81 protein-coding genes (1 of these 81 only partly in view) are annotated in these 115343 nt (G+C 70.3%); 59 read left to right on the forward strand and 22 right to left on the reverse strand.

Translation table 11 applies throughout. The features are described 5' to 3' along the window. Positions 1–433, reverse strand: the 5' portion of a protein-coding gene (locus ACWEFB_RS21445; protein ID WP_452287850.1) for a cation diffusion facilitator family transporter. Its footprint begins 257 nt before the window's first position; the window shows 433 of its 690 coding nt (coding positions 1–433); its start codon is at positions 431–433; its stop codon lies beyond the left edge, outside the window. Between the two features lie 218 nt (positions 434–651). On the opposite strand from ACWEFB_RS21445, the gene ACWEFB_RS21450 reads away from it, so the two are divergent. After that, positions 652–2850, forward strand: coding sequence for an amylo-alpha-1,6-glucosidase (locus tag ACWEFB_RS21450; protein ID WP_452287852.1), 2199 nt, complete (start codon positions 652–654; stop codon positions 2848–2850). A 314-nt stretch (positions 2851–3164) separates the two neighbouring features. Here ACWEFB_RS21450 and ACWEFB_RS21455 read toward each other — a convergent pair whose 3' ends face one another. Then, positions 3165–3383 carry a hypothetical protein gene (locus ACWEFB_RS21455; RefSeq protein WP_452287854.1) on the reverse strand — a complete coding sequence of 73 codons (219 nt, stop codon included), beginning with the start codon at positions 3381–3383 and terminating at the stop codon, positions 3165–3167. Positions 3384–3407: 24 nt separating this feature from the next. Beyond that, positions 3408–4190 carry an IclR family transcriptional regulator gene (locus ACWEFB_RS21460; RefSeq protein ID WP_452287856.1) on the reverse strand — a complete coding sequence of 261 codons (783 nt, stop codon included), beginning with the start codon at positions 4188–4190 and terminating at the stop codon, positions 3408–3410. A gap of 154 nt (positions 4191–4344) precedes the next feature. Between ACWEFB_RS21460 and ACWEFB_RS21465 the strand changes: the two genes are divergently transcribed. The 18 genes from ACWEFB_RS21465 (at position 4345) to ACWEFB_RS21550 (ending at position 23690) form a co-directional block, all read left to right on the forward strand. After that, positions 4345–5445: a cupin domain-containing protein gene (locus tag ACWEFB_RS21465; RefSeq protein WP_452287858.1), complete on the forward strand. Its 1101-nt coding sequence runs from the start codon at positions 4345–4347 to the stop codon at positions 5443–5445. Between the two features lie 26 nt (positions 5446–5471). After that, positions 5472–6344, forward strand: coding sequence for a fumarylacetoacetate hydrolase family protein (locus tag ACWEFB_RS21470; protein ID WP_452287860.1), 873 nt, complete (start codon positions 5472–5474; stop codon positions 6342–6344). 199 nt (positions 6345–6543) lie between these two features. Further along, complete coding sequence (locus ACWEFB_RS21475; RefSeq protein ID WP_452287862.1) at positions 6544–7326, forward strand: IclR family transcriptional regulator; 783 nt, start codon at positions 6544–6546, stop codon at positions 7324–7326. 284 nt (positions 7327–7610) lie between these two features. Beyond that, the gene (locus ACWEFB_RS21480) at positions 7611–8900 is read left to right on the forward strand and encodes an FAD-dependent oxidoreductase (RefSeq protein ID WP_452287864.1); all 1290 of its coding nucleotides are present in this window, start codon (positions 7611–7613) and stop codon (positions 8898–8900) included. 183 nt (positions 8901–9083) lie between these two features. Further along, positions 9084–10274 carry an ABC transporter ATP-binding protein gene (locus tag ACWEFB_RS21485; protein ID WP_452287866.1) on the forward strand — a complete coding sequence of 397 codons (1191 nt, stop codon included), beginning with the start codon at positions 9084–9086 and terminating at the stop codon, positions 10272–10274. A 59-nt stretch (positions 10275–10333) separates the two neighbouring features. After that, on the forward strand, positions 10334–12115 hold the full coding sequence (locus tag ACWEFB_RS21490; RefSeq protein ID WP_452287868.1) for an ABC transporter permease: 1782 nt from the start codon (positions 10334–10336) through the stop codon (positions 12113–12115). A 77-nt stretch (positions 12116–12192) separates the two neighbouring features. After that, complete coding sequence (locus tag ACWEFB_RS21495) at positions 12193–13332, forward strand: ABC transporter substrate-binding protein (protein WP_452287870.1); 1140 nt, start codon at positions 12193–12195, stop codon at positions 13330–13332. 100 nt (positions 13333–13432) lie between these two features. Next, entirely contained in the window at positions 13433–14527 is a 1095-nt protein-coding gene (locus ACWEFB_RS21500; protein ID WP_452287872.1) for a cupin domain-containing protein, read from the forward strand. Positions 14528–14549: 22 nt separating this feature from the next. Beyond that, entirely contained in the window at positions 14550–14942 is a 393-nt protein-coding gene (locus tag ACWEFB_RS21505; RefSeq protein WP_452287874.1) for a hypothetical protein, read from the forward strand. Between the two features lie 80 nt (positions 14943–15022). After that, positions 15023–16117: a Rieske 2Fe-2S domain-containing protein gene (locus ACWEFB_RS21510; protein ID WP_452287876.1), complete on the forward strand. Its 1095-nt coding sequence runs from the start codon at positions 15023–15025 to the stop codon at positions 16115–16117. Positions 16118–16124: 7 nt separating this feature from the next. Beyond that, positions 16125–16907: a class II aldolase/adducin family protein gene (locus tag ACWEFB_RS21515; RefSeq protein WP_452287878.1), complete on the forward strand. Its 783-nt coding sequence runs from the start codon at positions 16125–16127 to the stop codon at positions 16905–16907. Continuing rightward, positions 16847–18397, forward strand: coding sequence for an ethanolamine ammonia-lyase reactivating factor EutA (locus ACWEFB_RS21520; RefSeq protein ID WP_452287880.1), 1551 nt, complete (start codon positions 16847–16849; stop codon positions 18395–18397). The genes ACWEFB_RS21515 and ACWEFB_RS21520 overlap by 61 nt, the downstream gene beginning before the upstream one ends. Positions 18398–18571: 174 nt before the next feature. Further along, entirely contained in the window at positions 18572–19600 is a 1029-nt protein-coding gene (locus tag ACWEFB_RS21525) for an amidohydrolase family protein (protein ID WP_452287882.1), read from the forward strand. Between the two features lie 7 nt (positions 19601–19607). Beyond that, positions 19608–20636, forward strand: coding sequence for a DODA-type extradiol aromatic ring-opening family dioxygenase (locus ACWEFB_RS21530; RefSeq protein WP_452287884.1), 1029 nt, complete (start codon positions 19608–19610; stop codon positions 20634–20636). After that, entirely contained in the window at positions 20633–21331 is a 699-nt protein-coding gene (locus ACWEFB_RS21535) for an RraA family protein (protein ID WP_452287886.1), read from the forward strand. Before ACWEFB_RS21530 ends, ACWEFB_RS21535 begins: the two co-directional genes overlap by 4 nt. Further along, a complete protein-coding gene (locus ACWEFB_RS21540) occupies positions 21328–21981 on the forward strand; it encodes an RraA family protein (RefSeq protein ID WP_452287888.1) in 654 nt (217 codons plus the stop codon). The genes ACWEFB_RS21535 and ACWEFB_RS21540 overlap by 4 nt, the downstream gene beginning before the upstream one ends. Continuing rightward, on the forward strand, positions 21978–22613 hold the full coding sequence (locus ACWEFB_RS21545) for a 4-carboxy-4-hydroxy-2-oxoadipate aldolase/oxaloacetate decarboxylase (protein ID WP_452287890.1): 636 nt from the start codon (positions 21978–21980) through the stop codon (positions 22611–22613). Before ACWEFB_RS21540 ends, ACWEFB_RS21545 begins: the two co-directional genes overlap by 4 nt. A gap of 54 nt (positions 22614–22667) precedes the next feature. Further along, on the forward strand, positions 22668–23690 hold the full coding sequence (locus ACWEFB_RS21550) for a PDR/VanB family oxidoreductase (RefSeq protein WP_452287892.1): 1023 nt from the start codon (positions 22668–22670) through the stop codon (positions 23688–23690). Positions 23691–24482: 792 nt separating this feature from the next. Here ACWEFB_RS21550 and ACWEFB_RS21555 read toward each other — a convergent pair. Further along, complete coding sequence (locus ACWEFB_RS21555) at positions 24483–25643, reverse strand: cytochrome P450 (RefSeq protein ID WP_452287894.1); 1161 nt, start codon at positions 25641–25643, stop codon at positions 24483–24485. Between the two features lie 820 nt (positions 25644–26463). Here ACWEFB_RS21555 and ACWEFB_RS21560 point away from each other — a divergent pair. The 4 genes from ACWEFB_RS21560 to ACWEFB_RS21575 all read left to right on the forward strand — a co-directional run bounded on the left by ACWEFB_RS21560 (position 26464) and on the right by ACWEFB_RS21575 (position 29439). Continuing rightward, positions 26464–27354: an alpha/beta fold hydrolase gene (locus ACWEFB_RS21560; protein WP_452287896.1), complete on the forward strand. Its 891-nt coding sequence runs from the start codon at positions 26464–26466 to the stop codon at positions 27352–27354. Beyond that, positions 27354–28073 (forward strand): alpha/beta hydrolase, encoded by a 720-nt coding sequence (locus ACWEFB_RS21565; protein ID WP_452287898.1) that lies wholly within the window; start codon positions 27354–27356, stop codon positions 28071–28073. The genes ACWEFB_RS21560 and ACWEFB_RS21565 overlap by 1 nt, the downstream gene beginning before the upstream one ends. A 314-nt stretch (positions 28074–28387) precedes the next feature. Further along, positions 28388–28579: a hypothetical protein gene (locus ACWEFB_RS21570; RefSeq protein WP_452288032.1), complete on the forward strand. Its 192-nt coding sequence runs from the start codon at positions 28388–28390 to the stop codon at positions 28577–28579. Between the two features lie 101 nt (positions 28580–28680). Beyond that, complete coding sequence (locus tag ACWEFB_RS21575) at positions 28681–29439, forward strand: GOLPH3/VPS74 family protein (RefSeq protein WP_452287900.1); 759 nt, start codon at positions 28681–28683, stop codon at positions 29437–29439. Positions 29440–29606: 167 nt separating this feature from the next. On the opposite strand, the gene ACWEFB_RS21580 is transcribed toward ACWEFB_RS21575, so the two are convergent. Next, a complete protein-coding gene (locus ACWEFB_RS21580; protein WP_452287903.1) occupies positions 29607–30029 on the reverse strand; it encodes a Rid family hydrolase in 423 nt (140 codons plus the stop codon). 90 nt (positions 30030–30119) lie between these two features. On the opposite strand from ACWEFB_RS21580, the gene ACWEFB_RS21585 reads away from it, so the two are divergent. After that, positions 30120–30629, forward strand: coding sequence for a MarR family winged helix-turn-helix transcriptional regulator (locus tag ACWEFB_RS21585; RefSeq protein WP_452287905.1), 510 nt, complete (start codon positions 30120–30122; stop codon positions 30627–30629). A gap of 70 nt (positions 30630–30699) precedes the next feature. Here ACWEFB_RS21585 and ACWEFB_RS21590 read toward each other — a convergent pair whose 3' ends face one another. Further along, on the reverse strand, positions 30700–31302 hold the full coding sequence (locus ACWEFB_RS21590; RefSeq protein ID WP_452287907.1) for a response regulator: 603 nt from the start codon (positions 31300–31302) through the stop codon (positions 30700–30702). Next, entirely contained in the window at positions 31299–32453 is a 1155-nt protein-coding gene (locus ACWEFB_RS21595; RefSeq protein WP_452287909.1) for a sensor histidine kinase, read from the reverse strand. Before ACWEFB_RS21595 ends, ACWEFB_RS21590 begins: the two co-directional genes overlap by 4 nt. A 108-nt stretch (positions 32454–32561) precedes the next feature. Here ACWEFB_RS21595 and ACWEFB_RS21600 point away from each other — a divergent pair, with 108 nt between their 5' ends. From ACWEFB_RS21600 to ACWEFB_RS21610, 3 genes are all read left to right on the forward strand, one after another. Next, positions 32562–33443: an ABC transporter ATP-binding protein gene (locus ACWEFB_RS21600; RefSeq protein ID WP_452287911.1), complete on the forward strand. Its 882-nt coding sequence runs from the start codon at positions 32562–32564 to the stop codon at positions 33441–33443. A 26-nt stretch (positions 33444–33469) separates the two neighbouring features. Continuing rightward, positions 33470–34189 carry a hypothetical protein gene (locus ACWEFB_RS21605; protein WP_452287913.1) on the forward strand — a complete coding sequence of 240 codons (720 nt, stop codon included), beginning with the start codon at positions 33470–33472 and terminating at the stop codon, positions 34187–34189. 243 nt (positions 34190–34432) lie between these two features. Continuing rightward, positions 34433–35434, forward strand: a complete 1002-nt coding sequence (locus ACWEFB_RS21610; protein WP_452287915.1) for an extracellular catalytic domain type 1 short-chain-length polyhydroxyalkanoate depolymerase — start codon at positions 34433–34435, stop codon at positions 35432–35434. A 65-nt stretch (positions 35435–35499) separates the two neighbouring features. Here the strand turns inward: ACWEFB_RS21610 and ACWEFB_RS21615 are convergent, their stop codons facing one another. Both ACWEFB_RS21615 and asnB read right to left on the reverse strand, forming a co-directional pair. Beyond that, positions 35500–42396 carry an SDR family NAD(P)-dependent oxidoreductase gene (locus tag ACWEFB_RS21615; RefSeq protein ID WP_452287917.1) on the reverse strand — a complete coding sequence of 2299 codons (6897 nt, stop codon included), beginning with the start codon at positions 42394–42396 and terminating at the stop codon, positions 35500–35502. Positions 42397–42421: 25 nt separating this feature from the next. Further along, positions 42422–44245: an asparagine synthase (glutamine-hydrolyzing) gene (gene asnB / locus ACWEFB_RS21620; protein ID WP_452287919.1), complete on the reverse strand. Its 1824-nt coding sequence runs from the start codon at positions 44243–44245 to the stop codon at positions 42422–42424. Between the two features lie 300 nt (positions 44246–44545). Between asnB and ACWEFB_RS21625 the strand changes: the two genes are divergently transcribed. The 9 genes from ACWEFB_RS21625 to ACWEFB_RS21665 all read left to right on the forward strand — a co-directional run bounded on the left by ACWEFB_RS21625 (position 44546) and on the right by ACWEFB_RS21665 (position 59910). Then, positions 44546–51628 carry an amino acid adenylation domain-containing protein gene (locus ACWEFB_RS21625; protein WP_452287921.1) on the forward strand — a complete coding sequence of 2361 codons (7083 nt, stop codon included), beginning with the start codon at positions 44546–44548 and terminating at the stop codon, positions 51626–51628. Then, entirely contained in the window at positions 51621–52544 is a 924-nt protein-coding gene (locus tag ACWEFB_RS21630; RefSeq protein ID WP_452287923.1) for a pyridoxal-phosphate dependent enzyme, read from the forward strand. The genes ACWEFB_RS21625 and ACWEFB_RS21630 overlap by 8 nt, the downstream gene beginning before the upstream one ends. Beyond that, entirely contained in the window at positions 52541–53230 is a 690-nt protein-coding gene (locus ACWEFB_RS21635; protein WP_452287925.1) for a methyltransferase domain-containing protein, read from the forward strand. The genes ACWEFB_RS21630 and ACWEFB_RS21635 overlap by 4 nt, the downstream gene beginning before the upstream one ends. Further along, the gene (locus ACWEFB_RS21640; RefSeq protein ID WP_452287927.1) at positions 53227–54330 is read left to right on the forward strand and encodes a pyridoxal phosphate-dependent aminotransferase; all 1104 of its coding nucleotides are present in this window, start codon (positions 53227–53229) and stop codon (positions 54328–54330) included. The genes ACWEFB_RS21635 and ACWEFB_RS21640 overlap by 4 nt, the downstream gene beginning before the upstream one ends. Next, the gene (locus ACWEFB_RS21645) at positions 54327–55151 is read left to right on the forward strand and encodes a 2,3,4,5-tetrahydropyridine-2,6-dicarboxylate N-succinyltransferase (protein WP_452287929.1); all 825 of its coding nucleotides are present in this window, start codon (positions 54327–54329) and stop codon (positions 55149–55151) included. Before ACWEFB_RS21640 ends, ACWEFB_RS21645 begins: the two co-directional genes overlap by 4 nt. A gap of 9 nt (positions 55152–55160) precedes the next feature. Then, positions 55161–56465 carry a diaminopimelate decarboxylase gene (gene lysA, locus ACWEFB_RS21650; RefSeq protein WP_452287931.1) on the forward strand — a complete coding sequence of 435 codons (1305 nt, stop codon included), beginning with the start codon at positions 55161–55163 and terminating at the stop codon, positions 56463–56465. Positions 56466–56758: 293 nt separating this feature from the next. Further along, complete coding sequence (locus tag ACWEFB_RS21655; RefSeq protein WP_452287933.1) at positions 56759–57142, forward strand: ABC transporter permease subunit; 384 nt, start codon at positions 56759–56761, stop codon at positions 57140–57142. Beyond that, entirely contained in the window at positions 57139–59007 is a 1869-nt protein-coding gene (locus ACWEFB_RS21660; RefSeq protein WP_452287935.1) for a dipeptide/oligopeptide/nickel ABC transporter permease/ATP-binding protein, read from the forward strand. The genes ACWEFB_RS21655 and ACWEFB_RS21660 overlap by 4 nt, the downstream gene beginning before the upstream one ends. A gap of 96 nt (positions 59008–59103) precedes the next feature. Continuing rightward, positions 59104–59910, forward strand: a complete 807-nt coding sequence (locus ACWEFB_RS21665) for an ATP-binding cassette domain-containing protein (protein ID WP_452287937.1) — start codon at positions 59104–59106, stop codon at positions 59908–59910. On the opposite strand, the gene ACWEFB_RS21670 is transcribed toward ACWEFB_RS21665, so the two are convergent. Beyond that, positions 59873–60544 carry a class I SAM-dependent DNA methyltransferase gene (locus tag ACWEFB_RS21670; protein WP_452287939.1) on the reverse strand — a complete coding sequence of 224 codons (672 nt, stop codon included), beginning with the start codon at positions 60542–60544 and terminating at the stop codon, positions 59873–59875. The genes ACWEFB_RS21665 and ACWEFB_RS21670 overlap by 38 nt on opposite strands. A 283-nt stretch (positions 60545–60827) precedes the next feature. Here ACWEFB_RS21670 and ACWEFB_RS21675 point away from each other — a divergent pair, with 283 nt between their 5' ends. Further along, positions 60828–61553 (forward strand): hypothetical protein, encoded by a 726-nt coding sequence (locus tag ACWEFB_RS21675; RefSeq protein WP_452287941.1) that lies wholly within the window; start codon positions 60828–60830, stop codon positions 61551–61553. 54 nt (positions 61554–61607) lie between these two features. On the opposite strand, the gene ACWEFB_RS21680 is transcribed toward ACWEFB_RS21675, so the two are convergent. Beyond that, positions 61608–62165, reverse strand: coding sequence for a hypothetical protein (locus ACWEFB_RS21680; RefSeq protein ID WP_452287943.1), 558 nt, complete (start codon positions 62163–62165; stop codon positions 61608–61610). Between the two features lie 383 nt (positions 62166–62548). Here ACWEFB_RS21680 and ACWEFB_RS21685 point away from each other — a divergent pair, with 383 nt between their 5' ends. From ACWEFB_RS21685 to ACWEFB_RS21705, 5 genes are all read left to right on the forward strand, one after another. Beyond that, on the forward strand, positions 62549–63028 hold the full coding sequence (locus ACWEFB_RS21685; protein ID WP_452287945.1) for a hypothetical protein: 480 nt from the start codon (positions 62549–62551) through the stop codon (positions 63026–63028). Positions 63029–63357: 329 nt separating this feature from the next. After that, on the forward strand, positions 63358–63942 hold the full coding sequence (locus ACWEFB_RS21690; protein ID WP_452287947.1) for a hypothetical protein: 585 nt from the start codon (positions 63358–63360) through the stop codon (positions 63940–63942). A gap of 254 nt (positions 63943–64196) precedes the next feature. Continuing rightward, positions 64197–64598, forward strand: coding sequence for a hypothetical protein (locus ACWEFB_RS21695; RefSeq protein ID WP_452287949.1), 402 nt, complete (start codon positions 64197–64199; stop codon positions 64596–64598). A 45-nt stretch (positions 64599–64643) separates the two neighbouring features. Beyond that, the gene (locus ACWEFB_RS21700; protein WP_452287951.1) at positions 64644–64943 is read left to right on the forward strand and encodes a hypothetical protein; all 300 of its coding nucleotides are present in this window, start codon (positions 64644–64646) and stop codon (positions 64941–64943) included. Positions 64944–65059: 116 nt separating this feature from the next. Continuing rightward, positions 65060–66514 (forward strand): alkaline phosphatase PhoX, encoded by a 1455-nt coding sequence (locus ACWEFB_RS21705; RefSeq protein ID WP_452287953.1) that lies wholly within the window; start codon positions 65060–65062, stop codon positions 66512–66514. 664 nt (positions 66515–67178) lie between these two features. Here ACWEFB_RS21705 and ACWEFB_RS21710 read toward each other — a convergent pair. The 6 genes from ACWEFB_RS21710 to ACWEFB_RS21735 form a co-directional block, all read right to left on the reverse strand. Then, a complete protein-coding gene (locus ACWEFB_RS21710) occupies positions 67179–67847 on the reverse strand; it encodes a suppressor of fused domain protein (protein WP_452287955.1) in 669 nt (222 codons plus the stop codon). A gap of 507 nt (positions 67848–68354) precedes the next feature. Beyond that, positions 68355–69809, reverse strand: coding sequence for a DUF7405 family protein (locus ACWEFB_RS21715; protein ID WP_452287957.1), 1455 nt, complete (start codon positions 69807–69809; stop codon positions 68355–68357). Positions 69810–69845: 36 nt separating this feature from the next. Then, the gene (locus tag ACWEFB_RS21720) at positions 69846–70289 is read right to left on the reverse strand and encodes a hypothetical protein (protein ID WP_452287959.1); all 444 of its coding nucleotides are present in this window, start codon (positions 70287–70289) and stop codon (positions 69846–69848) included. Between the two features lie 61 nt (positions 70290–70350). Next, entirely contained in the window at positions 70351–80082 is a 9732-nt protein-coding gene (locus ACWEFB_RS21725; protein WP_452287961.1) for an RHS repeat-associated core domain-containing protein, read from the reverse strand. A 299-nt stretch (positions 80083–80381) separates the two neighbouring features. Next, entirely contained in the window at positions 80382–80771 is a 390-nt protein-coding gene (locus ACWEFB_RS21730) for a cupin domain-containing protein (RefSeq protein ID WP_452287963.1), read from the reverse strand. Between the two features lie 180 nt (positions 80772–80951). Further along, a complete protein-coding gene (locus tag ACWEFB_RS21735) occupies positions 80952–81524 on the reverse strand; it encodes a MarR family winged helix-turn-helix transcriptional regulator (RefSeq protein ID WP_452287965.1) in 573 nt (190 codons plus the stop codon). Positions 81525–81606: 82 nt separating this feature from the next. On the opposite strand from ACWEFB_RS21735, the gene ACWEFB_RS21740 reads away from it, so the two are divergent. From ACWEFB_RS21740 to ACWEFB_RS21755, 4 genes are all read left to right on the forward strand, one after another. After that, on the forward strand, positions 81607–82131 hold the full coding sequence (locus tag ACWEFB_RS21740) for a cupin domain-containing protein (RefSeq protein ID WP_452287967.1): 525 nt from the start codon (positions 81607–81609) through the stop codon (positions 82129–82131). Between the two features lie 51 nt (positions 82132–82182). Then, positions 82183–82731: a dihydrofolate reductase family protein gene (locus ACWEFB_RS21745; RefSeq protein ID WP_452287969.1), complete on the forward strand. Its 549-nt coding sequence runs from the start codon at positions 82183–82185 to the stop codon at positions 82729–82731. A gap of 448 nt (positions 82732–83179) precedes the next feature. Continuing rightward, positions 83180–84769: a phospholipase D family protein gene (locus ACWEFB_RS21750; protein ID WP_452287971.1), complete on the forward strand. Its 1590-nt coding sequence runs from the start codon at positions 83180–83182 to the stop codon at positions 84767–84769. A gap of 190 nt (positions 84770–84959) precedes the next feature. Then, a complete protein-coding gene (locus ACWEFB_RS21755) occupies positions 84960–85526 on the forward strand; it encodes a histidine kinase (RefSeq protein ID WP_452287973.1) in 567 nt (188 codons plus the stop codon). Positions 85527–85628: 102 nt separating this feature from the next. Here ACWEFB_RS21755 and ACWEFB_RS21760 read toward each other — a convergent pair whose 3' ends face one another. After that, positions 85629–85994 carry a hypothetical protein gene (locus tag ACWEFB_RS21760; RefSeq protein ID WP_452287975.1) on the reverse strand — a complete coding sequence of 122 codons (366 nt, stop codon included), beginning with the start codon at positions 85992–85994 and terminating at the stop codon, positions 85629–85631. Positions 85995–86169: 175 nt separating this feature from the next. Then, positions 86170–88158, reverse strand: coding sequence for a DNRLRE domain-containing protein (locus tag ACWEFB_RS21765; RefSeq protein ID WP_452287977.1), 1989 nt, complete (start codon positions 88156–88158; stop codon positions 86170–86172). A 24-nt stretch (positions 88159–88182) separates the two neighbouring features. On the opposite strand from ACWEFB_RS21765, the gene ACWEFB_RS21770 reads away from it, so the two are divergent. From ACWEFB_RS21770 to ACWEFB_RS21790, 5 genes are all read left to right on the forward strand, one after another. Then, complete coding sequence (locus tag ACWEFB_RS21770; protein WP_452287979.1) at positions 88183–88377, forward strand: hypothetical protein; 195 nt, start codon at positions 88183–88185, stop codon at positions 88375–88377. A gap of 441 nt (positions 88378–88818) precedes the next feature. Continuing rightward, positions 88819–89751 (forward strand): ABC transporter ATP-binding protein, encoded by a 933-nt coding sequence (locus ACWEFB_RS21775; RefSeq protein ID WP_452287981.1) that lies wholly within the window; start codon positions 88819–88821, stop codon positions 89749–89751. Beyond that, on the forward strand, positions 89748–90470 hold the full coding sequence (locus ACWEFB_RS21780) for an ABC transporter ATP-binding protein (RefSeq protein WP_452287983.1): 723 nt from the start codon (positions 89748–89750) through the stop codon (positions 90468–90470). The genes ACWEFB_RS21775 and ACWEFB_RS21780 overlap by 4 nt, the downstream gene beginning before the upstream one ends. A 7-nt stretch (positions 90471–90477) precedes the next feature. Further along, complete coding sequence (locus tag ACWEFB_RS21785) at positions 90478–93660, forward strand: FtsX-like permease family protein (RefSeq protein ID WP_452287985.1); 3183 nt, start codon at positions 90478–90480, stop codon at positions 93658–93660. Next, entirely contained in the window at positions 93657–96425 is a 2769-nt protein-coding gene (locus ACWEFB_RS21790; protein ID WP_452287987.1) for an FtsX-like permease family protein, read from the forward strand. Before ACWEFB_RS21785 ends, ACWEFB_RS21790 begins: the two co-directional genes overlap by 4 nt. Before the next feature lie 101 nt (positions 96426–96526). Here ACWEFB_RS21790 and ACWEFB_RS21795 read toward each other — a convergent pair whose 3' ends face one another. Then, positions 96527–97396, reverse strand: coding sequence for a fumarylacetoacetate hydrolase family protein (locus ACWEFB_RS21795; protein WP_452287989.1), 870 nt, complete (start codon positions 97394–97396; stop codon positions 96527–96529). Between the two features lie 179 nt (positions 97397–97575). Between ACWEFB_RS21795 and ACWEFB_RS21800 the strand changes: the two genes are divergently transcribed. The 3 genes from ACWEFB_RS21800 to ACWEFB_RS21810 all read left to right on the forward strand — a co-directional run bounded on the left by ACWEFB_RS21800 (position 97576) and on the right by ACWEFB_RS21810 (position 102225). Further along, on the forward strand, positions 97576–98346 hold the full coding sequence (locus tag ACWEFB_RS21800; protein WP_326557269.1) for an IclR family transcriptional regulator: 771 nt from the start codon (positions 97576–97578) through the stop codon (positions 98344–98346). A 424-nt stretch (positions 98347–98770) separates the two neighbouring features. Continuing rightward, positions 98771–100201, forward strand: coding sequence for an extracellular solute-binding protein (locus ACWEFB_RS21805; protein ID WP_452287992.1), 1431 nt, complete (start codon positions 98771–98773; stop codon positions 100199–100201). Continuing rightward, positions 100198–102225 carry an ABC transporter permease gene (locus tag ACWEFB_RS21810; protein WP_452287994.1) on the forward strand — a complete coding sequence of 676 codons (2028 nt, stop codon included), beginning with the start codon at positions 100198–100200 and terminating at the stop codon, positions 102223–102225. The genes ACWEFB_RS21805 and ACWEFB_RS21810 overlap by 4 nt, the downstream gene beginning before the upstream one ends. A gap of 269 nt (positions 102226–102494) precedes the next feature. Here ACWEFB_RS21810 and ACWEFB_RS21815 read toward each other — a convergent pair whose 3' ends face one another. Further along, on the reverse strand, positions 102495–104975 hold the full coding sequence (locus tag ACWEFB_RS21815) for a M14 family metallopeptidase (protein ID WP_452287996.1): 2481 nt from the start codon (positions 104973–104975) through the stop codon (positions 102495–102497). Between the two features lie 842 nt (positions 104976–105817). Here ACWEFB_RS21815 and ACWEFB_RS21820 point away from each other — a divergent pair. Together ACWEFB_RS21820 and ACWEFB_RS21825 are read left to right on the forward strand one after the other, a co-directional pair. Beyond that, positions 105818–106549: a response regulator transcription factor gene (locus tag ACWEFB_RS21820; RefSeq protein WP_452287998.1), complete on the forward strand. Its 732-nt coding sequence runs from the start codon at positions 105818–105820 to the stop codon at positions 106547–106549. A gap of 74 nt (positions 106550–106623) precedes the next feature. Next, positions 106624–107997, forward strand: coding sequence for a HAMP domain-containing sensor histidine kinase (locus tag ACWEFB_RS21825; RefSeq protein ID WP_452288000.1), 1374 nt, complete (start codon positions 106624–106626; stop codon positions 107995–107997). A 203-nt stretch (positions 107998–108200) separates the two neighbouring features. Here the strand turns inward: ACWEFB_RS21825 and ACWEFB_RS21830 are convergent, their stop codons facing one another. Beyond that, positions 108201–110345: an MMPL family transporter gene (locus ACWEFB_RS21830; RefSeq protein WP_452288002.1), complete on the reverse strand. Its 2145-nt coding sequence runs from the start codon at positions 110343–110345 to the stop codon at positions 108201–108203. 426 nt (positions 110346–110771) lie between these two features. Between ACWEFB_RS21830 and ACWEFB_RS21835 the strand changes: the two genes are divergently transcribed. The 3 genes from ACWEFB_RS21835 to ACWEFB_RS21845 all read left to right on the forward strand — a co-directional run bounded on the left by ACWEFB_RS21835 (position 110772) and on the right by ACWEFB_RS21845 (position 115317). Continuing rightward, positions 110772–111179: a hypothetical protein gene (locus ACWEFB_RS21835; protein WP_452288004.1), complete on the forward strand. Its 408-nt coding sequence runs from the start codon at positions 110772–110774 to the stop codon at positions 111177–111179. 103 nt (positions 111180–111282) lie between these two features. Next, positions 111283–112530: a hypothetical protein gene (locus ACWEFB_RS21840; protein ID WP_452288006.1), complete on the forward strand. Its 1248-nt coding sequence runs from the start codon at positions 111283–111285 to the stop codon at positions 112528–112530. 291 nt (positions 112531–112821) lie between these two features. Further along, entirely contained in the window at positions 112822–115317 is a 2496-nt protein-coding gene (locus ACWEFB_RS21845; protein ID WP_452288008.1) for a tetratricopeptide repeat protein, read from the forward strand. Positions 115318–115343 lie beyond the last annotated feature (26 nt).

Raw genomic sequence — 115343 nt, forward strand, 5'->3', positions numbered from 1 at the left:
GGCGCAGGCACCGGGTGGAGGTCATTTTCCAGGATCTGGCCTGGTCGCGGACCTGACGCGTGGCCCGCGTGAGAGAGACCGACTCCAGGGCGAACGCCACTACCAGGACGATGTAGGTGCTGAGGTAGTTCCCGCTGTGTTCCCCGTGGCGGATGGTGTCCGTTCCGAGCAGTATGGAGAATCCGGCTCCGATGACGAAGGTGAAGATCGCGGCGATGAAGGCCCAGACGTAGCTTTCCTTGCCGTAGCCGAATGGGTGACGTTCGTCGGCGGGACGTGAACCACGTCGTACCGCGCCGAACAGCAGCACTTCGGTGATGGTGTCGGCCAGGGAATGTACGGCCTCGGACGTCATGGCGGCCGAGCCGGAGACCATCCCGGCCATCAGCTTCGCCAACGCGATGCCGAGATTGGCAGTACCCGCCACGACCACCGTGACCGTGCTCTGCGACCGGGCCGACGGGCGCGCCATGAAATCACACTCCCACGACGTGTCCCTAAAACCGGACCATTCGCCCAGCCCCTCAGTTCCAGAGCGGGCGCGAAGGCGGAGGGGCCAGATGTGATTGAGACGGCCATGTGTGTGTGCTGGTTGTCGGGGAACGCGATCAGTGTGTTGTGAGCGTGCGTCGTTTGAGGGAGGAGTGCCTGGTGGGGAAGGAGTGGCCGCGTCCGACCCCGGCCGACCCGATGCCCGGCCGTAGGGCGGGAAGGGACGTACCCAGCGCCGTTGTGCGTACCCAGCCGCCGGAGTTGGGGCCGGATTCGGTGTCGGTGGTCAACGGGCGGTCGTTCATGGTGTCCGATGCGGCCGGTGACGTGCCCGCGGGGACGATCGGCGGGCTCGTGCACGACGACACCCGGTTTCTGAACCGGTGGGAGCTCACCCTCGGCGGTGTTCCGCTGCTGATCCTCGGCTCCGGTACGGTCGACGACGACTCCGCCGCGTTCTTCCTGACCAACGCGGAACTGCCCGACCTACCGGCGAACAGCGTCGGGGTACGCCGGCAGCGGTTCCTGAGCGATCGGCTGCACGAGCGGATCGAGTTGCAGTGCTACGCCGACCTGACCCGGTCGGTGGAACTCAAGTTGTGCGCGAGCACCGACTTCGCGGACCTGTTCGAGATCAAACAGCATGTGCGGGACCGGTCGGCCGAGATCGTCCAGACACGCCTTCCCGGGGGAGAGGGCATCTGCCTCTCCTACGGCAACGCCAACTTCAACGTCCGTTCCGACATACGTGCCGACCCGCCGCCCCACCGGATCGAGAACAACGATCTGATCTGGGAGTTGCCACTGACACCGGGCATGCGCTGGCAGTGCGAGCTGACCCTTCCGCTACCGCCCGAGCACGGCGAGATGGCAACCGTCCACAGGCACTTCGGCAACGGTTTCGAGCTGATCGACGATGACCCCGCCACCGGCTGGCACGCCGACTGTCCGGATCTCCAACTGGACTCGGAACTCCTCCGAGACGTACTGGAGAAGTCCAAGGCCGATCTGGTTGCGCTGCGCATCGAGAAGCGGCCGGGCGGTGTGCCGATAGTGCTGCCGGCGGCGGGCCTGCCCTGGTACCTCACCATCTTCGGCCGTGACTCGCTGATCGCGGCCTATCAGACGGTCGCCATGGGCCAGCGACTGGCCCGCGGCAGCCTCCAGGCACTCGCCTTGAACCAGGGCACGCATCATGACGACTTCCGGGACGAGGAGCCAGGCAAGATCCTGCACGAGGTACGCAGCGGGGAACTGACCCGGATCGGCGCCAAGCCTCACAATCCCTACTTCGGCTCGGCGGACGCAACCCAGCTCTGGCTGATCGTGCTGTCGGAGTACTGGCGGTGGACCGGGGACGACGACTTTGTCCGAGGGCTCCGGGACAACACGTACGCGGCACTGCGGTGGATCGACGAGCACGGCGATCTCGACGGGGACGGCTACGTCGAGTACGCGACGCGGTCCTCGGAGGGACTCGGAAACCACTGCTGGCGGGACTCGTTCGACGGGGTGAGCTTTTCCGACGGCAGGATCCCCACGCTCCCGATCGCCACCTGCGAGATTCAGGGCTACACGTACGACGCCAAAGTGCGCCTGGCCGAGCTGGCCGACGGCCCGCTGGAGGATCCGACCCTCGCCACCCGGCTGCGTGCCGAGGCCACCGATCTGCGTGAGCGGTTCAACTGCGACTTCTGGATCCCCGGACGCGGCGGCTACTACGCCATCGGACTCGACGGCGACAAGCGCCAGATCGACTCCATGAGCTCGAACATGGGCCACCTGTTGTGGAGCGGCATTGTTCCCCCCGACCGGGCGCGGGTGGTCGTGGACCAGCTCATGTCCGAGCAGATGTTCTCCGGCTGGGGCATCCGCACCACCGCCACCTCCGACCGCTGCTACAACCCGATCGGTTACCACCTCGGCACCGTCTGGCCGCACGACAACTCGATCATCGCTCACGGGATGTCCCGGTACGGCTTCCACGAGGAGGCCAGCCGCTTGGCGACCGCCATGCTCCAAGCCGCCGGCTACTTCGAATACCGCCTACCCGAGGCGCTTTCCGGCTACGACCGGTCCTACGGGCGCAAACCCGTCCCGTACCCCACCGCCTGTACCCCGCAGGCGTGGGCGAGCGGAGCGCCGCTGCTGTTCCTGCGCACCCTGCTCGGCGCCGAGGCCCACGATGGCCGGCTGACCCTGCAGTCCCACCTCCCCGCCGAACTGGGCAGAGTCGTCCTCACGAACGTCCCCGCACTCGGGAAGCGGTGGGACATCGAAGCGAACGGCCAACAAGCCCACGTCCAGCTCTCGGCTCCACGAGCGGCGTCAAACATCGGCGCTGCCGGGCTGCGTTAGCCGATGCGCCAGACGGTACGGTTCATCCCTGGTCACCATGCCCATCCAGTACGGCTGACGAGGCCGACTCTATAAGCGATGCGATTCATCAATTTGGACGGCGGCGCGCGCCACGCGTCGCTGGTGAAGCGAGTTCTGCCGCAGACTGTGCTCCCGCAGATCGGCGCGGACGAAATGGGCCTCGCGGCTGGGCCGGTCGGTCGCAGTCCGTCCGGTGCGTGGTCGAGTTGACGGACGTAGCCGCGTAGCCGGTCGTCCGCCTCGCCGAGGCGGTGAAGGACGATGAGTGCCCTGACCGCGGGGACCACCAGCAGTCAAAAGGTGCGCAGCGTGACCAGCCGGTGCGTCGGTTGTGGACCGAGAATGTCGTCCAGGTCGGCCAGCGGACCGGCGTGGTCGGCACACGCCGCGTGCAGCGCCGCGCCGGCCGGGGCGAGGTTGTCCTGGACCTGGGGGAGGTCGGGGTTGGCGGCGGCGCGGGCCTGGCCGAGACAGGTGTCGGTGTGGGGCCACTCGCCCCGCGGGCCGCGCATCTCGACGTAGCTGGGATAGCAGGGCTACAAGTCGTTACGCAGCAGGGCCTGGATTGCCTGGGCCGCCCGGACTACTGCGGGTGCGTGGTCCCTGCCGGCTTCGCGGGTCGACATCCGGCTGCTGGGTACGGCGATGGCGACGCCGGCCAGGGGAGCGCCGATCAGGTCGCGGACGGCGGCACCGACTGCGCTGATGCCGTTCTCGCTCTCCTCGATGTTCAGGCCGAAACCGGTCTGCCGAATCTGGGCGAACTCGTTGTCGAGCGCCTTCCACTGGGTCATGGACTGCGGGGTGCAGGCCGGGAGTTGCTGGCCGGAGTAGCGACGCTTGAGGTCCGCAGGGGGGAGGGTGGCGAGGATCGCCTTGCCGGATGCGGTGCAGTGGGCCGGCAGGACCAGGCCGGTACGGGAACCGACGCGTACCGACCGTGGGCTCTCCACGCAGTCGATGAACCGGACCGTACGACCTTCGAGTAGTACGAGGCTGCTGGTTTCCTGGGTCTCGTCACGCAGGGTTTCCAGGATCGGGCGGGCGACTCTTCTGATGTCGATGCGGCCGATCGCGGCCAGGCCGATCTCGTTGAGGGCCGGTCCGGGCCGGTAGGCGCCGTTCGGTTTGTCCTGCATGACGAAGCCGCGCTCCCGTAGCGCGGCGAAGAGCCGGTGGGCGGTCGACCGACCGATACCGAGTAGGTCGGCGGCTTCGGAGACCCGGAGTGCCTGGTGTTCGCCGACCAGTTGGAGCAGGTAGAGAGCGTTGTCCACCGAGCTGGACGTCGCCGGCTTCGGTAGGTAGGTATTCGACATAGAGGAATCGTAGGGTCTGGAACTTCTTAAGAACAGAACGAGCGAATACTCTCTGGCCGTGACGCCTCCCACTGCGGGGCTCCGGGCAGGCCGGGACGCGGCGAACGGCGTTTGGACCGTTTGGTCCAATATTTGTGGCAGCGAAGGAGAGCCCGTGAGCATCGACCTGCCGTCGAGAAAGACGGACGCCGAGCGTGAGCTGGGCGCGCTCTACGAGTCGCTCGCCCAGGCGGATCTTGCCCCGCTCTGGAACATCACCGACCAGCTGCTGACCCCCACACCGCGGCCGAAGGCCGTGCCCTGGCTCTGGTCCGCGGCGACCCTGCGACCACTCGCCGAGCGGGCCATCGAGCTCGTGCCGATCGAGCGGGGTGGTGAACGGCGGGTGTTGAGCCTGGTCAACCCCGGTCTGGGCGGTCGCCCGTACGCGGCGGGCACGCTGTGGGGTGCGTTGCAGTGCCTCGGTCCGTACGAGTCCGCGCCAGCGCACCGGCACAGCCCCGGCGCCATCCGTTTTGTCCTGTCCGGCTCGGGCGTCTGGACCACCGTCGACGGAGACGCCTGCGACATGGCTCCCGGCGACCTGGTCCTGACCCCGGCATACAACTGGCACGACCACACCAACGGCGGCGACTCGACCATGCTCTGGTTCGACGGCCTGGACCTGCCGGTGGTCGAGGCGCTCGACGCGGTCTTCTTCGAGGAGTACGGCGAACTGCAGCAGCCACACCTGCGACCGCACAACCGTTCCGAGACCGAGTATGGGACGACCGGTTACCGGTATGTCCCCGACGCGGTGACCGGGCACCTGGACCCCACGCCCTCTCCGTTGCTGGTCTACCGGTGGTCGGACACCGACACCGAACTGGCCCGGCTTGCGGCCGGAACGGACTCGGCCAAGGTCACGCTCGAGTTCACCAACCCCCGCTCGGGTGCCAGCGTCCTGCCCACCCTGGGTTGCTTCATGCACCGGATCGCGGCGGGTGGGGCGAGCCTGCCCGAGCAGCAGGCCGGCAACCAGGTGTTCGTGGTGTTCAACGGCAGCGGCCACAGCGTGATTGCCGGGGAGTTGTTCAACTGGTCCGCCGGTGACTGCTTCGTCGTCCCCTCCTGGGCGCCGGTGGAGCACCACGCGCAGGAGCAGGCCGACCTGTTCAGTATCAGTGACGGTCCGGTGCTGCGCGCGCTGGGACTGTTCCGCCGGCAGACCCTGGATGCGGCGCAGCCGGTGCATCGGGTGTTCCAGCCGCGTTAGCCGTACCGACCAAGGAGGCATCTGCCATGCAGTTGGCTATCTTCGATGATCATCGGCTGGGCGTCGTCGTCGACGGCGGACTGGTCGACGTGACCGCGGCGCTGCCGTGGGAACACGAAACCGACCCGCTGACGGCCGGGTGGTGGCGTCGGCTGTGTCGGGATTTTCCGACTGTCCGCGACCGGCTCGGCAAGACGGCGCGGGAAGGTCCCGTACTGCCGCTGGACCGGGTACGGCTCGGCCCACCGGCCCTCGGGCCGTCCAAGATCATTGCCGCGGCGAGCAACTACGCCGAGCATGTGGCCGAGATGCACGGTGTGCAGGAGCGGACCCTGGGTGGGGTCGAGGCGTGGATGATGACCTTCGACGTCTTCCTGAAGGCGCCGTCGTCGATCGTCGGACCGGGTGCCGACATCGTGCTGCCCGCCGACGTCCTGGACGCCGGGCACGAGGTTCACCACGAGTCCGAGCTGGTGATCGTGATCGGCGCGGGCGGGAAGGACATCTCCTCGGAACACGCTCTCGACCACGTCTTCGGTTACACCGTCGGGCTGGACATCACCGTACGCAGTGCCGCCGACCGGTCACGGCGCAAGAGTTACGACACCTTCAGTCCGGTCGGCCCGTGGGTGACCACGGGCGACGGCGTGGATCCGACCGATCTGACGATCGACCTCACCGTCAACGGGGTCCGGCGCCAGCATGTTAACACCCGGGACATGTTGATGGGGGTCGCCCGGATCATCGCGTACGCGTCGTCGGTGATGACGTTGCTGCCCGGTGACCTCATTTTCACCGGGGCTCCTCCCGGTGTGGGGCCGATAACCGTCGGCGACGACCTGCGTACGACCATCAGCGGGCTGGGCGAGCTGCGAACCCGGGTACGCCGAGCCAACTGACCAGGGTAGTTCGCACCGTCCGGAGTGGACTCGGTCGGTGCGGGTGGGCGGGCTCGCCCGTCGGTGGCGCGAGGTCCGGCCCGCGGTGATGACGCCTGCGCGCAGGCCGGGCGAGACCGTTCCGAACGAGCGCGGTACGCGGTGCCGATCGACCGTCCATGCTTCTTGCGGGCGGCACCGAAATTGGTAGCATTCCGCCATGGCGAACGACGCGTTGACTCCCGTCAAAGGCCTCGCCTCTGTGGATAATGCCCTGCGGTTGCTGGGACTTCTCGGGGAACACCAGGTGCTGCGGGTCTCCGAGGCGGCCGACGAACTCGGCGTGGCGCGTTCCACGGCGCACCGGCTGCTGGCGGCGCTACGGCAGCGCGGGTTCGTGATCCAGGACCGTCCGAACGGTGCCTACCGGTCCGGACCGGCGCTGAACGAGATCGGCATTGCCGCCATCGGTCGGATCGACGTACGTCGCATCGCCGCGCCGATCCTCGAGGAACTGCGCAACGCGACCAGCGAGACGGCAAGCCTCACCCTGCTCGAGGGCAACCTCGTCCGGTTCCACGACTGCGTCGAGAGTCCTCGGGCCGTCCGGGTCGGTGATCGGACCGGTGTTGTGCTCCCGGCCCACTGCACCGCCGGCGGCAAGGCCATTCTGGCCGGGCTCGAGCCGCACGACCTGGAGCGCCGCTACCCGACCCGGTCGCTCGACGGGCGTACGCCCTCCTCGGTCACCACCTGGCAGGAATTGACCGAGGAACTGGAGTCGATTCGCCAGCGTGGCTACGCCCTCAACTTCGAGGAGGGCGAGACTGGCATCTGTGCGGTGGCGACCGCCATCCCCGATCTCGCCGGCAGCCCCCTGGCGGCCATCGCCGTGGTCGTCCCCGCCAGCCGGATGGCCAGCGTCCGGGAGGCCGAGGCGTTGGTCCCGCACCTGGTGACCGCCCGGGAGAGCGTCAGACAACGGGTCCACGCGGCGCTGTAGCCCACCGCGGTGGCATCCTCCCGACGACATTCCGGCAACCGGGCGCGTTGACCCCGGGCGCACCGATCGCCCCTTCTGTTCCGTACCCCCTTTTTTTTTGAAGGCCATCGCCGGGTGAGCCCGACGGGGCGGACGTGTCCCGCACGCCGCGTCCGTGGTCCGAACGGTCCGAAATACCCTGGTACGGTCGAACGTCGCACCTTCTTGCTCGCATACAATTCTGCACAGTGAAATCCTGTGTCGATAACTTGTTGTGGGTGGAATAGCTATCTAGGGTCCCGGCCATGGGCAAACGGAACCTGCCGGCCGCTGGGGCGGCCGTTGGATCGACCAGGGGATCGACTGAGCGGCCGGTGATCGTGGTGGGCGGCGGGCCGGTGGGTATGACGGCCGCGGCGACCCTCGCCGACGCGGGTATACCGGTGGTGGTCGTCGAGGCCCACCCGGAACCCAAGACGGACTGGCGTGCCTCGACCTTCCATGCCGCGACACTCGAACTGCTCGACCGCCTAGGCGTGGTCGGGAGGATGCACGACGAGGGCATCGTGGTGCCGCAGTACCAGTTCCGCGACCGTCGCGACGGGTTGGTCGCCGAGTTCGACTTCGGGCTGCTGCGTACCGAGACGGCGTATCCGTACCGGCTCCAGCTCAACCAGCAGCATCTCGTACGCATGCTGCACGAACGGCTGGCCCGCGACCCGGCGGTGACGCTCGCGTTCGGCACCCGGATGGTCGACGCCGGTGACGACGTGGACGGGCCGTGGATCATGGTCGACTCGCCGGCCGGTCGCGAGACCTGGCCCGCGTGGTTCGTGATCGGGGCGGACGGGGCGAGCAGCGGTGTACGCGGCGCACTCGGCATCGAGTTCGAGGGCTACACCTATCCGGAACGTTTCCTGATCGTGAGCATGGCCGAGGACCTGCGTGAGCTGATCCCCGACCTGGCTGACGTGAACTATGTCGCGGACCCCGACGAGTGGCTGTTCATTCTGCGTACCCGGGAGTCGTGGCGCACGGTGTGGCCGGTGCCGCCGGACGCGGGTACCTCGGCGGAGGCGATGTCCCCGGCGGCACTCCAGGCCGGGCTGCAGCGTCTGGCCCGTCATCCCGCCGGATACCGGGTGCTGGACGCGCAGATCTACAACGTCCACCAGCGCGTCGCGGCCCGGTTCCGGGTCGGCGGATTCGCCCTCGTCGGCGACGCGGCCCACGTCAACAGTCCGATCGGTGGGGTGGGCCTGAACAGCGGGATCCACGACGCGATGGACCTGGCCACCCGGCTGATCCGGTTGCGCGGGACCGCGGCTGATCATGAAGCGGAACTCGACACCTTCGCCCGGCTGCGGCGCCTCGTCGCGGTCGAGTACGTGCAGGCCGACACCCAACGCAACACCGAACGGCTGCGGGAGCGGGACGAGTCCGTGCGGCGCCGTACCCACGACGAGATGCGGGCCATGGCGGCCGACCCGGACCGGGCCCGCGCGTGGATGCGGCGGGTGTCCCTGCTGGAGAGCGTCCGACGGTACGGAATCGGGCTCCCGCCGCAGGAGCTGGAAGTCCCCGCCGGGGGCTGAGCACGCCGGACCGCCCGGTTCCGGGCGGCGCGTCCTTCTTTGCCCGTTCTTTTCGAGCAGGTTACAAGCGATGACCTTCCAGGCAACTATTCCTCTGTGCGAAACACTTGCCGGTCATCTTTCGCCATAGCGCACTTGTGGTTAAGGTCGCACCACGACGCAGGATCGACAGGGAGAGCCCCCATGGCATCAGCGCCCACCACCTCGTTGACCTCGAACGCAGCGCGCCCCGCACCGGGCGACGCCGGGTTGGCGCCCGCCGATGGTTCCCCCGCTCCGGTGCAACTCACCCTGGCCGGCGTCACCCGCCGGTTCGGCGACTTCGTCGCGGTGGACGGCATCGACCTGGAGATTCCGTCCGGCGAGATCTTCGCCCTGCTCGGTCCCAGCGGATGCGGCAAGACCACCACCCTGCGGATGATCGCCGGCCTGGAGCGGATGGACGCGGGCCGGATCGTGATGGCCGACCGGGTCCTGGCCGACGCCGGTTCGGGCCGCTCGCTCCCGCCCGAGCGCCGCGAACTCGCGATGGTGTTCCAGTCGTACGCGGTCTGGCCGCACATGACCGTGGCGCAGAACGTGGAGTTCCCGCTCCGGATGCGGCGCGTCGGCCGGGCCGACCGGCGCCGCCGGGTCGCCGAGATCCTCGAGGTGACCGGCCTGTCGGCGGTGGCCGACCGGTCCGCCACCCTGCTCTCCGGCGGCCAGCAGCAACGGGTCGCCCTGGCCCGTGCCCTGGTCTACGCCCCGGACCTGCTGCTGCTCGACGAACCACTGTCGAACCTCGACGCCAAGCTGCGCACCCAGATGCGGCACGAGATCCGCCGGCTCAACCGGGAACTCGGCACGACCATGCTCTTCGTCACCCACGACCAGGACGAGGCACTGTCCCTGGCCGACCAGGTGGCGGTGATGAACAAGGGACGGGTCGAACAGGTCGGCCGTCCGGTGGAACTCTACGAACGCCCGAAGACCCCGTTCGTACGCGACTTCCTCGGTCGGCTCGTCATGATCGAGGGCACCCTCGCCCGGACCGAGTCGGGGCCCCGCGTCCTTACCCGGGCCGAAGGGCTGGGGCAGGACCACGTCAGCGTCGACGAGGCACCACCCGACCTGCCCGACGGCACTCGGGTCGGGCTGTTCTGCCGCCCCGAGGACCTGGACATCCGGGCACAGGGCGACGGGGAGGCCGCTCCCAACGAGATCCGCGCGGTTGTCGTCTCGGCCGCATACCTCGGCGACTGCCTGGAGTACGTACTCGACGTCGGCGGCTCGACCGCGGTGGTCACCGGCACCCGCCGGTCCGTACACGCCATCGGGGACACCGTGCTCCTGGCGGTCGATCCGGCCCGCGCGACGGTGTGGCCGCTGTGAACGGGCGGGGGAGGAACACTCCGGAGACGGGCGACCCGGCCGGGGGTGGATCGGTCGGCGTGCTGGACCCGCAGGGGCAGCCCCCGTCCGGCGGCACGAGCCGACCCGGCCCGACCCGGGGCGCCTCGTCCGGCGTCGGGCGGCGGGCTCGCGTACAGGGTTCGCTGGTCTTCGCGTTCGTCGCCGGGGTGACCCTGGTACCGGTCGGGATGCTGCTGTTCAACAGCCTCAACATCGCCCGCCCCGGCCAACCGGCACGGTACGGCTTCGCCAACTGGGAACAGGCGTTCAGCGATCCGACACTACGTGACGCGGCGTGGAACACGTTCCGGCTCGGCGTACCCCGGGTGCTCATCGGCCTGGTCATCGCCACCGTGCTGTCCTGGCTCATCGCCCGCACCGACATGCCCGGCGGCAAAGTGGCCGAGGTGCTGTTCTGGTTCGCCTTCTTCATCCCGTCGCTGTCGATGACCCTGGGCTGGATCCTGCTCGCCGATCCGACCAGCGGCGCGGTGAACCAGTTGCTGCGCCACCTGCCCGGCCTGTCCGGACGCACCGAGGGACCGCTCAACATCTACAGCTACTGGGGCATCATCTGGTCGCACCTGAGCGCGACCACGGTCCCGATCATGACGATCCTGCTGATCCCGTCCTTCCGCCGAATGAACACGGCACTGGAGGAGGCGGCGCAGGTCAGCGGTGCGAGCCGCTGGCGGACCGCGATCCGGATCACCGTACCGGTGATGCTGCCGACCTTGCTCGGCGCGGCGCTGCTGAGCTTCATCTACTCGCTCAAGGCGTTCGAGATCGAACTGCTGCTGGGCAGCCCGATCGGGCTCAACGTCTACTCGACCCAGATCTACGACTGGATCAGGGACAACCCGCCGTCGTACGGCATCGCGACCGCGCTCGGCGCGGTGTTCATCCCCGTCCTGATCCTGCTGGCGGTCGCCCAGCGGTACGGGGTCCGGCGGCGCAACTACGTCACCCTCGGCGGCCACACCTACTCCGACGAACCGGTCCGGCTCGGCCGGGTCGGGCGCTGGGTCGCCGCGTCGCTGGTCGGCCTCTACCTGCTCGTCACCGCGGTACTGCCGATCGCCGCGATCGTGGTCGGCTCCTTCATGCGGCGGTTCGGCTTCTTCGAACTGGACAACCCGTTCACCACCCGCCAGTGGACGGCGCTGTTCGACGACAACCTGTTCCTCTCCTCGATCGGCAACAGCCTGCTGATCGGGCTCGCCGCGACGCTTATCGGCATCGTGTTCTACTTCGCGGTCGCGTACGTCATCGTGCGCAGCAAGCTGCCGACCCGGGGCGGTGTCGACGTGATGGCCTGGCTGCCGGCGGCCATCCCCGGCATCCTGCTCGGCCTCGGCCTGCTCTGGCTCTACCTCGACACCCCGCTGCGGACCGTGCTGTACGGCAACCTGCTCGGCCTCACCATCGCCGTGGTGATCAGCCACATGTCGACCGGCACCCAGCAGATCAAGGTCGCCCTGATGCAGGTCAGCCCGGACCTGGAGGCGGCGGCCCGGATCAGCGGTGCCGGTGCGGTGCGGGCGAACTGGCGGATCCTGCTTCCACTCGCCGGACCCGCGGTGGCCGCGGCCGGCGTACTCACCTTCCACTCGGCGGTCAGCGACATCAGCACCGTCGTTCTTCTGTCCAGCAACAACTCCCGACCGCTGTCGGTCCTGCTGCTGGAGTACAGCACCAGCGGCGCGCTGGAACAGGCGGCGGCGGTGGGCGTGGTCATCAGCGCGTTGACCGTCACCGTCGCACTCATCGCCCGTGCCCTCACCGGGGGACGGCTGCGCCGGGGCCTCGGGCCCAGGTAGCGCCGTTCCCACCCCCACCCGATGACAACTCAGTGCCGGCTCTGCGTCCAGGGCCCGTTAAGAAAGTAGGCCGAACCATGACCCCAGGTCGGTGGAGAGCGCGAGTCATCGTCGCCGTTGTCGCCGTGTCGCTGACCGCCGCGTGCGGCGGTGGTGGCGGGAGCGACGACTCCGGTGCGGTCGCCAGCGGTGGCACCGGATGCATACCCGCCAGTGACCCGTTGGTGGCGGCGGCGCGGCAGGAGGGCACGGTTGTCATGTCCGGTCCGCCGGACGCGACGGTCCGCCAGAAGCTGCCCGCGGCCTTCGAGGAGGCGTACGGCGTTCCGGTGGACTACATCGGCACCGGTGGCAGCGACAACGCCGCCCGGCTGCGTTCCGAACGTCAGGCCGGGATCTACTCCCAGGACGTCTTCCTCGGTGGCGGCGAGACGATGGCGAACACGTACGCCGCCTCGAACTGGCTCGCCCCGCTGACCGACGTACTGCCCGCCGACATCCTCGCCGGCGATCAGTGGCGCGGCGGCAAGGTGCCGTTCGTGGACCCGAACAGCCGCATCCTGAAGATCAGCGAGTACGTCGCCCTTCCGTTGGTGATCAATACCGACCTGGTCAAGCCCGGTGAGATCTCCACCTGGAAGGACCTGCTCGACCCGAAGTGGCGCGGGAAGATCGCGATGATCGACCCCCGCCGGTCCGGCGGCGCGGTCTACAACGTCGGCATGTTCCTGGCCGACGCCGGCTACGGCGAGAGCTTCGTCCAGCAGCTCTACCACGACCAGCAGCCGGTCCTGCTCACCGAGTCCCGGCAGGGCGTGGACGACGTCGCCCGGGGCAAGTACCCGATCGGCATCGCCTTCGGTCAGGCCGACGTGGACACCGCGATGGCGGACAAGCTCCCGATCGAGGTGGTCGTGCCGGACCTGCTCCAGGTCACCAGCGGTTTCGGCTTCCTGGCGGTCGCCGACAAGATGCCCCACCCGAACGCCGGCAAGCTGCTCGCCTCCTGGCTCGCCTGCCAGGGCGGGAACGCGGTCTGGAACGACGCGTACGGCAGCATCAGCACCCGGACCGACGTGACCCCGGCCGCCGACACCCCCAAGTGGCAGATCCCCGACCCGGCGGTCACGTACTTCAACGCCAGCTCCTGGGAGTTCCTCTCCAGCGGCCGTAACGCCGCCACGGAGAAGGTCAAGAGCGTCATCGGCGCCGGCTGAGCGGCCGTGGTGCGGTGGGCGGCCGACTTTCCCCGCCCACCGCACCACGGGTGACCCGGACCCCCCATCCATCACCGCGCATTGTTCGAGGAGAACCCACGTGACCGACGCACCAGCCGACCTGCCGTCGATCAGACGCCCGACCGCGTACGACACCTGGCTGGTCGAGGAAGGGCTCACCGTCATCGCCGGTCTGTACATCGAGGATCTCAAGACGGTGGAACTCGGCGACTGGGCCCGCCGTGGCTGCCGGGCCGCCGTCGCCCGGCTCCAGGGCACCGAGGACGTCAACGACGCCCACATCATCGAGATCCCGGCCGGCGGCTCGATCGCCCCGGAACGCCATCTGTACGAGGAACTCGTCTACGTCGTCTCCGGGCGCGGTTCCACCTCGATCTGGAACTCCTCCGGCGCCCGGTCGACCTTCGAGTGGCAGGAGGGGAGCCTCTTCTCCGTACCGCTCAACGCCTGGAGTCAGCACTTCAACACCAGCGGCAGCCAGCCGGCCCGGTTCTACTCGGTGACCAGCGCACCGTTCATCATGCGGCTGTTCCACAACCGGGACTTCATCTACGGGTGCGACTTCGACTTCACCGACCGGTTCAATCCCGAGGCCGACTTCGCCGGCAACGGGACCGCGTACCAGAACCGGGTGTGGGAGACCAACTTCATCCCGGACGTGGCCAACATGGAGCTGAAGAGCTGGGACGCGCGCGGCACCGGCAGCAGCAACATCATGCTCGAACTCGCCGACAGCAGCATGTGCGGGCACATCTCGCAGTTCCCCGTCGGGATGTACAAGAAGGCCCACCGGCACAACGCCGGGGCACACGTGATCGTGATCAGCGGGGTCGGCTTCTCGCTGCTCTGGCCCGAGGATGAACCGTTGGAGCAGGTCCGCTGGCGGGCGGGGTCGGTCATCGTCCCGCCCGACCGCTGGTTCCACCAGCACTTCAACACCGGGTCGTCACCAGCGCGCTACCTGGCCCTGCGCTGGGGCAGCAAGAAGTACCCGGTGTTCAAGAACTTCCAGATCGACCGTCCGACCACCCAGGGCGGGGACCAGATCGAGTACGAGGACGAGGACCCGATGGTGCGCAAGCTGTTCGAGGACGAACTCGCGGCCAACGGCGCCACCAGCCGGATGGACTCCGTCCACGCCCGTCCGGGCCGTACGGCTCCCGGCGCCGGGTGACCCGGATCGAGGTGTGACGCGCGTGGCGTACCTGCGGAACAGGTTTGTCGACGAGTTCTTCGTGGCGACCGACGACGAGATCCTCCTGGTCGACTTCTGGAGCTTCCTCAACGCGGCCCAGGCCCGACTGGACTGGAGCCAGCTCTCCGACCGGGTCTGGGACTACCTGGAGGAGCTGGAGCGGGAGTTCGAACCGGTGCTGGAGGGACTGGTGCCGACCGCGCCCGGACCGTTCCTCGTCGAGTTGAGCCGCCGGTGGGCGGAACCGGACGAGCCGGAGGCCGGCACGGCGGCCGAGCGGTTGGCGGTACGCCACGAGGTCGCCGCGATGCTGGCCGAGGCGCTGGCGGTCAGGACGCGGCCGGACCCGACCCGGAATGTGAGGGTGACCGATGGTCACCGCAGTGTCGAGTAGAACTGGAGTAGGCCATGCTCAGTGCCGAGCAGAATGACTTCCTTTGCCGTGTCGGACCAGGCACTCCCGCAGGGGAGCTGTTGAGGCGGTACTGGCATCCGATCGCCGTGGCGGAGGACCTGTCCGCGCAGCGGCGCACCAAGCGGGTCCGGGTGCTCGGCGAGGACCTGGTCCTCTACCTCACCGACGACGACACGTACGCGCTGGTGCAGGAGCAGTGCGCGCACCGCCGGGTCTCGCTGTACTACGGCTTCGTCGAGGGTTGCGCGCTGCGGTGCCCGTACCACGGTTGGAAGTACGACCAGGACGGGCAGTGCCTGGAGCAGCCGTTCGAGCAGGACAACCGCCGCGCCCGCGAGCGGGTACGGATCGCCGCGTACCCGGTGCAGCGCTACCGGGGGCTGCTCTTCGCGTACCTCGGTCCCGGTGAACCGCCGATCCTGCCCCGGTGGGACGTGCTGGAACGCACCGACGGCGAACTGACCCTGTACGTCGAGGAAGACCTCCAGTGCAACTGGTTGCAGCCGATGGAGAACGCGGTCGACACCGTCCACACGTACTGGCTGCACGGCCACACCATGCACCTCAAGGGCATCGACAAGGGACAGTACTACTACCGGCCGATCGAGAAGTACTCGTTCGAGCTGGTCGACTGGGGCATCCTCAAGCGTCGGGTCTACCGCGACCGGGTCACCGACGAGTTGGAGGAGGAGCAGGGCCACCCGCTGGTCTTCCCGAACATCCTCCGGCTGCCGGAGGGGCCGAGGCAGGCGCTGCACTGGCGGGTACCGGTGGACGACGAGCGCACCATGCTCTTCCGCGCCGGCCTGCTCCCCGACCCGCCGGGGCAGGAGCGGGAACACACCGGGGAGCCGATCGTCGAGCGGATTCCCCGGGAGGTGACCCCGGACGGGGACCACGCGATGACGACCTTCTCCAGCCAGGACCGGATGGCGTGGGAGACCCAGGGCGCGATCTACGACCGGACGAAGGAGAACCTGGGCGCCGAGGACAAGGGCATCGCGATGTACCGGCGGTTGCTGCGCGAGCAGATCGGCACGGTGCAGTCGGGCGCCGACCCGATGGGCGTGATCAGGGATCCGGCGAAGGCGGTGGTCACCTTCGAGGTCTCCACCGGTCAGGCCCGGCCCGAGTTCACCCGGACCGCGAGCTGACCCCGCCGTGCGGAGCAGGGGAGATCTGCCGGACCCGGCGGTCGACCGCGACGAGCGGGTGGACGTCGCCCGGATCGCGGTCGCCTGCCGGGTGCTGGGCAAGCTCGACCTCACCCGGGAGCCGGCCGGGCACGTCAGCATGCGGGTCGACGCCGACCGGGTCCTGATCAAGTCCCGGGGCGCGGACGAGTCCGGGCTCAGGTTCGCCGGCGACGCCGACGTGGTCGCGGTCGACCTGGCCGGTCGCCGGCTCGACGGCGGCGGGTCGGCGGGCGTACCCAAGGAGGTGTTCCTGCATCTCGCGGTCTACCTCGCAAACCCCGACGTACGGGGGGTCGCGCACGTCCACCCGATGACCCCGGTACTGCTTACCATCTGCGACGTCCCGCTGCTGCCGCTGATCGGCGCGTACGACCCGCTCGCCCTGCGCCTGCTCAGCCGGGGAGTGCCGGTCTACCCGCGCAGCGTGCTCATCGCCACCCCGGAGCTCGGGGCACAGGTGGCCGAGTTGCTCGGCGACAGCGCCGCCTGCCTGCTGCGGGGGCACGGGGTGACCACGACCGGCGCCAGTCCGGAGGAGGCCGCGCTCAACGCCATCAAGGTCAACGAGATGGCGGAGCTGAGCTACCGGGCGCACCTGCTCGGTACGCCACAGCCGACCGCCCCGGCCGACATCGCCGCGATCGGCGAGGTCACCGCCGAGGTACGCCGGGGGCACGTGGAGTCGGCGTGGCGGTACTACTGCCGCCTGGTCGGCGAGACACCGGTGGGGCCGGCGGCCCCGCGATGACCGGCCACCACCACGATCACCACGAGCACGACGAGGTGACGATCGACCACGACGATCATCCGCTGCGCGAGCTGGACCAGATCGAGCTGACCACGGTCGGCGTCGACATCGGGTCGGCGACCTGCCAGGTGCTCTTCTCCCGGCTGCTGCTGCGGCGCCGGGCCCGTGACCTGTCGAGCCGGTACGAGGTGATCGGCCGGGAGGTCCGCTACCGGTCGCCGGTGACGCTCACCCCGTACGCGGAGGGTCTGCTCATCGACGAGCGGGCCGTGCGCGACCTGTTCCGGACCTGGCTGTCCGACGCGGGCCTGACCCGCGGGGACATCGACACCGGGGCGGTCATCCTGACCGGCGAGGCGACCCGGCGGCGCAACGCGCGTGCCCTGGCGGAACTGTTCGCCGCCGACAGCGGCGCCTTCGTCTGCGCCACGGCGGGACACCGGATGGAGGCGACCCTGGCCGCGTACGGGTCGGGTGCGGTGGACCGTTCCCGGCGCGACGGCAGCCGGGTGCTGAACATCGACATCGGCGGTGGGACCACCAAGTTCGCGGTGGTCGACGGGGCGGCGGTGGTGGCGACGGCCGCGTTGCACGTCGGCGGTCGGCTGGCCGCCGTGGACGACCGGCTGCGCCTGACCCGGCTGGAACCGGCGGGCCGGGAAATCGCGCGGCGCGCCGGCCTGGACTGGTCGCTGGGTTCCGGCGTCGGCCTCGACGATATGCGTCGGGTGGGGGAGTGGATGGCGGATGCCGTCGTCGCCGTCGCCCGGTCGGGGCGGCTGCCGGCGGAGGTGACGAACCTGCTGCTCACCGACCCGCTGCCGGACAGCGGGGGCTACGACGCCGTCCTGCTCTCCGGCGGTGTCTCGGAGTATGTCGCCGGGCGGGAGACCCGGTGGTTCGGGGACCTGGGCCAGTGTCTCGGTGAGGCGCTGCGCGAACGGGCGACGCGGCTTCCGGCCCCGCTGCTGCCGGTCGGCGGCGGCATCCGGGCCACCGTGCTCGGTGCGGCGCAGGAAACGGTGCAGATCAGCGGCAGCACCATCTACGTGAGCGACCCCGCGGTGCTGCCGCTGCGGAACCTTCCGGTGGTGCGCCCACCGGTGGATCTCGACGGCGGGATCGACCCGGCCGAGGTCGCCTCGACGATCGCCGCGCACCTGGCGCGACTGGACCCGGGCGTGACCGACGACGCGGCCTTCGCCTTCCGCTGGCACGGTCCGCCCGAGTACCGGCGGCTGGCCGCGTTCGTCGACGGGCTGAGCACCGCGCTCGAACACGCCGGACGTGCCGGACGGCCGCTGTGCCTGCTGCTGGACGGGGACATCGGACGAACCGTCGGCGCGATGCTGTGCGAGGACCGGGGGTGGCCGGGCGCGGTCGTGTCGATCGACTGCGTCGCGGTGACCGAGTTCGAGTACGTGGACGTCGGCAGCGTACGGCCGAAGACCGGCACGGTGCCCGTCTCGGTGCGGTCGCTGCTCTTCTGACCGACAGCCGACCGCAGCACCACGCGGACAACAACTATTCCACCCAGAGGAACTACAACTTCATCTGTTCTGCTATCAGGGCTAAATATCTAGGCTTGAGGTGTCCGACCGAGGGCACCACCGCCGGCTCGGAAACCGCCGGACGCTGTTCACCACGCTTCCACGACCGGACGCGTGCCATCCAGGAGGTTGATCAGCATCTTCATCGACATTCACGGGCATGTCAGCGCTCCGGCGCAGCTCTATGCCTACAAGGCTGGTCTGCTCTCGCATCGCGGCGCGCACGGACGAGGCGGCTCCGGGCTGGACGAACAACTGGTCCGGGACGCCCTCGACCAGCCGAGCAAGAACTTCGGCGGCATCTCGCACCGGCAGCACCTCGACGAGGCCGGCATCGACCTCCAGTTCATCTCGCCCCGACCGTTCCAGATGATGCACAGCGAGTCGCCGGCCAAGCTCGTCGAATGGTTCACCGCGGAAACCAACGACGCCATCGCCCTCGCCTGCGCCGTCGAGCCGCGCTTCCGGGGGGTGGCCGGACTGCCGCAGAGCATGGAACTCGAACCCGCACGCTGGACCGCCGAACTGCGGCGCTGCGTCAGCGAACTCGGCTTCGTCGGTGCGCTGCTCAACCCGGACCCGTACGAAGGGCTGCAACAGCCGCCGGGACTGGGGGACCGGTTCTGGTACCCGGTCTGGGAGGCGCTCTGCGAACTGGACGTGCCCGCGATCATCCACTCCGCCGGATGCCGTCCACCGGCCCGGGAGAGCTACTCGCTGCACTTCGTCCAGGAGGAGACGCTCGCCGTCACCGGCCTGCTCCAGTCCCCGGTGCTGACCGACTTCCCCGACCTCAAGATCGTCGTATCGCACGGCGGCGGGGCGGTGCCGTACCAGAAGGGGCGCTTCTACCCGGGCGCGCTGCGGCAGGGCACGACGTTCGAGGAGAAACTCCGCTCGCTCTACTACGACACCTGCCTCTACACCCGCGACTCGATCGAGTTCCTGATCCGTACCGTCGGCGTCGACCGGTGCCTGTTCGGCACCGAGAAACCCGGCACCGGGTCCGTACGCGACCCCTCGACCGGCCGCTGGATCGACGACATCCACCTGCTCATCCAGGACATCGACTGGCTCGACGACGCCGACCGGTCCCAACTGTTCGAGACCAACGCGCGGCAGCTCTTCCGGCTGGAAAGTTGAGGACACCATGGCTCGACTGACTCTGGGCGTGGGCACCTCCCACGGCCCGTTGTTGAACACCCCGCCCGAGCAGTGGGACCTGCGGGCGCGGGCCGACCGGGCGAACCCGGCCCTGGCGTACCGGGGCGGCGACTACACCTTCGACGAGCTGCTCGCCGCCCGCGCACCCGGCTTCGCCGCCGAGTGTGAACTGCCCGAGCGGAAGCGTCGCTACGACGCCAGCCGGGCCGCCATCGACGCCGTCGGTAAGACCCTGCGTACCGCCGACGTCGACGTCCTCGTCGTGGTCAGCAGCGACCACAAGGAGGTCTTCGGCGACGAGATGCTGCCGCAGTTCGCCTTCTTCTGGGGCGAGCAGATGCGCCACGAACCGTTCACCGAAGCCGACCTGGCCGCCATGCCGCCGGGTCTGGCGCTGGCCGAGGTCGCCAACGTACCCGCCACCAGCACCGTCCGCCGGGGCCATCCCGACCTGGCCCTGCACCTCATCCGGGAAACCTCCACCGCAGGCTTCGACCCCTGCGCGTCCAGGGAACTGCCCGCCGGCCGGTACGGCAACCACGGCATCCCGCACGGCTGGGGCTTCGTCTACCAGCAACTACTCGGCGGCGAGAGCGATCTTCCGGTGGTGCCGCTGTTCGTCAACACCTTCTGGGAGCCCAACCCACCGTCGGCTGCCCGCTGCTTCGACTTCGGGATGGCGCTCGGCAAGGCCATCGCCAGCTTCCCGGCAGACCTGCGCGTCGGCGTGGTGGCCTCCGGCGGGCTGAGCCACTTCGTCGTCGACGAGGCGCTCGACCGGGCATTCCTGCGGGCGCTGGCCGAGCGCGACGCGGCGTACCTGCGCGGCATCCCGAACAACCTGCTCCGCTCCGGCACCTCCGAACTTCGCAACTGGATCGTGGTCGCCGGCGCGCTGCACCAGCGCGACCTGGCCGCCGAGGTGGTGGCGTACGAGCCCTGTTACCGCTCCGAGGCGGGAACCGGCTGCGCCGCCGCGTTCGTCACCTGGGCGCCGCCGGCGGTGCCACGGTGAGCACCGCAGCCCCGGACCGCTCACCGGTCGAACAGTCCATACTGGTTGACCGGCTGCGCCAGCTCGACACCTGCGCGATCTCCGACGCCCTGGACACCCTCGGGATCAGCGGCGTACCACTCGGGCCACGGCCGGTATGGCCGGTCCGCCACGTGGTCGCCGGCCTCGTCCGTACGGTGCAGGCCGGCCCCCGACGCTCCGACGGGCCGGCCGACCACATCGCCGCCGCGGCGGTCGACCGCTCCGGTCCGCTGCACGTCCTGGTGGTCGCGAACGAGGGTCGAACCGATGTCTCCTGCTGGGGCGGCATCCTCTCCCGCGCGGCAGCGAACCGTTCGATCGCGGGTGTTGTCGTCGACGGCGCGTGCCGCGACGCGGGCGAGAGTGAAGCCCTGGACTTCCCCGTGTTCGCCCGCGCGGTGGTGCCGGTGAGCGCCCGCGGCCGGGTGGTCCAACTGTCCATGGACGAACCGGTCACCTTCGGGGACCTGCGGGTGGAGTCCGGCGACTACGTCATCGCCGACGTGAACGGCGTCGCCTTCGTACCCGGGGCGTACGCCGACCTGGTCATCGACCTGGCGGAGCGCATCGTCGCCCGTGAGACCGACATGGCCGCCGCCGTGGACGACGGTCGCCCGGTCAGCACGGTCATGCACGACTCCCAGTTCCCCACCCTGGAAAGCGACCGACCGTGAGCGAACTCGACCACCCGCTGTCCCGGTTCTCCACCGCCACTCTCTCCGACGGCCTGGACCGGCTCGGCCGCCCCGGCAGCCTGCTCGGGCTCTCCCCACTGTTCCCGACGGCCGCACTGTTCGGGCGAGCCTTCACCGTCCGGTACGTCAACGCGGGCACACCGGCAGGCACCGTGGGGGACTACCTCGACGAGGTGGAACCCGGCCAGGTCGTGGTGCTGGACAATGCCGGCCGGACCGACTGCACCGTCTGGGGCGACATCCTCACCGCGATGGCACACCATCGCGGGGTTGGCGGGACCGTCATCGACGGGGTCTGCCGGGACGTCGCCCGCGCCGTCGACCTGGCCTACCCGATCTACAGCCGGGGGCGGTTCATGCGTACCGGCAAGGACCGGGTGGAGGTGTCCGACACCGGCCGTCCGGTGTCGGTCGGCGGGGTCCAGGTCGCGCCCGGCCAACTGGTCTCGGCCGACGCGGACGGCGTCGTGGTGATCCCCGTCGACGTCGAGGACGACCTGGTCGACATCTGCACGAGGATCAACGAACGGGAGCAGGCCATTCTCTCCGACGTTCTCGCCGGAAAGTCGCTCGCCGGCGCACGCGCCGAACACAACTACCACCTCCTGCAACGACGGGAACAGTCATGACAACGGCGCTGGACGACCGGGACCGCGACGAACTGCTGCGGATGGGCACGGCCACCCTGTACGAGGCCGTCAGGCGGGACTGCTTTCTGCCGCACCGACTCCGGCCAGCCTGGCCCGGTGCCGTCCTGGCCGGGCGGGCGCTACCGGTCTGGGCCGCCCCGGCCGACAATCTCGCCCTGCACGCCGCGCTGGAAACGGCCCAGCCGGGGGACGTACTGGTGGTCGACGGGCACCAACGCGCGTGCGGCTACTGGGGGGAGATCCTCGCGGTGGCCGCGATGGCCCGGGGTGTCGTCGGCCTCGTCATCGACGGTGGTATCCGGGACGTGGCCCGCCTGGCCCAACTGGGCTTCCCCGCCTTCAGCGCCTCGATCGCGATCCAGACGACGGTCAAGCAGGACGCCGGCAGGATCGGCCAGCCGCTCGAACTCGGCGGTGTGACCATCCACCGCGGGGACGTGGTGGTCGCCGACGGCGACGGGGTGATCAGCCTGCCGGCCGGGGACCTGAACCAGGTGCTCGACGCGGCCCGTGCCCGCGACCGTGCGGAGGCCGGCTACCTGGAGCGCATCGGGGCCGGTGAGTCGACGCTCGACATATACGGGTTCCGCCGGCTGCTCGGTCCCGGCTGAGCGGCCAGCGGGCACGGGTTCGGTATCGGTGAGCGAGAAAGGGCGTGCGGTGTCGTGACCGGTTTTCTTGGAATGGACGTGGCGGATCCGGTCCCGCCGCCGCCCAGCGATCCGCTTTCCGCGATGGAACTCCTGGTCACCGGGGTCAGTTGGGAGGCAGACGGGGTCGTGTCGATCCGGCTCGCGGATCCCGACGGAGCGACGCTGCCGCCCTGGCAGCCGGGCGCGCACCTCGACGTAAGACTGCCCAGCGGCACTGTCCGTCAGTACTCCCTGTGCGGCGACCCGGCGGACAGCCGGTCGTACCGGATCGCGGTGCTCCGCGAACAGGAGGGGCGCGGGGGCTCGCGGGAGGTGCACGACACCGCACTGGTTGGCCGGTCGGTGCAGGTACGCGGCCCACGTAACCACTTCGTACTCCTGCCGGCACCGAACTACGTGTTCGTGGCCGGCGGGATCGGGATCACCCCGATCCTGTCCATGGTGCGTGCCGTGGCGTCAGAGGGCGGGCGATGGTCGCTCCACTACGGTGGACGGAGCCGGCGGAGCATGGCGTTCGTCCAGGAACTACGGACGCTGGGCACCGACGACAACCTGCACCTGCTGCCACAGGACGAGCATGGTCTGATGCCATTGGCCGACATCATCGACAACAGCCCGCCCGGCAGCGCCGTCTACTGCTGCGGACCGGAGGCCATGCTCCAGGCCGTGAGCGAGGTGTGTGGCGACCTCGGCCGTTCTGCCGACCTTCACCTGGAACGGTTCGGGCGCGACGCCGGCTCGTCGCTCCCGGTCGATTCGGCCGCGAACCACACGTTCGAGGTGGAACTGCACAGGTCGGGAGTTGTCCGATCGGTGCCACCGGACCGGACCCTTCTGGACGTGGTGCTCGACGTGGTGCCCGACGCCGCCTTCTCCTGCACGGAGGGATACTGCGGATCCTGCGAGACCCGGGTGCTGGCCGGCGTACCGGAGCATCGCGACCAGGTGCTTTCGGCTGCCGAGCGGGAACGGGGTGAGGTGATGATGATCTGCGTCGGCCGGTCCCGCTCCGACCGGCTGGTCCTCGACCTCTGAGCCTCCGCGCCCATCCCCGGGCTCGAGGCCTCGAGTCGCCGGGCGTGCGGCATTCCCGTGGCTCGTTGCGTGGGGATCGCCGCCGGTCGTGACCCGGAGGCCCGGACCTGCTGGCCGCGCTGATGCGTACCTCGGGCCTGGGACAGCAGGTACGCCCTGGACCGGAAGTTCCGGTCGTCGGGCGGAGCCGGTGCGATTCGATCGCCCCGAACGTGGAGCACCGCCGTCTCCGCCAGACGATCATGCCCCTCGTAGAACCGGGCACGATCTGCCGGGGCGCTTGGAGCATCCTTTGGGGAGGCGTCGGAGCCGCCGGAGGAACTGGCGCATGAGTGTGTCGGCGCGCGGGAGACCTACGGCGACCGACGCTACGTCGAACGCTTTGAAGAGGTCCAGTCCCTGTAGAAGTCGAACGCGATCGCCTCGGGCGCGGTTGCCAGGTCGGGGCCGGTGGCGTATCGGTTGCAGTTGTCGAGCATGATCCAAGAAGCGCCCACATCGATGAGGCGGTGCTCGCCGCAGTCAGGGAGGTGCTCGGCAGCCCGTCGGTGTACCCCCAGACAACAATTCGTTCACAAGTTCGAACAATGCATCGCCGCGTGCGTTCAGGCAGTGGTTCAACTCGGCCCGGAACCCGGTTAGCCGCCCGAAAGCATTGACCGGGTTCCACGCCGGGCGCAACGAATCGATAGTTGGAACGGCACCTGAGAATGCTGACGAAGGCTCTCCCACAGTTCCAACGAGACCGATGATTTTGTCAAACCTTCATGGACGCGGCGCTGATACCGGCCTTCATTCACGCTCGAAGGCGATGTCCAGCCGCTCCAGTCCGTGGACGAGATTGGTTCCCCACCTCGGTTCTTCTCGCAATATGATGCGGCGCACCTGCGGGAGAAGCGATTCGAGTATGGTGTGGATCTCGCGATGGGCCAGGATCTTTCCGACGCAATGGTGCGCGCCGTGACCGAAGGCCATGTTCTGCGAAGGTTCACGGGTGATGTTGAACGCATCGGGGTCCGGGAAATTCCGTTCGTCACGATTCGCTGAGCCGTACATGATGAGAACACGGGTTCCTTCGGGGACGGTCACCGTCCCCACGTCGGTAGGTCGCGTCGTCATTCGGGTGAAATGCCGGATGGGTGAGTGCAGACGTAGCGCCTCAGCGATCGCGTCTGGGATGCGTGACGGGTCCTCGCGCAGCAGCTTCCACTGCTCGGGATGACGAGCGAAGAGGTATAGGACGCTCGTCAACGCTTGGATGGTGGTCTCGACACCTGGGAACATGTAGATGCCCAGGTCCTCGATCTTCTCGCCGATCGCTTGTTCGGTCGCTCCCGCTGGTACTCGCTGCACAGCGAACTGTGCGGCGCGGGAGCCGATGGTGGCGAACGCCTCAAGACCCTCACGTTGCCGGTCAGACGCCGGTCCGAAGAGATTGTTGGCGGTCGCGGACAGGCTGGGCAGGTCGGCGACGGCCGACTCGGGCAGTTCGAGCAAGCTACCGACGAGGGAAGCGACGTAGGGGCCGGCAAGCTCGCCGACGGCGTCGATCTCTTCGCGGGCGAGTGCTTGTGTGACGGCCGCCTCGGCAGTGCTCCGAATAAGGTCTGACCGCGCAGCGACGCGCCGGGGAGTCAGGTCACGAGAGATCCGCTCCCGCATGGCCGCAAGCTGCGGCGGGTCGGTACCCAGTACGCCACGGGCGACCACGGCGTTGACCTCCGGCTCGACCGCCGCGCCAGAAGCCGAGGAGAAGGCGCGCCAATTTGCCAGAGCAGACTTCACCTCGGCGAATCGGGGGATGGCAACCATATCGTAGCGATCGAGCCAGACCGCCGGCCCGGCATCCCGTAACTCCGTGTAGGTCCTGAACGGGCTTCTCAGCACATCGTCGGACCAGGGGTCGACAGGGCTATGTGGCCCGTCAAAGGCGGGCGCGGATACTCCGGTCATGACATCAAGCCTCTCTCGGAAGACGTGGCAAGTGGGCTGAGCTGATACTCAGGTCTGGACGATCGCGGCTTATGCGTCTCACCATTGACCAGCGCGCATAGGGCCGGGATCTGCTCGGCGTAGTGCCCGCCGAGCCCCTGGAGAAAGGAGATCACCCGCCGTATGAACCGGAAGGCGTCGGTCCAGTGGGGGTAGTGGGTGACGGTAGGCGAAGTTTCGACGACCGCACCGGGGATGCGGCTGCGCAGCCAGATGGGGTAACCGTCAGCCACGGGCGGGCCGTGCAGCGACGGTTACGGAATGCGCTGCTGCGTCGGCACCACGTTTTCCATGAACGCTGTTCAGTTCCTGCCGGTTGAGATCGAGCAGCGGAGCCCACACTCCGTGTAGGACATTTCCGTGCACGTCGCTGGCCGTTGTCGGCGGATCGTACGGTGCCACGCGCGGCGACCCTCCGTGGCCGCGCAGATCGACGCGGACCGTGCGGAAGTGCTTGGCGAACGGCACCCGGTCCCAGAGATGGCGGTCCTCGGTCGTGACTGGATGGCGAAGAGAAGGGGTCCGGTGCCGTCGGCGTCATGGGCGATGGGCGAGGGCCAGCGCTCGCCGTCTTGCGTCCACTCGGTGAATCGCAGCGCTCGTAGGGTCACCACCCCATTGTTTGCACGCTCCGGTGCCGGCAACAGTGACGGTACGTCACGTCTCGGGCGTGACACGGCGCCACTGTCGGGTGGCTGCGGCGGCTGGTGGCATGGAGGCAAGCGCCAGGCACGGTGCAGACAGTCTCGATTCGGCAGAAACGTGTGAAGGAGTCGGCAACGTGAGCAGAAGGACGAGCATCACGTCCCGCCCCGGCAAGGGCCGCCCGCCACTACGGCGACTCGGTTTCGCGAGTATCGCCCTGGTGGCCTGTGTGGTTCCGGTCGTGGCGTGCACATCCGGCGAGGAAGAGAATCCGGATCCGGGCAAGAGCGCGGCCAGCGCCGCACTGGAGCGGTACTACACCCAGAAGCTGGAGTGGAAGGGCTGTACCGAGTTTGCCACCAGTCCACGTGAGGCGGAGATCCTCGGGAAGGCTCCGGCCGAGTGCGCGTGGCTGAGTGTGCCGCTGGACTACGACGCCCCTCAGGGCACCGCCACCACCGTCGCGGTCCTGCGCTTCGCCGCCCGGGGAGAGTCGCAGGGCTCGTTGCTGTTCAACCCCGGAGGTCCGGGTGGCTCCGGCGTCCTGGGTGGTCTGGGCGTCGCGGCTCAACTGACGAAGAGCCGCATCACCGAGCGGTTCGACGTGGTCGGTTTCGACCCGCGTGGTGTCGGCGCTACGAGGCCTGCGGCCGATTGCTACACCGAGGGTGGCACGAGCCGGGGCGACGAGGTGTTCCCGCTGTTGAGCATGACCGCCTCGCTGACGGAGGAGGACACCCGGGCGGTGTTCGACCGCTGTGCGGAGGGTTCCGGGGGTGTGGAGGCGCTGACGCAGATGGGTTCGCGTACGACCGCTCGTGACATGGACGTGCTGCGGGCAGCGCTCGGTGAGGAGAAGTTGACGTTCCTCGGTCAGAGCTACGGCACCCGGCTGGGAGCGGTGTACGCGGAGCAGTTCCCGCAGCGGGTGCGGGCGATGGTCCTCGACGGCGCGTTCGATCCGAACCTGGGGACGGTCGAGCGCCGGCTGTCGGCGTACGGGGTTTTCAGCGGGCCTTCGAGGTGATGGCCGCCGCGTGTGCGGAGCAGGCGGACTGCCCGTTGGGGACCGATCCGAAGGCGTGGACGTCGACGTTCCGTTCGATCGTCGCGCCGCTTCGGGAGAAGCCGGTGCCCGCGCTGGACCAGGAGCTCGATTTCGACGAGGCGCTCGGCGGGGTGATGGCGGGCCTGTACGGCCCGGACAAGTGGCCCGCGATCGTGAGTGGTCTGACGGAGGTGCGGCAGGGGCGTGGTGACACGCTGCTGAAGCTGACGTTCGACTTCGAAGGTGGTGAGCCCGGTTCCGTGGTCAACGGCAACGCCATCGAGGCGATGTTCGCGATCAACTGCATGGACGAGCAACGCCTCACCCCGCAGGACGCCACCCGGCTACGCGTGAAGACCTACGAGATCGCGCCCTTCATGAACCCCGGCGGAGATCCCGCGGCGGGCGCACGCGACGGATGCGAGTTCTGGCCGGCGCAGCCGACGCTCGGCATCCCGTACGCGCAGAACGTCCAGGGTCTGCCGAACACCCTGGTCATTTCGATCACCGGTGACGCCACCACCCCACACCAGGGTGCCGTCAGCCTCGCCGACACCCTGGGCAGCGCCCTGCTGACCGTCGAGGGGGAGGGACACACCATCGTCTCCTCCGGAAAGAACGAGTGCGTCGACACCGTCGCCGCGGACTACCTCATCGACCTCAAGCTGCCGGCCACCATGCCCACCTGCTCCATCTGAACCGCCAGTACGGCGACCCAACTCCCGGCGTTACGGCGATCGAGACGAGCGCGGGAGGGAGACGACATGGCCTGGAGTACACGAAGCCTGTCCGGGCTCGACAACTCGACGATCCACATCGACACACGCAGTTCCGCGACGAGGACGTGATGGGGGACCCGCGGCGGTGCGGAACTGCCAGGGATACCCCTGATCGAGACATGACTATCTGAGGAGAAGTCCGTACATGAATACCATTTCGCACGCAACCTCCGCATCGTCGACGAGTCCGTGCCGTCTCGGCCGAGGTCGAGGCCACACCCGCACAGGTCGCCCTGGCCTGGCTTCTCGCCCCGGGTGACGACATCGCGCCCATCCCGGGCACCACGCGGATCGCTCGAATGAGGGAGAACACCGCCGCGGACGGCGTCACGCTCACCGCCGACCATGTTGCCCGCCTGAACAGCCTGCCCCCGGCCTCCGGTGATCGCTTCGACGAGGACAACATGGCCGCGATCGACCGCTGATCAAAGACGCGATGGTCCGGCGTGCCAAGCAGGCACCCTGACCACTGGCGACGGCACAGGATGATCCGGCGGCCCAGCCGTCGAAGAGAAAGGTGCGACCGATGACCCAGCACTCCGAAGAACCCTTCGTAGACGACGCAACCGGCACGTCCGGTCCGGCGAAGCGGACCGAGGCCCCGACCCTGGCGGAGGATCTCCTGCTCCTCCTGTTCCAGCCGAACTCCGGCCTCCGGTCGGGCACCGGAACCATCGCCGGAGAGAACACGCTCTTCTACACCCTGGCCGGAGCCGTTCTCGCGGATCTCGCGCTCGGCGACCACGTACGAACCGGCTCCGGTCGGGGCGGGACGAATCGGGTGGAGGCCGTCGAGAATCACCCTCCCTCGGATGACATCCTGCGCTCAGCGTGGGACTACCTCTCCGCCAAGCCCCGAAACGTACAGACGGTGCTCGCGGCGATCGGGCCGACACTGCGTAGCCCACTGCTGGAAAGACTCATCGAACGTGGCGACATTCGCCGGGGAACCCGTAAGGCGCTCGGTCTGTTCCGCACGACCGTCCTTGAGGACGGCGGGACCGGGCGTCGATCACGCCTCCTCACCGACGTCCGCGACGTGCTCGTCGAGGGTGCCGAGCCGCAGCCACGTGTCGCTGCGCTCGCGGCGCTGCTCTCGGGAAGCGGCACGTTGCCCCAGTTTCACCGCGAGATCCCCTGGACCTCCCCTGTGATCAGCCGCGCCAAGGAACTCGAGGCGGGTAACTGGGGAGCCGGTGCTGCCGCCGAAGCGGTCGCCCGAACCGTCACAGCGACCATAGTCAACAACGCCGTCATCGCCACGGCCGCGCTTCCCCAGAACTAAGGATCGATCTCACCAGGCTGTGCGGCGTCGAAGCTCGCGGTAGCCGACCGGGCCCGAGTGAAACGGTGCCACTACCGGGAGCGTCGACCAGCATTGACGGCCGGACAATGAGCCAGTCGAGATCGCTGGTGGCTGTCGCGAGACATTGCCTGAGTCCGACCTACGGGTCAGACTTCCTGACCGATGATCGCGGTGACGCGGATCTCGACGCGCATCTTTGGGGCACCGAGGGCCGGAACACCGGTCTCCGTCCAGATGGGCGCGCGGTCGCCCATGCGCTTACGGAATTGCTCCACCATGACGCGGTTGTGCACCTCGCCGATGGACTCAGCGGATTCCGGGATGTGGTACGAGTTGACGGCGATCACATCACTCCACGCCGCACCAGCCAGAGCCAGGGTTCGCGCGACGTTGTCGAAGGCCTGGACGATCTCGTCCTCCAGGGACTCTGGAAAGTTCCAGTTGTCGTCCCACCCGCCCTGGCCCGACGTCTCGACGCGGTCGCCGACGCGTACCGCCTGGTTGTAGTGCATGTTGGTCAACTGTGTCTCGCCGTACCCGGGGGTGGCGTAGAACTCCACCTTGCTCATGATCTCTCCTCGATTAACTTCACGCGTGAACTCACCATAACAGTGTTTGACTTCAAGCTTCAAGTGCTCCCTGCTCGGTATCGTGTTGTCATGACCACTCGCGGCCCGAAGTCCCACGACGACGCCACCGACGAAGCGCCATGGCTTAGCGCCGACGAGAAGGAGGCATGGACCGGTCTGATCTCGCTGGTACTGCTGCTGCCGGGGCGGCTGGAGGCGCCACTTCAGCGCGACGCCGACCTGACTCTCTTCGAGTACCTGACGCTCAGCCACATCTCGGAAGCCCCGCAGCGCCAGTTGCGGATGAGCGAATTGGCCTACCTGACCAACGGATCGCTTTCACGCCTGTCCAACGTCGTGAAGCGGCTGGAGCAGCGGGGCTGGGTGGAGCGGTCGCCGGACCCCCACGATGGCCGCTACACCATCGCCGGCCTCACCGTCACCGGCTACGAGGTAGTCGTCGCCGCCGCACCCACGCACGTGCGTTCGGTACGACAGTTCGTGCTGGACCCGCTCACCGCCGCCGATCAGCGGGCCCTGGCCCGGATCGCCGCCAAGCTTCGGGTGCGGCCCGCTGATTTCAGCCAGCGAACGAAGTGAACCGCGTCCTCTCAATCCCTCGGTCGGTGTCGGGTGGGGCCAGATGGCGGGGAACCGATCGGACCGTCGCCTACAGCCAGTCGTGTTCGCGGGCGTAGCGCGCCGCCTCGTGACGGGTGTGGGTCTGGGTTTTCTGCATGGCGTTGGAGAGGTAGTTGCGCACCGTGCCCGGTGCGAGGTGGAGCCGGCCGGCGATGTCGGCGACCGAGTAGCCAGAGCCGGTCTCGCGTAGGACGTCGAGTTCGCGGTCGGTCAGGGGACAGTCGTCGATGACGGCCAGCGCGGAGACTTCCGGGTCGATCCAGCGCCTGCCGGTGTGCAGGGTGGTGATGACCGAGGTGATGTGGGCCGGCTCGGAGGACTTGCTGACGAAGCCCTGGACACCGAGTTTCAGGGCCTTTCGCAGCACGCCCGGTCGCGCGTGCCGGGTCAGCATGAGGACGACCTGTTCCGGGCGCGCGCGGCGGATCTGCGCGACCGCGCCGAGGCCGTCCACGCCCGGCATCTCCAGGTCGATGACCAGCACGTCGGGTCGGTGCCGCAGGGTGGCTTCGACCGCCGCCTGTCCGTCCTGTGCCTCGGCGAGGACGGTGATGTCGCCCTCCAGCGGCAGTAGTGCGGCCAGTGCCGTGCGGAGCAGCACCTCGTCGTCGGCGAGGACGATGGTCGTCATCGGCCATTCTCCGCCGGGACCGTCGCGGCCGCGTCGGCACGGGCGGGCGGGAAGACCGCGGCCGTCAGGAAGTACTCGTCCTTCTGTTCCACGGTCAGCTCGCCTCCGTCGCCGGACACCCGTTGCCTCAGTGCCGACAGCCCTCTGAGCTCGGGGAGCGTGTCGGCGGTCACTCCGTCGTTGACGACGGTGATACCCGCCTCGGAGAGCGTGATCTGCACCTGGGTGGCCTGCGAGTGGCGGAGGATGTTGGTGGTCGTCTCGCGCAGGACCTGGCCGAGCAGTTCGCCGGCTCGGGTGTCGACCTTGGCCTCACGTGTCACCCGCACTCGGATGCCGGCGGCCTCGAACAGGTTCTTCGCGTTCTCGATCTCCGCCGAGAGGTTGAGCCGCCGTTGGGCGTAGGCGAGCTCCTTGGTCTGCGTGATGGTGTCGCTGACCAGGGCGTACGTCTCGCGTAATTCCTTCTCCGCCCGTCCGGTGTCGCGGAGCAGCAGTTTCTGCGCCAGCGCGATCTTCAGCTTCACCACGTGCAGGGTGTGGCCCTGGATGTCGTGGAGGTCGCTGGCGAACCGGACGCGTTCCCGGACGACAGCCAGCTCCGCCTCGCGCTCCCGGGTCTGTTCGAGTTCCCGGATGAGGTCGTAGAACCGCTCGCCCACTATCGTCATGACCGTGACCAGGATGGTGAGGGCGGTCGGGATGAGGACGTAGGCGACCAGGACCTCGCGTACGTCGTCCCGCTCCACCAGCAGCCGCGCCGCGCCGACGACGGCGACGTACGAGAACAGCCCGGCCACCGCCAGGCCCCGATGCCGCCGCACCTCGCGCATGGCGAGGGAACCCACGGCGCAGAAACCCCAGTACGCGTTCGGGCTGCCGGTCAGCAGCACTCCCAGCGGCCACACGGCTCCCGTTACGATCATGCCGGGCAGCGCGACCCGGGCGAGGTCGTTGGCCGTCCACCGTTCGAAGGCCACCAGGCCCGCCGTGACCCCCGGAGCCAGGACGATGACGTGCCACCAGGCATGCGCGTCGATGACCAGGAGGACCGCCGCGGCGATGATGAGCGGCGGCAGTGAGACCGCGAGATTGAGCCGGCGCAGCCGTCCCTGCGTCGACTCGGTGTAGCGCGGCGATCTTGCGGTCACCACCCCAGTATCCGGGCAGCCACCGGACACGACCAGTGACACCACGTCACATGCAGCCGTGACTCGGCGCCACTGACGGGTCGACCGCACCCACGCTGTCATGGAGGCATGTCCACCACACCGGTCATCGAAGTCGAACGACTGAACCTCACCTACGGCGGCTTCCAAGCCGTGAAGGACCTCTCCTTCGAGGTACGGCGAGGCGAGCTGTACGCGCTGCTCGGCACCAACGGGGCCGGGAAGACCTCGACACTGGAGACCATCGAGGGACACCGGAGGCCGACCTCCGGCGCCGTACGTGTCTTCGGCCACAGCCCGCAGGACCGACGCGCAGTACGTCCGCGGATAGGCGTCATGCTCCAGGAAAGCGGCTTCTCTCCGGATCTGACCGTTCGCGAGTCCGTCGGTCTGGTCGGCCGGCTCACCCGGCGTACCGACGACGTCGACCGGTTGCTCGACCTCGTCGACCTCACCGACCGGGCCGGCCGGAAGGTGTCCCAGCTCTCCGGCGGGGAGAAACGGCGGCTGGACTTCGCGACCGCCGTCTACGGAACACCCGAGCTGATCTTCCTGGACGAGCCGACCACCGGCCTGGACATCCAGTCCCGTGACGCCCTGTGGGCGACGGTGGACCGGGTGCGTGAGAACGGCGCGACCATCGTGCTCACCACGCACTACCTGGAGGAGGCGCAGCAGCGTGCCGACCGCGTCGGTTTGATGCACCGGGGCACCTTCTACCGGGAAGGCACGGTCTCCGAGCTGACTCGCACCCTGCCGGCGGTCATCCGTTTCTCCCTCCCGGCGGCGGCACCGTCGTTGCCGTTGCAGGCCGTCGTCGACGCCGACAGGAAGGTCATGGTCGAGACCTTTGCCTTGCAGGAGGACCTGCACCTCCTGCTCGGGTGGGCGCGGGAGCACGCCGTGGAGTTGCGGGGCCTGGAGGCCGGGGCAACCCGGCTCGACGACGTGTTCCGCGCCATCAACAGCTGATTCGTTCTCTCAAGAGGAGTGTCACCGTGTTGTCCATCGCTTCCAGCGAGCTGATCCAGATTTTTCGAAACCGGCTTGTGCTGATTACCAGCTTCATCATTCCCGTGGCGATCTGCGTGTTCTTCGTGCGTCAGCACGAGACCTTCGCGACCATCGGCAGCCTCGGCTACATCGCGGCGATCGTGATGTTCACCGTGGCCGCGTTCGGGCTCTACGCCACGGCTGTCACCACGCTGGCGTCGCGGCGTCAGAACCTCTTCCTCAAGCGGCTGCGATCCACCGCCGCCGCCGATGCCAGCATCCTCGCCGGCCTGCTGCTCCCCGTCGTCGTCCTCGCCCTGGTGCAGGTGACCGCGATCCTGACCGCGCTGGCCGTGGTCGCCGGTGAGCCGGACAACGTCGTCCTGCTGGTGGTGGCGGTCCTCGCGACCCTGGCCATGATGATCGGCCTGGCCCTGGCCACCGCGGGACTGACGAACTCAGCCGAGCACGCCCAGGTGACCACCCTGCCCGTCACCCTCGGCGTGATCGCCGTGGCCACCTGGGTGGGCATCAGCGGCACCGAGGACCTGACCCTGCTCGAGCGGGTCCTGCCCGGCGGCGCGGCCACCGAGCTGACCATGAACGCCTGGAACGGTGGGGTGGCGGTGACCGATTCCCTTGCCCTGCTCGCACCGACGCTGGGCTGGGTCGTTGTCGCCGTCGCCCTCGCCATCCGACTCTTCCGTTGGGAGCCCCGCCGATGACCGCAGCCGGTTCCGAACGGACCTGCCGCTGACGGGTGCGGAACCCAACACCTACTAGACCGGTGGCGACGACGGCTACCGCACCTATCCGACGTACGAGCACGCAGGCCCCGCCGCCGCGATGGCGACCGCCTCACCCTCACCCCGTATTCGACAGGAGTGCCCCGAGTGACTTCCGAACCTACCGCGCCCGCGCCTGATTACGAACCGGGCCCGCCCGCTCCGCCGCGTAGGCGACGGCGATTGCTGTGGATCGTCTCCGGTGCCCTCGTCACCGCCCTGGTCGCAATCGTCGTCGGCACCGCCGCCTTCCAGTTCGGCCTGCCGTGGTGGACGCAGGAAGGCGACCGCAACCACGTGTACGAAAGCGACGCCGGTTCGCAGCGTTACCAGGTCCACCTTCCGCCCCGGTACGACGGGACGACCCGGCTGCCGGTCGTCATGGCGCTTCACGGCTGCGGAATGACCGGCTACGGGTGGAACTCCATGAAGTCCACGACGAAGTTCAACAGCCTGGCCGATCGCGAAGGCTTCATCGTCGTCTACCCGACGCAACGGATCTTCCGCAGCGTGATCAACTGCTGGAACTCGACCGATCCCCGGGAGCAGCACCGACACGCCGGAGAACCCGCGCTCCTCGCCGGTGTCGCCCGCCAGGTGGTCGAGACGTACGATGCGGATCCCGACCGGGTGCACGTGGCCGGCGCCTCGTCGGGCGCGGGGACCGCCGTCATCCTCGCCGCGACCTACCCTGAGCTCTTCGCGACCGTCGCCTCGGTCGCGGGCGGTGAGTACGGACTCAACCAGGTCGACCCGGACGACCCTGGCTCGACGTCACCGCTCTACACCGCACGTCAGGCCTGGGCGCAGATGGGCGACCGTGCCCGACAGGTGCCGCTGCTCGTCGTCCAGGGCGAGAAGGACGAGGTGGTGCCGCCACTGGTCGCCACTCGACTCGTCGAACATTGGACCGCAGTCGGCGATCTTGTCGATGACGGTCTACTCAACGACAGCCTCGGCCTGATCGAGGAAACCGTATCCGTGCCACCCGCTCCGGGCCGACACCCGTACACACATTCAATGATGAGGGCGCCGAACGGTTCGTCGATCGTCGAGTCGTACCACGTCCAGCACATGGGGCATGCGTGGCCGGGCCCGGATGGTGACGGCAGCTACACCGATCACGCGGGCCCCGACGCCACCGCCATCATCTGGGAGTTCGCCGAACGCCACCCGATGTCCTGAGGACGGGCCTCGAAGGTCTGTTGGCCGGCGGTTGGTGACGATCCGGCGTCGTGTCGCTGACGTTGTCAGAGGAAGTCGGTGATCTCGGGCCAGAGCGTGGTCCAGGCCACGCCCGCGTGGTCGCTGTCGTGGCCGAGCCCGGGCACGGTCAGCAACCGTACGGGCAATCCGATTTGCTGGGCGAGGTCGGTGAGCCGCTGGGCTTCGGAGAGGGGAATGACGCGGTCGGCGTCGCCGTGGACGATCAGCAGGGGGGCGGTTACGTCGGGCAGCGATGTCAGCGGTTGCCGGTTGGCGGCGGCGAAGTACTCTTCGGCGTCGCTCGTCGCGGACGGGAGCAGGCTGCCGGGCCGGGACCGTTCGGCTGCTACCAGCACGGCCGGGTCGTAGAAGCCCAGCAGCAGCGCGGCCCGGTGCCACAGCGCCGGTGCGCGTTCCAGCGCCAGCAGCGCGGAGTACGCGCCCCGGCTGGTTCCGACGATGCTCACCCGCGCGCCGTCGATGTCCGGGCGGGCGGCGAGAAAGCGGGCGGCGGCGATGACGTCGTCGATGTCGGCGCCGCCCATCGCCGCGCCGTGGTGGAAGTCGGCGCCGTGGCCGGGTGCGCCCCGATGGTCGACGGTGAACACCGCGAAACCCGCGGCGTGCAGCGGCGCGTGCTCGCTGACCTTCACATAGGTCCCGTCGGCGTCGAGTGCGCCGCCCTCGCCGGCGGTGCACACCACCACGGCGGGGTGCGGGCCGGGCCCCGCCGGCAGGCTCAGGTGGCCGAAGACGGTCAGTCCGTCCGCCGACGGGAACTCGTGCACGGTCAGGTCCGGGCGCGGCGGGTCCGCGGATGCCCCGAGTTCGCCGGCCAGCAGCGTTGCCAGGCCGGTCAGGGTGAGGGTTCGCTGTAGCTTGACGGCTGGCACCATGACCCCGAGTTCCTTCTGCAGCAGCACCCGCAGCTCCACGGCGGTCAGGGAGTCGATGTCGACGGGCTGGTCGCCGGCGAGCTGGTCGTCGGTGAGACCGGTGATCCCGCGCAGGACCGGTGCGATCAAGGCGGGGAGCAGAGCGGCGCGTTCCGCCGGGCCTGCTGTCCGCAGCCGCTGGGCGGCCGACAGTCGGCCATCGTCGTCCGCGGCGCCGGCCGGTACGTTGTCGCGGACCCGGGGTAGCGCGGCGAGCTGTGGGTTGGCGCGTGCCCAGCGCGGCCAGTCGATGTGCGCCACGGAGGCCTCGATCGGCCGGGTGTGCAGCAGCGTCCGCAGTTCGGTCAGCAGACGCGCGGGTGACATGCCGATGTGGCCGTTGCGGCGCAGGACGGAGCCGACGTAGCCGTCGCGGCTGACCGCCACGCCGACGTCGTTGATCATTCCCCATCCGATGCTTGTGGCGGGCAGACCCTGGTCGGCGCGGTGACGGGCGAGGCCGTTGAGAAACTCGTTCGCTGTCGCATAGGCGCCCGCTCCGGCCGCACCGAGCTGCGCGGCCACCGAGGAGAACAGGACGAAGAAGTCGAGGTCGTCCGCCGCGGTCTCCAGGTGGAGATTCCACGCTCCGTCGGCTTTCGGTCGGGTGGCCTCGATGAGACGGTCCGGCGTGGTGTCCGACAGCAGGAGGTCGTCGAAGCCGGCCGCGGCGTGGAGCAGGCCGCGGATCGGCGGCATCAGCGCACGGGTCCGGTCCAGGACGGCAGCCACCTGTTCGCGGTCGGTGACGTCGGCGCGTTCCACGCGCACCGTGACGCCCTCGGCCGTGAGTTCGGCTGTCAGGCGGTCCGCTTCGGGGGCGGGTGTGTGGCCGCGGCTGATGAGCACCAGATGGCGTGCGCCGCAGTCGGCGAACCAGCGGGCCACGGTGCGGCCGAGGCCACCGAGGCCGCCGGTGATCACGTACGTGGCGTCGGGCCGGACGGGAGCACCGGGGAGGGAGTCGGCCGGGACGGTAACCGACGCGCCGGCCATGCGGACCACGACCTTGCCGGTGTGGCCGGCACGTCCCATGATCCGGAACGCCTCATCGACCTCGTCCGCGGGCACCTCGGTGACCGGCAGGGGAGCGAGGGCAAGGTCGGTGGTGGCCCTCATGCACTCGCGGACCCGATCGGGCGCCAGAGCCATCATCTGGTCGTAGTCGACGGAGTGGAACGACAGGGCGCGTCTCGCGGACTCCGTACGCAGGGTGTGGTCGGCCGTGTTCGCCGGCTTGCCGAGTTCGACGAACCGGCCGAAGGTGCGTAGGACCCGCAGGCTGTGCGGGAGCATCTCGCCGGGCAGCGAGCTCAGCACCACGTCGACTCCCGCGCCGCCGGTCCAGGCGAGGATGTCGTCGGCGAACGAGGTGGACCGTGAGTCGGCCACGTGGGTCACGCCTTCGCGGTGCAGCAGCTCACGCCGTTGCTCGCTGCCCGCGGTGGCGTACACCTCGGCGCCGAGGTGTTTTGCCAGGCGTACGGCGGCCAGCCCCACACCGCCGGCGGCCGAATGGATCAGTACGCGCTCCCCGGCGCGCACCCGGGCCAACTCGGTCAGGGCCAGCGCAGCGGTGGCCACCGGCAGCAGCGAGGCGGCCTGGGCGAGCGACAGCGACGGCGGCTTCGACATCACGCGTACGGCGTCGAGGGTCACGTACGAGCCGAAGAGGTCCCGGCTGTGCGCGAACACCTGGTCGCCCGGATGCAGGTCGGTGACGGCAATGCCGACCCGGGCCACGGTTCCCGAGCATTCCAGGCCCAGCGCCGACTGCGAGTGACTGCCTTCCAGCGCGTACGGGGCGAGCAGGCCGGTCGCCTTGAGTACGTCCTTGAAGTTGAGCCCGACGTAGGCGACCTCGATCTCCACCTCGGCCGGACCGGGTTCGCGCCGGGTGACCGCCGCGAACCGTGGGTCCTCGCCGGGCCGTGAACGCAGCCGGACCGCGGTGGCGCCGACCTGGACCCGGACGTTGCGCAGGGGCGTGCCGTCGCCGGCCGGTTCCAGCCGGCGGACGTACCTCGTGGCGCCGCGCAGCGTCACCTCGTCGAGCCCGCCGCGGATCAGCTCGTCCACCAGGGCATCGACCATCCGTTCGTCGTCCCCGGGCACGGCGGGGTCAATGTCGACCAGCCGGCACCGCAGTTCCGGCCGTTCCGCGCTCACCACCCGGCCGAAACCCCAGAGCGCGGAGGCAGCCGGGTCGGTGGTGCCGGTACTTTGCGCCCCCCTGGTCACCAGCGTCAGCGGCCCCCCGGCGACCGGTAGCTCCTGCACCAGTCGCAGCGCGGCCTCGACCGGTGTGCACACCGGCGCTTCGACGTCCGCCGGGTCGTGGACGAAGACCACGCCGCGTCCTGCCGTGGCGGTCGCACCGAGGCCGTCGACCCGGACCGCTGTGCCGCCCCGCTCGCCGAGGGCGCGCGTCAGAGCGTTGGCGGTGGCCGACGAGCCGACGACGATCCAGCCGCCCTCGGCGTCTCCCTCGGGCTCGGCCGGCTCAGGGCGCCAGGTGTGCTCGTACTGGAGATGGTGTTCTTCCTGCGGCCGGTCGTCGGCCAGCCGCTGAGCGCGCAGGCCGATCATCTCGGCGACGACCGCGCCGTCGTCGGTGATCAGGGTGAGGTCGCACTCGATCCGGCCGGACACCGGACTGCGCCGGTCGCGGCCGTGGACCCAGAGGGTCTTGCCGGGCGGCCGGAAGAACCGCAGTTCGCCGATCGTGGCGGGCACATAGGTGCCGACCTCGGCGCCGCCGACCAGGGCCGCCCCGGTGATCGCGGCTTGCAGTGCGGCGTCGAGCACGACCGGGTGGAGGCGGTGGCCCACCTGGTCGACGGTGTCCAGGCGTAGCTCGGCGTACACCTGGTGGGTGTCCGCCCGGCACCACAACCGGTCGACCGCCTGGAACGCGGGACCATAGTGGAGGTCGCTTCCGTGCAGCCGCTCGTAGACGTCATCGCGGCTCAGTTCGGTCAGCCCGCGGGTGAGGTCCGCCAGCGTGTCGGCGCGCGGCTCCGGGCTCCGTGGCCGGGCGAGGTGCGTACGGGTCAGCTCGGCGTGCAGCGTCCAGGCGTCGTCGGGCCGGGAGCGGCCGTGCAGCGTCACCCGGCCGCTCGCCGGGTCGTGTTCCACGCGCAGCGTGGTGACCGACGACGGCGGCAGCACGAGCGGGCGGTGGAACGCCACGCCGCTGAGGAAACACGGTTCGTCGTCGGGGAACTGCGCGAGCGCCGCCTCCAGGTAGCCGGCCCCGGGGAACACCACCGCGTCGCCGATCAGGTGGTCGGTCAGGTATGGCAACGCGGCGGTGGAGAGTTCGATGTCCCGGGCCGGGCCGGTGGCGGCGACCGGACGCCCGGCCAGCCGGCTGCCGTCGACGCCGAGACGGGCGTCCCGCGATGCCGGTGACTCGATCCAGTGCCGCTCCCGTTGCCAGGGATACCGCGGCAGGTCGAGGTGTTCGCGGGGCCCGGGGTGGACGGCGGCCCAGTCCGGGTCGAGCCCCGACACGTACAGCTGACCGAGGGTCTCCAGCATCTGCTCGCGCTGGGGACGGTCCCGGCGGAGCGACGTGAACCGCGGCGTGTCCCGCCCCGACTCGGCGACGGCCTCGTCGATGGCGGTGGCCAGCACCGGGTGCGGCCCGACCTCCAGCACGGCACCGGGTGTCTCGGCGAGCAGCCGGCGCAGGGCACGGCCGAAGCGCACCGGCTGCCGGACGTTGTCCCACCAGTACCCGGCGTCCAGTTCCGTACCGACCACGCGGTCACCGGTCACCGTGGAGAACAGGGCGGTCTGTGCCGGTCGAGGGGTGATTGCGCGCAGTGCGTCCAGCAGGGGCTCGCGGATCTCGTCCATTTGCGGACTGTGGTACGCCACCTCGACGCGCAACCGGCGCACCGAGACGTCATCGGCGGTCAGCCGTCCGATGACCGCGTTGAGGGCGTCGTGGTCGCCGGCCACGGTCGTCGCGCTCGTACTGTTGACCGCCGCCACGCAGACGCCGTCGACCAGGTATGGGTCGATCTCCTCGGCGGGCAGCGCGACGGCGGCCATCGCGCCACGGCCGGCCAGCCCGGACTGTAGTCGCGCCCGGTGAAAGCTCACCGTCAGCGCGTCTTGAAGCGAATACACCCCTGCCGCGTACGCCGCGGCCACCTCACCGACACTGTGCCCGACGATCGCGGCGGGTACGATTCCCCGGTCACGCCACAGCGCGGTCAGCCCGGCCTGCACGACGAAGTTGGCAATCTGCGCGTACAGCGTCTCCGTCAGGCGGGATTCGGATTCCGCGCGGAGCAGCTCGGCGCGGATCGACAGTCCCTCGCGGGCGAGCAGGTCGTCGCACTCGGCGACCACTTCGGCGAACCGGGGCTCCTCCAGTAGCAGCTCCCGGCCCATGCCCCACCACTGCGGGCCCATGCCGGTGTAAACGAACACGGCCGCCGTCTGCCGGGTACGCGTCGACGCTATCGCCAGCTCTCGCAACAGCTTCGCGGCCTCGGCCCGGTCCCCGGCCACGACGAAGGCCCGGATCGCGTGGTGGTCGCGTCCGCGTGCGGCGGCGCGGCCGACCCGCCGCAGCGCCGGGCCGTTCTCCAGGTACTCCGCGTAGCCATCGGCCAGCGCCCGCAGCGCCTGCGGACTGCGGGCGGACAGCGGCAACACCACCAGGCGTCCGTCGTCCTCGCCGGGCTCGTTGGCGGCGACCGGCGCCTGTTCCAGGACGGCGTGCGCGTTCGTGCCGCCGAAACCGAACGAGTTGACGCCCGCCCGGCGGGGACCGTCCATCGCCGGGAACGGCACCATCGCGGTCGGGACCCGCAGCGGCAGCCGGTCGAACGGGATGGCCGGATTCGGCCGCTCGAAGTGCAGGTTGGGCGGGACGAGACCGCGTTCGAGGCACAGACTCGCCTTGATTACCCCGGCCACCCCGGCCGCCGCCTCGGTGTGCCCGATGTTCGACTTCACCGAGCCGATCCAGTGGGTAAGGGCCGAGTCGCCGAGCGCTTCGCCGATGGCCACCGCCTCGATCGGGTCACCGACGGCGGTGCCGGTGCCGTGGGCTTCGAAATAGCCCACCGATCCGGGCTCGACCCCGCCGAGGCGGCAGGCGCGATGAATCAGGGTGCGCTGGGCGTCGGCACTGGGGACGGTGACCCCGGGCGTACGGCCGTCCTGGTTTACCGCCGTCCCGCGGACGACGGCGTAGATGTGATCGCCGTCGTTGAGGGCGGCCGGAAGCGGCTTGAGCAGGACGAGCCCCGCTCCCTCGCCGCGGGCGTACCCGTTTGCCCGGTGGTCGAACGACTTGCACCTCGCGTCCGGGGAGAGGAACTGCCCCTTCGACATGAGCATCGTGGTGACCGGGTTGACCATCACGTTGACACCGCCGGCCACCGCCAGGTCGCACTCGCCACGGGCCAGCGCCGCGCAGGCGTGGTGGAAGGCGACCAGGGAGGACGAACAGGCGGTGTCCAGGGTCAGGGACGGGCCGCGCCAGTCGAACGTGTACGACAGCCGGGCCGCCAGCATCGTCATGCTGACGCCGGTCGGCGTGGCGGCGCTGACCAGGTGCCGGTTCGTGTCGCCGAGTTGCAGGGTGGCGGCGTCGAAGGTGAAACCGCCGATGTAGGCGCCGACGTCGGTGCCGGCGACGCTGGCAGGTGGGATTCCGGCGTCCTCGAACGCCTCCCAGGCGACCTCCAGCAGGAGCCGTTGCTGCGGGTCCACGGCCGCTGCCTCACGAGGCGCCAGGCCGAAGAAGCCCGCGTCGAACTCGTCGACCGGCTCGCGCAGGAAGCCGCCCTGACGCACGATCATGCGGCCGGGCGTGGCGGCATCCGGATCGTGGAAGTCGGCGGCGCGCCAGCGGTCGGGCGGGACGTCGCCGATGGCGTCCACGCCGGACGCGATCACGTCCCAGAAGCGCTGTGCGGTCGTGATGCCGCCGGGGAAGCGGCAGCCGATCCCGACGATGGCGATGGGGGTTTGCACCATGTGAGCCGTTTCTCTCGGGCGGGGGTCAGCGGACCGTGACGCCGGTGGCCGCCTGCCAGGCGTAGACCTCGGCGATGTGTCCCACGTGCAACAGGGGAGCCCAGCTGCTCACGTCGCCCTCGGTGGCGTCGAGCAGCTTCGTCAGGCGGGGTTTGTCGAGCAGGTCCGTGACCGGGCCAGGTGTCGCGAGCAGGTCGCGCACCTGGGCCCAGAGCACCTTCTGGTACCGGGCGGTCTGCGCGACCGGGAAGCCGGATTTCGGCCGCCACGCCACGTCGGCGGGCAGCACGTCGCTGACCGCGGTCCGCAGCAGGCCCTTGGGTACGTCGCCGGTGCGCAGCAGTTCCGGCGGGACGTTGAAGGCGTACCGGGCGAGTCGGTGATCGCAGAACGGCACCCGCGCCTCGACTCCGGCGGCCATGCTCAGCCGGTCCACCCGGCGCAGCAGGAACGGCAGGTAGTGCGTGATGATGAGGTACGTGATCTCACGGTGGCGCGCGGCCAGCGGATCCTCTCCGGGTAGTCGTGGCACCTCGGCCAGCGCCTCCGCGTACCGGTCGGCCAGGTAGCGGTCGGGACGCAGCGTCCGCCACGCGTCCGTGGTGAGCAGTCCGGCGGAGTGGGGATAGGTTTCCCGCCAGGGGAATCCGTCGTGGTGGGGATCGTGGTGCATGGTGTAGCCGCGGAAGAGTTCGTCCGCGCCCTCACCGCTGATCACCACGGGCGCGTGCCCGGCCACCGCTCGGAACAGCACCGCCAGCGGCACGTTGACGTGCGGCAGGGACGGGAGGTCCATCGCGTTTAGTGTTGCGGCCTGCGCATCCATCATGTCGTCGGCCGTCACGACCACGGTGTGGTGGCTGCTCCCGATGTGCTTGGCGACTTGCTCCGCCCAGTCGGCGTCCCGTCCGTCGTGCAGAAGCGACGAGGTGTAGTCGACACCGTCCGCGGATGGATAGTCGATGCAGAAGGTGGTCAGCCCCTCGTCGCGCTCGCTGAGCGCGGTGGCCGCCAGCGCGGCCGTGGCGCTGGAGTCGACGCCGCCCGAGAGCAGCGCGGCCACGGGGCGGTGGGCGCGGGTCTGCCGGCCGACGATGTCGGTCAGGTCCGCGCGTACCCGCTCGATCGTGGTGGGCAGGTCGTCGGCGTGCGGGTGCGCGTCAAGCTTCCAGTAGCACTCCTCCCGGACACCTGACGGCGTGAAATGCAGGAGGTGGCCCGGGCGCAGTTCCCGGATTCCGTCCAGCGGCGTGCGGCCCGGCGTCCGCATCGGCATCATCGCGTACAGCTCGTTCAGCCCGGCGGCGTCCATCCGGGGCGACACGGCCGGATGGGCCAGCAGGGCCTTGATCTCCGAACCGAACACGATGCCGGCTGTGGCGCCCTGCTCGTCGGTGAGGTGGTGGAGGTAGAGCGGCTTGACGCCGAGACGGTCGCGGACCAGGAGCAGTTGCCGCCGACCGGCGTCCCAGATCGCGAACGCGAACATGCCCTCCAGGCGTTCGACACACGCCGGCCCCCACTCGCGGTAGGCGTGCAGCAGGACCTCGGTGTCGCCGTCCGTGCGGAACGTGTGCCCGCGACCGGCGAGTTCGGCGCGCAACTCGACGTAGTTGTAGATCTCCCCGCCGAAGACCAGCACGGTGTCCGGCCGGAGAACCATCGGTTGCGCGCCCCCGTCGATGCCCAGGATGGCCAGCCGGGTGTGTCCGAGCGCGACGGTCTCCCCGCGCCACGTGCCCTGGCCGTCCGGTCCGCGTGGTAGGAGGGCGGCGGTCATCGCGGTGAGGATCGCGGGATCGTGGTCCCGGATGCCGCGCCGGTCGAGATAGCCGGTGATGCCACACATGGTCGGGCTCCCAGGGCATGGGGGGACATCGATCGAGGGCGTGCGCGGGAACGCTAATCCGGGGTGCCGACGCGGAAGCGAACTTCCGGGGAACCCGTGACGCACAGCATGCGTCGTTCGCCCGGTATCCCCGTTTTCCGAAGTTCAGCGGGTGGACGTACCTGCGTGGATGGACGTTATCTGGACAGTCATCCCGAATTCGCGCTCGTCGACTTGGCTGCGGGCATGCCGAGCACGCCAGACCTGCGCAGTCGTGCGCCCTTATCGATCGACGCTCTGACATGGCCTTCGTCGGACGTTATGGATGTCTACGAGCTGATCGAGAGCATCGCCGCACGTTTCCCCGATGAGGTAGCCATTGTGGAGGGCGACGGTCACCTGACCTACGCCTCCCTGATGGAGAACGCCGCCCGGGTGGGCGCCGCTCTGCGGGAGCGCGGCGTAGGGCGCGGCGACATCGTCGCGATCAGCCTGCCGCGGGGCACGGCGGCGATCACCGCGATGCTCGGCATCCTGCACGCCGGGGCGGCCTGGCTGCCGCTCGACCGGGACCACCCGCAGGCCCGGCGCACCCGCATCCTCGACCGGGTGGCGCCCGTGCTGGAGGTGACGACCTCAGCCGCCGACGGGCCCGGCACCGTTCGCCAGTCCACGCTGGACGCTCTGCTGGCCGCAGGGGAGCCTGTTGGGCGAATCCGCGTCGGTGCGGACGACCCGGCCTACGTCATCGTCACGTCGGGCTCCACCGGGGAGCCGAAGCCGGTCGTCGTGCCGCGACGCGCGCTGACCCACTACTGCCGGGCCGCGTCCGAGGTCTACGGGCCCGGGCCAGGCGACCGGGTGCTGCAGTTCGCCTCGCTGAGCTTCGACGCCTCGATCGAGGAGATCTTCCTCCCGCTGTGCGCGGGCGCGACCGTCGTGGTGCGCGACGAGCAGATGATCGGGCGGCCGGACCTGTTCCTCGGGACCTGCGGGTCCTGGCAGATCTCAGTACTGGGGCTGCCCACCGCGTACTGGCTGGAACTGCTCGTGGCTCTTGAACAGGGCGAGGTGGACCTGCCGCCGGGGCTGCGGACGGTGGTGATCGGCGGGGAGGCCGTGCGCGCGGACGCGGTGCGCCGGTGGCGGCGGCATGCGGTTCCCGGCGTACGGCTGATCAACAGTTACGGACCCACCGAGACCACCGTCGTGGCGACCACCGCGGACCTGTCCGGCTGGGACGGAGAGGACCCGGTGCCGATCGGTCGACCGCTGCCGGGCGTCACCTGCCGGGTGGTCGACGTGGAGACCGGCGCCGAGGCCGAGGACGGCGAACTGTGGATCGGCGGCCCGGCGGTGGCCACCGGTTATCTCGGCGACGACGACCTGACCGCCGCCCGGTTCATGCAGCAACCCGGCTCGGGCCGGGAGTACCGCAGCGGTGACCGCGTCCGCCGGCGCCCGGACGGCGAGCTGGAGTATCTCGGCCGGCTCGACCGCCAGGTCAAGCTCCGGGGTTTTCGGGTCGAACCGGGCGAGGTGGAGGCCGCGCTGGCTCGTGCGCCGGGCGTGCTGGAGGCGGCCGTGGAGGTCGGCGACCTGGACGGCCGACCGATTCTGCGGGCGCACCTGCTGGCCGCCGGCGGAACGGGGCAAACCGTCGACCCAGCGGTGGTACGCGAGCACGTCGCCCGGCAGTTGCCGGCCTTCCTGCGTCCGCACTCGATCACCGTGCATCCGACGTTCCCCCGGACCGTCTCCGGCAAGATCGACCGGGAGGCGCTCGCCGCCCTGCACCCCACCGCGCCGGCCGCGCGACCGGGGCCGGGGCACGAGACCGTCGCCGACGGAGGCGCGGTGCGCCGGATCTGGGCCGAGCTGCTCGGCGTCGACTCGGTCACCGACGACGACCACTTCTTCGAGCAGGGCGGCGACTCCCTCGCGGTGATCCGGCTGGTCACCCGGCTGCACCGGGAACACGGCCTGGAGATCGACATGGCCGAGGTGCTCGCCCGGCCCCGGTTCCAGGACGTGGCGAGCGCCGTCCGCGCCGCGGCCCGCGAGGTGACGCCGGCCGAGATTGATGACGCGGAGACCGGTGACCTGACCCCGCTGCAACGCGATTTCGTGATCTCCGAGCACCTGGTCGAGCTGCCGGTCCACACGCTCGGCATCCGGTACCGCCTGCCGCAGCCGGTCGAGCCGGACCGGCTGCGGCACCTGCTGCGCCGGTTGGCGCGGCGGCACCCCGCCCTGCGGCAGCGGATCCAGTTCGACGGCGACCGGCCGGGCCGCGTCGTCGCCGCCGACGTCGAGGTGCCGCTCGAGACGCTCGACCTGCGCGCCGAACCGACCGAGGAGGCGGACCGGCGGGCGGGGCAGGCCCGGCGGGCCGCCACCCGGGTGCCCTTCGACCTGTCGTCCGGGGAGCTGCCGGTCCGGGCGCTGCTGCTGCGCCAGGCGACCGGGGACGAACTGGTGCTCGTCGTCCACCACATCGGCTTCGACGGATGGTCGGTGGCGACCTTCGGCGACGACCTCGGCAGCCTGCTGGCCGAAACCGACTCCACCGAACACACCGACGCCGCCCGAGGCCGGGCGGCCGCGTCCGCACTGACGGGCCTGGTACGGCGGGACACAGCGGCGGCGCAGAACGCCGATCTGGTCGGGTACTGGCGGCAGCGACTCGCCGGGCTCGACACCTCCTGGGCGCTGCCCGCCGACCGGCTGCGCCCGGCACAACGGACCTTCGCGGTGGAGCGGGTCGCCCGTACCCTCGAGGATCGTCAGGTCCGCCGCTGGCACGACCTGGCCCGCCGCCACCACACCAGCCTGTTCGTCGTGGCGCTTGCCGCGATCCAGACGCTGGTGCACCGCTACACCGGTGTCACGGACGTCACCGTGCTCGCCCCGACGGCCCGTCGCGGTGGACATCCCGACGCCGTCGACCTGGTCGGGCCGGTAGTCAACGTCCTGCCGCTGCGCGGCGACCTCGGCGACGACCCGAGCATGACCCAGCTGGTGCACCGCCTGGCCATCGCGGTCGTCGAGGATCTGGCGCACCAGGATCTGCCCACGCCGGGCATCGTCGCCGCGGCGGAGCTGCCCGTGGGCCGAGGCCGCAACCGCCTCAGCACCGTCTCGCTGAGCGTGCACAACCTGCCGGAGCCGACGGCCGGCGGGGTCTGCTACGCCGGCGACGAACCACCGGCCGCCTCGACGCTAGACCTCGCGGTGGCGATCGACATCGCCGGCGGCCACACGTTGCTGACCCTGGACTACGCGACCGAGCTGTTCGACGAGCGAACCATCACGGCGATCGGCGACCACCTGGTGACGCTGCTCGACGCCGCATGCCGCAACCCGGAGCTGCCGATCAGCCGGCTGCCCATGCTGTCGGACGCCGAACGCCACGCCATCCTGGAGGAGCACCAGGGCTCCGACCTGGCCGGCATCGACGTCCCGCCGATGCACGGGGTGCACGAGTACGTCGAGCGGTGGGCCCGGGAGACGCCGGACGCCCCGGCGCTGCTCGTCGACGGCGCCACCGTCAGCTACGCCGAGTTCGACGCCGCCGCGAACCGGCTCGCCCACCAGCTGGTCGCTCAAGGCGCCGGACCGGGCGTGCTCGTCGGCATCTGCCTGGAACGCGACCTCGACCTGTTCGTCGCGCCGTGGGCGGTGCTCAAGACCGGCGCCGCCTACCTGCCTCTCGACCCCGCCTACCCGAGCGAACGCCTCGGCATGATGCTGGCGGACAGCGACGCCGGGATGCTGCTCACCCGCGGCGACGTGGACATCCCGGAACCACCCGCCGGCGTCCAGGTGGTCCGGCTCGACCAGTTCGCGGGCGACGACCACGACGACGTACGACCGCTGCCGCGCGTGGCGGCCGGCACACCCGCGTACATGATCTACACCTCCGGGTCGACCGGCCGGCCCAAGGGTGTCGTCATCACCCACGACCGCCTGATCGCCCTGGTCGCCGGCTGGCAGCACCACTATGGCCTGCGTCCGGAATGGAGCTACCTGCAGGTCGCCAGCTTCTCGTTCGACATGTTCGTCGCCGAGACCTTCCGGGGCCTGTGCACCGGTGGCCGGGTCGTGGTGGCGCCCCGCGAGGTGCTCCTGCGTCCGGAGAGTCTCGCCGAGCTGATCCGTACCGAGCAGGTGGGTTTCTTCGAGCTGGTGCCCGCGGTGCTGCGCCAACTGCTCGACCACCTCGACGCGACCGGCGGCGGCCTACCCTCGATGCGGATGCTCATCGGCGGCGGCGAAAAGTGGCACGTCGGGGAGTACAAGCTGGCCCGGCGCATCGTCGGCGCCCACGCCCGAGTGGCGAACGCGTACGGCGTCACCGAGGTCACCGTGGACAACACCGTCTTCGAGGGTGAGGTCGACGACCTGCCCGACGACGCGCCGCTGCCGATCGGGCGGCCCTTCCCCGGACAGCGGGTGCACGTCCTCGACCGGCACGGGGAACCGGTGCCGCACAATGTGATCGGCGAGCTCTACCTGGGCGGGTTCGGCGTCGCCGAGGGTTACCACCGCCGGCCCGAACTGACCGCCGAGCGGTTCGTCCCGGACCCGAACCGGCCCGGCGGACGCCTCTACCGCACCGGCGACAGCGCCCGCCGACGCCCGGATGGGGTGGTGGCCTTCCTGGGCCGGCTCGACGACCAGGTCAAGATCAACGGGCATCGCATCGAGCTGGGCGAGGTCGAGGCCGCCCTTACCGCCCTGCCCGGCGTGCAGGCGGCAGCCGCTGCGGTCCACCCCAACGCCCGCGGAATCGACCAGCTCATCGGCTACGTGGTGACGCGCGACCAGCAGGAGGGCTCGGAGGATCGAATCCGCGCCGCCCTCGCCGCCCGGCTGCCGCGCCATCTGGTCCCGGCCCGGATCCTGACGCTCGAGACGCTGCCCGCGACGCCGAACGGCAAACTCGACCGCCGTGCCCTGCCCGCGCCCACGGACCGGGTGGCCGCCCGGGTGGGGGAGCGAACGCCGCTGAACCCGGTGGAGCAGCGCGTCGCCCACGCGTGGGCCGAAGTCCTCGGCGTGGCGGACGCCCTGGAACCCGAGGACGACTTCTTCGCCCTCGGCGGGGACTCGTTCGCGGCCCTGCGCGTGGTCCGGCGCCTCGACGCCGAGGTGACCCTGATCGAGCTGTACCAGAATCCGACCGTACGGGGCCTCGCCGCGGTTCTGGCCGAGAAGGCGCCCCGCGGCACCGGGCTGCTGCACCGGCTCACCCCGGGCGACGCCGACATCGGGGCCGGTGGCGTCACCGTTGTCGCCGTCCCGTACTCGGGTGGGAACGCAATCGCGTACCGCCCGCTCGCGCTCGCCCTCCCGGCCACCTGGGCACTGCACGCCGTCGAACTGCCCGGCCACGACCCGACAAGCCCGGAGCAGCCGCTGCAGGCTGCCGAACAGGTGGCGGCCCGGGTGGTCGAAGAGATGGCCGAGCTGAGCGGCCCGCTGATGCTCTACGGACACTGCCTCGGCGTCGCCGTCACGGTCGAGATCGCCCGTCAGGCGGAGGCCCGCGGCCTGAACCTGGCCGGGGTCGGGCTCGGCGCCGGCTTCCCGACCGCCCGGCTGCCCGGGCGGCTGCTCGACCGGATCTACCGGTTCCTGCCGACCGACCGGTTCACCTCCAACCGTGAGTTGATGGCCTACCTGCGCGGCCGCGGTGGGTTCACCGACCTCACCGACACCGACGACACGGAGTTCGCGCTGCGCAACGTGCGTCACGACGCCCGGGACGCGGAACGCTACTTCACCGACCTCTACCGCGACGAGAACGTCGAGCCCCTCCGAGCCCCGGTACGCAGCATCGTCGGCAGCCGGGACCGGGTTACCGAGCACCACGAGGAGCGGATGCACGAGTGGGCGCACGTGGCGTCCGAAGTCGACCAGGCGGTGCTCCCGGACGCCGGGCACTTCTTCATCGGCACCCACTCGGCAGAGCTCGCCGAAGCGCTGACCGACCTGGCCACTCCCGAGCGGGCCCGGTCCTCCCCGGTGCCGGCACCGCCACCGGGGCCGGAACCGCGCCTCGGCCTGTTCGGCCTGGTCACCGCCGGGCAGCTGGTGTCCATGGTGGGCAGCGGACTCAGCGCCTTCGTCATGTCCATCTGGGTCTTCGCGCAAACCGGTTCGGCGGGCGCGTTTGCCGTCCTGAGCGCGGTCGCGGTGCTCCCCGGCGTTCTGCTCGGGCCGATCGGCGGCGCGGTCGCCGACCGCTGGGACCGGCGCCGGGTGATGATCGCCAGTGACGTCGGCTCGGCCGTCGCGGTCGCCGGCGTGGCCCTGCTCATCCTGCTCGGCGGCCTGCAGCTCTGGCACGTGTTCCTGGCCGTGACGATCACCTCGGTAGCCGGGGCCTTCCAGCGCCCGGCATACCTGGCCGCGGTGGCCCAGATGGTGCCCAAGCGCTACCTCGGGCACGCGAACGGGATCAGCCAGATCGGCGTCGGCATCAGCGCGGTCTTCGGCCCGCTGCTCGGCGCGGGCCTGTACGCGATGATCGGCATCGGCGGCGTGCTCGTCGTCGACCTGGCCACCTTCCTCGTCGGCGTCACCACGCTCCTCTGGGCGCGGATCCCCGACCTCGCCTTCCACCGCCGCGAGGAGAACTTCCGCACCGAGATCTCCCGGGGCTGGGCGTACATCGTGCGTCGTCCCGGACTGCGCGCCGCCATGTGGTTCTTCACCGTCGACCAGCTGCTGTTCGCCCTCGGCTTCGCGGTGGTCACCCCGATGTTGCTGGTCGAGCACTCGGCCGGGGCGGCCGGTCTCGCGCTGGCTGCGGGCGGCGTCGGCGGGCTGGTCGGCGCCCTGGTGATGGGCCTGTGGGGCGGCACCGCCCAGCGCATGCACGGGGTGCTGCTGGCGATGGCTGCCGCCAGTGCGGGCATGGCGTTGGTAGGGGTGTTCCCCGCCGTCTGGTGCGCGACGATCGGCCTGTTCGGCCTGGCGCTCGGGGTCGCGGTCGCCGAGGCGCACTTCATCGCGATGATCCAGACCAAGGTCGGGTTCGAGCTGCAGGGGCGGGTCCTGGCGCTCTACCTGTCGGTGATGATGCTGGCCACGCCGCTCGGATTCCTCATCGTCGCCCCGCTGGCCGACACCTGGGTCCGGCCACTGCTCGAACCCGGCGGAGGGCTGGCGTCGTCGGTGGGCCAGGTGCTCGGCACCGGCCCGGGGCGCGGTTTCGCGTTCCTGGTGGTGCTCAGCGGGTTGGCCCAACTGGCCTGGGCCTGGTGGGGGTGGCGCAACCCGGTGCTGCGCGACCTGGAGCGGACTCTGCCCGACGCCCTGCCCCCGCCCCGCCTGGCCGACAAGGACGAGATGCAGCGCCTCGCCGACGAGCAGCTGGCGGCGACACGTGCCTAGCCCCGGGACGACCACCGCGACCGTCGACGTCTCCGCGCTCGTGCCCGGCGCGCGGGTTCTGGTCCGCGACGAAAGCCGATATCTGTCGGGCAGTCACAAAGAGCCCTCCGCGTACGCCGTCGTCCGCCACGCCCGCGCTCTCGGATACGACCACGTCGTGATCACGAGTTGCGGGAACTACGGCCGGGCAATGGCGGTGGCGGCGGGTGCCGGCGGAATTCGGTGCACCGTGCTGATGCCGTCGGTCGGTAACGACGGCGGCGCGGGCATCCGTCGGCTGGGCGCGCGGACGATCGTGGTCGACGGCACATACGAGGAGGTGCATGACCGGACCACGGAGTACGCCGAGGAGCTGAACGCCGCAGACGGCAACGTGGACGGTCCGTTCGCCGCCGCGGTGCTGGCCGGCGCCGGGGACGTCGTCGACGCCCTGCACCGGGAGCTCGACGAGCCCCCGGCCACGCTGTGGCTCCCGGTCGGCAACGGCACCACCCTGACGGGGATCGGCCGCCGGGCACAGGCCCTCGGCTGGCTCGCCGCCCTGCACGGCGTCTCCTGCCTCGGCAACAACCCCATCGCCACCAGTTGGCCGGGCGACTACGCGCCGATCACGCCGGAACGCCTGGTCACGACCACGGTCAACATGCCGCTGGCCAGCTGGCACTCGCTGCACGGCCGGGAGGCGATGGCCCTGGTGCGCGACACCGACGGAGAGGTCCACGGCGTCGACGACGACGCCATGGTCAAGGCCGCGGCAGTCCTCGGCGACGCCGACCTGCATCCCACCCCTGGCGGTGCGGTCGCCTTCGCCGGCCTGCTCGCGTACGCCGCCCGCGAACGGCTCGGACCAGGAAACCACGTCGTGCTGCTCGGCGCGCGGGAAGTCGATGACCACCTCCAGGAGGACGCACGATGAACATCACCACCGGCAATCGTCAGCTGGACGACCTCACCGCCTTCTACATGGACGGGGCCGGGGACCGGGAAAGCGTCTTCGACGTCTGGGAGCGCGGCGAGGCGCACGGCGACTCGGTAACCCCGGCGACCTGGTCGCCCGAATACCGTCGGTGGATCGGGCAGATCCTCGTCGACACCATCAACGGTGACCCGGCCGGCCTGCTCAGCCTGGGCTGCGGCAACGCGGCGGTGGAAGCGGACCTGGTCGCGGCCGGTCACCGGATCCTCGCCGTCGATGCCCTGCCCCGCGCGGTCGAACTCGCCGCAGCCAAGGGCGTGCCGGCCATCTGCGCCGACCTGACCAACTGGGCACCCGAAGAGGAATTCGCCGTGGTCTACATGGACGGCGTCCTCGGCCACCTGCACGCGTCCGGCGCAGTCGCGCCGATCCTGTCCCGGATCCACGACTGGCTCGACCGCGACAAGCGCCCCGGCACCCTTGTCATCTCGAACGACGGGCCGCCGTCCGACGAGGCAGCCAGCCCGGCGCCGGGAGTCAACGGCTTCCACTGGCTGTCGGTGGGTTACCTGGTCGACGCGGCGACCGCGGCCGGCTTCGCCTCGGTGACCGCGATGACCTACCGCTACCGCCGTCCCGTCTCCGGGGAGCGCATCCGCTCGGTCGCTGTGGCCCGGGCCCGATGACCGACAGTTCGTGGGACCGCGCGGCAGCGTGGACGCTGGCGGTCGGATCGGGGCGTCCGGTGCTCGATCTCTCGCTCGGGATACCGCCCGACCCACCGCCGGCCCTGGCCACGGTCCGGCTCCGGCCTGAGGACCTCACCGGCTATCCACCCACCGCGGGGACGCCCGAGTTCCGCGTCGCGGCCCGCGACTACCTCGCCCGCCGGTTCGGCGCCGCGGTGCCGGTCGACGCGGTGGCACCCTGCGCTGGCGTCAAGGAGTGCGTGGCCATGCTGCCGGCGCTGCTGCGGAATCCCATGGCCCCGCACCGCGACACCGTGCTCGTGCCCGCGTTGAGCTACGCGCCGTACCGCGCCGGCGCGGAGTTCGCCGGCCTGCGGGTGCTCCGCGTGCCCACGGACCAGCACGGACGGATGGACGTGACGGCACTCACACCCGAGGTGGCAGGCCGGGCCGTGTGCCTGTTCGTCACCAGTCCGGGCAACCCGACCGGCATTGTGGAGCCGCTGCCGGCTATCGCCACCTGGGGCCGCCGGCATGGCGTTCCGGTGATCAGCGACGAGGCGTACGCGGAGCTGACCTGGGCCGGACCACCGCGTACCGTTCTGACCACCGGGCTCGACGGTGTCCTCGCCGTCCACAGTCTCTCGAAGCGCTCGCACGTGCCGGGGCTGCGCGCGGGTCTCCTCGCCGGTGACCCCGCCCTGGTGGCCGCGGTGGTCCGGGGTCGCCGTGACCTAGGCCTGATCCCGTCCGGCCCAGCCCAACACATCGCGGCGACCCTTCTGGCTGACGACGAGCACGTACGCGTGCACCTCGCGCGCCACCGGCAGCGCCTCGAAGGACTCGTCGCGCTGCTGCGGGACCTCGATGTCGACGTTCGGCCGCCAGAGGGCGGCATGTTCGCCTGGGCCCGCGCCCCAGGCGGATCCGGACGGCGGTGGGCGGACCGCCTTGCCGCCGGTTACGGAATCGTGACCACCCCGGGCGAGGTCTACGGCCAGGCCGGCGCGGCACACGTACGCCTCGCCGCAGTCGTCGACCCCGACCTGCTCCGCGACCGACTCGCCCCCGCCCGCAAGGAGAAAGCCCGCTCGTGAACAGTCCGATACCCGCCGAGATCGACCAATTGTGGGACCGGCGCGACACGCTCACCCCGGGCGACGCCGACGCGCGGGACGTGGTCGTCGCCGCCGTCGACCTGTTGGACCGCGGCGAGGCCCGAGTCTTCCGGCCGGAACCCGGCACCGGCGAGGTAATCGCCGACGAGCGGGCCCGGCGGGCGATCATCCTGTGCTTCCGGGTGCTGGACCTACAGCCGACCGAGGCGGGTCCGTTCCGCCACCAGGACCGGCTGCCGCTCAAGGCCGACTTTCCCGGCGTCCGAGTGGTGCCCGGGGCGATCGCCCGCTGGGGCAGCCACCTCGAACCCGGCGTCGTACTGATGCCATCCTTTGTCAACATCGGCGCCCACGTCGGCGCCCGGACCATGGTCGACACCTGGGCCACCGTCGGCTCCTGCGCCCAGATCGGCCGTGACGTCCACCTGTCCGGCGGGGTCGGCATCGGAGGCGTCCTGGAGCCGGCCGGCGCGGTCCCGGTCGTCGTCGAGGACCACGCGTTCGTCGGTTCCCGGGCCATGGTGGTCGAGGGCGCGCGGGTACGAACCGGCGCCAAGCTCGGCGCCGGCGTGCTGCTGACCGGCCGCACCCGGGTCTTCGACAGCGAGACCGGTGACGAACTGCCCCGTGGCGAGGCACCGGCCTGGTCGGTGTGCGTGGGCGCCACCTATCCCCGGCGCCACCCCGGCGGCGAGTTCGGCGCGCCCTGCCTGCTCGTGATCCGGCGCCTGGCCGAGGGGGAAACCCCGGACGCGCTCGCCCTGCAAGAAGTCTTCCGCGCACACGACACCGCAGGCTGAGGAGCGACCATGCCGATGAACCCCACCCTCGCCGCGCGGTTCGAGCCGATCGCGCGGGACGTCGCCGACCATTTCGGCACGCCTTTCCACCTGTACGACGAACGCGGCATCGAGGAGACCTGCAAGGCGTTCGCCGACGCCTTCGCCGGCACCGACTTCCGCGAATTCTTCGCCGTCAAGGCGTTGCCCAACCCGGCGATCCTCGCGGTCGTCGCCCGGCACGGCTTCGGTTTCGACGCCAGCTCCCCGGCCGAGCTCGCCGCGGCGGCCATCGCCGGGGCCACCGGCGAGGACATCTGTTTCACCTCCAACAACACACCGGTGGATGAAATGATCGCCGCCCTGGACGCCGGTGCGCTGATCACCATCGATGACGAGGCGGTGTTGGAGCGCCTGCTCACCCTGGGGCCGCCGCCGAAACGGCTGGTCTTCCGGCTGCACCCGTCAGCGTCTGACAGCACCCTGCCTGGCGGGATGCTCGGGGACGCCGAGTCGGCCAAGTTCGGCATCCCCGCCGACCGGCTCGTGCCCGCGGTGACGCTCGCCCTCGCGCACGGCGTCGAGGACGTCGGCCTGCACCTGATGCGCGGCTCCGAGCTCATGCACGCCGAGCCGTTCTCGCGTACTCTCGCCACGCTCTTGGACCTGGCGGTCCTGCTCCGTCAGCGGACCGGCGTGGCGGTGTCCTCAGTCAACATCGGCGGCGGCATCGGTATCCCGTATCGGCCCGGCGAGCAGCCGTTCGATCTCAAAGGGTTCGGCGCCGCGCTCGGTGACCAGCTCCAGCGCTGGGCCGCCGACACTGGACAACGGCAGCCGAGGCTGCACCTTGAGAGCGGACGGGCGGTCACCGGCCCACATGGCATCCTGGTGACCCGGGTCATCCACCGCATGCACAAGGCGCGCACGATGATCGGCGTCGACGCCGGCATGAGCGCGCTGATGCGGCCTGCGCTGTATGGCGCCTACCACCACGTCACCGTCCTGGACGGCCAGGCGCGACCCACCGAGGTCGCCGACGTGGTCGGGTCGCTCTGCGAGAACAACGACAAACTTGCCGTGCAGCGCGAGATTCCCCGGGCGGACGTCGGGGATCTGGTGATCGTCCACGACACCGGGGCGCACGGCTGGTCCATGGGGTTCACCTACAACGGCCGGTTGCGCCCACAGGAATTACTGCTGCACGACGACGGCACGGTGAGCCGGATCCGGCGTGCCGAGACCGTCGCCGATCAGCAGGTGACTCTGAAGTTCCCGGCGTCGGTCTTTCCCGGGCCGGACAACGGGCCGGACCCAGAGTTGTGTTGGACCTGACGCCGCATGGACCTGCTGCGTGCCGCGGAACTCCACGACCGGTACAGATCATGATGTTCAGCGCCCGAACACACCCGCTCGGCCTCTGGCAACTCGACGTGAGATGACGCCGTCCCCGGGGCGCTGGCGCCGCCCGGCACGCCCCAACCCAGCCCGGGTCCGAGGGCCGACGCGTGGGCGACGGCGTGCCGGTGCCTCGGCGCGGTCGGAGCGTAGGGGGCTGGTGTGTGCCCGGGTCAGCTTCCGGTGGCCGCCCGCCGGATTAGGTCGGCCACGGCCGCCGACTGGGACACGTGGATCGCGTGGCTGCCGGCCACCTCCGCGACGGTCTGCCGAACGCCGCCGGACCCGTGCTGTCCGTCGCCGGATTCACCATCGGCACCCTGCTGGTGGGCACGGTCGTCGTGGAGCAGATCTTCGGCTGGCCCGGCCTCGGCGCCTACTTCGTACGCGCCGCCGCGGCCCGGGACGTCCCGGCGCTACAGGCGAGCGCACTCATTCTCGGCGGTGGGTTCATCCTGGCCAATCGTCTTGCCGACGTCCTACAGGTCCTCGTCGATCCTCGATCCCGCAGTGGCTCCGGTGCTCACCCGCGCCTGCCTCGGGCCCGACGGGGTTGGCTGAGCCGTGGTGGCACCGGTGAACGCACGCCGCGTCCTCGGGCGGAGGCGACATGAACGGACACCGCCGTCGGGGCATGCCGACGACCGTGCGGACCACGCTGCTCGCCCTGCCCCTGATCGCGTTCGGGCTGGTGGGGTTGCTGGCACCGGTGCTCGCACCGGCCGATCCCACGGCCAACGACCTGGCGGCCAGTCTGCTGCCACCATCGGCGGACCACCTGCTCGGTACCGACCAGCTCGGCCGTGACCAGCTCAGCCGGCTCCTGCACGGCGCGCGTATCTCGGTGACGGTCACCGCGGCGATCCTGGCGATCTCACTGACCGTCGGCGTCGTCACCGGCACGGTCGCCGGCTATCTCGGCGGTTGGGTCGACCGGATCATCGCCCGGGTCGTCGACATGGCCGTCTCCCTACCCGGAATGCTCGTGGCGCTGGCGGTCATCGGCCTGCGCGGGCCCGGTGTGGAGAACCTCGTCATCGCGATGTCCCTGTGGGCGTGGGCACCGTACGCCCGCATCGCCCGCGCCCGCGTCGCGGGTCTGCGGGGCAGCCCCCACCTGGATGCACTCCGGCTGCTCGGCGCCGGACCCGGACGCATCCTCGGCCGACACCTGGTCCCGCCGGCCCTCGCACCGTGCCTGGTCTACGCCAGCACCGACGTCGGCGCCATCGTCCTCGGCGTCGCCACGCTGAGCTTCCTCGGCCTCGGCATCCCTCCACCACAGGCCGAGTGGGGCCAGATGCTCATTGAGGGGCGGCCCTACCTGGCCTCCGCCTGGTGGCTGGCCTACCCGCCCGGCATCGCCATCACCGCGATCGTGTTCGCGAGCAACCTGCTCGGAGAGCGTCTGGCGGTCGGCGATGAGCGGCGGTCGATCCTGCGCTGGGTACTGCCGACGCGTCTGCACCGCCCGACCGAAACGCCGGCCGCCGCCGGGCCGTCGGCGCCGGTTCGCCCGGCCGCAACGCCGGCCAGGTCCGCCGAAGACAAGACCTTGCTGCGCGTACGGGGCCTGTCCGTCACCTATCCGGACGGCGGCGGACGCCGCCGCGTCGTCGCCGACGTTTCCTACGACGTCCGGCGGGGGCACATCATGGCGATCGTCGGTGAGACCGGCAGCGGCAAGACCACCTCCGCGCTGGCCCCGTTCGGGCTGCTGGACCCCAGCGCAGTCGTGACCGGCTCGGCGCTGCTGGGGACCGGAACCGACGCCCGGCAACTCGTCGGACTCACACCCCGCGAACGTCGCCGGACCAACGGCCGCCGGGTGGGTGTGGTGTTCCAGGACAGCCTGGCCGTGCTGAACCCGTTGCGGACCATCGGCGCACACGTCGACGAGGCCGTGAGGAACACCGACCGTGGTGGCCGGCGCGCCACCACCCGGCGGGTCAGCGAGGAACTGCTGCGCCTGGTCGGTCTGCCCGATCCCGCCGGGATCGCCCGTGAGTTCCCCCACCAGCTCTCCGGCGGGATGCGGCAGCGCGCGCAGATCGCTGTCGCCCTCGCTGGCGAGCCGGAGCTGCTCGTCGCCGACGAACCGACATCCGCGCTCGACGTGACGGTGCAGGCGCAACTGCTCGACCTGCTGGCCCGGCTGCGCGACGAACTGGACATGGCCATGATCGTCGTCAGTCACGACCTGGCGGTGGTCACCCGCCTGGCGGACAGCGTGGCCGTCATGTACGCCGGCAGGATCGTTGAATCGGGACCGCTCGCCACGATCATCAAGAACCCGGACCACCCGTACACCCGTGGCCTGCTCGACGCCGTACCGCGTCCCGGCGCGGCACCGGGCACCCGGTTCCCCACCATGCCGGCCGCTCCGGCACCGGTCCGGACGATGCCAGCGGCTGCGCCTTCGCCCCGCGGTGCGTGGCTGCCGTGCCGGCGTGTACCCACCATCAGCCGGCGCTGGTGACACTGAGCCCGGGGCACCGGTCGGCGTGTCCACTACCGCCTGGTGGGGCCGCGCTCGTAACCGGAACCCTGATCGGGCGGAACGGGGGCTGAACCGATGCTCGAAATCGAACGGGTCACCGCTGGCTACCCCCGTCGTCGAGGCCGGGACCACGTGCACGTGGTCGAGGACGTGACGATGCGCGTCGACAGGGGAGAGATCGTCGGGCTCGTCGGCGAGTCGGGTTGCGGCAAGACCACACTCGCGCGGGTGATCACCGGACTCAACCGCCCCAGCGCGGGCGTGGTGCGTCTGTCTGGAGTCGACGTGCATGCCCTGCGTGGCGGAGCGCTGCGGGAGCACCGACGGCACGTCCAGATGGTGTTCCAGGACCCGTACCTCACCCTCAGCCCCCGGCTGACGGTGCGACAGGCCATCGCCGAGCCGCTGGACATCCACCGCATCGGCGATACCCCGTCCCGGTTCGCGCGGGTGGACGAACTGCTGGACCTCGTCGGACTCGACCCCCAGGTCGGCCAGCGTCGGCCCCGACAGCTGTCCGGGGGACAGCAGCAGCGCGTCGCGATAGCCCGCGCGATAGCCCTGGGACCCCGCCTGCTCGTGTGCGACGAACCCGTCACCGCGCTCGACGTGTCGGTACAGGCGAAGGTACTCAACCTGCTCTGCGACCTACGCGACCGTCTCGGTCTGGCCTGCCTGTTCATCTCCCACGACCTCGCCGTCGTCCGGCAACTCGCGAACCGGGTCGCGGTCATGCGTCACGGACGCATCGTCGAGCAGGGCCCGACCGTGGAGATCACCACCGCCCCCCGCCACCCGTACACCCGGGCGCTGCTCGCGGCGACCCCCACGATCGACCTCGGCGTCAGGCCGGCGGCTGGGCCGGCAACTCGTAGACGGTGACGTGGGAGCCGGTGCCGAGGTAGGGCTCGCGGCGCCAGCCGCCCCACCGGTCGCGGCGTTGCAGCCCGGCGAGACGCGCCATCAGGTCGAGCTCGGAGGGCCAGGCGTACCTCATCGACACCGGGGCCAGGCGGATTCCCTCGTTGGTGATGAGGATGTGCTGACCGTCGAAGCGTTGGTCGACCGGGTCGTGGCGGACCGCGACGAGGCGTACGTGGTCGTGGTCGACCCGGTGGGCGTCGACGCTCTGCTGGCGCTGGTATCGGGCGAGGTCCGGCACCAGGCACTCCAGGACGAACCGCCCACCGGGAAGGAGACGCCGGGCGACGTTGGCGAAGCAACGCACCTGGTCCTCCTGGCTCATCAGGAGGAAGAAGGTCGTGAAGACGACGAAGACCATGGCGAACCGGTCGTCGCTACCCGGGTCGACGTCGACCATGTCGCCGATGGTGACGGGGATCCGCTCACCGCCGGGTTTGGCCCGCAGCCGGGCCACCATCGCCTCGGAAGCGTCGACGGCCCGCAGGTCGATTCCGCGTTCGACCAGCGGAATGGTCACCCGGCCGGTGCCGACGGCCAGTTCGAAAACCGGTCCCGCCGGTCCTTCGGCGATCAGGTCGGCCAGACATTCCACGGCGTCGGTCGGGTCGAGGTCGGCGTGCCACTCGTCGCACTATCGCGGACCAGCATCGGCACCAGGCCGGCGCGATCGGCGCACAGCCGCGCCGGACGACCGGCGGCTGGCCGCGCTCGGGCGACGACACTTGTCCAAGCCGGACTCGACGACCTCGGCCCTCCGACCGGACCTCGCTGCTCGGCCCCAAGGAAGTTCCGTGGGACATCGCCGAGCCGAAGCCGCTGAGGGTGGCGATCGCATCCCCGATCCGGTCGGCCAGCCGGACGCTACGGTGCACCACATGGGTTTCGACGTCGGCGTAGGGCTCTTCCTCTGCCATGACGAGGAGGACGAGGCGGTCTGGCCGCGTCAGGAGAAGGAACGGTTCCTGGACGAGGTCAACGCCTGCCTGCGGCACCACGGACTGCCCGACCATCGAGAGCCCCGATCGATCGTCGAGATCGACCCACCACTGCCCCCGGAGACCGACCCCTGCCTGTTCGGCGTGTCGATGGGCTCCTACTCCTCGCACTCCCGAAGGGCCGAGCGGTTGGCCTGGTTCGCCCGGTACGTCGCGGTCCGTGGCACGGCGCCATCCGCGCGATCGTACGAGCCGGAGCTGCACGACGCGTACGACGAGCTGCCCGACCGCCGGTTGACCTTCGACCACCTGCTCGCCACCTGCGGCGACGGCGTTGTCGTGCTGCCGCGTCCGCTCGACGAGGTGATCTACGACCACTCGTCGGGCGAGTACCACTGCCTGGTCTCGGCGCACCGGCTGTGGGCCGAATCGGTGGCGCTCGGGTTCGTGCTGCGCACCGGCGACCCTGACGGGGACGATTCGCCCGTGATCGACCGGACCGCCGGGACCCCGGTGTGGGATCGATCGTTCGCCGCCCTTGACGCCCGCGTCCCCGAGGACGCCGACGCCTGGGAGCACTGGCTCGACGAGTCCGACCTCTGCCGTCGACTGCGCCAGACCGCGACCGAGGTCCTGCGTACGGGCGCACTCGGCCTCACCGGGTGAGCCTGCCCGATCGCGCTGTACCGGTCGGGCCGTCCATGCCTGGTCAGGCCGAACCTATCGTGACGAGCGGTGCCAGGTGGCCTGGCTTCGCATGTAGGTCAACGCCGCCCTGCACTCGGCCTCCACGCGTCTCAGGTCGTCGGGGGTGTGGTGATGACCGACGAACCCCAGTTCTTGGTAGACCTTCAGAACCCGATCCGCCTCGGCTCTGAAGCGCGCGATCGTGTCCTCGAACTGCTTCCTGTCCGAATGGAAGACCGCGGCATACAGCTGACAGTCCAGCCGCTTGGCGCGCAGGGACGCATCCGCGGCACGGGCGATGCTCTCCTCGACCTCCCGCTCGACGCGCTGATGCTCCTCAACCACCGCACGCACGGTTCGGTAGTCGGTGACGACGACCGGTACCTGCACGGGGGCGAGAACCTCGGCGATCTTCGACGGCTGGCCCTTTGTCGGATCGAGGCGATGGTAGAGACTCGCCGCGAGACGTGCGGTCCTGAGGGCATCACTACCGCCCACCAGCTCGTAGATCCCGGCGCGGTTGTAGAGCAGCGCCGCCAGCACCCGGAGGTGATACGGATCGGACCCTTCTTCCTCTTCGAGCAGGCGCACCGTCTCCTCGGCCAGGAGGTTGGTTCGTAGCGCCGTACGTAACCGCCCCGCCGCCATCGCCCGGTTACTGCGCCGAATCAACCGTTGCAGGCGACGCCTGCGATGCCCCGGGGAACCCCACACGGTCCGGACCTCCAACATGTCTCGGCAATCCAGGGATGCGGAACCCCGGGAAAGGCCCGATCCGCACCACGGCATCACCGGCTGAGCGTTGTCGATATGTCGACCACCGTACGGCTTGTCGCCAGCCGCTGCACAGTCCCGATGACTCCCTGGGCTCTTCGGCGGCTTCCGGCGGCCGGGGCAGACTGAGGATCCACGAAGCTGGCTCACCCCTCCGTCGGGGGAGCCAGGTGATCGGGTCGAGACCTGGAGGTCACGGTATGGGCATCGACTACAGCTTCCAGGTGTACGTACACCGACGTGACGCCGGGCGCCTGCTCACCGAGGTCGCCGGGCTCTGTGACCCGGTGGAGAAACGGCGTACGACATTGGTCCTGCCCGACGGCACGTCGGTGGCGTTGCCGGGCACTCACGACTTCGAAGCCGACCGTACGGTGGAACCGGCCGACATGGTCGCCGGCCGCGCCGGGTCGAGTTTCGACCTGTCGCTCTGCTTCCCGCCGGACGGCCCGCTGCTCGGCTACCGGGACGGTGGGGACCGCCCCGCCGAGGTCACGTGCGCCTGGTCGGACGGTACGACCTGGATCATGGTGGGTTACGTCTACCTGATGGTTTTCGACGGCGGGTCAGTCCTGCCCGAGCACTGGATGATCGACTTCACACCGGCCAGCAGTTCGCAGAGTCGGCTGTTCCTGTCGTCCCCGTCGGTCCGGGACGCCTTCGCGACGAAGGTCGGATAACTTCACCGTTCGAGGGTTCCTGAAGCGGATCCTGACGGCGGCCACAGGAGTGCCAGCTGTCGGGAGTTGTCGAGGTTCACCGGCCCGTAGGTTGGGTCGAGCGGACCCGACCCGAGCCGGTCAATCGGAGGCACGGAGCGTAGCGCAAAGTATGGAGCCGTAAGAGGCTATGGCGGTCATTCGCCCGTCTGGGGTATTGAGCCCGTAATACGAGAGCAATTCAGTTATCTACCAGAAAGATCGGGGTGAGAACTTCTTCCCTGAGAGAGGGCAGCATGCGAAAACTAATCACCGTCGCGGGCGCCGCAGGCGCCGGCCTGGTACTCACCATGATCGCGACCACGCCCCTGATGGCCCAGGACACCCAGCGGCGAGGCACGGCAGTCGAAGCAGCGCTGAGAGACGACGGCCCACCTGAGGGACATGCGCCGGACGATCGAACGCTTGTCAGGTTCGAGGGCGGAATCGGGGTCGAGCCAGTCTCCACTGGCAACGGGCAGGACCTTGTCGCGGACACCGTAAATCGCAACATCGTCAGAGGGGTTCAACCCGCCGCCCAGCCCTGGCGGATCGCCAACCTCCAGGCGAAGGTGAAGGCGGACGGTCACATCGTGGCCCGTGGAAAGGGTCTGGTGTTCGCGGGAGGCGACACCGTCGGAACCGCGCTGACGATCACGCCTGCCGGCGGAACAGCCGGCCTCAACGTCTTCGCGACTCTCGTCTGCGAGAACACCGCCCCGTTCGTGGAACGCAACACGGAAGCTGTTCCCCTCGACGAGAACGGCGAATTCACCATCGACGACGTGCTGTCGCCTGCACCGTCCGACTCCTGCGAGACGCCCGTTCTGCTCATCCGGAACGAGGCCAACCAGGCCTGGTTCGCCGCCGGGATCCGGGAGTTCGTCGAAGACTGAGCGACCGTTCCACCCCGGGCACGGGGACGCGGATCGTTCGCCTACCGGCGCGGCACACTGGACAGATCGCGAAGCGCCTGCTACTTCCGATTTCCAGGGACCGCGCCGGTATGTCACACGTCCCCGGCCCGGATCCCGGTCCGGGCCGGACGTGGCCGATCATGTCTCCGCATTCTGCCGACGGCGGGCGACGGCGGCGGGCACGAGATCGATCGGCACGATCAGCGGGAGGCGGTGGTGCCGACCGGCTCCGCATGCTCGTGATCATCGAGATCCGTAGTGTCCAACGTCGGATATGGGAACTGACGATCGCTGGGTCCGGGCATAGATGCCTGCGCGCCGCGGCCCGCCCGTCACCGATTGTGCAGCTTGGCGACCGCTACCGGCTCAGCTCCTGGGTCAGGCTCTTCGGACGCGGTCCGGAGGCGTTGACCGAGTTCGACAGCGGCCACCCCATCGAACACACGCTTTCCCACGGTGTGGTGACCGTGCTGGAGCCGGTGACCGACCCGCTCGGGCGCTATCTGGTGCTCGCCGCCGGGCGCCGCCCCGGCGCCCGGCTGCTGGTCCACGTCACGTCCTGGACGGACACGTCGTTCGGGCAGTCATCCGCCTGGTCCACGGGCTCGGGCTCCGGGGCACCGTCAAGGACCTGACGGCCAACGCCGCCGACCTGTCCGGTTGCAGGAAGGTTCTGGGACGTGACCGCCGTCGACCCCTCGGACACCGGCAAACCGATCTCACCGTCGCTGCACCAGAGCCTGCCCGAAGCGGTCGAGCACTGCCTGCGCTACCTGGGCTCGGCACTGCGTGCGGGCGTACCCGCCGACCCGGCCCAGCCGCTGCGAATCCCGCAGCAGCCGGCACCGGTGGATGAGCTGACGGATCCGGAAACCGTTGTTGCGTCGGCTCGCCCGGATGGTTCCGGGCGAGGCGATCACCATCCGGTTGTAGCTGGCCGCCGTGCTTCCAAAGGAGTACGCCGCCCGGGCGATGTGTGAGTGGCCCTGGGTCTTTACTTCGATGTCACCAATCGATCTCACAGGTGACGTGTCGGTGTCTGCCCGTTGGAGTTGGCTGTCAGATCGTCGCACTTGTTTGACAGGAGCTGATCTACGTGACTTCCTCTCGTCGTACCTTCCTGGCCGGCGGTGCCGCCGCTGGCGTGGGTCTTGCCGTTGCCGGTGGCCTGCCGTCCCTGGCTCAGGCCCACCCGGGCCAGCCCCATTCGCCGGTCAAGGGCGGCCACGTGCCCTTCCCGCCGCTCGTGGATGACCCCGACGGCATCCTGGCCCTGCCCGAGGGCTTCAGCTACACCGTGGTTACCCGGACCGGCGTCACCCGCCTCGACCGGGGCCAGGGTTTGACCCCGGCCGACCACGACGGCATGGCGGTCTACGACGCCGGCCACGGCCGCTACAACCTGATCCAGAACCATGAGATCGACCCGGGCGCCGAGTTCGGCGTACCGCACGTCAAGGGCACTGTCTACGATCCCGGCGCGGTTGACGCCGGTGGCTGCACCGTGATCCGGACCGACCGCGCGGGTCGCAACCTGGGTGAGTTCGTCGCCCTCTCCGGCACCGTCAGCAACTGCGCGGGCGGACCCACCCCGTGGGGGACGTGGCTGACCTGCGAGGAGACCGAGGACCGGGCCGGGGACGACTGGGAGGAGGACGGCCGGTCCGGCGTTTTCCAGAAGGATCACGGCTACGTCTTCGAGGTCTGGGCCGACGGCAGCGCGGACCCGAAGCCGATCATGTGCCTGGGCCGCTACTCCCACGAGGCCCTGGCGGTCGACAAGGACCGCACCGCGATCTACCTCTCCGAGGATGCCGACGGACCCAACGGCCTCTTCTACCGCTGGAGCGCGCCTCGCGGCGTCAAGCTGGGCCCGGGTGCGCTCACCCGCCTCGCCCCGAACGCCGGTGTCCTCGCGGCGATGCAGATCATCATGGACGACGGCTCGGTGCTGCCGGACGTCGCCTACCTGACCTCCGCCCAGTTGGGCCGGCCCTTCCCGGTACGGTGGATCGAGGTGCCTGACCACGACGCGCGGAACAAGCCCGTACGCGAGCAGTTCACCGATGCCCAGGTCACCCGTGGACGCAAGTTCGAGGGCGTGTGGGGCACCGACGAGGGCGTGTACGTGGTCAACTCCTACGCCTGGGACGACGGTGACCTGCCGGCGGACGCGGCCCCGCACGACGGCATGGTCTGGTTCTACAACTACAAGGCCCAGACCATCCAACTGGTGACGTACTTCCCGCACCAGACCGCCTCGGAGGAGGGGACGCCGGTCAAGTACAACGACCTCACCTTCGACGGCCCGGACAATGTGACCGTCACCCCGTGGGGAAGCCTCGTGCTTGCCGAGGACGGCTCGGGCGCCTCCCACGTGCTCAGCACGATCCCGGGCGGCCCGACGTACGCGATCGCCCGCAACCAGCTCAACGACTCGGAGTTCTGCGGGCCGACCTTCACCGCTGACGGCAAGGTGCTCTTCGTCAACATGCAGGACCCCGGCCTGACCCTGGCCATCACCGGCCCGTGGGAGAAGTATCTGGGCTGACGCAGAGCCAGACGGACCTGTGGGGGACGGCCCAGCGCCCGAAGTGGTTGCGCCCGGTCGACGGACCGGGCGAGGATCGCAACCCGTGCGAGGTCAACCCGGCGGCGGGCCGCGATCTGAGCTGCGCCGGGCCGACCGACCGGGCGAGGAGGAGGACGAAGGTCGGATGGCTTAGCAGGCCGACGGCCGCCGTTCATCCGGTGGTATCGGTTGTTGGCGTCGCGCTGGGTCAGGCTGGGGTCCGACGGTGATCGGCGACACGACTGTTTCGATGCGACCAGGTCCGAATGATCAGGTGAGCGCACATCGGCTACTTGTTTCATTGACCTGCGACCGTGGCCCGGCCAGGCTTCGGTCGAGGCGCCCGGGCTGTCGCTCTCATTTCGGCTGCCCACGCTGGTCGTGTGGCTCTCATTTGGCCTGCGCGGCTCGGGCGCCGCCCCAGGGCGGAAGGGGCTCAAGTGCGCCTCTGTGTGTCAATCCTCGCTGGGGGCTAGTTTGAGTTGATCTTTGATGAGGTGTCGGTAGAGAACCTTGGTGAGCCGCCGTTTCAGGCGCGTCGGGCCTCGGCGGGTGTCTTGCCCTCACGGAGTTTGCGCGGGTAGTAGGCATGACCGGGGCCGCGGGCGCGGACGTCGAGGACGACGACCGTGAGTAGCCCGGTCTAGGGGCCGTCGTTGCCGCGTCCGGCCTCGCTTGGGGTCCGCGACGCCTGGTCGTCTGTTACTGAGGGCCGGTTCAGGTCGGTGATCAGTAGCGGCTGTCGTTCGCCAAGCATGGTCAGTAGACCGTTGGTGCCCCGCTGTCGAGCTTGCGCGTATTCGTCGGTGGTCAGGCCGACTACCTGTAGGAACTGCACTCGGCCGTGCGGGGTGGGGATTGTCCCGAGTTCTGGGTCCTCGACGAAGGTTAGGGCCGTAAGCGCCGTTTCGTGGTCCTGGCGGATGGGGCCGTTGGCGTTGATGTGGTGGCCGGGTTCGAACCTGTTGCCGCTGGAGATCAGGTACCGGGCGAGGTTCTGCAGCAGGTTTGCCGCCCAGATCGGCGGCGCGGTGTCACCGGTGTCGCGGGTGATCCGGATGGTGAACTCGAAGCCCCAGCCAGACTCGTCGGGGTTTTCGGTTTCCTTGGCGTACAGCTCGCTCATGCCGTAGCCGATGATGTGCCAGTGCGGCACGGGCTCGACACGCTGGTAGAAGCTGACACCGTCGAGTGGATCTGGTCCACCCAACGCGAAGCGGTGCAGCGTGCCGTAGTGCTTCGGCTTCACATCGGGATACAGCTCGGCGAGCCGGGCGTCGATAGCGGCCCACCCGGGAGCTTCGGAGGTCATTGAAAGATCAGAACACGCCGGGTCGGGGTGTCTGCACGGACCTCCTGAGTAGCGAGGCAGGCGCCCGTGCTCGCCCCGGACATCGCGGGCGACGGGCCGCCATCGGACGACCCTGGAGCGGTCCGCTGCAAAGGAGAATCCGGCAAAGCCATCCCGCGAGCGTCACGACACGAACGGACGCCGACAGGTCCGCCTGATCGGCGGCGGATGCGGATCCGCGCGTCATCCGTATGAGCGGCCACTCGTGTGGTCGGCTAGATCGAACGGGGTGGCGCAGTTCGGGCAGTTGAGCCGCCCGAAAAGGCAAGTGAGGGCGATCGCTACCGAGTCCCGGCCTGCCTGAAGGGCCTCGGTTGGGTCGTCGAGCAGACCATCGCCCTGCTGCACTGGTTCCGACGCCTACGGACCCGCTGGGAAATCCGCGATGACATCCACGAAGCCTTCCTCACCCTGGCCTGCGCGATCACCTGCTGGCGCAGACCCCAACGCTCAAAGAGTCAGGAGTTCTTAGTCGGCCAGCTCGACCAAGGGGAAGGCCCGGTGCCGTCGGGGCGGGATCAGGAAGTTCTGTCGTCGGGTGCAGGTGAGGAAGCGTTCCAGGCCGTTGTCCTGCTCGGCCACCCGGTGCTTGCGCGCCAGGTCTACCGCGGCCTGGCTGTGCCGCATTTGGGCGAAGACGTCGGCGGTCGGCACGAAGAGGCTGAAGTGCAGCTTGGGTTGACTGCTGCCGTCCGGTACGTCCATCGGGTCGAAACCGGGGCCGTCCACCCGCAGATGCATCGGGGTACCGTCCGGCGCCCGGGAGCTGCGCTGGAGGGTGGACAGGTGCCCCATCCGACGCTCACCAGGGGGCAGGCCGACCCCTCGGGCGGTCTGTTCGGCGTAGTCCGGCCCACGGTTGTCAGCCGGCAGGAAGGACGGCCCACCGCCGTCGGTGAGCTGGTCGGTGTTGCCCGGATGCACCGGCGGGGCGTGGAACATGTACTGCACCCGTTTGCTGAAGTTGCCGTTCTCGCTCGGCGGGGTGTCCGGCGAGGCCATGTCGTAGAACTGGAGCATGTCGAGGATGACGTGCGACAGGTGCTGGATCCCGCCGTTGTCGAGGTAGTCGCCGGGGCGGGCGGTGGTCAGCCGGGCCGAGGGGTGGCCGGCGAAGGTGCAGATCGCCGGGGGGCCGGAGGCGTTCGTCTGCTGGTCCGAGAAACCCATCCACATCGGGGAGTCCGGCTGGATGAACCGGGCGTAGGGCAGCCGGTTCTGCTCGGCCACCGAGCGGGGCAGGCCGACCTGGGTGAACATGTGTCGGCTCGAGGTGACGGTGAGCAGCCCGGCGAAGTCGGGCGAGGGTGTCGGCGCACCGGCCAGCATGCCGCTGCCGTCGAACCAACCCAGCACGTCCTGGATGACCGCCGCACGGTCACTGCGGAAGGTGAACATCAGGTCGTTCTGTTCGATCCGGACCGGCACGGTGAAGCGTTTCTTGGTGACCCCCGGGTTGTCCGGGTGCACGTCGGTGGGCGCCGGCACCGCCTCCTCCAACACCGACCGGTCCGGGTCGGCGAGCAGCCGGGGCAGGTGCGCGCCGACCAGGTCCCCGGCGAGACCGCCGGGCAGTCGCCGGAAGTACGGCAGGCCGTACGACACGAAGGTCAGCAGGCCGGCCGCGCCGAACGCGTACCGCGACTCCAGCAGGGTGAGCACCCGGGTCAGCTCCCGCTGGTCGTCCCGGCCGGGGCTACGGGCGAGCGCCGCGGTCAGGTACACGGTGTGCACCGGCGGCGTGACGAACGGTCCGCCGGTGGGCGAGGACTGCTCGGGCGCGCTGAACCGGGCGACGTCGAACTGGATGTCGGGCAGGTCCGCCGCCGGGTCCGATGCGGCCGGACGGATCGGGGTACGGGCGCCGTCCGAGCAGGCCGCCAGCGCGGACGCGGCCATCGCCAGCGCTCCGCCGGCCAGCATGGTGCGGCGGCTTAGCCGGGACGGCGCGCCCATGCCTCAGTGGGACCGGTCGAGCGCACCGCGCAGGGTCCGGCCCAGTTCGTCGTCGCCCGGGTCGGTCAGCCGTACCGCGTGCTCGCCGAGCCCGACGAAGCCCTCCCGGGCGCCGCCGTTGCGGGTCGGGCTCACCAGCAGTTCGTCGGCGTCCCACTCGATGTCGACGTGCCGGGTGCCCTTGGCGTACGTGGCCCAGGAGCGCAGCCCGAGCGCGTCGAGGAGCGGGGAGAAGGGCGTCGGCCCACCCCGAAGGTCGGGCGTGGGCACACCGGTGTGCGAGGCGTCGAGCATCCGGCGCACCGCCGCGCCCAGTTCCCGGTCGTCGGCCGGCTCGTCGAGGAGGTCGAAGACCCCGTTGGCGATCCACAGGCCGTCGGTGGTGAGCGAGGAGGAGTACGCGACGTACCGACCTCTGCGCAGGTCGAGTGCGGCGAGTCTGGTCATCGGTGTCCTCGGTCGGGTGAGGGGACGCCCAAGGATATCGTTGGGCGTCCCCGGATGGTTGCTACCTGATCGGGATGATCCGTACGGTCACCCCACGCTGCGCGCCGTACTGGACTATCTGGTTGAGCGCGTTCTGCTGGGCGTTGGTGGCCGTACCGCGCTGCACCGCGATCTCCAGTTCCCGGGCGGCGACCTGTCCCGGTCTGATGGTGACCCCGTCCCAGCTGACCGGGTTGTTCTTGGCGAAACCGGCCGCCTTGTCCACATAGCCCTGCAACCGGCTGGTGAGCTGGCCGGCGCTCTGGTAGCTCTTGGCGGTCAGGTCGACGCTCTTGATACTCGTGGCGGTGCCGTTGGCGAACCGGTCGATGGTCGGGAAGCTGCGCGGCAGGTTGCCGCCGAGCTTCGCCTCGATCGCCAGGCCACGCTCGAACTGGTTGAGCTTCCAGACCGAACTGCCGGCCTTCAGGTACGCCCCGACACCGCCGCTGAGCGCGCCCAGCGCGCCGCCGATAGCGAAGTCCCGCAGGGCGTCACCCATGCTGTACTTGCGCCCGGTCAGCGCGGCGACGCCCGCGCCGATGCCGACCGAGGACGCGCCGCCGATCAACGCCCCGATCAGGATCGGTACGCAGATCGGGCAGTCGCCGTTGGGGTCGGAGAGGTTGACCGGGTCGTTGAGGGCGTACGTGTAGAGGTTCGTGCTGCCGCCGCCGAATCCGGCCGGGTCCTGGCTGAGGAACCGCCCCGTCTCCGAGCTGTACCAGCGGGCCCGGTGGTAGGACAGACCGGTGTCGGCGTCGCGCTCCCGGCCGGTGAACTGCTGGGTGTTGCCGCTGGCGGCGCCGCTGACGGTGACCGCGCCGAACGGGTCATAGCTGTACTGGGTGGTCAGCGTGCCGGCGGAGTCGGCCAGGCCGAGCACGGTGCCGAGCGCGTCGGTGATCGGCATCCGGGCGCCGGCGGCGTCGGTACGGACCAGTGTCTGGTCGAGCCCGGCGGTGAGCCGGTTGGCGACGGCCGCGCCGGTCTGCTCCCGTACCAGGTTCGGGCCGTCGTAGACGAAGGCGGTGGTGGCCCCACCGGCCGTACGGGTGGCGAGACGCCCGGCGCCGTCGTAGCCGTACGCGGTGGTCATCCCCGGCCCGGTGACCCCGGTCAGCTCGCCCCGGGCGTTCCAGGTGTAGCCGAGCAGTCCGTCCCCGGTCAGGTTGCCCTCGTTGTCGTAACTGAACGTCCGGGCACCCCGGCTGGTCAGCCGGTTCGCGGCGTCGTAGCTGACCGATGGCGCGGTGGCGGGGACGGTGACGTTGGCGAGGCTGCCGGTCAGGTTCAGCACCCGCCCGGTGTCGTCGTACGAGTAGCCGAGGTCGCCGATCGGTACCCCACCGGCGCTCTCGTAGAACATCCCGGTCAGCTGGGAGGCGGCGTCGTACGTGTACCAGGCGGTGACGCCGCCCTGCTCGACCCGGTCGGTCCGGCCGGCCGCGTCCCGGTGCCAGGTGGCGGTGGTGCCGCCCTGGGTGATCCGCTCGACCAGGCCGGTCTGGTCGTAGCCGTAGGAGATCGCCGGCTGACCGGGGACGGTCATCCCCGAGCGCCGCCCGGCCGCGTCGTAGGAGTAGCCGACGGTGCCGGCCGGGCTGACGACGCTGACCACCTGGTCGAGGTCGTTCCAGCCGAGGGTGACCAGCCCGCCACCGGCGGAGTCGTCGATCGTGGTGAGCCGGTCCTGGGTGTCGTAGCCGAACCGTTTGGTGCTCTCGTAGCTCGGTCCGGCGGTGGCGCCGTACCCGATGAACGTGGTCCGGCCGAGAGGGTCGTACTCGGTGACGGTGGTCTTGCCGCGCCGGTCGGTGGCGGAGATCACCCGGCCGAGCACGTCGTACGTCTGCCGGGCTTGGTGGCCGAGCGGATCGGTGACGGTCACCGGGCGGTCGGAGTTGTCGTACGCGACCGAGGTGCTGTTGCCCCGGGCGTCGGTGACCTTGGTCAGGTTGCCGTTGCCGTCGTACTCGAAGGCGGTGACCCGGCCGAGGCCGTCGGTGCTGGCGACGACCTGGTTGTCCGGGTCGTGGCGGACCTGCTCCAGCACGCCGGTCCCGTCGGTGACGGCGACCGGGCGGCCGACGGCGTCGACGAAGCTGCGGGTGGTCCGGCCCAACGGGTCGGTCACCGCGACCAGGTCGCCGTGCTGGTAGGTGTAGCTGGTGGTGTTGCCCAGCGGGTCGGTGAACGAGGTGACCTGACCAGCGGCGTTGTAGGCGTAGTGCCGGCTCCGGCCGGCGGTGTCGGTGACCTTGGTGAGGTTGCCGGTGGTGTCGTACTCCATCCGGTTGGTCCGGCCCTGGTCGTCGGTGACCGAGGTGATCTGCCGGTAGGGCCCGCCGGAGGTGACGGTGGCGGACTGCGCCGCGGCGGTGCCCGCGAGCGCGGTGAGTGAGGTCAGGTCGCCATTCGGGCCGTACCCGAGCGCGGTCCGTCGCCCGTACGGGTCGACCAGCGCGGTCGGCTGGTGGGTGACCGGATCACGGGCGGTGGTGGAGGTACGTGCCTGGGCGGTGCCGGCGGCGGTGGTCTCGGTGGTCACCCGGCGGTTGGCGTCGAAGCTGGTCTCCCGGACGCTTCCGTCAGGCTCGGTGACGGCCGTCTTCACGACCTTGCCCGCACCGTCGGTGGTGTACGCGAAACCGTAGGTGACACCGTCGGGCATGGTCTGGGCAACCACCCGCCCGGCAGTGTCGTAGGTGTTGGTGAGGTAGGTGATGCCGCGCGCATCGGTGACGGTGGTCATCCGGTTCGCGGTGTCGTAGCCGTAGCCGGTGGTCCGGCCGCCGGGCGAGGTGACGCTGGTCAGCCGACCGGCGGTGTCGTAGCCGTAGACCACGGCCCGGCCCGCGTTGTCCTGCGCCCGAACCACCCGGCCGCTGGCGTAGCTGAGTTTGATCCAGCGTCCGTTGGGCGAGGTGATCTGGGTGATGTCGCCGGACTGCCCGCCGCTGGCCCGGGTCAGGGTGATCTGGTTGCCGTGCCGGTCCCGGATGGACTGCAACGGGGTGTTCTCGCCGAAGACGTACACCATGCCGTCGGTGCGCACCAGGTCCCAGCCGTCACCGTTCCAGGTCATCACCGCGTCCCGGAACGGGCCGGTGGTGCCGACGGCCTTGAACACCGCGTCGGTCCAGCCGGTGCCGGGGCTGATCCGGTCCATGTGGACCTTGCCGCTGTCCGGGAAGACCAGGTCGGCCTCGGTGTACTCGTGTTCGGAGTAGATGAAGATGCCGTAGGTGAAGTTCGCGCCGATGCCGAACTCGCGCATCTGGGTGTCATTCTGCCGGTAGGTGCGGGTGATCGAGATCGGCAGCACGTCGTTGACGGTGAGGTCGGTGTGCTCGTCGACGAAGAGCCCGCTGGCCAGGTCGACCGGGTCGCCGCCGGCGTCGCCGTCCTCGCCCGGTCCGGTGCCGGCGGGGCGCTTGCCGCTGCCGTTGAACATCGCCCCGGTGAACTCCCAGACCCGCACGTCGGGGTCGGGCACGACCTGCCGGCCGTCCGGCGTGACGGTGCCGCGCCCGTAGATGTACCAGCCGGCCTCCGCGCCGGTCACCGGGCAGACCGAGGGCGCCTTCGCCGCCGCCGTGCCCGGCTTCTTCGGGTACGACTTCACCGGCGCGTTGGTGCACGGCACCCGGCCGGGGTCGTAGTCCCAGAAGTCCAGCCGGCTGCCCGGCGCGAGGCCCTGGGTGTTCGGGTAGATGATCTGCGCGCCCTTCGGCAGGATCACCGACCCGCCGGGCTGCACGGTGAAGTAGACGGGGGTGCGTACCCCGGCGGGCAGCGGGAACGGCGGCTGGTCCACCGGCAGCGCGGTGATGGACAGCTCGGTGACGGTTCTGCCGGTCCGGTCGCGGATCACGGAGCCCTTGGGTAGCCGTACCTCGAAGCCGGGAATCGCCGGAGTGGTGATGACCGTCTGCTGCTTGGTGGTGGGCGAGGGGAAGCGGACGCTGTTCGCGGTGTCGAGCCGGGTCATCCAGATCGGGTACGACAGCTCGACGGTCTCTCCCGCCCGCAGGTCGACACCGGTCTCGAAGCGGCCGAAGGCGCGTCCCGGGCTGCTCGCCGTCGCCCCGTCGATGACCAGGACGTGGTGCCCGGCGGTGAGCCCGGTGAGCAGGAACCGCCCGGTGGCGTCGGTACGGGTGCCGCGCCCGCCGACGGTGAGGGTGACATCCGCGAGCGGTCTGCCGTTGAGCAGCAGGGCCTGCCCGGCGAGCGCGGTGATTCCCCGCTCGGCGCGCAGCGCCGGCTGGAGGTTGCCGTAGGCGCCGGCGCGGTGCGACTCCCAGTCCTCACCGGCGAGGTTGAACCGGTCCGGGGTCCAGGTTTCGGTCACGTCGCCGACCGGCCCGGTCACGGTCTGCTTCGCGGCGGCGGGAGCCGGGGCGGCGGGCAGCCGTACCTCGCCGGTGACTCTGCCGACGGTGCTTGTCGAGGGGTCGACAAAAACGGTGTACGTGCCGGCGGTGGGCAGGGTGACCGAGGTGAAGGTGCAACTGCCGCCGCAGTACACGCTGCTGCCCAGGTTCGTCCCGTCCGGTTTGCGGATGATCGCCGTGGCGTTGTACTGGCTGTAGGTTCCGGCGGTCATCGCCACGGTGACCACCTGGCCGGCGGTGCCGGGGAAGGTGAGCGCCGCATTCTGCCCCGGCACGGTGGTGGTCAGGATGGTCGCCGGGCCGCCCGGGGTGGTGGCCGAGGTCGCGTCGGCCGGGACGGCGTGCACCTGGAGGGATACCGCACCGGTGTACGTGGTTTCCGGGTTCAGCAGGATCGTGTAGGTGCCGGCGACCGGCAGCGTGGTGGCGTCGAAGAAACACGTCGCCCCGCAGTACGCGCTGCTGAGCAGGTTCGTCCCGTCCGGTTTGCGCACCACCGCGGTCGCGTTGTAGGTCCCGTACGTGCCGGCGGTGCCCTGGACCGAGATCCGCTGGCCGGCGGTGCCGGTGAACGACAGCACGCCGTTCTGCCCGGGGACGGTGGTGGTCAGGGTGACCGGCGCACCGCCGGGTGTCGTGCTCGCGGCGACGTCGGCCGGCACGGCGTACACCTGGAGCGAGACCGCACCCGTGTACATCCCCTCCGGGTTCAGCAGGATCGTGTAGGTGCCGGCGACCGGCAGCGTGGTGGCGTCGAAGAAACACGTCGCCCCGCAGTACGCGCTGCTGAGCAGGTTCGTCCCGTCCGGCTTGCGCACCACCGCCGTCGCGTTGTAGGTCCCGTACGTGCCGGCGGTGCCCTGGACCGAGATCCGCTGGCCGGCGGTGCCGGTGAACGACAGCACCGCGTTCTGTCCCGGGGCGGTGGTGGCCACCGACACCGCCGGGCCGCCGATCGTGGCGTTCACCGCCGCGTCGGCCGGCACGTCGTAGATCCGCAGGACCACCGTGCCGGTGTAGGCGCCCTCCGGGTTCAGCAGGATCGTGTACGTGCCGGCGACCGGCAGCGTGGTGGCGTCGAAGAAACACGTCGCCCCGCAGTACGCGCTGCTGAGCAGGTTCGTCCCGTCCGGCTTGCGCACCACCGCCGTCGCGTTGTACGTCCCGTACGTACCGGCGGTCCCCTGCACCACGATCCGCTGGCCGGCGGTGCCGGTGAACGACAGCACCGCGTTCTGCCCCGGGACGGTGGTGGTGAGGGTGACCCCCGCCCCGCCCGGTGTCGCGGTCGCGGTGGCGTCGGCCGGTACGTCGTACACCCGGACGGTGAGCGCGCCGGTGTAGGTGCCGGCCGGGTCGAGCAGGAGGCTGTACGTGCCGGTGACCGGCAGCACCACCGTGTCGAAAAGGCACGACGCCCCGCAGTACGCGCTGCCGGTCAGGTTCGACCCGTCCGGTTTGCGGACCACCGCCGTCGCGTTGTACGTGCCGTACGTGCCGCCGGTGCCCTGGACGAGAATCCGCTGCCCGGCGGTGCCGGGGAAGGTCACCACGCCGTTCTGGCCGGGGGTGCTGGTGGTCACGGTGACCGGGTCGCCGCCCGGGGTGGTCGGGACGGTGGCGTCCACCGGCACGTCGAAAACCTGCGCGGTGAGGCTGCCGACGGCTGCGGCCGCCGGGTCCACCAGCAGCGTGTAGGTGCCGGCCGCGGCCAGCGACACAGAGCTGAACGAGCAGGTCGTCGCGCAGGAGGAGGTGCTGGTGACCGTGCTGCCGTTGGGCGCGCGCAGCGCCACGGCCACGCTGCCGCCGCCGAACGCACCGGCGGAGAAGCTGGCGGTGACGACCTGTCCCGCCGTACCGGGAAACGAGATCACCGCGTTCTGCCCCGGCACCGTGGTGGTCACGGTGACCGCGGCCCCGCCGGGTGTGGTGGTGGCGGTGGTGTCGGCCGGTACGACGTACACCCGGGCGGTGAGCGTGCCGACGGCGGCCGTCCTCGGGTCGACGGACAGGGTGTAGGTGCCGGCGGCCGGAAGTGTCGTGGTGTCCAGGAAGCACGCCGTCCCGCAGGACGTGTTCGACACGATCGAGGTCCCGTCCGGGCGGCGTAGCGTCACCACCGCCTCGGTCGAACCGAACGTGCCGGCGGAGAGCTGCACCGCCACCCGCTGACCCGCTGTCGCCGGGAACGAGATCACCGCGTTCTGCCCCGGCACCGCCGTGGTCACCGACACCGCCGCACCACCCGGCGTGGCGGTCGCCGTGGCGTCGGCCGGCACGTCGTGCACCTTCGCGGTGATGCCGCCGACGACCGTGCCCCTCGGGTCGATCAGCACGGTGTACGTCCCGGCCACCGGAAGTGTCGTGGTGTCCAGGAAACACGCCGTCCCGCAGGAGCTGTTCGACACGATCGAGGTCCCGTCCGGGCGGCGTAGCGTCACCACCGCCTCGGTCGAACCGAACGTGCCGGCGGAGAGCTGCACCGCCACCCGCTGACCCGCTGTCGCCGGGAACGAGATCACCGCGTTCTGCCCCGGCACCGTCGTGGTAACCGACACCGCCGCACCACCCGGGGTGGTGTTGGCGACCGCGTCGTTCGGCAGGTCGTGCACCTGGGCGGTGATCGCACCGAGGGTGGCGTCGGTGGGGTTGACCAGGACCGTGTACGTGCCGGTCGTCGGGAGCGTGATCGCGTTGAACGAGCAGCTCGTACCGCAGTAGGTGTCGGCGACGACGGTGGAGCCGTCCGGGGCGCGCAGCCTGGCGTAGGCGTTGTACGTGCCGAAGGTGCCGCCCGACATGATCACCGAGATGGACTGCCCGGCGGTGCCGGGGAAGGAGACCACGGCGTTCTGTCCGGGGACCGTGGTGGTCAGGGTGACCGGGGCTCCACCTGGCGTGCTGTTCGCGGCGGCGTCCGGCGGCACGTCGTGGACCTTCACCGTGGCCTGGCCGAGGTAGGTGCCGTCCGGGTTGAGCAGGATGGTGTACGTGCCGTCGACCGGCAGCACCACCGCGTCGAAGAAACACGAACCACCGCAGTACGCACTACCGCCCAGGCTCGACCCGTCCGGCTTACGGATCACCGCCGACGCGTTGTACGTCCCGTACGTACCACCGCTGAACTGCGCGGAGATCCGCTGCCCGGCCGTACCGGCGAACGACACCACCGCGTTCTGGCCCGGCACGGTGGTGCCCACGGTGACCGGGGCGCCGCCGGGCGTGGTGCTCGCCGTCGCGTCCGCCGGCACCAGGTGGACCTGCGCCGACACCTGGCCGACGGTGACGCCGTCCGGGTTGAGGGCGATCGTGTACGTGCCGTCGACCGGCAGCACCACCGCGTCGAAGAAACACGACGCACCGCAGTACGCGCTGCCACCCAGGCTCGACCCGTCCGGCTTACGGATCACCGCCGACGCGTTGTACGTCCCGTACGTACCACCGCTGAACTGCACCGAGACCCGCTGCCCCGCCGTACCGGGGAAGGAGATCACGCCGTTCTGGCCGACGGTGGTGGCGACGGTGACCGCGCCCGCGCCGGGCGTGGTGCTCGCCGTCGCGTCCGCCGGCACCGAGTGGACCTGCGCGCCGACCGTACCGACGTAGGTGGTGTCGGGGTTGACCACGATGGTGTACGTGCCGTCGACCGGCAGCACCGTGGTGTCGAACAGGCACGAGCTGCCGCAGTACGCGCTGCTGGTCAGGTTCGACCCGTCCGGTCTGCGCACGATCGCCGTCGCGTTGTAGGTCCCGTACGTGCCGCCGGAGAGGTGGACGAGGACCCGTTGCCCCGTGGCGCCGGCGAACGAGAAGACGCTGTTCTGGCCGGGCACCGTCGTGGTGGCGGTGACCTGGGGACCGCCGGGCGTCACCGCCACGGTGGCGTCGGCCGGCACGTCGTACACCTGGACGGTGATCGCCCCGGTCACGGTGGACTGCGGGTCCACGAAGAGGGTGTACGTGCCCTCGATCGGCAGCACGGCGGTGTCGAGGAAGCAGGCGCTGCCGCAGGAACCGTTCGAGGCGACCGTTCCGCCGCCCGGCCTGCGCAGCGTGACGGCGGCGTTGTAGGTGCCGTAGGTGCCGTCACTGACCTTGACCGCGACCCGCTGACCGGTGCTGCCGGCGAAGGTGACGGCCGCGTTCTGCCCCGGGACGGTGGTGGTGACGGTCACCGGGCCGCCGCCCGCCGTGGTGCTCGCCGTGGCGTCTGCCGGCACCTCCCGGACGGTCGCCGAGATCGAGCCGGTGGCCGCGCTCGCCGCGGCCAGCAGCAGGGTGTACGTGCCCACCGTCCGAGCCGTCACCACGTCGATGAAGCCGGTGGCGCCGACGCACCCGGACGACGCGGCGGTGCGCCCGAACGGGTCGAGCACCTTCGCGGTGGAGATGCCGCAGGAGCCGAGGGTGCCGTCCGCGAGCTGCACACTCGCCCGCTGCCCCTCCGCCAGGTCGAAGACGACCAGGGCGATGTCGCCCGCGCTCGGGATCGACACCGACCTCGTGCCGCCGAGCGCGACCCGCGAGGTGTGCGCCACGTCGGCAACGGCGTACGGGGCGGGCGCGACGAACACGTCGGCGGTGCCTTCGCCGCTGCCGTACCTGGTCCGTACCCCGATCCGGCCGGAGCCGGCGCCGGCGGGCACCTGGACGCCGAGGCTGCCGGCGGCGACGGTCGGGGTGAACGCCCGGGTGCGGTTGAGGGTGATCGCGTTGTCGGCGGCCTCGGTGGCGAAGCCGGTGCCGGTGACCGTGACCGTGCCGCCGGGTGCGACGACGTTCGGGGTGACCGCGGTGACGGTCGGTGCGGACTCGTCGAAACCGCTGACCACGAAGGACTGCGGGCTGGTCGCGGTGACACCGCCGACCGCGACGGTGACCGGTCCGGTGGTCGCCCCGGCGGGGACCCGGACCACCAGGCGCCGTCCGCCGGCCGTGCTGACCGTGGCCGGTACGCCGTTGAACTCGACGGTGTTCTCGGCCGCGACGTTGGAGAAGCAGCCGCCCTGGAGGGTCACCTCGGCGCCAACCGCCGCCCGCGCCGGCACCACCGACAGCAGGGCGAGGGCTTGGCTGCCGTCGTTGGTGACGGAGGTGATGTTGCCCGTGGGGTCGTACCCGTATTGGGCACTACGACCGGTCCGGTCCTGCACCCCGGCCAACTGCCCGGCGGCGTCGTACGCGTAGCCGAACGAGTCGCAGGCGACCGAGGCAGGCACGATGTCCGGCAGGTCCCCCCGGACGCCGAGGCCCAGCAGCAGGGCGAGCGCGGCGAGCGACGCGGCCGACCGTAGTCGGGCACCCGCCCAGACCCTCGATCGGATGGTGCGGTGGCCAGCCGGTCCAGACATGCTGCCTCCTCAGACGCAACTTCTGGAAGGCAAGTTAGGCGAGATCCATCGACCAGAATAGACATCCGATCGGTCCGGGACCCCCGGAACCTAATCACTCACTGTGATCGCACCTTCTACCGGCAGAAACCGGCGGCGTCACCGAAAGTGTTGTCGACTATCGGACAGTCAATTGTGTTGCCGCCGAGCGGGCTAAATTGGACGGTTCGCCGCGGGCCGGTGTGGGCGGCACCGGGCCGGATTTCGGCAAGGGCGCTGTCGGCGTGGTGACACCAGCACTCCTTCCGCCAAACAACCGGTCAGTCCCAGTTGTCGTGCCGGATGCCGAAGGCGTCCCGCTCGGACTCGGTAATGTCCAGCGAACCGTCGCGCAGCTTGAGGAGGGTTTCGAAGTACTCCTCTCGGGGCGCGCCCGGCGCGAACAGCAACAGCATCGAGGCTGGCTCACCCGACTCGTTTCGGAACCCGTGCATCCCGCCGGGTGGTACGTGCAGGAAGTCTCCGGCGCCGGCGTCGACCCACCGGTCGCCGGAGTACAGCCGGATGTTTCCGCCCAGGACGAAGAACGACTCGGAAAGGCCGCGGTGGAAGTGCGGGCCGGGTCCGCTTGGCTCCGGGCTGAAGTCCCACCGGTAGAGGCCGAAGTCGCCGTACGTCTCGGTGCCGCGCGCGAGGTAGGTGACCTTCACCCCGTTGGGGTAGGTGATGTCCGCCGGCTGATCCGCTGTCCTGAGGTGGGTGCGGCTGTGACCGTGTTCCCCGTCGTAGCGCGAAGGTGGATAGGCGGGTAGCGACAACGCGGTTCCCTCCCTTCTGTGAGGCGTGGACGATCGTGGGCGGGTGCGACGCCGAATGGCCGTTGCCGGACTTTATCGGGCGGCGGTGCTCAGATGGTGCAGGAGCTTGCGGGCCAGGGCGTCCAGGGTGGTCAGCTCTCGGGGTGTGAGGCCGGCGGCCAGCAGGGCGGTGACGTTGGCGGTGTGCTGCGTCATGGCGGCGTCGACGGTGGCGTAGCCCTGTTCCGTGAGGCGGATCTGGAAGCTGCGCCGGTCGGCCCGGTCCAGCGAGCGTTCGACCATTCCGGCGGACTCCAGCCGGTCCAGCCGGTTGGTCATTCCTGCTCGGGAGAGCATCAGCAGGTCGGACAGATGTGAGGGGCTGAGGGTGTACGGGACGCCGGAGCGGCGCAGCGCTGCCAGGACGTCGAACTCGCCCCGTTGCAGGCCGAACTCGGTGAACACCTGTTCCTGGGCGGGGCCGAGGAGCAGGTTCACGCGGCCGAGCCGGCCGACTACCGCGATCGCGGTGAGGTCCAGGTCCGGGCGTTCCCGCTGCCAGGCGGCGACCACCGCGTCCACCGCGTCCGGGGCGGCTGTTGGCGTGTTCGTGTCAGTGCCGGGTGAGGTGGAAGCGGGGACGTCGTGCGTGTCGGCGGCGCTCATGCCACCACTATAGTTCGAGGTCAGATACAAGCACCATCGTATAGTTTGACGTCGTACTATCAGACGTGTAATCATTTCTGGCATGAGTGAGATGCACCCACCAGGGACGCCTCCGGACGAGCAGCCTGGGTTCAGTCCCCTGGTGATACGCCCGCAGGACGCCGAGTTCCTCGGCGCCGGATCGGACACCATCGCGCTGCTGGCCGACGCGTCATCCACCGGTGGCCTGCTGGGAGTCAGTCGCACAACCCTGGGGCGAGGCAGGGACGGCGCGACCCCGCACTACCACCGCGGATCGGCCGAGTTGTTCTTCGTCCTGGACGGGCGGCTGCAGGTCCTGGCAGGCGAGGAGGTGGCGGAGGTCGAGGCCGGCGGCACCCTCGTGGTCCCGCCGCACACCGTGCACGCCTTCGCGGCGGCTCCCGGGTCAGGTGCCGACACGCTGATCGTGATCACCCCGGGGGTGGAGCGATTCGCCTATTTCCGCCTGCTGGAACGCGTCCGCAACGGCCACGCCGACCCTCGCGAGCTGCTCGCGGTCCAGGATCGCTTCGACACCCACTTCGTCGACAGCGCCCCCTGGCACCGGACTCGCGCAGCCGCCTGACCGCACCCACCCTCACCGGCACCTGACTGCACGTACTCCTGAGGAGACATCATGCGAAAGATCATCGCTTCCACCTACGCCACCCTCGACGGCTTCATCGACAACCCGCACCTGTGGTCCATGCAACACAACAGCGAGGACGCCATGGCGTACGCCCTGAACCTCACGCTCGGCTGCGACGCGCTCCTGCTCGGCCGCGTCACGTACGAGGGCATGGCCCAGGCATGGCCGGCCATGGGCGGCAACCCCTACGCCGACCACGTCAACAGCATCGCCAAGTACGCCGTGTCCTCGACCCTCGAGAAGCCGGCCGCGTGGGACAACTCCCACATCATCCCGGGCGACGAGCTCGTCGAAGCCGTGACCACACTGAAATCCGAAGCCGGCAAGGACATCCTCATCTGGGGTAACGGCCGACTCACCGACGATCTGGCCAAGCACGGGCTCCTGGACGAGTACAAGGTCTGGATCTACCCCGTCATCAAGGGCGGCGGCGAGGCACTCTTCCGCCCCGAGAGCGCCAGCACCGTCGAACTCGTCGACAGCACGACCTTCACCTCGGGCATCGTCGTCCTGACCTACCGCCCCACGCGCCCCTGAGACGAGCCACCCGTGTCCTTCGAGGGGATCGCCGGCGGTGGCGGCCGAGGTGGTGCTGGCGTACCGGATACCGGATCGACGCGCGGCCCCGCGCCCGGGTGGGCTGACCTTCGGGTCCCTCAGCAGCGGCATCAGGCGGCCACGGATCCCACCGACCACCAACGGCCGGCAACCGCACCCGCACCCTGCCGGGCCCAGCACCGCACTGTTCAACCTTCGACCCATAACCGGGGTGCGGTAGCGGCCCGCAGGCCCTGGCCCGCCCCCGCTGCCCGTGCACGCTCGGCCCCTCCGGCCGGCCCTCACCAGCGGGGGACAACGACCGCCAATCGAGCCCGGACCGGGCTAGCCAGAGCCCCCCGGAGCGGCAGGCGAACGCACTTCGTGGTGCGGAGCCCGGCCCCGTCGGCATACGGTGAGGACGTAATCGACCTTGGAGGGCTGGCACGTGGCGACGGAGGACTGGTTCCTCACCGCGCGGGAGCGCGGCAATCCGACCTCCCGCCTACCCGCCTCTACCAGCGGAAACCAGGCCGAACCGCTGATTCATGGCGCGGCGTACTTCGATCGGTTGGTGACCGAGGTCGAGGCGTTGCGGGCCGGGGACCACCTGTTCTTCACCGACTGGCGGGGTGACCCGGACCAACGGATGCGCCCGGACGGTCCCACCGTGTCCGAGTTGTTCTGCCAGGCGGCGCAACGTGGCGTGGTGGTCAAGGGTCTGATCTGGCGTTCCCACCTGGACCGGCTCCAGTACAGCGAGGAGGAGAACCGCAGCCTCAGCGAGGCCGTCTCGGCCGCCGGTGGCGAGGTGCTCCTCGACCAGCGGGTCCGGCGGGGCGGATCGCACCACCAGAAGTTGGTGGTGCTGCGGCACCCGAACGAGCCGGAGCGGGACATCGCCTTCGCCGGTGGGATCGACCTCTGCCACAGCCGGCGCGATGACGCCGACCACCGGGGCGACCCGCAGGCGGTGGCGATGTCGCCCCGCTACGGCGACCGCCCGCCCTGGCATGACGTGCAGTTGGCGGTCCGGGGGCCGGTGGTCGGTGCGCTGGACACCACGTTCCGGGAGCGCTGGACCGATCCGATGCCGCTGGACTCGGAGAACCCCATGGCGTACCTGCGGGACCGGCTGCGCGGGGCGGACCTGAGAGCCGACCCGCTGCCGGCCCAGCCCCCCGACCCGCCGCCCTGCGGGCCGCACCACATCCAGGTGCTGCGCACCTATCCGGCAGTCCGGCCGCGCTACCCGTTCGCCCCGGACGGGGAGCGTACGGTGGCCCGTGGCTACACCAAGGCGATCCACCGGGCCCGGAAGCTGATCTACCTTGAGGACCAGTACCTCTGGTCGACCGAGGTGGCCGACCTGTTCGCCGCCGCGTTGCGGGCCAACCCGGAGTTGCACCTGGTCGCCGTGGTGCCCCGCTACCCCGACGTGGACGGTCGACTGGCCCTGCCGCCGAACATGGTGGGGCGGGAGCAGGCGCTCGCCCTCTGCGAGCGCGCCGCACCCGAGCGGGTGCACGTCTTCGACGTGGAGAACCGGTCCGGTGACCCGGTGTACGTGCACGCCAAGGTCTGTGTGGTGGACGACGTCTGGGCGAGCGTGGGCAGCGACAACTTCAACCGCCGATCGTGGACCCACGACAGCGAACTGTCCTGCGCCGTACTCGACGACACGGCCGACGACCGGACGCCCACCGACCCGTCCGGGCTCGGCGACGGGGCCCGCCGGTTCGCCCGCGAACTGCGGCTGCGGCTGTGGCGCGAGCACCTGGACCGGGCCGCCGACGGCAGCGAGGACGACGACCTGCTCGATCCGCAGGAGGCGGTGCGAGCCATCGCGGCCGGCGCGGCGGCGCTACAGGCGTGGCATGACGGTGGCCAACTCGGGCCCCGGCCGCCGGGTCGGCTACGCCCGCACCAACCGGAACGGCTGCGCTGGTTGACCCGGGTCTGGGCGGTGCCGGTCTACCGCCTGGTCTACGACCCGGACGGCCGTCCCTGGCACGCCCGGCGCAGTGGAAGCTGGTAGCGGGCGACCGACACCCCGGCGCCGGCTCGGATCGTCGGGCCGGTCGGTCGGCCTTCGTAGAACTGCCTCCTACCACGGAAGGAGCACATCGACCGGCGTCGGGCCTACAGTTCGCGTGTGGTCGTGGGCTGGATCGGTCAACCGTTCGACCGGAGGATGTTGCCGGTTCGGGTGCTGATCGTCCTTGCGTGTGTGCTCGGGTACCTGGCGCAGGTTGCGCGACACCGCCGTACCCCTGCGGCCGGCCGACTGGGTGCTGGCGGCCACGGCGGCGGCGATCAGCGCCGGGGGAAGCCGGTGTCCCCTGGCCACGGTGTTGGTCCAGTCGGCGCTGCTGGGAATGGCCGGGTTGGTCGGTGCCACCATGCTGGTGCCGATCAAGCTTGCCGCGAGTCTCGCCGTCTTCGAGCTGGCGTTGCACCGCACCGGCTGGGCGTTGCTGGCCGGCTGGGGAGCGTTGGCGACCGTCTACGCCAAACGCGTGTTGAACAGCATGCCGGCGGATCTGGTCCCGGTGCTGTACCGGGTCACCGTGTTGATCGGTCTCCCGCTGCTGCTCGGCGCCTACCTGCCGGCGGTGCGACAGGAGGCCCGCCAGGCGGAGCGGCGGGTCGCGGAGGAGCGGCGGCGCCGGTTGTCGGAACTGGCCCTGGTCCGGGCCAACGAACGCAGTGCCATCGCGCGGGAACTGCATGACATGGTCGCCCAACACATCGCGTCGATCGTGCTGCGGGCAGGCACCTCGACCTCGACGTGATGGTGGACGGCGAAACCCTCGACGGTCACTCCCGCGCGGGGCGCCTGCCCCGGACCACGGTCACCGGCACCCGCTGTACGAACCCGCAGGGCCGGTCCCGTCCTACAGCCTGACCAGCGCGACGTCCCACTGGCCGTGCAGTTCCTCCCACCCGGCCACGATCTCGCCGATCGGTAGCGGATTGCGCCCCGGATCGTCGTCGCGGTTCAGTTCGCACCCCTGCTGCTCAAGCTCCCGGAGCACCCGCTCGGCGTCGTCGACCGACCCGTCGGTCACGAGCCGCAGGTAGCCGATCCGCCAGTCGTCGGTGCGCGGTGGTGCGAGCGCGAGGTCGCGCCCGGAGACGAACCGTCGGCTGACGGCGTACAGGGAACGGCTCGCGTCGACGCGCAGCGGCCCGTCGTCGGACATCGCGACGTCCGGATGGAGGAACACCCGCTCGCCGGTGAGGACGGGGGGTCGAGCCACTCGGCAAGACGGTCGAGTTCGGTCTCGTAAAGGAAGTTGCCCCATGCGTAGAGTGCGAATTCGGCCACGGGCGCCGATCGTACGCGGCGGGCGAGGTGCGGACGGGGCCGTCGCGCCCCGGCGGGTGGTTGCCCACCGAGGCGCGACGGTCCGTCGTACGAGGTCGGGAGCGCGGCTACTGCTGGTCGCAGTACGTGTCGCCGGGCTCGTCCGGTGGCTCACTCGGGTTCGGGTCGTCGGGGTCGACCGGTTGGCCGACGATCTGGACGAAGAACGGGTCCCCGGGCAGGATGCGGTGCTTCTGGTAGAACCAGCCCAGCCGGGAACCGGAGGCGCAGTTGTCCTTCAGTGGGATCTCGTCCACCGAGTAGGACAACGGCCCGGTCAGGGCCCCCTCCTTGGTCGAGGCGAACGGGTACTCGTCGCACGAGTCCCGGTTGGTGCCCCAGATCCGGTTGCAGGCGGCGATGGCGAGGTCCCGGTTGTTCTTGATGCCGCCGCCGGTCAGCCGGTGCAGCGGGTCGTTGCTCTCCCGCGAGCCGGGGATGTGCTTGCGCTGGCCCGCGGGCGGCAACGGTTCGGTCAGGTTGGGCGTCTGCTGTGCGGTGTCGATGTGCTCGGCCGAGTGCTGCACCTTGAGATCGTTCTTGTTCAACTTGAAGGTCGAGACGCCGTTCCTGATCACACAGCCGCCGTTGTAGACGGAGATGTTCGGTGAGGAGTCGCAGCGGATGGCCTTGTGCGTGCCGAAGGCGGTGAACTTGACCCGGTCGTAGACGAACTCGATACCCGCGTTGATGTCGCAGTTGGCGGTGTAGTGCCGCCCCACCCCGACGGGCGTCGGGGAGCGGAGCGTGTGGTCGACCGTGACACCGGCCGTCCACTGCGCGTACGTCTTGGTCACCCGGTCCGTCCCACTGGTGAGCTGGCAGGGGTCGGGCGACCCTGCACCCCTGGTTCTGAGCAGGAGCAGCGACACCGGCATGACGGCCGGCGGGGGAGTGCCCCAGACGGTCCGGAAGTCGTCCAGCCGCCATTTCAGCTTGGTGTCCCGAGCCGCGAGGTGTGAACTGTCCCGGACACCACGGAACGTGGTGACGAGTTGGGTGATCCGGAACGACACCGCCCCGACCTGCACCCAGACACCGCCCCGGTTGCGGACCCAGGATTCGAACAGCCCGGTCTGCTTGTGGCAGGCGTTGTACTGGTTCTTGATCCAGCCCTTGGACGCGTACGCCTTGGTCGTCGCCGAGGTCCCGTCGCATTCGGCCAGGGTGATCTGTCCGGGGCTGGTGGGCGAGGGCGCCGCCGCGTCGACCGCGCGCCCACCGTCGCCCGGTACCCGCGAACCGGTCGTGAGCGCCCCGGTGCCGGCCAGGGTCACCTCCAGCACGGGCGGAACCGGCTCGCCCTCCCACGGCACGGCGGAGTCGAAGTAGCGTTCGTGCTGGCCCTCCCCGGCCTCCGGAACCGTACGCAGGGCCAGGCCGTGGTTGGCCGTACCGGTCGCCCACATTTGGGCGGTCGCGGTCACCGGCCAGCTCATCGTCCCGACGCCCTCGCAGTCGGGGGTGGCGTCCGCGGCCACACCGGTCGCGCCCGTGGCCGGCTGCCGGTTCCAGGCGAGTGTCTCCGGGGCCCAGGAGCCGGTCACCGGGAACACCCGGATGTCGATCGTGTCGGTGTCGCACCAGGCGAAGACCTGGTTCAGCCGCAGCGTGGCGCTGCGTACCGTACGTCCGGCCAGCGCCGTCGTGTCAAACCTCAGGTACGTACGGGACAGGTCGTGCGTGCCGTCCCCCCAGTCGTAGCTGCCGGCAACGAGCAGTGGCTCGCCCTGCTCCTCGAAGCCCCAGTTGGTGGTGGCGACACCGGCGACCAGTGGCAGCTCCAGCGTCTGGTCCTTACCGGGCGGCCCGGTCGGTGGTGGTGTCGGTTCGGAAGGTGTCGGGGTGGGGGTGGTCGGGGTGGGATTCGGCCCGGTCGGGGTGGGGTCCGGGGGCACCGGATCCTCACCGGGCGGCGCGTTCGGGTTGCTCGCCGCGTCCCGATCCTCCTGGGTCAGTCCCTCCGGTGCCGAGTAGTCGTCCATCTCCAGGTCGTCGAAGGTGACGCCCTCGGTCTCCGCGAACCGGATCGCATCCTCGTCGCTGCGCCTCGGCATCTCCTGGCCGCCTGTTGTGCGGCCTTGACCGGGTCGAGCCGGCTGGCCGTCGACTCGGGTTCGGGCTGGTTGGCGCTGGCCCGGAACGGACCGCCGATCAGCAGCGACGCGGTCAGGACGGCGACGGCCGCGACGGCCACCGCCCGCCACTGCCCGGGTCCGCGCGCGGACGGGCTCATGGATCCTGTCATCTCGCTCCCCTCGGAGCACAAGGAATAGATAGGCAACCATCTCTCGGTGGCCTGGAACGGAAGCTTGGGTGATCCTTGAATCGGCCGTTCGGAAACCCCGCCGCAGGTCGGGGGCGGCGGGGTTGACGGAGGGACCCGGGCCGCCAATGCATCGGGCGGCCGCGCGCCGGTTGGACGAGGCACTGCGGGGCTGCTCGGTACGTCGACGGCGACCGGGCGCGGGTGACGCCGTACGTGGCGGATAGGGGTTCCGCTGTCCGCGCCCGCGGGACGCGGGCAAGCCCGTGCAGGGGTCAACGACGCAGCCGGTTGCGAAACTGCTTCAATACTGCGTTAGCGGGGGCGATCGAGGCTTCTGACGCATTACACGACCCTCCGTGCCGGATAGGTGACACCCGGTGTCCGTTCGGTGTACTCGATCGCTGCACGACGCTGGCCCGATGTCGGCACGACCCGGACGGAGGAGGGAATGTCCAGCACGCCGCTGTCCTTGCCGCAGCCGTCCGCGCGGGCGCCAGAGTTCGGCCGGGACGCGCTCATCGTCTGCGAGAACCTGGTGCGGATCTACCAGACCGGTTCGATCGAGGTGCAGGCGCTGCAGGGACTGGACCTGGCCGTGGACAGCGGTGAGATGGTCGCCGTCGTCGGCGCCTCCGGCTCGGGTAAGTCGACGCTGCTGTCCATTCTGGCCGGCATCGACGCCCCGACCGCCGGCCGAGCGCGGGTCGACCAGTGGAACCTGCTGGCGATGTCCCGCGCGGACCGCGTGGACTACCGGCGGCACACCGTCGGTTTCGTACGGCAGCAGACGGCGAGCAACCTGGTCCCCTACCTGACCGCACGGGAGATGGTGGACCTGCCGATGACGGCGGCCCGTACCGGAAAGAAGCAACGCCGGGAGCGCGCGGCCGAGCTGCTGGGCAGCCTCGGCGTCGCCGACTGTGCCGATCGGCGCCCCGCCCAGCTCTCCGGCGGACAGCAGATGCGGGTCGCGATCGCGGTGGCGCTGGCCAACAAGCCGCGGGTCCTGCTCGCCGACGAGCCGACCGGCGAACTGGATGCCGCCACGTCCGCGGAGGTCTTCGGCGTACTGCGGGACGTCAACCGACGGTACGGCGTCACCGTTGTCGTGGTGACCCACGACCCGGAGGTCAGCGGCCAGGTCGAACGGACCGTCGCGATCCGGGACGGGCGCACCAGTAGCGAGGTGCTGCGCCGTACCACCACCAACGCGGAGGGCGACACGCACATGATCGCCGAGGAGTACGCCGTGATGGACCGGGCCGGGCGGGTTCAGGTGCCGCGCGACTTCCGCCAGGCGCTGGCGCTGACCCGGCGGGTCCGGCTGGCCCTGGAGCCCGACCACATCACGATCCGCCCCGACGAGGAAAGCGACGAATGAGCACCGAGCCGCTGCTCAGCGTGCGTGGTGTGCACCGGCGTTTCAGCACCGGGCCGACCGCCGTGCACGCCCTGCGCGGCGTCTCGTTCGACGTGGCCGCCGGTTCCATGGTGGCGCTCGTCGGCCGGTCCGGCTCGGGCAAGACCACCCTGCTCAACGTCATCGGCGGCCTGGATCGCCCGGACACCGGCACCGTGCACGTCGACGGCACCGACGTCACCGCGCTCGGGGAGGACGGCCTGTCCCGGCTGCGGCGCGAGAAGGTGTCGTACGTCTTCCAGAGCTTCGGGCTGATCCCGGTGCTGTCGGCGGCGGAGAACGTCGGCGCCCCGCTGCGGCTGGCCCGCGTCGCCCCGGCCGAGCGCGAGCGGCGAGTCGAACTGCTGCTGGACCTGGTGGGCCTGGCCGACCATGCCCGGCAGCGGCCGGCCGAGCTGTCCGGCGGCCAGCAGCAGCGGGTGGCGATCGCGCGTGCGCTGGCCGCCTCACCCCGGCTGCTGATCGCCGACGAGCCGACGGGGCAACTTGACGCCGAGACGGGTCTGTCGGTGATGGCCCTGCTGCGCGGGGTGGTGGAGTCCGAAGGCGTCACCGCACTGGTGTCGACACACGACGCGGTGATGATGGCGTTGGCCGACCGGGTGATCCGCATCCACGACGGGCAACTCGACGAGCAGGCGGCCGAGCAGCCGTACGGGCACGTGCCGGGCGCCACGTGACGCGACGATGCTGAGGCTGGTCAGCCGCCGCGCCCGCGCGCAGTGGCCGTTGCTGGCAGCCCTCCTCGGGGTCGTCACGGTCGGCGCGACCCTGCTCGGCACCTGCACCCTGCTGAGCACCCGCACCGCCGAGCGGGCGCTGGAGGTGGCCATGGCCCGCGCCGCCCCCGCTGCCGTCGACGTGACCGCCTACACCGGCACCATCGAGGGCCGGGACGCGCCATCCGTCACCGCCGACACCCGTACCGTGGTGACCTCCGCGCTCGTACCGTTCCCGTCGACGACGACCGCGCGGGCGTCGACCGTGCTGCGGGCGCTGCCGCCGGGGCTCGCCCCGGGCACCACCGTCCCGGCCCAGGCGTACCTGTCGGGGCTGGACGACCTGCCGGCCCGAGCCCAACTGATGACGGGGCGCTGGCCACGAGACCCCGGTGACACGGTGGTGCTGGAGTCCACCGCCCAACTGCTCGGCCTCGGCCCCGGCAGCCGGGTCCACCTCGGCGCGGAGCTGGCCCACGCGCCCGTCCCGGCCCTCGACGTGACCGTCGTCGGTGTCGTACGCCCGCTGCCGGGCCGCGGCTGGGACCGCGACCCGCTGGCCGCCGCCGGCTCTGCCACCGGGTACCGGGACGGCCGCTTCGGGCAGCCCGTCAACGCCTACGGCCCCTTCATCGTCGACCTCGCCGACCTAATCACCAACGGTGCGACCCTCGACCGGCTCGAGATCACCGCCCATCCGGACCTGTCCCACTCCAACCGCCGCGACCTTCAGACCGTGGCCGGGGCCGTCCGCGCCGCCGACCGCCGGCTGGCGGGCACCCTCGGCGAGCGCGTCCAGCTCGAACGTGTCTCCTCCGCCCTGCCACTGACCCTGCGGGCCGCCGACAACCAGCGACACGTCACCGGCGCCGTCGTGCTCGCCGTCGCGGTTCTCGGCGGCGTCCTGGCCGCGACCGCACTCGCCCTCGCCGGCCGGCTGACCGCGGGCATGCGCGCCGACGAGACCGCCCTGCTGTCCGCCCTGGGCACCAGCCGCGGCCAGCTCGCCGCCACCGCGACACTCGAGGCCGTGGTCGTCGCCGCCCTCGCCACCGCGCTCTCGATACCGGCCTCGTCGGCCGTGCACGCCGGCCTGACCCACCTGTCGCCGCTGGACGGCGCCGGTCTGACCGTCCCTCCGGCCGTCACCGGCGCTCAGGTCCTGGCGGTCGCCAGCGGCGCGTTGGTGCTCGCCGTCGTGCTCATCGTCCTGGCGATCCGGCCCGTCCCGGCAGCCGGCGACCGGCGCAACCGGCGCGAACTGCTGGCCCGATCGGGCGCCGACCTGCTGCTCGCGGCATTTGCCGCCGTCGGGTGGTGGCAGCTGTACGCGCAGCCCACCACCGCCAGCCCGCGCGCCGACGCGGTCCGGGTGCTCGCGCCGGCGCTGCTGCTCACCGCAGGCGCCGCCCTGGTGCTCCGCGTGGTGCTGCCCGCCCTGCGCGGCGCCGACCGGCTGGCGCGCCGCGCCCGGGGGCTGGTGCTGCCGTTGGCGGCCTCCGAGGCCGCCCGCCGGCCCCAGGCGGTCGCCGCCGGGCTGCTCGTCGGGCTGGCCTGCGCGGCCGGGACCTTCGGCATCGCCTTCGACGCCACCTGGGAACGGTCGCAGTACGACCAGGCCGAGCTTTCCGTTGGCACCGACCTGGCGCTCGCCCTCACCACGCCGCCGGTCGCCGGGCAGGGCGCGGCCGTCAGCGCGGCCACCGCGGGGCAGGTGAGCCCGGCGGTCGACCGAGGCACCGCCGTCGGGCAGTGGCTCGGCACCGCCGGTGAGGCGCCACGCCTGGTCGCCGTCGACCTCACCCGCGCCGACGCGCTGCTGCGCGGGCGGCTGGACGGCGACCGCAACTGGACGGAGGTGGGAGCCGCTCTCGCACCACCCGCCCGCGTCAACGGCCTCGCCATTCCGGCTGGGGCCCCGCTCGTCCTGAGCGGGACCGCGGCCGGCGGCACCTCGCTCGCCGTGACGCCCCGGCTGCTGCTACAGGACGCCACCGGCCTGCGTACGCCCTGCACCGGTCCTCCGGTGCCGCTCGACGGGCGGGAGCACCGGCTGCCCGCGTGCGCGACGGCGGACGGACTGCGCCTCGTCGCGGTGTCCCTGCCGGTGGCGCCCGACCCGACCGGACCGGATGGTGGGTCCGACGCGGTCGCGGGCCGCATCGCCGTGGCCGTCACGCTCACCGTGCCGCCGGACGTATCGGCTGACGGATCGGAGTGGACCGCCACATCCGCTCCGCCGGTGGCGGGGCAGCTCAGCGACCCGACCGTCGCGCTGTCCGCCACATCGACGGGAACCGAGCTGCGGATGGCGGCAACCGTCGACCTCGGCGGCGCCCCGGACGCCGCCCGGAACCTCGTCGCCACCGCCTTCCCGAACCCCGGCCCGGTGCCCGTCGCCGTCTCCGCCCGCTTCGCCAGCGACGTCGGTGCCGACCGCGGCCGGCAGCTCAGCGTCACGGTCGGCACCACGCCCGTCCCGATCGTCGTCACCGAGGTCGTGCCGACCGTCCCGTCCGCCCCCGGCGCCGTCGCCGTCCTGGCCGACCTGGACACCCTGTCCCGCGCACTTGCCGTCACCGGCGACCTGACGTTCCCGGTCGACGCCTGGTGGGTCGGCCACCCCGCCGGACCCGGTGCCGCCGAGCGGGCCACCGCCCTGCACCTGGGCACCGTCACGACGCGCGAGGCAGAGACCGCCCGCCTCACCGGCGGCCCGCTGCGCGCCGGGCTGCCGGCCGCGCTCCGGCTGGTCGTCCCGGCCGCGGCCCTGCTGCTGCTCGCCGGCGTCGTCCTGCACGTGACCTGCGACCTGCAGGCCCGCGCCGTCGAGGTGGCGCGGCTGCGCGGCCTGGGGATGTCCCGGCGCGGCATCCGGGCCGTGCTGCTCGGCCAGCACGCCGGTGTTCTGCTGCCGCTGCTCGCGGCGGGCGCGGCCGTCGGCGCGCTCGCCACCCACGTCGTCGTACCCCTGCTCGTACGCTCCGACACCGGCGCCGCGCCCGTTCCGGCCGCCCAGCCACTCTGGCCGTGGACCGCCGAGGCCGCACTGCTCGCCGGGCTCCTGGCCGGGTGCACGCTCGCCGTCACCGTCGTGATCACCCTCCAGGTCCGCCGAGCCGACGCCGCGCACCTGCGGGTGGCGTCGTGAACCATTGGCTGGCTCGCCGACGGCCGGCACCGCACTGGCCCAGCGTCCGGGGCCGCGCCCGCGCCGACGCCGGACCGCTGCTGCTCACCGCCGCTGTCGTTGCGGCCGTCGCGCTACTCGCCGGGGCCGTGCCGACGCTGCTGCGCGCCGCCGCCGACGACGCCGTGAAGGACATGATCCGCCGCGCTGGCGACGACGCGGACGTCCTCGTACACGCCAACTGGAAGCGCGACGACGGCCCGAGCGGCGGACGCATCCGGGTACCCCGCCTCGCCGGGGAGGTCGACGACTTCCGCAGCCGGGCGGCGGACATGCTCGGGGCCGGCCTGGATGCCGTGCTGCAACCGCCCGTCGCCGTCGTCAACGGCCCGATCTTCAGCATCACCGACGGTAGCGTGCTGCGTACGTTCCAGTTCACGTACCTGGCCGGAGATTTCGGCGGCCCGGACGTGACGTGGATCGCCGGCAGCGCGCCCGGCCCCGCCGTCGCCGACCCGGACCAGGCCGTCGAGATCCCCTACCACGGACCGCCCTGGCCGGTGCAGGTCGGCCTGTCCGAGGCGGACGCCGCCGCACTCAACCTCGGCCCGGGCGACCGAATCCCGCTCAAGGACGATCAGAAGCGCGACAAGGACGTACGGATCAGCGGGATCTACCGACCTGCGGACAGCGCCGATCCCGCCTGGCGACTCGCCCCGTCGCTGCTGCGACCCGTACCCGGCGCCGACGGCGTGGGCAGCACCCGCCTCGCCGGCCTGCTGTCGCGTGAGTCGCTCCCGGACGCCCGTCTCGCCGTCGACGAGGACCAACTGCAGCGCACCGTCCGTTTCACCCCCGAACCCGGCGAACTCACCTGGGACGCCGCCGCGGCGCTCGCCGGCACCGTGGTCGAGCTGAAGGCCACCTCCGGTTCGTCGAGCGTCCGCGACGAGTCCCTGAAGTGGGAATCGCAGCTCGACACCGTGCTGCGCGACGCCCGTACCCAGATCAGCGCCGCTTCCGCGCAAGCCGCCGTCCTGCTCGCCGGGGTTCTGACCGCCACGGTACTGGTCCTGCTGCTCGCCGCCGATCTGCTGGTCCGCCGCCGTACCCCGGCGTTGAGCGCCGCCCGGCAGCGCGGTGCGGCGCTGCCCGACCTCGGCGCGGAACTGCTGATCGAGTCGGCCGCGGTGACCCTGTCGGCCGCCGTCGTCGGGCTCGCGATCGCCCGCGCGGTGGCGGCGGGCGTCTCCTGGTCCTGGGCGGTTCCCGTGGTCCTGGCCGGCGCCGTCGCCGGGCCGGCGTTCGGCACACTCGCCGCCGCCCGAGCCAGCCGCGATCGGCGCAGGCCCGCCAACCGGGCCGCACGCAGCCGGCTCCGCGGCACCGGACAGCTGCGCCGCGCCGCCCTGGAGGCCGCTGTCCTGATCGCCGCGGTCGCCGCCTTCGTCGCACTGCACCAACGCGGGATCGTGCCCGCCGCCGACCCCGTCGGCGACGCCGGAGAGCTGACCGGCGACCTGGCCCTGCCCATGAGCGCGCTCGCGCTGGGCGTGCTCACCGGCGCGCTCGTCCTGCTCCGGCTGGTGCCCGTCGGGGTGCGGTTGTCGCTCCGGCAGGCCCTGCGCTCCCGCCGTCCGCTGGCCGTGTTCGGCGCAGCCCGGGCGGCCGCGACGGCCGGGCGCGCGCTGCCGCTGCTGGTACTGGTGAGCGCCACGGCGCTGGCGTCGTTCGCGCTCATCCTCGGCGCCACCACCGCCCGGGGCCTCACCGACGGCGCGTGGAGCACCGTCGGTGCCGACGCCCGCCTCGACGTCGGCGCCGACGCCGCGGCCTCCACGCCCGCACTCGCCGAGCGCATCGCTGCCGCACCCGGGGTACGGCAGGTCCTCACCGCACAGGTGACCGACTCGGCGCGCGTCGTCGCCGACTCGACCGCACTCGCCCCACGTCTGGTCATCGTGGACGCCGCCGCGTTCCAACGCCTGCTCGCGGCCACCCCGCTGCCGGACGCGCCGGCGCTGGCCCGGCTCTCGGCACCCGGTCCTGGCCCCGGGGACGTGCCGGCGCTGGTCCGATCGAGCGACGGCGGCCTGCGGACCGGTACCAGGCTGCAGCTTCCCCGCGATGGCGCCCCCGCGATCCGTCTCGCTGCGGTCGGTACCGCCCCCTCCGTCGGCGCCGCCACCGACATCGTCATCGTGGACGCCGCGGCTCTCGCCGCCGCCGGGCTGCCCGCCGTCCCCAACACCGTCTGGGTGACCGGCCCCGGCGCGGCACGGGCCGTGTCGAGCACCGGCGTCGCCGCCGACGTCGTGCTGCGCACGGATGTCCTGCGGGCGCAGCGGGCGGCCCCGCTGACCGCGGGGCTACTGCGCCTGACGTGGACGGCCGCTGCGGCGCTGCTGGCGCTGGGGCTGCTCGGCCTCATGCTCGCCTCGGCCGCGGGTGCGCCGGAGCGGTGGCAGACCCTGACCCGGCTGCGGACCCTCGGCCTGCGGCCACGCGACGCCCGCTGGGTCGCCGCCGGAGAGCTGCTGCCGCCGGTCGTGGTCGCTGCGGTGTACGGCCCGTTGCTCGGGGCCCTGCTCGCACGCCTGACACTCGGCCCGCTCGACTTGCGGCTGCTCACCGGCCAAGCCACCGACCCGGCGGTCGTCCTGCCCTGGTGGATGCTCGGCCTGGTGGGCATGGCGTTGCTGGCGGCGGCCGCCACGGTCGTCCCCGTCGAGTCGGCGCTACGGCGGCGCGACCGGCTGAGCGAGGTGCTCCGCGCGGGCGAGTGACGGCCCAGTGGGGCTGTCACCTCTGGTGGTGGGCGCCGGTCAGCTGGAGGAAGTCTCCGGGTTCGGCATCGGCGCGAATCGTGCCGTCGTGTTTGCCCGCGTCACGGTCGTCTCTGCCCACCGGTCGCATCGCCGACCGCAACGACGGGGTTGGTCAGCGTTCCGAGTGCCGCGGACGTGATCTCGATCGTGTCACCGGGTCGTGTGGTGAACTCGGCCTCCGGCACAATGCCGGTGCCGGTCAGCAGCACCACGCCGGCCGGAAAGCTCAGCGCTCGGAACAACCAGCCGGCCAGGTCCTTGAAACCGCGGGCCATCGCCGACGTCGAGGTCGCTCCGGCGTACGCCTCGCGGCCCTCACGCAGCACCCGCATCCCGATCTGGATCGTGTCCGGGTCGATCGCCCAGCTCGGTACGATCGCCGGGCCGAGCGCACAGGAGCGGTCGTAGATTTTCGCCTGCGGGAGGTAGAGCGGGTTCTCACCCTCGATCGATCGGCTGCTCATGTCGTTGCCCAGCGTGTAACCGAACACGTCCCCGGCCGCGTTGAGCACCAGGCCAACCTCGGGCTCGGGTACGTCCCAGCCGGAGTCGACACGGATCCCGACGGCGTCGCGGTCGCCGACAACCCGCCACGGACTGGACTTGAAGAAGATCTCGGGACGGTCACTGACGTAGACGTGGTCGTAGAGGGAACCGTGTCCGGACTCCTCCTGTCGTCCGTCGCGGCTGCGCAGGTACGTCACCCCGGCCGCCCACACCTCCTGCCGGTCCACGGGTGGAAGCGCCCTGTCTCCGGGCATGTCGCCACGGGCTTCGCGGGCGGCGGCCTCGACCACAGCGCGGGCCTGGTCGAGCGGTAGGGCGAGCAGGTCGGCGAGGCTGGCGTCGAGCTCGCCCCACTCGCCGTCCCGGCGTACGGCCCAGCGTGAGGCGTTGCCGGCGCGCAGGTGGTGAATGGAGATCGACATTTGACCATCCTAGGTGTGGGGAAAAGCAGCGAACGTAGCTGTTTCTGGTTGCGTCGGGACCGCTTCTGCGGGCGACGAGCCCGGAACCTGGCGCGGGGGACGACGCGGTTACCCTCTTCAGGTGCCGGTCCGTGTGGAGATCGTTGACACGAGTCCGGCATTCCGAAGGGACTATCGACATGCCCCGTGTGGTACCGGCGGTCATTCGCGCACTCGACATCCTCGAACTGTTTCTGGACCGCCCTCAGCTGTCGGCCCGTGAGGTGATGGAGCGGCTCGACCTACCCCGCACCACCGTCCACGAGTTGCTCGTCACGCTCGAGGCGCGCTCGTACCTGATCTCCGTTCCGGGCCAGCCGGTGCAGTATCGGCTCGGCATGCCGCTGTTCCAGCTCGGTGCGGCGTTCGCCGGCCGGCTCGACCTGGTCCGCGAGGCGCAGAGCGTCGCGCGGGACGTGGCCGCCGCGTGCGACGAGGCGGTTCACGTGGCCGTGCTCGACGGTGCCGATGTCATCTACCTTGTCAAGGTCGACAGCACCCACCCGATCCGGATGGTCTCTGCGGTCGGGCGGCGGCTGCCGGCCCACTGCACGGCGGTCGGCAAGATACTGCTGTCGGGCCTCGATCAGGCGGGCCTGGACGTCGTCCTGCCGAAGGGTGTCCTGTCGGGCATGACGCCGGACAGCATCACCGATCCGGACCGCCTGCGGGCACATCTCGAACATGTCCGGGCCGAGAGCGTCGCGTTCGACATCGGTGAGTCCGACAGCGCCATGCGCTGCGTCGCCGCGGCGGTCCGGGACCATTCCGGCGCAACCATCGCCGCGATGAGCGTGTCCGCGCCGACCATTCGCTGGACCCCGCAGGCGCACGTGGAGTGGACCGCGCTGGTACGCGAGGGCGCGGCCACGCTGTCCGCCCGGATGGGCTACCTGGCCCCGGCTCGATAGTCGGCTTGCCGGTTCCGACCGGAAATCGCATCGAAACATTGACATGCCTCCCTGTGTTCCTCTAGCGTCGCGTCCACTCGACACGATATCTCGAACATAGTTCGAAATTTCGAACGGTGGTGTCCCGTGGACCGACCGAACTGGAACGTCAGCACCGCTTTCTCGGCCCGGTCGCCGTGGACTGCGGGGGTGGACGGCGCCATGGGCGGGCCCGACGCCGCCGGGACAACCCCACCAACTTCTGTGCCATCGAGCCCTCAGGGCGGTAGCTGGCCAACGACGAGTACGCGCACGCGTTGATCGATGCGGGCCGCGTGCCCGCAGTCGCCGACATCGAAACACAGCTGAAGCACTAGGAACGCGGTGTTCGCCAAGTGCGCCTTCGGCGTGCGGCGATCAGGGAAGACAAGGGAGGCCAAGGTCCATGGAGGACAACCCGTTATGGTCCCGGCGCGGCTTTCTGGGGATGGGGGTGGGGGTGCTCGGGGCGGCTGGTCTGGCCGCGTGCGGGGGCACCTCCGACTCGCCCACCAGGGTGCAGCCGGAGGTTCCGAAGGAGCTGGTGGACGCCGCGGCGTCGTTGAAGGGCTCCTCGATGGGGGTGCTGTCGCAGAAGCTCTACTCGACAAAGGCGAACGAAGCGCTCGACAGCTCGATCGGTAAGTTCGCCGACGTCACCGGGACGAAGATCGAGAACAGTCTGGTCCAGGCCGACGCCGGTGACGTGGTGGCCAAGATCGACGCCGAAGTCAAGGGCGGCGTGGCGCGTGACCTGGCGTTCATGACCGACTCGCGGTTCGTCGCGCAGTTTCACGCGCTGGGCGACCTGGAGGACGTGACGGACGTCGTCGAGGCGCTGAGGGCCAAGTACGGCGAGCCCTGCGCGGAGGCCAAGAACTTCTGCGTCTTCGACGGCAAGTGGTACGCGATCCCGTACCACTTCATCGGGATCGGGTCGTTCCTGCGCAAGGACTGGATGCAGGACAAGGGCATTACCCCCAAGGACGTCTACACCTGGGAGGAGTTGCGGGATCTGTGCCTGGCGATCTCTGATCCGACCAAGCGCCGGTTCGGCTGGGGTATGACGGTGAACCGGTCCGGTGACGGCAACGGCATGATCGAGGCACTGATCAACTCGTACGGCGGGGCGATCACCTCCAACGACGGCAGGAAGGTCACGTTCGACTCTCCCGAAACGGTGCAGGCGGTGACCTTCCTGGGTGACCTCTACACCAATCCCAAGTACCGGCCGATGCTGCCGCCGGGGGTGGCCAGCTGGACCGACACCAGCAACAACGAGAACTGGCTCGCCGGGATCCTGGGTTACACCCGCAACAGCTTCAGCGTCTACGCGGACTCCAAGACCAAGCGGAACCCCGTCTACGGCAACACCCACGTCTTCTCCGACTGCATCGGGCCGGCGACCGACAACTCCCTGCTGCTCGGCCAGTCCCAGGGTTTCGTCGTCTTCAAGGGTGCCAAGAACCCCGCACTCGCCAAGCTCCTGGCGCAGTACCTGGTCAGTGCGCCCGCGCTGGTCGGGGTGGCGAAGGAGGCGCCCGGTCTGGCGATGCCCGCCTGGGAGAAGGTCTGGGACGCCGACCCGTTCTTCACCAGCGGCGACCCGGCGTTTCCCATGGTGCGCAAGGTGTCCCAGCAGCCGTTGCCGCTGTCCACCAAGAACGGGCTGGCCTTCCCACAGAAGGCCAGCGCCGGCCAGCAGGCCGCCGTCGCGGCCTACGTCCTCACCGACATGATGCAGCAGGTCGTTCAGGGAACGGCGCCCGCGCAGGCCGTGACGGCCGCGCACGCGAAGATGGTGCAGATCTTCGCCCAGCAGGGGCTGCCGCAGTGAGGTCGGTCCGTTCAGCACCGGCCCCGGCGACGGGGGCACCCCCGCCGCCGGGGCGCGGCTCTCTGACGAGGACCCAGCGGCGGCTGGGCCGGGACTGGCGGCTGGCGGCACTGTTTCTGGCGCCCACGGCCGCGCTGGTCGGCGGGCTCGTGCTCGTGCCGATCGCCCGGTCGATCGTCACCAGCACCACGGAGCGGCACGGCCAGGACAACGTCTTCGTCGGCCTGGGCAACTACATCGCCCTCTTCGCCGACGAGCAGTTCCGCACGGGCGTGGTGAACTCGTTCGTCTACACCGCGTACGCCGAGGTGTTCAAGGTGGTACTGGGGCTTGCCGCGGCCCTGCTGCTGCACCATCGGCGTCGTGGTCGGGCCCTGCTGACCGGGCTCCTGCTGGTGCCGTGGGTGGTGCCGACGGTGGTGACGGCGTTCAGCTGGCGCTCCCTGCTCGACCCGATCTTCGGCAGCGTCAACACCCTGCTCACCGCCTCGGGGATCGGGCCGCTGCTGGCCACGGTGCAGCTGGTCGACAGCTGGCCTGCGGGCTGGCTGTCCGACACGTCGCTGGCCATGCCGTCCGTGATCCTCGTCAACGTGTGGAAGGGGGTGCCGTTCTTCACCGTCTGTTTCCTCGCGGGGCTGAAGGCCATCCCGGCGGACCTGTACGAGGCGGCGGCCATCGACGGCGCCTCGTCGTGGCGGAGATTCGTCCACGTGACGCTACCCGGACTGCGCCACGTGATCACCGTGACAGTGACCCTGTCATCGATCTGGACGTTCAACAACTTCGACCTCATCTGGTTGCTGACACAGGGCGGCCCGGGCAACGTGACCGCGCCGTACGTGCTCGTCGCGTACTCGAAGGCGATCCTGCAGTTGCAGTACGGCGCGGGAGCGGCGGTCACGCTCGTCATGCTGCCGGTCATCGGCGGGCTGGTGTTCGTCCTGGTCCGGCTGTTGCGCCAGGACGCCGGCACCAAGCGACCCGGGAGAGCCCGGACGGCGCGTTGGGCGGCGACGGCGCGGCAGGCGCGGAGGTCGCTGCCGTGGGTCGTCACCGCGGCGGTCGTCGGTCTGCTGGTCTGGGCGTCGCCACAGATCTTCTGGAAGGCGGCGGTGGTCCTCGGTGTGATCCTGCTGATCGCGGCGGCGGTCGGTCGGGTGGTCTCGGCGCTCCAGGCCCAGGGAGGTCGCCGTGCGTCGTCCCTCGTGTCGAGCCTGGGATCCGGTGTCGCGATGGTCGGGCTGCTCGCCTTCGTGCTGGGCCCGCTGTACTGGATCGCCGTCACGGCCTTCAAGTCCGAGGGTCAGGTTGTCATGCGCGTCAACGACCTGTGGCCGACGCCGTGGACGTTGGAGCAGTTCGGTGCCCTGTTCACGAACCAGCCGTTCGGCCGCTGGTATCTCAACACCGTGCTGGTGTCCGTGGCGTCCACCGCGGTGGCACTGGTCTGCGCCGTCCTGGCGGGCTACGCGCTGGCCCGGCTGCGGTTCCGCGGCGCGCAGGGCTTCACCGTCACGGTGCTGCTCACCTACGTGATGCCGGGTGCGCTGCTGTTCATCCCGCTGTACCAGTTGCTCATCGGGGTGCGGCTCACCGACTCGCTGTGGTCGCTGGTGCTGACGTACCCCACCTTCACGCTTCCGTTCGCCACCTGGCTGCTGGCGGGGTACTTCGCATCGATCCCCGTCGAACTTGAGGAGGCCGCGCTGGTCGACGGCTGCACCCGCATCCAGGCGTTCGGCCGGGTGGTGCTGCCCCTCGCCAAGCCGGGACTGCTGGCGGTCGCGTTGTTCACCCTGACCAATGCCTGGAACGAGTTCCTCTTCGCCTTCGTGTTCATCACGAAGGACGAGTTCAAGACGCTCCCCGTGGGGATGCAGTCGATGATCGCCGGGGACGTCGTACCGCAGGGACAGCTCGCCGCCGCATCGCTGCTCGTCAGCATCCCCGTGGTGGTCATGTACGCCTTCGGGCAGCGTTTCCTGACCGAGGGGCTCACCGCGGGCGCGGTGAAGGGCTGACCGGGGCGGCCAGCGCGCCGTCGATCACCCGCAACGGTGGCCCGCCACGTGGCGGGTAATCTCCGCCACGTGGCGCTCGATCATGCCGATGATGCCGGCCATGCTGGGGGCAGTGATCACGTCCCGTGACCCCTGTTTCGCGGAGGCGATGCCGGCCACCGAGGTGAGGCCCCGCCGGTACGGGTGCTCATCGGAGAACCCGTACCGGCGGACCGATCCGGTCCAACCGGGTGCACATGACTGCGATCCCGCCCGGACCGGATGGGCGCCTACTTCTTGCGGATCGTGATCGTCGCCTTGCGGTAGTTGTTGCGCTTGTCGGTCTTCGTCGGGTCGTAGTTCTGCTCGATGTTGCCCGCCGCGTCGACCGAGAACCAGTGGAACGTCGTCGTCTCGGTCACGTGGAACACCTCGCCCGGCTCTCGGAATTCGGTCGCCTCGTAGCGCGGCGACTGGAGGGTGGGCCGGCTGCCGTCCGTCGTGTAGTAGATGGTGGCCGGCTCGTTCGTCTCGAAGCGCACGTCGACGGGCGCGGAGTATTTCCCGCCGCCGGGAACGAGCTTGGACGTCGGGTCCTTCTTGTCCTTGCCCCAGTCCGCCGCGACCCGGAACATCTCCATGATGCCGTTGGCATACTCCATCGTCTCGGCGTGACCGCTGACAAGGTTCGGATCGCCCTCCCACACCGGTTGGAACGAGCCGCCCTGCCAGGTGCCGGTGGCCGGGTTGTAGACCGATCCGCCGACCTCCCACCCGAAGGCGTAGATCCCGTAGGTGTGGTACAGGTCCTCGCGCACGTTGCCCGCGGAGGAGTAGAGGACATCCGACGACCCGCCGACGTTCTCCGGCGTGACGACGGTCTCCCGGTGCGCCTTGACCTGCGACAGGATCCTGCCGGCCGACTGCCAGTAGAACGCCTCGTCGCCCAGCGGCGGGCGCGGCGTGGTGATCCGCCCGTCCGCGATGTAGGCACCGGGCTGCCAGAACAGCTGGCCGCCGTTGGAGTGCACCGACATCATGAACTTGATGTTCGAATACCTCTCGACCAGCCAGATGATGTTTTCCGCCTCGGGTTCGGAGAGCTTTTCCGGTCCCTGGTAGGTGTCGCTGACGCAGCTGGTCGACGCACCCGAGTAGCCGTCGTGACCCGACCCGACCCGGTAGTTCCGGTTCAGGTCGACGCCCCAGGAGTTACGCCGGGCCGGATCGGCGTTCTCGTCCGGGCAGTGGTTCGTCATGTTCCGACGCTGCGAGGCGAAATTGTAGAAGCTGTAGTTCGCCCCGTCGGGGTTGTTGGACAGGATGAAGAAGATGTCGGTGCCCTCGACGATCTTCTTCGTCTCCCTGTCGGACCTGTAGTTGTGCACCAGACGCTCGGCAGACTCCAGCGAGGTCGTCGCCGGCACCCACTCGCGGGCGTGGTCCTGCGCCTGGATCAGTACGCCCGGGTTCCTGCCGTCGCGGTGCTTGCCGATCCGCAGGACGGGGATCGTGGCCGGGCCGCGCGGCACCTCGCCCTCCGGTGCGCCGACGCGCTTCTGGTCGAGGAAGTCGGTCAGCGCGACCGGGCCGGACGTCGGCGCGACGATGCCGGTGCCCGCGTTGGTCCGGTACGGGTGCGCCCGGTCGACAAGTCCCTGGGACTGGGTCTCCAGCGCCGCCGCCACCTCGGTAGCCGTACTCGCGGCCCCGGCGGAGGCATCCTTCGCGAGGAGGACGCGGATCGCCTTGCCCGTCACCTCGACGCCGAGCGGGAGGTTCGCCCCCGGCCGGTCCACGAACTCGACGGTGATGTCGTTGCCACCCTCGTGACCCCACGCCGCCGAGCTGACGACGACCGCAGACTGCCCGGTACCGCCGATCGTGGCCTGCGCCTTGCGCTGGTAGCCATTGGTCTGGTTCGGCAGGTAGACGATCTCGGCGATGTCCGGGTACTGCCGGGCGATCTCCTTGGCGCGGCTGTAGAGCTGCTGCGGGTTCCGGTAGCCGTCGACGAAGTCCGACTTGTAGCCCCGGTTCTCCGTCAGCGGTGGCGGAGCGTCCTCGAGCCAGTCGGAGACGTCGCCGGTGGCGACGCCGCCGGTCGAGCTGGTGACCCGGATCTGGTTCGGTCGCGCGTCGAGCTTGAACAGGTTCCGGTGGAACATGTACTGCCCGGAGTCGACGAACCGGCTCATGGTCCGGGCGAAGCCGAACGGGGTGCGCCGGCCCGAGTCGTTCTCGAGCTGCATCGTGACGATCGGGTCCGCCTGCTGCCCCTCGGTGGTCCGCGCCTCGACGTAGAGGAAACCCTGGCCCTTCGTGGTGAACCAGTCGGCGCGGACGACCCGCACCGTCTTCTCGTGGCTGAACACCTGGGCTGTCTGCGTACGGAGGGCTTGGAGGCCGCCGTCGGCCTCGTCGCTCCAGGCGAAGCCTTCGTCGTCGTCGAGAATCTCGACGCCCATCGCCTCGAGTTCGGCGATCTGCTCGGCGTTCACCACCGCCTCTCCTTCGATGCCGCTGGGCACACGCCTGAGGCCGTGATCGAGGTCGAAGCCGGCGGCGACCACCTTGTCCAGCATGTCGGCGCCGGTCAGCTGGATGCGTACGTGGCTTACCGACTCCCGGTCCTCAAGGGGGGATCGCCCCGAGTTCGCTGTGGCTGTGGACTGCGTGGGAACCGCGCCTACGGGTGCGGGCACGATGAGGATGCTCGCCACCAGGGCGGGCAGTGCGAGAAGCGCGATGCGCAGTCGTGTGCGATGCATGCTCCCCTCCTTCTGTTTGCGGCCTGTGGATGATGCCGTGGCCGGCCCACGGGCGGGCCGGACCGATCCAGTTCGGACGGCCGTGCTGAGCTCACCCACGGCGGGCCCGGGTACGACGGCGGGCACCGTCGCGACAGGATGGGTGCGGGTCGTGAGCGAGCTGGGAGCGGTGAGTGTATGCGAATTCTTCGCTGCGACGGGCTGCGTGAGCCGGATCTTGAGCATTGCTTGAGGTGGTCGTCCAACCGCTCGCTCCAACCCGTACCCGGCACCGACCTCGACGCGTGTGACGATGTGGTCGAGGATTGGGCAGACGGTAATCCCGGGACGCTGACGGTGCGACGTCGTCGGCGGGGTGGTGCGACAACCCCACGTCGCCCACCTCGTCCGCGAGGGGAGGCATGACCACTCCGACAGGGGCGGACAGGACACCTGCCGGGTCCCGAGAAACGGGGGAGCGGACGTATGAGTTCCCCTCGCCTTGATAGTCATCGGCGTCCACCGATCGACGAGTGTCGCACGCACCGTGCTCACCGTCCGGCGGCGGCCTTCGTCCAGGTCATCGACACGACCGAAGCGGCGGCCCCTCCATCCGCAGGTACGAAATCGCGTAACGAGCGGATCGCGGCATGACAGTGCGCGGAGTTCGCCGCCGACCTGCGGGCCTGGTAGTGCGCCTGGCGCGCCGGCACTCCGTTCTCGCAAATATCCGTTCGGGCGGTCCCACCGTTCGTTGCCGTCCCGTCAGTGGTCAAGTCTGAGCTCAGGCATCCGTAAGAGCACGGCCCGCGGGCACCACCGAGGTGATGGTTCTAATCCTGGCTTCAGGTTGATCAGGGAGGATGAGCGGCAAAGCATCGACTGGAAGGGGGTGGGCCGGCGTGCGGATCCTGATCGCGGATGATGACGGGGCCATCCGTGAGTCGCTGGAGCGGGTGCTCCAGGTCGAGGGTTACGACACCAGCAGCGTCGCCAACGGTCTCGCCGTGCTCGACGGGGTCGGTGGGGTCGGCGGTGACACCCTGGATCTGCTGATCCTCGACGTGATGATGCCCCGCCTCGGCGGGTTGGAGACCTGCCGGCGGTTGCGGGCGGCGGGTCGGGATCTGCCGGTGCTGATGCTGACCGCCCGGGATCAGGTCTCCGACCGGGTCGCGGGGCTGGACGCGGGCGCCGACGACTACCTGCCCAAGCCGTTCGCCACCGAGGAGTTGCTGGCCCGGGTGCGGGCCCTGCTGCGCCGGCGCACGCCGACCGACGGGCAGTCGCAGATCCTGTCGTTCGCCGACGTCCGGCTCGATCCCGACGGGTTCGAGGCGTGGCGGGGCCGGCGGCCGCTGCGCCTGACCCGGACCGAGTTCTCCCTCCTGCAGGTCCTCGTGCGCAACGCGACCCGGGTCTTGACCCGCGACGCGCTGTTCGAGGCGATCTGGGGCTTCGACATGAGCGCCACCGCCAACAACCTCCAGGTATACGTGAGCTACCTGCGCCGCAAGATGGAGGCCGAGGGTGAGCCGCGATTGATCTACACGCTGCGCGGCCTGGGGTACACGTTGCGGGACACTCCTCCGTGAGCGGGCCCGCCGGTCGGGAACCGCGCCGGCTGACCCGTTGGTGGCGGCGGCGGTCCCTGCGGACCAGGCTGACGGTGATCGCTGCGACGGCCATCGCGGTCAGCGTGTTCGTGGCCTTCCAGGTGGCCAGCGAACTACTGGACTGGGAGCTGCAGGACACCGCCCAGAATCAGCTACGCGCCGACTCCCGCGTCCTGGCGACGAGCGCCGAGCGCGCCGGTCTGGCGCAGGTCGAGCTATCGCCGTATCCCGGATCCGGTCGGCTGGTGCGGGTCATCCTGCCCGACGGGTCGACCCGGACGCCGGCCGGTCAACCCGCGCTGCCTCCGGTCAGCGGGCCCGCCGGGCGCGTGGCGCAGGGCGGGCTGGCCGACCTGATGGAGTCGAACGACAGCGACGAGGACGGCTACGTCATCTACACGCTGCGGGCGGGCGACGGCGCGGTCCAGGTGGCCCGCGTCGTCGACGACAGCCCGATCAACCGGTTCGGGTTTGGCATGTTGCTGATCGGGCTGTTCTGCGTGGCCGGGGGCGCCCTTGTCGGGCGGACTGTGGCGCGGGCCGGGCTGGCACCGATCGACCGGCTGACCGCCGCCGCGGTACGTGTCGCGCACACCCGGGATCTCGACGCCGACATCCCGGATGAGGGCGGTGGGGAGATCCGGCGGCTGACCCAGTCGATCAACGACATGCTCGCCGCGCTCCGGGACTCCCGGCGGGCCCAGCGGCTGCTCGCCGAGGACGCAGCCCACGAGCTCAAGACCCCGCTCACCAGCCTGCGCCTCAACGTCGAGCTGCTGGTCCGGCTCGATCGGCGCGGCACCCTGGACAGCGCACTGCCGGCGGCGAGCCGGACCCGGCTGCTCAACGATCTCGGCGCCCAGGTGGCCGAGTTGAGCACCCTTGCCGCCGAGCTGACCGAGGTGGCGCGCGGTGACGTCAGCGACGAGAACACCGAGCTGCTCGACCTCGCCGACGTGGTGGTGGCCGCCGCGACCCGGACGCGTTCCCGCGTGCCCGACATCGAGGTCGCGCTCGACGTGACCTCCGTGTGGGTGAGCGGGCGTCCCGCTGCGCTCCAGCGGGCGGTGCTCAACCTCATCGACAACGCCGGCAAGTGGTCCCCCGCGGCCCAGCCGGTCCAGGTCCGGCTCCGTGCCGAGGGCGCGTCGGCGGTGCTCGAGGTCGACGACGCCGGGCCGGGCATCGACGCCGCCGACGTACCGCGGGTGTTCGACCGGTTCTACCGTGCCGAGAGCGCCCGGGCGTTGCCAGGATCCGGTCTGGGGCTGTCGATCGTGCAGCGGGTCGTCGACGACCACGGCGGCCGGGTCACCGTCGCCCGCTCCGCACGCGGTGGCGCGCTGCTTCGGGTCGACCTTCCGGCCGCGGCCCCGCCCGCCCCGATCGCGCGGCTCACCCCCGGGGAGGACACCGCGGTGCGCTGACCCGCCCCGGCGGCGCGGCGCAGGACTAGGGACGGCGACCCTCGGGCATGGCCCCGCGCGGCTCATCGCCGGGACAGGACACCGCGATGCGCCGACCCCAGCCCCGGGGCGTGGCGCAGGACCAAAGGGCGGCGACCGTCGGGCCCATGAAACGATCCGGGACGGGCTGGGCCCCGTCCCGGATCTCGTCCGTGCCGACTCGCTCACCGTTGCAGCACGGGCTCCTCGTCGGCGGCGAGCGACTCTTGACCGTCCGGCAGCTCCACCGGTCGGGACAGCCGGCTCGGCCACCAGATCCCCCGGCCGATCAGCAGGGTGAGGGCGGGCACCAGGACCGACCGCACCAGCAGGGCGTCGAGCAGCACGCCGAAGGCGACCAGGAATCCGACCTCGACCAGCATCACCAGCGGAAGTGTGGCGAGGACCGCGAACGTGGCAGCCAGGACCAGGCCTGCCGAGGTGATGACGCCACCGGTGGCGGAGAGGGCTTTGAGCATGCCCTCTCTGGTGCCGAGCCGCACGGTTTCCTCCCGTGCCCGGCTGACCAGGAAGATATTGTAGTCGACGCCGAGCGCCACCAGGAACAGGAATGCCAGCAGCGGCACCGAATAGTCGACGCCCTTGAACCCGAGGATCGTGTCGAAGACGAACACACTGCCGCCGAAGGCTGCGGCGAATGAGACGATCACGGTGGCCATCAGGACCAGCGGGGCCACGAACGCGCGCAACAGCAGCCCGAGGACGATCAGGACGACGGCGAGCACCAGCGGGATCACCAGCTTCTCGTCGCGGCTGGTGGTCACCTCGGTGTCGAGGTTCTCCGCGCTCGGCCCGCCGACGATCGCCTCCGCCCCGCTCACCGCGTGCACGGCGGTGCGCACCCGCTTGATCGTGTCGTACTCCGCGACGGTGTCCGGCGCGTCAGCCGGGAACACGGAGATGTCGGCCCAGCCACCGCTGGTCTCACCCGGGATCGCCAGAGTCACGCCGGGAGTGCGCTTGACGATGTCGAGCACCCGCTCCTGGTGCGCCGTCCGCGTGAAGATCGTCATCGGCTGGCCGCCGAGCTCCGGGAAGTGCTGGCGGAGGACGGTGAAGCCGGTGACCGACTCCGGCGCGGACAGGAACTGGTCCTGCTCCCGCAGGACGCCGGTGTTGCCCGCCAGGCCGATGGCGAGCACGCCGAGGACTCCGAGGGAGCTGAGCGTCGCCACCCACCGGCGGCGGCTGATGGCGGTGCCGAGCCGTCCCCACAGCCCCGGCTTCTCTTCCACGACCGTGCTGAACCGTGGGATGGCCGGCCAGAAGATCCGCCTGCCGAGCACCACGAGCACCGCCGGGAACAGCGTCAGCATGGCCACCAGCGCGCACAGGATACCGGCCGCGCCGATCGGGCCCAACCCGCTGGTGCTGTTCAGGTCCGCGACGAGCAGGCAGAGCAGGCCGGCGATCACGGTGGCCGCGGACGCGACGATGGCCGGCGCCGCGCCGCGTAGCGCGTGGACCATCGCAACCCGGACGTTCTCGTGGTGGTGCAGTGCCTCCCGATATCGAGCGATGAGCAACAGCGCGTAGTCCGTGCCGACGCCGAATACCAGGATCGTCAGCAGCGCCGAGTTCTGGTCGTTGACCACGATGCCGAAGCCCTTGACGAGGAGGTAGACGGTCGCCATCGCGGTCAGTGCGGCCGCGCCCACGGCCACGAGCGGGATGAACCACAACACCGGGCTGCGGTAGGTGAGGATCAGCAGGAGCGTGACGACGACGACGGTGGTGAGGAGGACCTGCATGTCGATGCCGTCGAAGACGGCGTCCACGTCGCCGTCGATCGCGGCCGGGCCGGTCACGTCGAGTTCCAGGCCGCCGGGGCGGTCCTTCGCGGTGTCACGCAACGGGCCGACGATGGCCTCCGGTGCGCCGTAGGTCGTGCTCACCTCGAGGGTGAACATCATCGCCTTGCCGTCGGTGGAGAGTCTCGTCAGTGGGCCCTCGTCGTCCTCGCCAGCCGCCGCCACCTTCGGCGGGTACCGCTTGGCAAGGGTGTTGCGGTGGCGCTCGACCGTCGCGCGGTCGGCGTCGGTCATGCCGCCGGCGCGGTGGTACACGAAGACGAACGTGTTGTCCTCGCCGCCGGGGAGACTGTCCTCCAGCACCGCCACCTTGGTGGACTCGGCGCTGGCTGGCAGGGTGTCCGCGGCTTTGTCGGTGGTGACCGAGCTCAACTTTCCGCTCAGCGGCACCATGACCGCCGCCAGCGCCAGCCACAAGCCGATCACCAGCCACGGCACCCACCGGCCTGCCAACCGATCGGGCGGCACTTCCCTGGGCGGCGCTGCGTTGACTGACATCAATAGCCTCCTGACGGGTTGCATCGCTTGTCTGAGGCCAACTTCGTACCGAGCGAATCTGAGACGACCGTTAATCCGGTGATCAGACCGGTTGGCAAGGCCCAGGCACACAGCCGTCGGACCGGATGAGCAACGCGGCACGGCTCTCGTGCGGGTGTCGAACGGCGCTCCGGGAGTAGTACCGCGGTACCACCTCCCTCCCGACGATGACGACCGCCGTACGACGAAACAAGACGGAATCTGTCCTAGCGTCCGGGCTATGAGGAAATCTGACAGTCCACCGTGGAAATTTGCGGCGGGCGCCATGACGCTGGTGACAGCGTTCGCTGCTGTCGCCGCTTGCGGGTCGGACGCCGACAACAGTGCGGCGCGCCCAGCTGCCGGCGCGCCCAGCTGCCGGCGCGCCCAGCTGCCGGCCCGCACAGCATGCACGCGGGCGCGTCGTCGGCTCCAGCGCAGTCGCTGCGCGCCGGCGAGCGGTTCCTGGACCTGAGGATGGCCGAGGCCTACACGCCTACGGCGCCGGAGGGCGGCGGCACGGACGAGTACCGGTGCCAGGTGATCGACCCGGGCCTGACCAAGACGGCGTTCGTGACCGGGACCCAATTCGCACCGGAGAACGTCGCCATCGCGCACCACGCCATCGTGTACGCGGTGCCGCCGGACCGCGCTGCCCTGGTGCGCAAGCAGGACGCGAAGACGCCCGGCCTCGGCTGGCAGTGTTTCGGCGGGGCCGGCGTGCCCGGCGCCGACGTGGAGGGCGACGACCAGGGCGCGACGTGGGTGGACACCTGGGCGCCGGGCGTGGCGCGTGGACGAGGAAGGACGAGTTGATCTCGGAGGGTGCGCAGCCGCGCACCTATGTGTTTCAATGCCGCTACCGAATAGTTGATCGAGGCCTCAATATCTGAGGCTCGCAGGACAACGAGGAGCGTGCATGAGACGACGGATCCCCGCACTGCTGGCGGCAACCGTCCTCGGCCTGGGACTGACCCCAGGGCCCGTCCACGCGGCGCCCCCCGCGAGCGTCAGCGCAGGTGGGGGCATCGTCGCCCCGCCGCAGTTCGATTTCGCGACCGCCCGAGCCGCCGCGAACCCGGAGACCCAGGCACGCATCGCCGCCATCGCGGCGCTGCTACCGGAAAACTGGCAGGCCATGCTCGCCGACAAGCGGGAGAGGATGGGCCTGAAACCGTCCCTCGCGCAGGAGTTGGTCGCAGAGGCGATCGACCCGTCGCTCTACCAGTGCCAGGACACCCAGTTCAGCACGTACACCCAGGGCCTGATCGAAGGCGTCGACCTCGACACCCTGCTGGTCCTGGTTATCTTTGGCGTCCTGGACTACGCGGCCTACGACGCGCTCATCTACGGCCAGCCCAACAACGAGGCGGACTACGGCCTGCCGGCCAGCCAGAAGAGCACGTTGAAGCGGACCTTCAAGGACGCACAGCAGTTCTGGGACGTCGACCTGTTCGACGTCAAGTTCATGGCCATGCAGAACGACATGCTGCAGGACCCGGCGCGAGTGGCTCGCATGGTCTCCTTCATCTGGGGCATGGACGAGGATCAGGCGGCTGCCGCCGCAGCCGAGATCATGGCCATCATCAACTCCGTCCCCGCGCTCGACGCGGGACGCAACCCGATCTTCACCCTGAACGCCTTCGCCTTCACCGCCGAGGGTGAGACCGACCCGCTGCTGCGTGACGTCCCGGACAAGGTCGTCTTCGGCGAGGGCATGATTACCGCGCTCGACGCACTCGGCCTGGGAACAGCCGGCTCGCGCGCGGTCCTCGCCCACGAGATGGCCCATCACGTCCAATTCGAACAGGGCCTGTTCGACAGCCCGCTGACCGGCGCCGAGGCGACCCGCCGTACCGAACTGATGGCCGACGGGTTCGGCACCTACTTCGTCACCCACCCGCGCGGGCTCAACTTCAACGGCGTCCAGATCCACCAGGCGCAACAAGCCTTCTACGAGGTCGGTGACTGCTCCTTCGACAACCCCGGCCACCACGGCACCCCGAACCAGCGCCTGCGGGCCTCGGTCTGGGGCGCCCAGATCGCCCAGCAGGCCACGGGCACCCAGCCCATCCTGCCGTCGATGAATCTCTTCAACCGATTCGAGCGCAAGCTCCCGGCGCTGATCAAGCCAGACGCGCGCCCGGAACCGGCCGGCCGCCTCTGACCCGTTTTACCCGGTGGGCCGTCGGAATCCGGACGGCCCACCGGGGTACGGGCCGGGCACCCACCAGACCGGCGGTGCGACGTCGCGATCGGGTACGTCAACGCCGGATCCATCCGGCTGTGGGACGAGGTTGACCTGTGGGAGCGGGCCCCTGCTTGTTGGTCGATGTCGGTGGTGACATGGGTCTGACCCGGAAGGGCACCAGCCGCGCCGCCCACAGTAGCTGGCCGCCTGAGCCGTCCGACCAGCTACTGTCCAGGGACGCGATACTGCGGTCCGTCAGGGGTCCACGTGCCCTTGGATTTTTTCAACGCGGTGCTCGGCTGGTTGGTGACCGGAATCGGCGGTCCGGCCAGCCGGCGCCTACACGGTGCGCTACTTGGCAACGACCGGGAACGTGAACTCAGAGCGCTGGTCGGTGTCGCGATAACCAACACGGTGGCCGGGCTGGCCGAGGGGATAGATCCCCGGACGTGCGCCCAGTTGCGGATGAGCCTGTTGGAGCGGGGCGGCGAGCTGGTCGGTACGGCACCGTTGGACCTGACCGATCTGACTCATGCGGTACGCGGCTGGGTCGCGCCCCTGGACGAACCGGTCTTTGGTGGGCCGAGTTACCTTGCGGAGATCGGCGTCGACCCTGACGACGTGGTGCTGAGACTGGTCGGGGAGATCAGACGCGGCCTCGACGCGAACGCCAGGCTTGCTGGTGCGCTCGCACCGGTGGCCGATTGGATCTGGCGCAACGAACTGTGGAACCGCATGGAGAGGCGGTTCGACCGGATGGACAAGGCGATCGAGGCCATCGCGCAGAGTCGGAGCGTCACCACCACCGCGTACCGCCAGTTGCCGATGGACATTGCCGAGTTCACCGGGCGCCGCACTCAGCTGGACATGTTGGAAGGGCTGGTCGCCGAACTGTCGAGTGCGGCGACCGACGCACCCGTGGTCCTCGTGATCACCGGCATGGCGGGCGTCGGCAAGACGAAACTGGCCATACACGCCGCGCACAGGCTGGTGCGGGCCGGTCGGTTCGACGAGATCCAGCTACATGTCGACCTCGGCGGCTTCGACGAGGCCGAGCAGGCGGCCGACCCCGCCGCCGTACTCGACCGGTTCCTGCGTCTGTTGGGTGTGCCGCCCGAGCAGATTCCCGTCGACGTCGACGGTCGGTCGGCAATGTACCGCGATCGGCTGAGCGGCAGACGTGCCCTCGTGCTGCTTGACAACGCCGCATCGCGGCAGCAGGTCGAGCACCTGCTGCCGGGCGATTCGGGGCACCTTGCCCTGATCACCAGCCGGCGCAACCTCGACACGGTCGACGGATCGAGGGCGCTTTACCTCGATCCGTTCGCGTCGGAGGAATCCACGTCACTGATCACTTGGATCGCCGGGCGTGAACGGGTACACGCCGAACTCGGACCGACGGCCGAGGTGGCGGAGCTCTGCGCGCACCTGCCGTACGCCGTGGCACTGGCCGCTCGGCGGCTGAGCACCCGACCCACCTGGCAGGTCGCGGACCTGGCTGCCCTGCTGCGTCCGGCTGACCAGCGTCTGGGTGAGCTTGCCCGGAAGGATCGGGCCATCCGGGTGCTGTTTGACCTGTCCTACCGCGCGGTGTCCGCCCCGCACCGGCGTCTGCTCAGTCTGCTGTCCCTGCATCCCGGTGAGGATTCGACCGCACCCTCGGCGGGCGCACTGGCGAATCTGCCGGCCGCTCGCGCGAAGAATCTGCTCGAGGACCTCCTGGACGAGAACCTGCTCGTCCAGACCACCCCGGGCCGCTATCGCCTACACGACCTGGTGCGGCTCTACGCCGCCGAACGGCTACAGGACGACGAAAACACCGAGGATCAGGAGCAGGCCGTCGAGCGCGTCCTGAACTGGTACCTGCGCACCGCCGACTCCGCCGATCGGATGCTCGGCCAACGGGCGAGGCGTCCCGAACTCCCGACCGGCACCCCGGCTGCGCTCTCGTTCGCCGACCACGTTCAGGCCTTGCGGTGGTGCGAGCGGGAACGCGCCAACCTGGTGGCGGCGACCAACCTGGCCGCCGCCACCGGGTCCGACGCGACCGCCTGGAAGCTGGCCGTAACGCTGTGGCCGTTCATGCAGCTCGGCAGCCACCGGACGGACTGGCGAACAACGCACGAAACCGGTCTCGAATCCGCCCGGCGGCAGGGCGACGAGGTCGCCGAGGCCTGGATCCTCAACGGACTGGCAATCCTGCACGAGAACCTCGACCAGTTCGCGCAGGCGGTCGACCTCGGGCGTGCCGCCCTGGCGATCCGGCGACGCGGGGACGACCGGTTCGGCCTGGCCGACAGCCTGCACGAGTTGGGGGTTGTCTACCAGCAGGTCGATCGCTACGACGAAGCCGCCGAATGCCTCGAGCAGGCGCTGGAACTCCGCCGGCAGCTCGGCGACCGGAACGGCGAGGCAACGGCGCTCAACAGTCTCGGCTCACTCGCGTGGCACGGGAAGCGCTACGTCGAGGCCGCCGAACGGTACCGCCAGGCACTCGCCATCAACCGCGAGACCGGGGACCGGGCAGGCGAGGCCGTCGCGCTGGGCAACATCGGTGAGGCGTACGCGTCGGACGGCAGGCACGAGGAGGCCATCAGCTACCTGGAACAGGCGGTGGCACAGTTCGGGGAGCTACAGAACGGTCGATTCCAGGCGTGGACCCTCACTCTGCTCGGTCAGACACTGAAGCGGGCCGGCCAGCGCGAAAAGGCGCAGATCTGCCTGGACGCAGCAAGCGAGATCAATCAGACGTTGGAGCACTGAGCGACGCGCCGCTGGCCGGCGCTACC

The sequence above is a fragment of the Micromonospora sp. NPDC004704 genome (assembly GCF_053601675.1).

Bases quoted from the DNA above. Each gene is read 5' to 3' on its own strand.
- asnB (WP_452287919.1), bottom strand. From the start codon at position 44,245: ATGTGTGGCATCACCGGCTATCTCGACCGGCGCGGCATCCGGGACCAC.
- ACWEFB_RS21660 (WP_452287935.1), top strand. From the start codon at position 57,139: ATGAACGGACACCGCCGTCGGGGCATGCCGACGACCGTGCGGACCACG.
- lysA (WP_452287931.1), top strand. From the start codon at position 55,161: ATGCCGATGAACCCCACCCTCGCCGCGCGGTTCGAGCCGATCGCGCGG.
- ACWEFB_RS21820 (WP_452287998.1), top strand. From the start codon at position 105,818: ATGAGCGGCAAAGCATCGACTGGAAGGGGGTGGGCCGGCGTGCGGATC.
- ACWEFB_RS21575 (WP_452287900.1), top strand. From the start codon at position 28,681: ATGACCCAGCACTCCGAAGAACCCTTCGTAGACGACGCAACCGGCACG.
- ACWEFB_RS21495 (WP_452287870.1), top strand. From the start codon at position 12,193: ATGACCCCAGGTCGGTGGAGAGCGCGAGTCATCGTCGCCGTTGTCGCC.
- ACWEFB_RS21690 (WP_452287947.1), top strand. From the start codon at position 63,358: ATGATCGCGACCACGCCCCTGATGGCCCAGGACACCCAGCGGCGAGGC.
- ACWEFB_RS21460 (WP_452287856.1), bottom strand. From the start codon at position 4,190: ATGTCGAATACCTACCTACCGAAGCCGGCGACGTCCAGCTCGGTGGAC.
- ACWEFB_RS21710 (WP_452287955.1), bottom strand. From the start codon at position 67,847: ATGACCTCCGAAGCTCCCGGGTGGGCCGCTATCGACGCCCGGCTCGCC.
- ACWEFB_RS21775 (WP_452287981.1), top strand. From the start codon at position 88,819: ATGTCCAGCACGCCGCTGTCCTTGCCGCAGCCGTCCGCGCGGGCGCCA.
- ACWEFB_RS21815 (WP_452287996.1), bottom strand. From the start codon at position 104,975: ATGCATCGCACACGACTGCGCATCGCGCTTCTCGCACTGCCCGCCCTG.
- ACWEFB_RS21615 (WP_452287917.1), bottom strand. From the start codon at position 42,396: ATGGTGCAAACCCCCATCGCCATCGTCGGGATCGGCTGCCGCTTCCCC.
- ACWEFB_RS21805 (WP_452287992.1), top strand. From the start codon at position 98,771: ATGGAGGACAACCCGTTATGGTCCCGGCGCGGCTTTCTGGGGATGGGG.
- ACWEFB_RS21485 (WP_452287866.1), top strand. From the start codon at position 9,084: ATGGCATCAGCGCCCACCACCTCGTTGACCTCGAACGCAGCGCGCCCC.
- ACWEFB_RS21785 (WP_452287985.1), top strand. From the start codon at position 90,478: ATGCTGAGGCTGGTCAGCCGCCGCGCCCGCGCGCAGTGGCCGTTGCTG.
- ACWEFB_RS21625 (WP_452287921.1), top strand. From the start codon at position 44,546: ATGGATGTCTACGAGCTGATCGAGAGCATCGCCGCACGTTTCCCCGAT.
- ACWEFB_RS21585 (WP_452287905.1), top strand. From the start codon at position 30,120: ATGACCACTCGCGGCCCGAAGTCCCACGACGACGCCACCGACGAAGCG.
- ACWEFB_RS21455 (WP_452287854.1), bottom strand. From the start codon at position 3,383: ATGCGCGGCCCGCGGGGCGAGTGGCCCCACACCGACACCTGTCTCGGC.
- ACWEFB_RS21830 (WP_452288002.1), bottom strand. From the start codon at position 110,345: ATGTCAGTCAACGCAGCGCCGCCCAGGGAAGTGCCGCCCGATCGGTTG.
- ACWEFB_RS21580 (WP_452287903.1), bottom strand. From the start codon at position 30,029: ATGAGCAAGGTGGAGTTCTACGCCACCCCCGGGTACGGCGAGACACAG.
- ACWEFB_RS21640 (WP_452287927.1), top strand. From the start codon at position 53,227: ATGACCGACAGTTCGTGGGACCGCGCGGCAGCGTGGACGCTGGCGGTC.
- ACWEFB_RS21740 (WP_452287967.1), top strand. From the start codon at position 81,607: ATGAGTGAGATGCACCCACCAGGGACGCCTCCGGACGAGCAGCCTGGG.
- ACWEFB_RS21835 (WP_452288004.1), top strand. From the start codon at position 110,772: ATGCACGCGGGCGCGTCGTCGGCTCCAGCGCAGTCGCTGCGCGCCGGC.
- ACWEFB_RS21745 (WP_452287969.1), top strand. From the start codon at position 82,183: ATGCGAAAGATCATCGCTTCCACCTACGCCACCCTCGACGGCTTCATC.
- ACWEFB_RS21735 (WP_452287965.1), bottom strand. From the start codon at position 81,524: ATGAGCGCCGCCGACACGCACGACGTCCCCGCTTCCACCTCACCCGGC.
- ACWEFB_RS21665 (WP_452287937.1), top strand. From the start codon at position 59,104: ATGCTCGAAATCGAACGGGTCACCGCTGGCTACCCCCGTCGTCGAGGC.
- ACWEFB_RS21600 (WP_452287911.1), top strand. From the start codon at position 32,562: ATGTCCACCACACCGGTCATCGAAGTCGAACGACTGAACCTCACCTAC.
- ACWEFB_RS21565 (WP_452287898.1), top strand. From the start codon at position 27,354: ATGGCCGCCGCGTGTGCGGAGCAGGCGGACTGCCCGTTGGGGACCGAT.
- ACWEFB_RS21725 (WP_452287961.1), bottom strand. From the start codon at position 80,082: ATGTCTGGACCGGCTGGCCACCGCACCATCCGATCGAGGGTCTGGGCG.
- ACWEFB_RS21635 (WP_452287925.1), top strand. From the start codon at position 52,541: ATGAACATCACCACCGGCAATCGTCAGCTGGACGACCTCACCGCCTTC.
- ACWEFB_RS21795 (WP_452287989.1), bottom strand. From the start codon at position 97,396: ATGTCGATCTCCATTCACCACCTGCGCGCCGGCAACGCCTCACGCTGG.
- ACWEFB_RS21685 (WP_452287945.1), top strand. From the start codon at position 62,549: ATGGGCATCGACTACAGCTTCCAGGTGTACGTACACCGACGTGACGCC.
- ACWEFB_RS21765 (WP_452287977.1), bottom strand. From the start codon at position 88,158: ATGCCGAGGCGCAGCGACGAGGATGCGATCCGGTTCGCGGAGACCGAG.
- ACWEFB_RS21475 (WP_452287862.1), top strand. From the start codon at position 6,544: ATGGCGAACGACGCGTTGACTCCCGTCAAAGGCCTCGCCTCTGTGGAT.
- ACWEFB_RS21590 (WP_452287907.1), bottom strand. From the start codon at position 31,302: ATGACGACCATCGTCCTCGCCGACGACGAGGTGCTGCTCCGCACGGCA.
- ACWEFB_RS21530 (WP_452287884.1), top strand. From the start codon at position 19,608: ATGGCTCGACTGACTCTGGGCGTGGGCACCTCCCACGGCCCGTTGTTG.
- ACWEFB_RS21720 (WP_452287959.1), bottom strand. From the start codon at position 70,289: ATGACCAGACTCGCCGCACTCGACCTGCGCAGAGGTCGGTACGTCGCG.
- ACWEFB_RS21695 (WP_452287949.1), top strand. From the start codon at position 64,197: ATGCTCGTGATCATCGAGATCCGTAGTGTCCAACGTCGGATATGGGAA.
- ACWEFB_RS21780 (WP_452287983.1), top strand. From the start codon at position 89,748: ATGAGCACCGAGCCGCTGCTCAGCGTGCGTGGTGTGCACCGGCGTTTC.
- ACWEFB_RS21675 (WP_452287941.1), top strand. From the start codon at position 60,828: ATGGGTTTCGACGTCGGCGTAGGGCTCTTCCTCTGCCATGACGAGGAG.
- ACWEFB_RS21555 (WP_452287894.1), bottom strand. From the start codon at position 25,643: ATGACCGGAGTATCCGCGCCCGCCTTTGACGGGCCACATAGCCCTGTC.
- ACWEFB_RS21840 (WP_452288006.1), top strand. From the start codon at position 111,283: ATGAGACGACGGATCCCCGCACTGCTGGCGGCAACCGTCCTCGGCCTG.
- ACWEFB_RS21545 (WP_452287890.1), top strand. From the start codon at position 21,978: ATGACAACGGCGCTGGACGACCGGGACCGCGACGAACTGCTGCGGATG.
- ACWEFB_RS21715 (WP_452287957.1), bottom strand. From the start codon at position 69,809: ATGCTGGCCGGCGGAGCGCTGGCGATGGCCGCGTCCGCGCTGGCGGCC.
- ACWEFB_RS21480 (WP_452287864.1), top strand. From the start codon at position 7,611: ATGGGCAAACGGAACCTGCCGGCCGCTGGGGCGGCCGTTGGATCGACC.
- ACWEFB_RS21470 (WP_452287860.1), top strand. From the start codon at position 5,472: ATGCAGTTGGCTATCTTCGATGATCATCGGCTGGGCGTCGTCGTCGAC.
- ACWEFB_RS21800 (WP_326557269.1), top strand. From the start codon at position 97,576: ATGCCCCGTGTGGTACCGGCGGTCATTCGCGCACTCGACATCCTCGAA.